Raw genomic sequence first — 94024 nt, 5'->3', positions numbered from 1 at the left:
GCGGTGCAAAGGAATGAATATTTATCGTTTTGCGCAAATATTTGACTAAATAAATACAATGTTTTGCACATTTTTCACTGTTTTGTGCATTGAAATTGAGAGTTATGAAGAAAAACATCGCAATTTTTGCTTCCGGTTCCGGTTCGAATGCTGAGAATATCATCCGGTATTTCCGGAAGAGTGAAGCTGTCGGGGTCTCCTTGGTGCTTTCCAACAAAAGTGACGCTTATGTTTTGGAGCGTGCACGCCGTTTAAAAGTACCTTCCAACGTATTTCCGAAGGAGGATTGGATGGCCGGTGACGAGATTCTGGCTGTTTTGCAGGAGTACCGTATCGATTTCATTGTGCTGGCAGGTTTCCTGTTTCGGGTCCCGGATTTGCTTTTGCATGCTTATCCCAATAAAATCATAAATATACATCCTGCTCTTCTTCCGAAATACGGGGGAAAGGGAATGTATGGGGAACGTGTCCACCAGGCGGTGGTGGCTGCCGGCGAGAAAGAGAGCGGCATCACCATACATTATATTAATGAGCGTTACGATGAAGGAAGCGTGATTTTTCAAGCTGTTTGTCCTGTTCTTCCGGAAGATTCTCCCGATGATGTAGCCAGGAAAGTGCATGCCTTGGAATATGAGCATTTCCCGGTTGTCATAGAGCGGGTGCTGAACGGCGGGCTTGAATGATATTTTTGTTGCCGGCGGTTAAAGTTGGAAACTTTCGTCCCACTTACAATTCGATTGTGTATGCTTTTTCTTCCCTTCGCAAAGGGTAATTCCCACGCAGAGACTCGAATAATCCGGGTTGTTGTTTTAACCGGTTGCTGTCTTCTGCCGGGTTGTATATCCGGAGCAATGCTTCTTCGTAGTTCTTTGCATGGATAACGGGGGAGGCCGGTGCAGGGGCGTTAATCTCATAGTCGCCTTTTATCTGGAAAAATCTGCAGACCGCATCCAATGACATGCGTGTCGCATTTACTTTCCCGTCGGCGGAATATCCGGCGATATGCGGAGTACTGATAAAAGCTTTGGCAAGTAATTCGCGGTTGATATCCGGCTCATGTTCCCACACGTCGATAATGGCATCTGTTACGCTTCCGTCGTTCAATGCATCTAACAGGGCGCATGTGTCGATGACTTCCCCCCGCGAAGTATTGATGATGACCGGTTTCCGTTTCAATGACCGGAAAAACGTTTCATCCGCCAGATGGAATGTCTTGTATCTCCCTTCCTTATATAAAGGTACATGGAACGTAATGACATCACATTCTTCCGCTAATTTTTGCAGGGAGGTGAAAGTTTGGCTTCCTTCTTTTTCTTCCCGCGGCAAATCATTGAGTAGAATGCGCATTCCGAAATTCCCGACTACTTTGGCTACTTTGCTCCCTACATTTCCTGCTCCTACGATTCCGATAGTCAGCCCGTCCAGTCTCCTGTTTCTTACGGATTTCCAGACTAAGAGCGAGGATTGTACATATTGGGCCACGGAGGATGAATTGCAGCCCGGAGCGTTGGTCCATTCAATTCCGGCTTTTTCGCAGTATGCGGTGTCGATGTGGTCGAAGCCGATAGTGGCTGTCGCTATGAATTTTACCCGGCTGCCTTCCAGCAGTTCCCGGTTGCAACGGGTCCGTGTCCGGATGATAAGCGCATCCGCGTCCCGCACTAATTCCGGCGTGAAATCTTTACCGGAAACGTAGACGGTTTCATCGGCGATTTTGTCTGCCGCTTCTTTTATATAAGGTATCTTGTTGTCGATAACAATTTTCATGTACAATTCTCTTTTATATCTACAAAGGTAGGAAATAAAAAAGTAAGAAACGGTTGCTTGTCTGAAAAATATTACATAGCTTTGCCCTATTATATATCTATTTAGTTAAGATTATGACATTTAGTAACCTTTGCAACGATATTTTTGAGAAGTCTACGATAGATTATCACGTAACGGACAGTGTGGATGCGCCGATGAACAATCCTTACGAGTTAAAATCAATAGAGTATTATTTATACCTGAAGAATTGGATTGACGCCGTTCAATGGCATTTCGAAGATATTATTCGCGACCCTCAGATTGACCCTGTGGAAGCATTGGCTTTGAAAAGAAGAATTGATAAGTCCAATCAAGACCGTACGGATTTGGTGGAATTGATTGACAGTTACTTCCTTGACAAATATAAAGGCGTAAAATTACTTCCGGATGCGACAATCAATACGGAGAGTCCGGCATGGGCTGTCGATCGTCTTTCCATTCTCGCTTTGAAAATTTATCACATGCAGCAGGAGGTGGAACGTACGGATACTACGGAAGAACATCGGGTGCAATGTCAGAACAAGCTGGATATCCTGTTGGAACAGCGGAAAGACCTTTCTGCGGCTATTGATCAGTTATTGGCTGATATTGAAGCCGGAAGAAAATATATGAAAGTCTATAAACAGATGAAGATGTATAACGACCCGGCATTGAATCCGGTGTTGTATGCTAAGAAATGACGAATGGCGCGTATTCTTATTATCCGTTTTTCGGCTCTTGGCGATGTCGCAATGACAATACCGGTCATTTATTCATTTGCCGTACAATACCCTCAACACGAGATAACCGTGTTGAGCCGTGCTGTGTGGCAGCCTCTTTTCCAGGAGTTACCCGGTAATGTAAGTTTTATCGGAGCAGACTTGACCGGTAAGCACAAAGGCTTATGGGGGTTGAATCATCTCTACTCGGAGCTGAGGAGAATGCATTTTGATTGTGTCGCGGATTTCCATCATGTACTTCGTGCAAGATATCTGTGTTTGCGGTTTCGTCTTGCAAACATTTCAGTCGCTTCCATTTGTAAGGGAAGAGCGGGTAAGAAGAAGTTGGTTCGCCGTCAGCATAAAGTGATGGAGAGCCAGAAGAGTTCTTTTCGTCGCTATGCGGATGTTTTGGAGAAGTTAGGTTTCCCGGTTTTGCTGAATTTCTCTTCTATATATGGGGAAGGAAAGGGAAACTTTGCGGAAATAGAACCTGTTACCGGTCCGAAAGAGAATCGGAAATGGATTGGTATCGCTCCTTTTGCCAAGCATGCCGGTAAAATTTATCCGTTGGAGTTGCAGGAACGGGTGGTCGCCCATTTTGCCGCCGACCCGTCGGTAAAGGTTTTTTTGTTCGGAGGCGGGAAAAAAGAACAAGAAATCTTTGATGCCTGGATTGCCAAATACCCTTCGGTTGTTTCGATGATTGGCAAACTGAATATGCGTACGGAATTGAATCTGATGAGCCATCTGGACGTAATGTTGTCTATGGATTCGGCCAATATGCATCTGGCGTCTTTAGTGAATATCCCGGTTGTTTCTGTTTGGGGGGCAACGCATCCTTATGCAGGTTTTATGGGCTGGAAACAGTTGCCGGTCAATACGGTACAACTCGATTTGCCGTGCCGCCCTTGTTCAGTGTATGGACAGAAGCCGTGTTGGCGGGGGGATTATGCATGTTTGTGCGGTATAAGTCCTGAACAGGTGATAGAGAAGGTTGAAGGAACTATTGTGTAACAATAAAAATGTAAATATGCAGAAGGATTCATTAGGAAAAAACGAAAGAATATTTTCGATTCTTATTCCAACATGGAATAATTTGGATTATCTTAAATTGTGCCTTGCTAGCATAAAAAAGAATTCGGCATATAAGCATCAGATTTTAATTCATGTTAATGAAGGAAGAGATGGTACGCTAGAATGGTTGAGACAACAAAAAGAGTATGAATATACTTATAGTGAGGATAATATAGGGGTTTGTTGGGCATTAAACGGATTGCGCCCTCTGGTGAAAACAGATTATATATTGTATATGAATGATGATATGTATGTTTGTCCTGGTTGGGATAGTGCATTATGGAATGAAATCCGCTCTTTACCGGATAATAAATTCTTTTTATCTGCTACTTTAATCCAACCTCGTCCGTTTTTTTGTAAGAGTGTTATAGCACCTGCCAATTTTGGTGAGAGTGTGGATACGTTCAATGAAGAAGAACTTCTGGACAAATATCATTTGTTACCTCATTCAGACTGGTTCGGTTCTACTTGGCCGCCTAATGTTGTACATCGTGATATCTGGGATTTAGTAGGCGGATACAGTATTGAATTTTCACCGGGTATGTACAGTGATCCGGATTTCTCAGCAAAATTATGGATGGCAGGAATACGGTTGTTTAAGGGAATCTCCGCTAGCCGTGTCTATCATTTTGAAGCTCGTTCAACAGGACGGGTAAAGAAGAATGATGGCAGTACGCAGTTTTTATTGAAATGGGGTATTACTTCTGCTTCTTTTATGCGGAATATTTTGAAGAGAGGAGAGTGTTTTGATATGAATTCGATAGAAAGGATAGATAATCTGACTTTAAACAAAGATATTATCCGTAGTCGATTGAAAAAAATTTTATGTTCGTTTAAGAAGAACCTACATTCGAAGAATTTATGGGAAAATAAATTAAAATAATATGCATTTAGGAGTTATATTACCTCATACTAAGCTTTATGGCGGAGTAAAGCGTTTTTTGGAGTTAGGAAATATTTTTATAGAGCTGGGACATACTTTTACTGTGTATACGGTAGAAGGAAAAACGCCAGTCTGGTTTGACTTTAAAGGAGAAACAAAGACTTTTGATAAACTGAAAACGGATAACCTTGATGCACTGTTTACAACGGAAGTGAAGTTTCTGGAACAGTTAGTCACAGCTAATACAAAGAGGAAAATTTTGTATCACGTACGGATAACTGAAAAAATCCGTAAAGCCTTCAAATATCCTGATATTGAGATTTTTGCTTGTTCCACAAATATCTATTTATATGATAAGAAAAAATATGGAATTGAACCTTTTAAGGCTCTTGGAGGGGTAAATGTTTCCAATTATCAGGTAAAAACGGATTATTTGGTTCAGGGGCGACCTTTCTGTGTGATGGCTTACGGGCGTTTGGCAGAAAAGGTGAAAGGTACAAAGTATGTAGTTAGGGCGTGTGAAAAATTATACAAGAAAGGATATAATATAAAGTTGCTTTTATTTGATACGGCAATAAGTGAGAAAGCACAAAAAATGATAGACAATTTTTCAACTTGTGTGCCTTTTGACTTTATTCAGAATCACCCTTTTGATAAGAATTCGGAACTTTTTAACCGGGCGGATGTTTTTGTTGCGGCCGAAGGACATGCAGGTTGGTCCAATACTGTAGCGGAAGCAATGGCATGTGCTCTTCCTGTAATCGCTACAAAAGCTGGTACACGTGACCTATTGATAGATGGGGTGACTGGTTTGAATACTTGGAGGTATTCTTTTATGATACGCCGTAAATTGAGAACTCTGTTCGAGGATGAAGAGCTAAGAGCGCGGCTTGGAAAGGCTGCACGTAAGAATGTAGAGAACTTTGATTGGAATGTACTGGCACGAAATATAGAACGATATCTTATGGAGTCAGTAAATGTTTAATTTTTCTTCGGGTGTTTCGAATAAAACTTTTTCTTTCAGTTATTTTGTTATGTGTTTCGGTTAGTTGAATTAGTTTTTGGATGGTGGATTTTGCATCACTATGGGTTAGAAGGGCATATTCTTCTCCCATAATATGCAACATATTGTGGGAAGCTTCGAGGTTGGATAGATTCTTTAGTCCTTTGGGGGCGGATACTTTAGTAAATTGAGTTCGGTTTAAATCGACTAAGTAAAAGCTGAAGGTTCCATCGTTTTCCTTACGTATCAAAGTGTTCCCTGGAGAATGGTCGATAAAGTATACTCCTTTTTGATGAAAATTATAAGTGAACCGAACGAATTCCCGGAGTACAGTTTCTTGTTCCATAGGGGGGAGGTTAATAATTCCTCTGAAAGTAAAGTCATAATCCAATTGACGACAAATATAATAACTTTTTGTCAATCCGAAATTGTCTTGGTACAGAATGAATGCTATCGGTTCAGGTGTGTTGATTCCTAGCTGATGAAAACGAGTAGCATATATGAAAGAACGTTCTGCCTTAGACTTCCGCAAATAGGCATAAGCTATTTTGTTTATGAAATGAGGTATTTTAAATGCTTTAACACACATGCGTATACCACCACATACAATTATTTTAAGTGTGTTTCTCCCCTTATATATTATTTCTCCTTCTTTGTCGAAACGTTCCGGTATGGAAAGAATGCACTCTTTTAAGTTTCTATATTTAGGATTAATTTGGTAGTCAGTCATAAATATTTATAAACGTCCGTCTACTATGTCACTATTGAGCAAACCTTTTACATCATAGATGATTCCGTTTTCTTTTATCATGTTTTTGATATTGAGTTGCAAGAATTCTTTGTGTGCTACAGCGAGAACTATTGCATCAAACTTCTTGACAGGGAGAACATTTGTCAGTTCCAGATTGTATTCTCGTTTCACTTCAACCGGTTTAGCCCAACAATCATATATTGTAATCTGGGTATCGTAGTCTTCCAGTGCTTTTACAATATCATAAACTTTCGTATTACGTACGTCAGGACAATTTTCCTTAAATGTATATCCTAGGATTAGAATTTGGGCCCCTTTTATGTAATTCCCTTTTTTTATCAAACATTTTACTACTTGATTAGCGATATATTCACCCATACTGTCATTCATTCTTCGTCCGGCAAGTATGACTTCTGGATGATATCCGTAATCTTGTGCTTTTTGGGCAAGATAATAGGGGTCTACACCGATACAGTGCCCACCAACCAAACCGGGTTTAAAAGGTAGAAAGTTCCATTTGGTGGCAGCGGCTTCCAGTACTTCTTGTGTGTCGATGCCAATTAAGTTAAATATTTTAGATAATTCATTGACAAATGCAATATTGATATCTCTTTGGGAGTTTTCAATAACTTTGGCAGCCTCCGCCACTTTGATACTTGAAGCCAGATGGGTACCTGCGGTGATTACGGAACTATAAAGATTATCGATTTTTTTTCCTACTTCAGGAGTAGAACCGGAAGTGACTTTTTTTATTTTTTCTACAGTGTGTTGTTTATCTCCGGGGTTGATACGTTCTGGAGAATATCCGGCAAAGAAGTCAACGTTGAATGTGAACCCGGAGATTTTCTCAATTACAGGTATACATTCTTCTTCAGTTACTCCAGGATAAACAGTAGATTCATAAATAACGATATCTCCTTTGTTAATCACTGTAGCTACAGTTTCACTTGCTTTATATAAGGGTAATAAATCGGGACTGTGATGTCTGTCTACAGGAGTTGGAACACAAATAATGTAATAATTGCAACCTTTCAAGTCTTCCGCTTTGTCTGAGCAATATAATCCGGTTTCCTTTTCGGAGGGTATCTTTTTCTTTAATACAGAGCACAAGGTTTGGTCATCAACCTCCAGAGTCGAATCATGTCCTTTCATAAGTTCTTCAACTCTTGCTTTTTGGGCGTCAAAACCTACAACTGGATACTTCGTCGCAAACAGCCGTGCCAATGGTAATCCCACATAACCTAATCCGATGATGCCTATTTTTATGTTTCCCATACTCTTTATTTTAGGTTTGTCCAATACCATTTTACCGCTTCTTTCAGTCCTTCTCTCATACTATATTGAGGTATGTAACCTAGTAATTTCCGGGCTTTGTCAATGCAGGCAAGAGAATGGGGAATGTCTCCAATTCTATTGGGACCATGCTTGATTTCGACCGATGCGATATCGTGGTCATAAACACTTAGGAATTCTTTTAAGTAATCTACCAGTTGATTGAGGGTGGTTCGTTCTCCAAAAGCTGTATTGTATACAGTGTTAACAGCCTCAAGGTTATTGGTAGACAATGCTAACATGTTCATTTGAATGACATTCTCGATATAAGTAAAATCTCTGGAATACTCCCCGTTTCCGTTGATTACAGGAGATTCATGTTTCATCAACAATTTAACGAAGAGAGGGATGACAGCAGCATAGGCTCCGTTGGGATCCTGACGGCGTCCGAATACATTAAAATAACGTAGTCCGATACATTCGATTCCGTATGTTTTGGAAAATACGTCAGCATATAATTCATTGACGTATTTAGTTATAGCGTAAGGCGATAACGGTTTCCCTATTACATCTTCCATTTTGGGAAGTGATTGGGAATCTCCGTAAGTGGAGGAACTGGCTGCATAAATAAATCGTTTTACTTTAGCGTCTCTAGCGGCAATCAACATATTCAGAAACCCTCCGATATTGACTTCATTAGTCGTAATCGGATCTTTTATTGAGCGGGGAACGGAACCCAATGCTGCTTCGTGTAGTACGTAGTCTGCTTTTTCTACAGCTTTACGGCAATCTTCAAGATTACGTATGTCACCTACTATTAGTTTAAAAGCTGGGTTATTGAAATGTTGTTGTATGTTTTCGGGCTTTCCTGTAGCAAAATTATCTAAACATACCACTTGGTATCCCTTATTAAGGAGATGTTCACATAAATTGGAACCAATGAATCCTGCTCCTCCTGTTACTAAGATAGTTGAATCTTTTTCCATTATTTCTGAATATTCTAATTCCGGACAAAGATAATACTTTTCTCGGCTATTAATTGCTTCTTTTAAAAACTTTATATAGCTTTGCTTAATTAAATAATGGATATATTCATGCGACATATCTTTTTAAAGAGGGCTATGGTTAGCTTGGGGATTCTCGGACTGTTGCGTACACTCAATAAAACTCCAAGGGTGTTGTTTTATCATGGTGTTGATAAAATTGTGGATTCATCGGTGCAGTCGTTACATCTGCCGCCAGAAGTGTTTGAGAAGGAAATGCAATACTTGAAAAAATATTATGAAGTGATATCAATGGACGAATATTATGAAAGATTTGTCTCATCTGGATTTACAGGGAAGGAGGTTGTTATTACTTTTGATGATGGTTATAGAAATAATCTGACAGTTGCAGCTCCTATTTTGGATTCTTTATCCCTTCCTTTTACAGTGTTTGTTTCTGTTAGGCATTTGGATGAAGGTAAGCGTTTCTCAACTTTCATTAATAGGGCTATTTTATTGGATAAACAAACTACTCATGTCCGGATTGAGTGCTTAGGCATAGATTGTAATCTAACGTCGGATTTCGATAGGGTTGCTGTAATGAGAAAGGTGAATGAGGCCTTAAAACATTCTGATATAACTAAGGTGAATTTAATTTCTGCACAATTGGAAAGTAACCTTGAAGAGGATGAGTTGAAAGAACTTTATGATAAATTTTCTTCTGATGCCCCGATGGATTGGGATGAGCTTTCTATATTGAAACAGAATTATGACTGCATTATCGGCTCTCACTGTTTGGACCATTTCATTTGCAATTCATCTCAACAAATGAAAGAGACACGCAGGCAGATTTTTGAAAGTAAGCGTATCCTTCAACAGAAATTGGGCTGTGAATGCGATTATCTAGCTTTTCCAAATGGAAATCTGAAACAAGGAGATATCAGTGAAACGGCTCTTGCGGCAGTCAGGGATGCGGGATATAAGTTGGCTTTCACTACAATGAATGAACGAATGAAGAAAAATAATGAACCTTTCCTTTTACCCCGCTGTGCCGCGCGTTTTGAGTTGTTGGATTTTCAAGCAAAGTTAGCTCTCAAGCCTAGTTGGTAATTAACGCTTTTTGATATACTTGCATGATATTTCGAGCTATAACCTGACGGGAAAAACGTTTTACGTATGATTTCCCTTTTGCTCTCATTTCATCAGCTAATTTGGGAGAAGATAGAATTTTATTTATATTTTGTGCAAGTCCTTGTTCGTCGTTTGGATCGATATAGATGGAACCGGGACCACCCGCCTCTTCTAAGCATGAACCCATGGCGGCAATAACCGGTAAACCGGAATGTATAGCTTCAATGATAGGGATACCGAAACCTTCAAAGAAAGAGGGATATACGAATAATTCTGCCAATTGATAAAATACGGGTAACTCTTGAAAAGGAATATTATGTAAAATGTGTACTCGTTGGTTGAGTCGATGATCAGTTATGTATTCTTCGATTTTATCAGTATAGGTTGTTCTTTTCCCGATAGCGACTAAATGTATTTCCTCAGGAATATAATTCAGGGCTTTTACGATTAAGAGTAAATTCTTACGGCTTTCGATACTGCCTACATTTAAAATATATTTGTCGGGTAACTGGTATTTAAGTCGTACTTGTTGTTTTTGTTCATTACTAGTTACTTGTTCAAAGATAGGATGACAACTTTGATAAACAACATCTATTTTCTGTTCGTCTATCCCGAAAAAAGCTATAATGTCACGCTTTGTCATTTCGCTTATAGCGATAATGCGATTGCTATTTTCGCATGCTTTTCTGAATTTGTAAGTATATATATATCTATCAATCCATTTATAGAATTGTGGGTAACGGATAAAGATAAGGTCATGTATGGTTACTATGCTTTTTGTCCGGCTTTTTTTTATGTTTAACGGAAGTTCGTTACTAAGTCCGTGAAAAAGTGTAACTCCTTCTTGTTTTATCTGGTTGTTAATACCCCATGTTCTCCATAAAGATTTATATTTTTTCCATAAAAAAGACATGGGATATATCATTTGTGTATTGTCTTTTTGAAGAATGCGTGTCAGAATCTTATTTTCTTTATGTTTTGGAGCATAGATTAGGTATTGATTTTCTTTATAATATTCGCTCAATATATCTATTACAAAACGACTGTAATTACCCAGTCCTGTATTGTTTTGTACGGCTCGTTTACCGTCGAAACCTATTTTCATATATTCGGATACTTTTAAATGATTGGGCAAATGTAATAAAAATAATAAAATCCCTTCCGTTTCTAAGTGTATTTTGCGTATCTTTGTCTAATTATTGTAATTCAAGGCTATTTTATGGAACGGAAGTATGACTATTTAATTGTGGGCGCAGGTTTATATGGAGCTGTATTTGCTTATCGGATGCGTCAGGCAGGTTATTCCTGTATAGTGATAGATAAACGTTCTCATAAAGGTGGAAATATTTATTGTGAAGAAATTGAAGGAATACGTGTTCATAAATATGGAGCCCATATCTTTCATACAGATAATTCGGAAGTGTGGGAATTTGTAAATCGATTTGTAAGATTTAATCGATATACGAATTCACCGCTGGCTTGTTTTGGGGGAAAACTATATAATTTGCCTTTTAATATGAATACCTTTTCCCAATTATGGGGGGTTAAAACTCCTGTAGAGGCAAAGGCGAAAATAGAAGAACAGCGTAAGGAATATGATTATATAAAAATCCCGCAAAATTTAGAAGAACAAGCATTGAAGCTATGTGGAAAAGATATTTATATTTGTCTGATTAAGGGATATACGGAAAAACAATGGGGACGTTCGGCTAAAGAGCTGCCACCTTTTATTATCAAAAGAATTCCTTTTCGTTTTGTATATGATAATAATTATTTTAATGATGCTTATCAGGGTATTCCTTACGGAGGGTATAATGTTTTGATAGATTCTTTATTGGAGAGTGTTGATGTTCGTTTGGGTATAAATTTCTCTGACAACAGAAATGAATTGGAGGAGATGGCTGATAAAATTCTTTTCACAGGTTGTGTTGACGAATATTTTGACTATTGTTTTGGGCATTTGGAATATCGTAGTCTATGTTTTGAACATCATCATTTGGATATTGACAATTTTCAAGGTAACGCTGTTGTTAATTATTGCGAGCGTGAGGTTCCTTATACGAGGGTAATTGAACATAAGCATTTTGAGTTTGGTGTTCAGCCGACAACGGTGATAACTTATGAATATCCGGATTCATTTGAAGTGGGGAAGGAACCTTATTATCCGGTGAATGATGAAAAAAATATGAAACTATATTATAAATATCAGGAGCTTGGTAAACGAGAGAGTAATGTGTTATTCGGTGGACGTTTGGGAAAATATGCTTATCTGGATATGGATGATACGGTAGAGGCGGCGTTGAGGTTAGCGGAAAAGGAAATAGAAATTAGCAAAAAATAATATGAATTGTTATTTGTCTCGTAATTATAAAGGGCTTTCTAGCGCAGGGAATAAGGCTAAATCTGATATTGAACAGATTATGTCTGAATTGTCATTTCGGAATGTGGGATTGAAACAAACTACTTATCATAACAGTATATTGGCGTTTGCCGTAACTCTTTTGGGAGTGTTAAAAGCTCCTTTTTGTTTTCGTAAAGGAGATGTCCTGGTTTTACAATACCCATTAAAAAAATATTATACGTTTGTTTGTAATATGGCACATCTCAGAGGTGTCAAGGTTGTGACAATTATCCATGATTTAGGTAGCTTCCGTCGAAAGAAATTGACTGTTGGACAAGAAATTAGACGTTTGAATCATTCGGATTATATTATTGCTCATAATGAAAAGATGAAGCAGTGGCTTGAACTTCATCATTGTCAGGCCCAGGTGGGGGTATTGGGGATTTTCGATTATCTTTCCGCTTCTGTTGCGCCCGTTTCTAGGCAGGTGCGGAAACCGTTTAAGATACTTTATGCGGGTGGGCTAAATCCTAGAAAAAATGCTTTTTTATATGAAATCGGTGCTCATGTTGATTCTTCGTTCCATCTAAATCTTTATGGATCAGGTTTTGAACTTGATAAGGTGAAAGGGAAAGAGCATTTTACTTATATGGAATTTGTTAAGTCCGATGACTTAATTGCTACTGCACAGGGAGACTTTGGGTTAGTGTGGGATGGCTCGTCAGTTTCTTCCTGTATCGGTGATTGGGGAGAATATCTTCAATATAATAATCCTCATAAAACTTCGCTTTATATTCGCTGCGGATTACCTATTATTATTTGGAACAAAGCAGCTTTAGCTTCTTTTGTTCGTGAACATAAAATTGGTATATGTGTTGATTCTTTAAAAGATTTGGATAAGATTTTGTCAGGATTGACTTTGGAACAGTATGTTGAAATGCAAAAGAACGTTGCTGTAATCAGCCGTAAACTTTCTAAGGGTGAATATTTTGCTGTAGCGGTAACCGAGGCTGTGGATGTATTAAACAGTATGGGAAAATAATCTTTTTTGTATAATAAATGTAAAGGACATGCAATATTTCATATCTTTGTGCATTTAATTATAGAAGTGGCTAACCTTTGAAAGTGATTTTGATAAGAGGATTTAAGGATTTTTAAAATGGAACAGAAAGAAAAGAATTTGAAAGAACAGATACTTTCACTTGTGAAAGAATATTACGCTGAAACTTTCGGACAGTCTAAAGAGTTTGTCCCAGGTGAAACATTTGTTAATTATGGCGGTCGTTATTTTAATGAAGAAGAATTAGTGAACCTTGTAGATTCTTCTTTGGATTTTTGGTTGACTGCTGGTCCGTGGGCACATCGTTTTGAAAAAAAACTTGCAGAGTGGTTGGGAGTTAGGTTCTGTTCATTAACGAATTCAGGTTCCTCTGCTAATTTGTTGGCATTCATGTCTTTGACTTCTCCTGAATTGGGGGAACGCCGAATAAAAAGAGGTGATGAAGTGATAACAGTAGCCTGTGGATTTCCTACTACTGTAACTCCATGTATACAGTATGGTGCAGTTCCTGTATTTGTAGATATTACTGTTCCTGAATATAATATTGACGTTACACAGTTAGAAGCGGCTTATTCGGAAAAAACCAAAGCGGTAATGATTGCTCATTCCTTGGGAAATGCGTTTAATTTGGAGGCCGTAAAGGAATTTTGTGATACTCATAATCTTTGGTTAGTAGAAGATAATTGTGATGCGCTTGGAACGGAATATACATTAAAAGGTGAAACTCGTAAAACTGGAACTTTTGGTCATATCGGGACCTCAAGTTTTTATCCTCCTCACCACATGACTATGGGAGAAGGAGGGGCGGTTTATACTAATGATCCTCTATTACATCGGTTGATTAATTCGTTTCGTGATTGGGGGCGTGATTGTTGGTGTATAGGAGGGGTAGATAATACATGCAAATCGCGTTTTAGTAAACAGTATGGTGAACTGCCTCTTGGATACGATCATAAGTATGTGTATTCTCACTTTGGGTATAATTTGAAGGTGACTGATATGCAAGCTGCTATTGGGTGTGCTCAATTAGAAAAGTTGGATCAGATTGTAACTGCGCGTAGAAACAATTTCAAATTTCTGAAAGAGAAACTGTTAGGAACAAAGGGGTTGATTTTACCAGAAGCTGAAAAAAAATCTAATCCAAGTTGGTTCGGTTTTCTTATTTCCGTGGCAGAAAATGCAGGCTTTACTCGTAATGAACTATCTGAATATCTGGAAAATAATAGAATTCAGACTCGTAATCTTTTTGCCGGTAATTTGTTGAAGCATCCTGCTTTTGATGAGATGAAACAAAGTGATAAGGGATATCGTGTTATAGGTGAATTGGTAAATACGGATTTTGTAATGAATAATACCTTCTGGATTGGTGTATATCCGGGAATGAAACCGGAAATGTTACAGTTTATGGTAGATACGATTAAATCGTTTGTGGATTCGCATTAGTAAATTATACGCAAAATAAATGAGATCATGAAAGCTGTCATTTTAGCCGGTGGTTTTGGCTCGAGATTGAGTGAAGCCACGAATTTGATACCAAAGCCGATGGTAGAAATTGGTGGTAAACCTATTTTATGGCATATAATGAAAACTTATAGCCATTATGGCATTAACGATTTTATTATCTGCTGCGGATATAAACAATATGTTATAAAAGAGTATTTTGCTAATTATTTCCGTCACAATTGTGATATGACAGTAGATTTATCTAATAATTCTGTAAAGATACTGGATAACCATTCTGAAAATTGGCGTGTGACGATGGTTGATACAGGACTTAATACAATGACTGGTGGCAGAATTAAACGGGTACAAAAGTATATTGAAAATGAGCGTTTCCTTCTAACCTATGGTGACGGAGTGACAGATCTGAATATTGCAGATACAATTATAGAACATGAAAAATCAGGTTGTTTACTTTCTGTGACAGCATATAAACCGGGGGGAAAATTTGGAGCGTTGGAGATTGATTTGAGGACAAATAAGGTGAAGTCCTTTATGGAAAAACCGGATGGTGACCGTAATTGGATTAATGCTGGCTATTTTATTTGTGAGCCGGGCGTGATAGATTATATAAAAGATGGAGATTTAACGGTTTTTGAAGGTAAACCCCTAGAAGAAATAGCTAGAGACGGGGAGATGCATGCTTATAAACATCGCGGTTTTTGGAAGCCGATGGATACATTGAGAGATAATTCGGAGTTGAATGAAATGTGGGAAAAAAACAAGGCTCCTTGGAAAGTTTGGGAATAAAAACAAAGTGAAATGGTAGATATTTTTCATAACTTTTATCGTGGGAAAAGAGTGCTGGTAACCGGTCACACAGGTTTTAAGGGTTCGTGGCTTTCTATTTGGTTGCATGAATTGGGGGCTGAAGTGATTGGACTGGCATTAGCCCCTGTTACAGAGAAAGATAATTTTGTCCTTTCCAGGATTGGAACCAAAATTACAGATTTACGGGGAGATATTCGTAACGGTGAGCTGATAAAAAAAATCTTTAGTGACTATCAGCCTGAGATCGTTTTTCATTTGGCTGCTCAGCCACTTGTCAGAGAATCTTATGAGATTCCAGTGGAGACTTATGAAACAAATGTGATGGGTACAATTCATGTAATGGAAGCTGTACGTATGACTAATAGCGTAAAAGTTGCTGTTATGATTACTACTGATAAGTGTTACGAGAATACGGAACAATTGTGGGGATATCGTGAAAATGAACCGATGGGAGGTTATGATCCTTATTCTTCTTCAAAAGGTTGTGCCGAGATCGCTATTTCTTCGTGGAGACGTTCTTTTTTCAATCCTATTAATTATAATGTGCATGGAAAATCAATAGCCAGTGTACGGGCCGGTAATGTGATTGGTGGTGGTGATTGGGCAAAAGACCGAATAATTCCGGACTGTATCAAGGCATTAGAAGCTAATAAAGATATTGAAATCAGAAGTCCTCAATCTATACGTCCATGGCAGCATGTGTTAGAGCCTTTGAGCGGTTATTTGTTGTTAGCTCAGAAAATGTGGAATGCTCCTGTTGATTATTGTGAAGGATGGAATTTCGGACCCAAATTAGAGTCTGTGGCAAATGTTTGGGATATAGCGATGTTGGTCGTGAAATATTATGGTAAAGGTTCTCTTGTTGATTCTTCTGTTCCCAATAGTCTGCATGAAGCAAAATTGCTGATGCTTGATATTTCAAAAGTTTATTTTAAATTGGGTTGGCAACCGCGGTTAGATATAGAACGAACAATCCAATTGACTGTTGATTGGTATAAACGATATAAAAATGAGGACGTTTATAGTTTGTGTGTGGAACAGATTGGTAAATATATATCTTAATGAAAACAATCTTATTAACTGGTGGGAGTGGCTTTATAGGGAGGAATATTTTAGAAAGTCCTTTAGTTGAGAAGTATTTGATAGATGCTCCTTCCAGTAAAGAACTGAATGTTGCGGATGAGAAGAGTGTAGCACAATATTTTGTATCGCATCATCCGGATATTGTGATTCACGCAGCTGTTAAACCAACTCATCGAAATGCCAGAGATTTTAATAATCTGTTTTTTACTAATACCAGAATGTTTTTTAATTTGGAACGTTATTCTGGACAATACGAAAAGATGTTGGTGATAGGTTCCGGAGCAATTTATGATAATAGGAACTATCGTCCGAAAGTTAAGGAAGAAGACTGGAAAAATAATATTCCAATTGACGAACATGGCTTTTGTAAGTATGTCTGTGAAAAGGCGATAGAACATAGCCGAAATATTTATGATTTACGTGTTTTTGGTATTTTCGGCAAATATGAAGATTATGCGATACGATTTATTTCAAATGCAATTTGTAAATCTTTGTTTGATTTGCCAATAACAATTAAACAAAATCGTAATTTTGATTATCTATATATAGATGATTTGATGCCCATTTTAGACTGGTTTATATCAGGGACTCCTCATTATAAGGCATATAATATAACTCCTGAACGGTCGATATCTTTGTATGAATTAGCCTTGATGGTTCGAAAGATATCCGGGAAACTGGAATTACCGATTCTAATTGCACAAGAAGGATTGGGATTGGAATATAGCGGTGACAATCAAAGATTACGAAATGAATATAAGGATTTGAAATTTACTCCGATAAAAGAGGCTGTTGAATGTTTATATGATTGGTATTTATTACATAAAAATGAGTTAGATAAGAATTCTTTGTTGATAGATAAATAAAAGATAGATATGGAAGAAGTTAAGAAGACGGCGATTATTGTTGGAGCAGGCCCTGCAGGTTTAACAGCAGCTCATGAATTGTTGAAGACCCCGGTACACCCTGTTGTTTTGGAAGAATCTGACGAGATAGGAGGAATCTCTAAAACAGTGCGTTACAAGGGAAATAGAATTGATATTGGCGGACATCGTTTCTTTTCTAAAAGTAATGAGGTGATGAGTTGGTGGAGTAAAGTAATGCCTTTGCAAGGAAAACCTTCTTCCGACCAGATATTACTTAATACAGAAAAAGATGTGACTTTATTGGGGAATGTAGATCCTGAGCAAGAAGATAGGGTGATGTTGCTTCGTCAAAGAGTTTCTCGTATCTTTTATTTACGTAATTTCTTTGATTATCCAATCTCTTTAAAGTTGCAGACATTTACTAATATGGGGTTAATCCGTACAGTTCAGGCTGGTTTGGGGTATTTGTATTCTGCGGCATTTAAGCGTGAAGAAAAATCTTTGGAAGATTTTTATATCAATCGTTTTGGACGTCCTCTTTACAAAATGTTTTTTGAAGATTATACGGAAAAAGTGTGGGGAGTACATCCGTCAAAACTTGGTGCAGATTGGGGGGCGCAGCGTGTAAAAGGGCTGTCTATTATGGCTGTATTGAAAAATATGTTTTTACCTAAGAAGAAGAGTGACGATATAAGTCAAAAAGACGTAGAAACATCACTAATCGAAAGATTTATTTACCCGAAGTTTGGTCCGGGACAGTTGTGGGAAACGGTTGCCAGAGATATTCAACCGGATGCGGATGTCATAATGAAAAGTAAAGTGACTCGTATTTATGTAGAAGCCAATAAGGTTGTATCTGTAGATTCGGAAGAGAATGGAAAAATTGTTAATAGAAGATGTGACTATTTGTTGTCTTCCATGCCTATCAAAGACTTAGTTGCTGCTATTGACGGCATTGAAGTTCCCGTAGAAGTACGTAGAATTGCTTCTGAACTGCCATATCGAGACTTTATAACAGTTGGTTTACTTGTAAAAGAATTGAAAATCAAGAATGAAACCTCAATTAAAACATGGCAGAAACGTGTACCGGATACTTGGATTTATATTCAGGAACGTGATGTAAAGATTGGTCGTCTACAGATTTTTAATAATTGGTCTCCTTATATGGTTCAAGATTACAAAAACACAATGTGGGTTGGGCTAGAGTATTTTTGCACTGAAGGGGATGAAATGTGGCAGATGGATGAAAAAGCATTTATAGAGATGGCTATTGATGAGTTGGAAAAAATTGGAATTCTTGATAAGAAGGATGTGCTAGATAGTACTCAAATAAAAATAAAGAAAGCTTATCCTTCTTATTTTGGAGCTTATTATGAACTTGATAAAGTAAAATCATTTCTTGATGGGATAGAAAATTTGTACTGTATTGGTAGAAATGGGCAGCATCGTTATAATAATATGGACCATTCTATGTTGACAGCTATGGAGGCTGTGAAAAATATCAGGGACAATAAAACTTCCAAAGAAAATATTTGGGCAGTAAATACGGAAGAAGAATATCATGAAACAAAATCAAGTTAATTTACCTTTCAGATGCTATTAAGAAATAATTTATTTCGTAGGTTATTTATTCAGCCTACTGAAAATCTTCTACTCCAATTGATACGTTATACTTTTGTTGGAGGAGTGGCTTTTGTTGTAGATTTTGCTTTGCTGTATATTCTTACAGAATATTGCCATTTCTATTATATAATCTCTGCTACGATATCTTTTATTGTTGGATTATTGGTAAATTATATTATTAGTATATTATGGGTATTTCGTGGATTTGGATCGGTTAATAGGTTTCGGGAATTTTTATTTTTTGCACTGATAGGGGTAATAGGTTTGGGGATAAATGCAGGATTATTATGGCTAATTACTGATTGTTTTGGAGTGTATTATATGCTTTCAAAATTGATAACAGCAATTATTGTTTATCTTTGGAATTTCTTTGCAAGAAAATTTCTTCTATTTTCAAAAAAGAGCGAGTAATAATGATTAATATTAAAACTAGATATATTAGAATTGCTGGACTATTTTATCTTTTTATTCCAGTATTAATTTTTTTTCTTGGGTGGTGTCATTGGTATTTGGCTGTGCCTTTATGTTTCTTAATGTTTTTTTGTTTCTATAAAACTACTTCTGTAATTGGCGGAATAGAGCTTTCTATATCCTACAAAAAGTTATTTTCTATTTTGTTAATATTGTTATTATGGAGTATTTTATCCGGAGTTGGGCGATATGTATGGCAAAATGAAGATCATTATTGGAGGAATGCCATATTTAATGATTTGGTTTGCTATGATTGGCCTGTTATTAATAGCGGTAATAGTTTGTGTTATTATTTTGGTTATTGGCTTCCTGCCGCTGTAGTTGGTAAACTTTTTAATTCTGTAGAAGTTGGAAATGTTTTTTTATTAATATGGACCTGGTTAGGAGTATCTCTTTTCTATTTTTTGATAAGTGATTATTTAAAACACATAAAGCTTGGGGTATTGTTTATCCTTATATTTTTTAGTGGGATTGATATTTTGGGTTACTCTGAGTTTTATCTTAAAACGCACGATTTTTCTGAACTTTTTTTAAATTTAACAACTTTCCCACATTTAGAGTGGTCTCATATACCTTTTCAGGCATCGTCCATTTCAACATTGTTATTTTGGGTATTTAATCAAGCTGTTCCGTTTTTTGTCGGAATGATATTGCTTTTGTTAAGTAGGAAATGGACATATATTCCTTTTCTTTATTCTTTACTATTGATTTTTTCTCCTTTTCCTTTTGTTGGATTCGCTCCAATAATTGTATATTGGGGAGTGAAGGAATGGCATAAAATGGGATGGAGAGCATTTGTAAAGGAGAATCTTAGTATTGAGAATCTTACTGCCATTCTTATTGTTTCTTGCGTCGGAATTTTTTATTTATCTAATATTGCAGCAGGAGAATCGAGTTTCAGAGAACCTACTAGTAAATATTTATTTTATTTATTAACTCAATATGTGGTTTATCTTTTCTTTGTTTTTAAAAAAAATAAGAAAGATTCTTTATTGTGGATAATGTTTGGTACTTGTATGGTTTTTTCTTTAGTGAATTTAGGTGAATCTACAGATTTTTGTATGAGGACGAATATTCCATTAACTATTTATTTAATGTTACTTGTTATGAAATATATATATATGCCCGATATTAACAGGAAAATAAAGTGTTTTTTTATTGTAGTTTTTCTTATTGGGGCTATTACTCCTTTTTTTGAAATAGCGCGTACAGTTCGTGAGACTTCTTTATGTATCCGTCGTGGTGAGATTTGCGAACGTAGGTATTCAATGGATGATTCGATTTTTGACAAGAAGTTAATAGGACCTAATTTTTTAGGTAAGCAAGAGAGCTTATTTAATAAATATTTGATGAAGTAAGGTTATGAGACTATTCTGGGAAAAATTGGACTATACTTTCATTCGTTTTGTTTTTGTTGGGATTATAAATACTGTTTTCGGGGTTGGATTGTATTGTTTATTTATCTATCTAGGAATTTCATATCATTTATCTGTATTTTTTAGTACAATATTGGGTGTTTTGTTTAATTTTAAGACGATAGGTACATTTGTTTTTAAGAATAAAAATAATCGATTATTATTTAGATTTGTGCTATCATATGTTATTGTATATTTTATTAATATAGGGATAATTCATTTATTTCTAAGTATAATTTCCGTAGGGGAATATTTGGCGGGAATAATGGCTACTCCGATAGTAGCCATTATTTCTTTCTTTCTGCAAAGGAGGTTTGTTTTTATCTCTCGCAAATCATCTTAGTTGTGTGATTTTGGGAGGATTTTAAGGCTGTAGTGATTAATAGTATCCATATTAAAATGAAGCTTATATTGTTTATTATAAAGCTGGCTTTTCCGATTTGAAGTGGCAGTAATGCAGGTATAAATAACAATGTTAGTATTGTATACCATATATATGGCTTTTTATCAATATTGGGTGAGAATAACATAATTAACAATGGAAATATGTATATCCCGCTATATACAGAAGCTTGTTGAGGGAACAATATACATATCATTGATATTAGTCCAAAATTTAATATCGGAGACTGAGTTTTGAAGAATAAAAAAATTGTTATGCTTCCCATTATATAATTGGCATATTTGGCGATAATATAAGTTATAGAATATATGGTGGGATCGGAAGTATGTATAATTTGTAGGAATAGTGGTATTATACCGAAATGATCACGGGCTTTTGACATGCCATAGATAGGAGTTTGAGCAGAGATATTGTGTAGTAGTTGAGTTAAATTTTCCACAAAGCTATGTTTAAAGAAAAGAAATGGAACAAATACTAATATTGCTGTTATTATGGCTAAACAGATAAATGATTTGTATTCTTTTCTGCGTAAATAATATAAGCTGAAAAAAACAGGAAATACTTTAAATACTGATGCTAACGCTAAACATATAATACCTATCCATTTTTTATTTTCATTATCTTTTGTATAAAGAAAATAGTTTATGCAAGCTGCTGTTAATAAGATAAAATTACCTCTTTCCATCGCAAACAAATTGACAGAAGAGAAAAATATAATTATTAATAAATAACGGGGGCATTCATATTTCTGGCACAGTAAATATAATGAATGTAGAAACGTTACAACCGAGATTAGAAAAAACACACCTGCACTGAATAAGGCGTCTTGTGAATTCCAACAGTCTTGTAAGCTCATGGATGAAAAATCTATGAGAAGAGTCTGAGGATATAGGAGCATGTAACATAGTGGCAAGTAAATGTGTTCGTGCAATCCATTTGTTGTATTAAAATATGGGTCTCTTCCTGCTGTATATCTAATATGATTGAAATAATCGGCGAAGAAGTCGTCTAGTTTATGAAAAAATACATTTAGTTGAAAATGTGAAGGTTCTATCATCAATAATAATACCCATATTAATATGAAACTAAATGCACAAATTTTGAAAATTCTCTGGATTTTTAATGGAAGCATAGCTGTAGTTCTTATTTTTACGCAAAGATACACTATTAAATAGTTCACATCAAATTAAATAAATTATACTTAAAAGATATAGTGCCCCTTTTTACAATTAATAACATAATAATTATTGCTTCTCTAAAAAAAGATGAACGTCTACTTCTATTTTTAAAACGAATTTTTGTAAGATATCTGAAAGCGATTATATTTATTATATTTGTAAACATAAAAAGCTATTCCACCATAAGGTGCTCCTTGATAATGGCTCATTTTATTTATACTATAGTAATGATTTAGGTGTCCATCAATAATTCTACTATAAAAATATACAGGCATAATTTCCGATGTGGTATTAAGATTAGGAGAAGGTACGTAGCATTCAACGTGAAAATATCTATAACCATGATTTTCATAATGAGAATCATTTCTTTGGTAAGTGTAAGTATGATCATTATTGTAAAGGGATTTATATACATGTAATGCCACGGTACCTGAATATTGGTAAGGATATACATATCCATAACTGCCCACTCTTGAATAACCATAAGATTCTAACTCTTCAACACTTATAGTACAAAAGAAATTTCCATTTGAACAAACATATTCATACATCATAACTTTATCTGTTAAAGCTTTGTTTATAATATATTTCTCAATTGCTGTTTGAAGGGAATTTCTTTTATTTGTATCTGAAACAAACTCCCATATTGGAATTAATGTGCCAGGGTTAAAGTCTATTAACGTTGTTGCTCCGTCAGTAACACTTCTTTCCCATTCTTGAATATTAATGGAATAATCATTATTTTGTGCATTTATGGTTACTCCCATCATAGGAATACTAGAATTTCCTCCTATTGCATTTATAACAAATTGGGCATAAGAAATTCTTTTTGATACTTTTTCTATTTCTTCTTTGCTAATTGAGGTTTCTATAGAACCTCCAAATATTTTACCAATACTACCCGATAATCCTGCAGTTACAGTATTTTTCTTTTCAGTGGCAGATGAAGTTGACGACAAATTTGCCCTATAAAGAACAACTATTTTCCCACCCACTTTGATATTTGTATAAACATGGGTACCGTATTTAGAAATGATAGTTTGGGGATTAAAATTATGATTCAAATCATCAATAAAATTATTAGATAAACAGTTTCTCAACTGTTCAGAACTTAAGCTATAATTATATTCTCTTTTTTGGATTGTTCGTTCAAAACTAGCATATGAGTATTTAATACTACATGCATTAGTTTCTTTAAAAGAAGATGAGATACTACTACTTGCTGTTGCAAAAAAGAAGCTTTAATCCTTACCTCTTTGTTTTCAGATATACTTTTTAAATAATCATATGCTGTAGCGCCGGAATTATAAATATAGTTTCCAGATTGTCTGAAATTTACAATTATAGCATTATAGTATTTTTCTTTTGCTTTTTATTGTCTATTACAGGTAATTTGCTACATAAATAATCACTAGAAATATCACAGCTGTAACCTAAAACATCATCTTCACCATCTCCGCCGTAGGTCCTTGTTACAGGTAGTATGTCTTTATCTGTTAATATTTCAAGAAAATCCTGTTTAGAACATGATGTTAATATGAATAAAGCACTAATAATAAAATAATTTTTTTTCATGGTATTTTGATTTAAGATTAGAAGATTGAGAAAATCGCTGTAATATAGTGATTTATTTTTTATTTCAACCTTGCTTTTAATTATTTATTTTAGTGTTCCATATATCTATTATATTCTAATATAAGACTGATAAAAGTACTCCGATTTATTGGTCAAATTTAAATCAAGAATAATTAATCTTCCAACATGATACTTTACTAAAAACACCTAAACTATAAATAGGTTTATAAGAAATATTTTGGATAATTCGTTAATTCTCTATACTTTTGTAATTTCAATTTAGTTTCGAATTTAATAATATAACCTAACCTAATTCAATAATAACCTAATGAAGGTAAAGAAAAAAATAAGTATTGTCACTCCTTGCTACAATGAAGAAGATAATGTGCGGGAGTTATATAATCAGGTTAAACAGCAATTTGAAGCTTTGGTTGATTATACGTATGAACACATCTTTATAGATAATGCATCTAAAGATCATACAGTTGCTATTTTACGAGAATTGGCACGGGAAGATAAGAATGTAAAACTAATATTGAATATTAAAAACTTTGGACATATACGTTCTCCGTATTATGGGCTATTGCAAGCTACTGGGGATGCAGCGATTTTAATGGTTGCGGATTTGCAAGATCCTCCTTCTTTAATTCCTGTTTTTATTAGAAAATGGGAAGAGGGAAACAAGATAGTGTTGGGGGTAAAAAATAAAAGTAAAGAAAATCCGATTATGTTCGGATTGAGGAAAATGTACTATCGTTTAATGGCAAAGTCTTCTTCAATAGGACATATTAGTAATTTTACAGGGTTCGGTCTATATGATAATTCTTTTCTAGATACTTTGAGGGATATAAATGATCCATATCCTTATTTTAGAGGAATGGTTGCAGAATTAGGAGCAGATTATTGTGCAGTTAATTATACTCAGCCAATTCGGAAGAAAGGTAAGACTAAGAATAATTTCTATACCCTTTATGATATGGCTATGTTGGGATTTGTAAATCATTCCAAGCTTCCCCTTCGTATGGCTAGTTTTATTGGATTTATTGTTGCTTTTCTTAGTTTGTTGGTGGGAATTGTTTACTTGATATATAAGTTAGTATATTGGGATAGTTTTAGTTTGGGAATGGCTCCTTTAATTATTGGACTTTTCTTTTTCTCGTCAATACAATTATTGTTTGTGGGAATAATAGGTGAGTATATTGGTGCTATTTATACTCAGGTTAGAAAGCGTCCTTTGGTGATAGAACGTGAAAGGGTGAATTTTTGATATACAAAAAGTCGGGTATGAAAGTGGAAAATAATAAAAATGAAGAAGTGTTGGTTTCTATTTTTGTACCGTATTACAATGATTGCGCATTTTTACGTGATTGTATAGATTCCATATTAAACCAAAGTTATAAAAATTTTGAATTAATCCTTTTGGACCATGCTTCTACCGATGGGTCTTCCCAGATAGCAAAAGCTTATACGGATGGAAGAATAAAACATATCTCATTGCAAAAAAATCTGGGAGCAGGAGGAGGTGCTTTAGTAAAAGAGTTTATAAATGTTGCAAAGGGAGATTATGTGAAGTTGTTTTGTGCAGATGATATGATGTTTCCGGATTGTATTTCAATCTTGGTTGATTATATGAAACAAAATCCTCTGGTGGATGTCGTTTTTGGAAATGTTCGATATGTAGATGAACATTTACATTCGCTGAAAAACGATTGGTTTAATAATCGGCGAGGATTTGATATCGATGACCGAAATATAGATATATTGCGTAAACTAAAAGACGGGAAATCTTTTTTACCTTATATTGGTAGTTTGGCTAAAAGAAAGGCTTTTGAGTCTGTAAAGTTAAATCAAACGTTTATTATGATGTTTGATATGAGTCTTTGGACTGAAATGTTACTTAATGGGCTGAATTTTACTTTTCTGAATAAGGTAATTGCATCATATCGAGTACATAAGAAACAGGTTTCTGCAATTTATAATGTAGAGAAAGTATCAACACGTTCTTTTTATGAGTCTGTTGCATTTTGTGATATTTTTTATTCGTATGTCAGAAATGTAAATATGTTAAAGGTAATTTATAGTGAGAGTCCATTTGTAAAATACTTAGATGAGAATGATCTCGATTTGATAGAATTTGTGATAGCTCATTATTATTTGTCTGGCATTAATGAACATTACAAAGTAAATGCATACCTCCGATTAGAGAAAATCTTTGCAAATGATGAATTAAGGAGTAGAATTGAGTCAAAATTTTCTTATGGAATAAAAGAATTTAGGGAAGATTATTCTGGGAAACTTGTAACTTCTTTTAAGAGTAAAATATATAGAAAGAAGCCGGAAAACCTTAATATCGGTGATATTTTATTTCTTCTTTTTCGAAATGTTTGGGATTTTATTTCACTAAAAAATATGCGAAGAAAAAGAAAATATACAGCATAATAATAAGGTGATTGTTTTTGTTATTGGATAGAAAAAACATTGGTTATGTGAAAAAAAACTTAGTGGAGCTTTCTTCTTCAATTTTATAAACTAAATTTGTAGAAATTCTAAGTTTAGATTATTTTTCGAAATTAGGAAGTATTTCATGGTTGTAATTAGAATACTGTGTGACATTGTAAGCTGTATTTCAATCGGGTTATGGAATAAATCAAATTAGTTGCGAAGTTAAGGTGTAAAAAGTTTATTAGGATAGCTTGGATAAGAGTGATTTCACAAGTAGTTGGATTGTTTCTTTGATATATGTATAAGTCTTGATACATCCTTGGTGAAGTAACATGAGATTTTTAATTTTAGTGACTAATTTAAAATGATAGGCTGTGGTAAAAGTTAGTGATTTTATTTTTGAGTATTTGTACAATCAGTACGGAGTAGAACAGGTATTCCTGGTAACAGGAGGTGGTGCTATGCATCTTAATGACTCTATCGGACGTAATAAACATATTAAATATGTTTGTAACCATCACGAACAAGCATCTGCAATTGCAGCTGAAGGTTATTATCGTTCGGGTGGAAAACTTTGCGTTACAAATGTAACTACTGGTCCTGGGGGAACGAATGCCTTGACTGGTGTTTTAGGACAGTGGTGTGACTCTATTCCGGGGTTGTATATTTCGGGACAAGTGAAGCAAAGTACCACAGTTTGTGCATGTCCGGAATTGAATCTTCGTCAGTTAGGTGACCAGGAGGTGAACATTGTAGATATAGTGAAACCTATCACAAAAATGGCTATAATGGTAACTAATCCGTTAGATATAAAATATTATCTTGATAAATCAGTTTATTTGGCTTTGAATGGTCGTCCTGGGCCAGTATGGCTAGATATTCCTTTAGATGTTCAAGGAGCCGTTATCGATGAGAGACAATTGCGTGAATTTTTTCCTGAAGAAATTCAGGAAAGAACTCCTTTGGTAAAAGAAGCAGAGGTAGAATTGTTAGTTCAAAGATTACAAAAAGCAAAAAGTCCGGTTATTTATGTAGGGAATGGAGTGCGTTTAGCGGGAAAAGTTGAACAATTTCTTTTTATAGTTGAACAACTGAGAGTACCGGTTGTTACTGCCATTAGCGGTTCAGACATTATCTGGCATGATCATCCTTTGTGTTTCGGAAAACCGGGAATATGTGGTGATCGTATAGGCAATATCATGGTTCAGAATTCTGATTTATTAATTGTTATAGGAACGCGGTTAAGTATAAGACAAATAAGTTATGCTTATGATTTATTAGCTCCTAAAGCTTATAAGGTTATGATTGATATTGATGTAAATGAATTGAAGAAACCTACGCTTTCTATTGATTTGCCTATTCATGCTGATATACGTGATTTTTTGGATGCTTTTCAGGAAAAAATATCAGGGAAAAGTATTCCGTCTTTTGAAGATTGGATACAGTGGGGACGTGCAATAGAGAAAGAGTTGCCGACTTTATTTGAAGATAATCCTTCTGTACCTGGTTATATCAGTTCATATGTGTTTGCAGATGAACTATTCAAACAATTACACGATGGAGATGTCGTCGTGACGGGTAATGGTACAGCTTATACCTCTACATATCAGGCTATGAAGATAAATAAGGGTGTACGTGTTTTTGCTAATCAAGGATGTGCCGCTATGGGATATGATCTGCCGGCAGGTATTGGTGCGGCTATTGCTAATAATAGAGGACGTACAATTCTTATAACGGGGGATGGTAGTATTCAAATGAATCTTCAAGAACTTCAGACGTTATTGACTTATCGTATTCCGTTAAAAATATTTGTATTGGAGAACCAAGGTTATTTGGCTATTAAAACTACTCAACAATCGTTCTTCCAAGGTTATTATACTGGTAGTGATCCTACGAGTGGTGTAGTGTGTCCAGATATGGAGAAAATAGCTAAGGCTTATGGTATTTCATTTGTAAGATTAACGCAGGAAGGAGATTCTTTGAGAAATGCAATTGCGGATATTCTCAATGACGAAGGAGTGTGCATCTGTGAGATAAAAATGCATCCTCTCCAGACTCTTTATCCTAAGTCTGCTTCTTTTATGGATAAGGATGGTAAAATGTCTTCTGCACCTTTAGAAAAGATGGCTCCTTTCATGTCAGATGAACTTCAGGAGAAATGTGTATATCATCATAACTAAATAACATAAACTATTTATGGCTGATAGTACAAAATTGCTTTCCTTTTGTGTTCCTACCTTTAATCGGGTGGGAACTTTGTTGACAATGTTAGAGCGTGTCATACATGATCCAGATTTTGATGAGGAAGTGGAAATTATTATTTCAGATAATTGTTCTACTGACGATACAGAACAGCAAGTAAGGAGAATCGCTTCTAAATATGCCAATGTCAAATACTATCGTAATAAGGAAAATGTAAAGGATAAGAATTTCTATTTGGCTCTTTCTAGAGGAGAGGGACGTTATTTAAAATTATTGAATGATTACGTAACTTTCAAAAATGGCAGTTTGAAAGTGATGAAAGATTATATACGAAAGTATGAAAACCAGGATGTAAATTTATTCTTTTATTCTAATCTTCGAAGTCCTCATCGTGCTTCAAAAGAAGTCGTTTTTGAGAATGTAGACTCTTTTGTGCATGATATTAATAATAAAATTACTTGGATTGCTAATTTTGGAATTTGGAAGAAAAATTTTAAAGAACTTGATAATTCGAATACACTTTGGGAAACCCAACTGGCGCAGATGGAATGGACATTACATGAAGTCTCGTTGCGTAAGACTGTCGTTATAAACTATCATGGATATGAAACTCTTAATGTGCCCAACAAGAAGATGTCTTATGCTTTTTTTGTACCTCATGTAATTAATTATTATAATATATATAAAACGTATATAAAAAGGTCTCTTATAACTCAAAAAACTATTGACCATGATAAGTATCGTGTTCTGTCACATTTTGTTGGCAGTCGAATTATTGAATATCTTTATTTAGAGAAGGAGGTTTCCTTTGATTTGGTAACGGCAAAAAGAGTTTTGGATGAATATTTCAATGACGTACCTTATTATCGGTATTTGAAGGTGAAAGGCTCTTTTTTGAGGGTATTGCAAAGAATTGGCTTTTTGCCAGCCTTGAAGTATATTCGAAAGAATGTATATGGAAAATAGTAGAAAAATATTTTTGTAATTTATCTGATTTACGTAATTTTAAGAGTATACATATTCTATATTTATGATACCTAAGTTTATACACTTATGCTGGTTTAGTAATGAACCGTTTCCAATTGAAATTGAAATCTGTCAGGAAAGTTGGAAGCGCCTGCTTCCTGATTATAAAATCAGACATTGGACATACGCAGACGCAAAGGCTATCAATTGCAAATATATTGATGAAGCATTAGCTGCAAAAAAATGGGCTTTTGCTTCAGATGTCGTGCGTTTCTATGCCTTATATACGGAAGGTGGAATTTATATGGATAGTGATATGCTTGTTAAAAGGCGTTTTGAGCAATTTATACCGGAACATGGGTTTGCTACGTTTCATGAACATATTGGTACGGTACTCCAATTACAGGCTGCATTCTTGTTTGGAGAGAAAGGCAATGCATTTTGTAAAGATGCTTTTGAGTATTATCAGCAGCGTTCTTTTATCAAGCCTGACGGTTCTTATGATATGGAAATCTCTCCTCGTATTATGGTAAGAATTGCTCAGAAAAGAGGATATAAATTACTTGATGTCGAACAACATCTGGAAGATGATGTTATTATTTATCCGGGATATTTTGTAACTCCTTGTAAAAAGATACAAAAGCACCCTGATGCAATAGCTCAGCATCAGATTTATGGAAGTTGGAGAAAGCGTAAATTGGGTAGGCGGTTTGAACTTTTTATGAAAAGTATTTTTCTTCGAATACGTTTTACATTGTTTAGACGATAATTGAAGAGCGATCTATCTGGACATGATTTTTATTCTCATATTTTCATGGATTTGCTTTTGTTTTATTATCAGTGATGTTGATATGATGTATTCAGATTGGCTGGAATTATTCGGAAAACATGTATCGTTATTTGATGAGGAGTGATATAGAGTATTGTCATACAAATTGTAGAGAATGATATATCTGGCATTTTCTAAGGAAAATATATCTTGATAATTCACATAAATAATTATCTGAAACCACAAGCTGGTAATCAGTTTTATTGTATCTTTGTACCCTTAACTCATTTAATGCTGAATAATGAAAGAATTTCTACAATTAATGCGGCGTTTTGTGTCGCCTTATAGAAAATATATTGGTTGGGCGATAATCCTTAATATATTGTCTGCTGTTTTTAATATCTTTTCTTTTACTTTGCTTATTCCTATATTGAATATCTTGTTTAAAACAGAGGGAAGTACGCAGATTTATGAGTTTATGGAATGGGGAAGTGAGGATTTGAAAGATGTGGCAGTGAATAATTTTTATTATTATGTATCACAGATTATTCAAATTTATGGTCCTTCTCTGACCTTGTTGTTTTTGGGATTATTCTTGGCTTTTATGACAATGCTGAAAACTTCTTGTTACTTTGCTTCATCTGCAGTTATGATTCCACTTCGTACGGGAGTTGTACGTGATATTCGTGTAAAAGTGTACACGAAAGTGTTACGTTTGCCTCTAGGCTTTTTTTCGGAAGAACGGAAAGGAGATATTATCGCTCGTATGAGTGGTGATGTAAGTGAGGTGGAAAATTCAGTGACAAGTTCGTTGGATATGTTAGTGAAGAATCCTATCTTAATTTTATTTTATTTTGTTACTTTGTTGGTGACTAGTTGGCAATTGACATTGTTTACTTTACTTGTGTTACCCGGTATGGGGTGGCTGATGGGTAAAGTTGGAAAACGCTTGAAACGTGATTCGCTTGAGGCACAAGGAAAATGGAGTGATACCATGTCCCAGTTGGAAGAAACATTAGGAGGGTTACGTATCATAAAAGCTTTTATTGCGGAGAATAAAATGGTTGCCCGTTTCTTGAGATGCAGTAATGAACTTCGTGATGCAACTAATAAGGTTGCGATTCGTCAGGCTTTGGCTCATCCGATGAGTGAATTTTTAGGAACGTTATTGATAGTTGTTGTTCTATGGTTTGGTGGTGCATTAATCTTGGGAGAGAATTCTACTATTGATGCTCCGACTTTCATTTTTTACATGGTTATTCTGTATAGTGTGATTAATCCGTTGAAAGAATTTTCAAAGGCTGGTTATAGTATTCCTAAAGGATTAGCTTCTATGGAGCGTGTAGATAAAATTTTGAAAGCGGAAAATAAAATTACAGAAATAGCTAATCCTAAGCCATTGGAGGGATTGAATGATAAGATTGAATTTAAAAATATTTCATTCAGTTATGATGGAAAGAAAGAGGTCTTGAAACATATAAATCTGACTGTTCCGAGGGGACAGACGATTGCTTTGGTCGGACAGTCCGGTTCGGGAAAATCCACATTGGTCGATTTGTTGCCGCGCTACCATGATGTACAGGACGGAGATATAACTATCGACGGTACAAGTATCCGTGATGTACGTATTGCCGATTTGCGCAGTCTGATTGGTAACGTAAATCAGGAGGCCATCTTGTTCAATGATACGTTCTTCAATAATATTGCTTTTGGCGTGGAAAATGCGACCATGGAGCAGGTTGTGGAAGCGGCGAAAATAGCTAATGCGCATGATTTCATTATGGAGAAACCGGAAGGGTATAATATGAATATCGGCGACCGCGGCGGAAAGTTGTCCGGCGGCCAGCGCCAGCGTATCAGTATCGCCCGCGCCATCTTGAAGAATCCGCCGATTCTGATTCTTGATGAGGCTACTTCGGCTTTGGACACCGAGTCGGAACGTTTGGTACAGGAAGCTTTGGAGCGTCTGATGAAGACACGTACGACGATTGCCATTGCCCATCGCCTCTCCACTATCAAGAATGCGGACGAGATTTGCGTGCTGTATGAAGGAGAGATTGTAGAACGTGGTAAACACGAGGACCTGATTGAATTGAACGGCTACTATAAGCGTTTGCATGATATGCAGCAATTGTAATGGGACTTTTTAAAGCTGAATCTGAAATGAAAAAAATCTCTGTAAAACGTTTTGAGTGTTACCTCTTATACCTGTTGTCGATACATGTGGTGGCCCTCTTCATTTTTTTTGTTTTTCGATTCACGCTGTTCTGTTCCGTTGATTATCAGTTCCCTGCAGAGATTGAAAACGATGTTGCCCTGCAATCCGTCGCTTTCCTTCGCGGACTGTGGTTTGACAATGTGATAGCCTGTTATATTTTGCTGTTGCCTTTGGCAATGCTGTGGATAGCCGCTCTTTGTAACTATACGGCCAGATGGCTGTTTCGGGTAATCACGGTTTATTTTATTTGTTTTTATTCGGTATCTTTTGTTATCGCTGCTGCAAATATCCCATATTTTGAGTATTTTTTCAAGACCATTAATTCCTCTATTTATAACTGGTTCGGTTATGGTGCTACGACGGCGGGAATGGTGTTCGGCGAGTCTTCTTACTATTTCCCCATGTTTTTGGGGCTTTTGTCTATCGTGGCGTTTGGTTGGGGAGCCTCTTCCCTTGCATCCTTCTTCTATTGCCGGTCGGAAAAGGCTGAGCCGCGGATAAATTGGTTGAGCCGGGCGGTTGTGTTAACGGCGGGAGCGGTATGTGTCGGACTTTGCGTGTTCGGCATTCGCGGACGTACGGGGTATAACCCGATAAAGGTAAGCCAGGCATATTATTGTGAGGACCCGTTCTTGAATCAGTTGGGTGTCAATCCGGTCTTTAATCTGATGACAAGTACAGTAGATGATAACCGGAAAGAAAACCGGACTTTGCATTTGATGCCAGAGAAAGATGCTTTATCAAAAGTGCAAGAATATTTGAAGAGGCAGGGAATTGCCGGACTGTCTCCGATAGCCCGGAAGATAGAGCGGGAGGGGGCGCCCGACCGCAAAAATGTGGTCCTGATCTTTATGGAATCCATGTCTGCCAATCTGATGGGCACTTTCGGGTCGGATAAAAGACTGACTCCTTATCTGGATAGCCTTTATCAACAATCCTTAGGCTTTAGCCGTTTTTATTCGTCCGGCATTCATACCAATCATGGCATTTATTCCACTCTTTACTCTTTCCCGGCTATTATGAAACGGAATGCGATGAAAGGTTCGGTTATTCCTGTTTATTCGGGCCTGCCTACCGTATTGCAGGAAAATGGATATTGCAATCTGTTTTTCATGACTCATGAGTCGCAGTATGACAATATGAATGCCTTTCTCCGGACAAACGGCTTTGACGAAATCTATGCCCAGGAAGACTATCCTTCGGAGAAAGTTGTGAATAGTTTCGGCGTACAGGATGATTTCATGTATCAGTATGCACTTCCTGTTTTGAATGAGAAGGCAGAGACGGGCAATCCTTTTTTCTGTGTGTTGCTGTCTATCAGCAATCATCCTCCTTATGTGATTCCGTCCTATTTCCATCCCCGTAGCGGTGTGTTGGAAGAGCAGATTGTGGAATACGCCGACTGGTCTATCAGGCAGTTTATGCAAGCTGCGGAAAAACAACCCTGGTTTGATAATACGATTTTCGTATTCCTGGGTGATCATGGAAAGATGGTGGGGACTCCTGAATGCGAGATGCCCCAGTCTTATAACCATATCCCTTTGATGATTTACGGGAAAGATATTGAGGCGGGTGTCCATGACGGCTTTGGCGGGCAGGTGGATGTATCTCCTACGTTGCTGGGACTTTTGAATATAAGTTACGTGCAAAACAATTTTGGCGTCAATCTGTTGGAAGAAGAGCGTCCTTGCATGTTCTTTACGGCAGACAATCTGGTAGGAGCGAGAGACTCGGCGAATATGTTTATTTATTCGCCGGAAAGCCGCCAGGAATTCAAGTATAAACTGAAAGAGGGCAAACTGCATGCCACTGCTGATGAAGCGCCTTTCCGGAACTTGAAGGATTATTGTTTTTCCATGCTGCAAAGTACGGAATGCCTGGTAAAAGAACACAAGACATTAGATAAGATGCCCGTCAGGAAATAGATGCTTTATGAAAACAAAACCGTTGATTAAAGAGTTTGTGCGTTTTGGCCTGGTCGGTGTGACGGTTACGGCGTTGCATTATGGTATTTACTACCTGTTGCAATCTTTTATCAATGTCAACATCGCTTATACGACAGGGTATATCATCAGCTTTGCCGTTAACTTCTATCTGACTTCTTATTTCACGTTCGGAACCGTACCGTCATGGAAAAAGCTGGCAGGTATGGGAGGGGCGCATCTGGTTAATTATTTGTTGCATATCATTCTGTTGAATGTATTCTTATACCTGGGAATCTCTAAAACATGGGCGCCTGTCCCGGTATTCGCAATAGCGATTCCTGTTAATTTTTTATTAGTTCGTTTTGTGTTTAAACATAAAAAGCTATGAACGGCATAAAGCTTGCGATTGTAGTTCCTTGTTATAATGAGGAAGAAGTATTGAGAGAGACGACTCACCGGTTATCCGATGTGCTGGCCCGAATGGAACAGGAAGGAAAGATAGCGGAAGGAAAAATACTGTATGTGGACGATGGCAGCAAAGACACTACCTGGCAGTTGATAGAACAGTTGGCTGAGTCGCACCGCTCTGTAGCAGGATTGAAGCTTGCCCATAATGTAGGACACCAGCAAGCGCTTTGGGCGGGGTTGGAGTGGATGGCAACCGGCGATTATGACGCGGTTGTGTCCATCGATGCAGATTTGCAGGACGATGTGAATGCCATCATTGAAATGGTGGATTATTATAATCAGGGGGTCGATGTCGTGTTCGGAGTGAGAAGAGAACGTAAGACGGACACTTTCTTTAAAAAGCACACCGCACAATTGTTTTATAAGTTGATGCGGACGATGGGTGGGGAAATAGTCTATAACCATGCAGACTTCCGCCTGATGAGCAAACGTTCTCTGGAAGCCTTGGTCTCTTTTCCTGAACGCAATCTTTTTCTGCGGGGAATGGTCTGCATGTTGGGGTATTCTACCGCCTCTGTTTATTACAACCGTAAAGAACGTTTTGCCGGCGAATCTAAATACCCGTTCAAGAAGATGCTGAATTTCGCGTTGGACGGGATTACTTCTTTTTCGGTGAAACCTCTGCGGTTGATTACTACATCCGGGCTTGTATTCATGTTGGTCTCTTTCCTGGCTATCATATATGCTCTTGTGGAATTTATCAGCGGAGATGTGATACGGGGATGGACTTCCTTGCTTATTTCCGTTTGGTTCATCGGTGGGGCCATTCTGACGGCCGTCGGGATTATCGGGGAATATGTCGGGAAGATATATAAAGAGGTGAAACGCCGTCCGCGTTATTTGATAGAAAAAGAAGTAAACCTGTAAAAGGCCTACTCCTTTTTATCATGTATTGTCACGACCTCTCTACGGGGTTCACGGTTTTCTTTTGAAGTGGTATAAATAGATGATATCACGGACATCACATCCTCTTTTCGTACTCCGGTATGTCTCTTCGAAAAGATATTGCGGGTCGTATTTGGGTTTGAAATTCTCGAAATCGCGTTGTCCCACCAATAGATATCCTTCTGCCGGCATTTCTTTCTCGAACAGCCCTATCCGGTCGTTGTGATAGAAGTTGATGGTGTAGAAACGGAGCATGTCAGTGCCCACGTAGGAATAAATTCTCTTGCCCGAAACTATCTTCTGAATATCCTCGGCCATTCCTTTGTCGGATTTAACATTCAGTACGGTAGGCTGGTAAACACCATCTAAAGATATGAATACGGAGAAGGTGACAAAAAGAGTGGCGTACACTATTTTCATGCCCGGTTCTTTCTTCCTGATGACCGCAAAGAATAGGGCTGCGGCAATTGGCGGCAGGCATATTATGGCAATACGGGGTATGTTGAGAGATATATTTCCCAAAGCATTCATGAAAGCTATGTTTTCCGCGGCGTGTTTCCCGTGGAACAGTGTATCCGGGACTAATCCCAGCCGTACGGCTATAAACGTAATAAGTAAAAGGATAGCGGCAACGGAGAGGAACCCGCCGTATAATTTGAGCGCTTTTGATTTTCTTCTCACCAGGTATATGATATATTCCGCCAGGAAATAAGCGATAAACGGATAAATAGGCAGCAGATACACACTGCGTTTGCTCTTGGGGATACAGTAAAATATGAAAATAAGAACGATACTCAACAGAGAGAATAAGCGCGTATCGTCCATTTCGCGGATATATGCCGTAAATCGTTTCCACCATTCACGGGGTTTCCCGGTTATTTTCCGGTAGGTCAGTGTAAAGAGCGAAAGCAAGACCAGCAACGTGTAAGGAGCATAACCGGATACGACGGTGATTACGTTGTAGTATGCCGGATTCTCATGGGATTCATAACTCATTTTACCCATGAAACGCCCGAAATTTTCTTCCATGACTAAATTGATGAAATTCTCTCCTCCTTGCTGATAAGCGGCAACATACCAGATAGCGGGCAAGACACAGGAAGTGATGGCAATCAGCGCCATAGAGAAAAAAGCTTTGAAGAAATTCGTGCCTCGAAGCAGTAAAAAAACACCGGTCACCAGGCAGGGCAGGAGAATGCCTACCGGTCCTTTGGTAAGTGTGGCGCAACCCATAAGCAGGGTGGCTATCCATGGAAATCCTTTCCGGCCTTTTTCGCACCAGCGGTAGAGCTGGTACAATGCAAGGACGATGAAAGCCGTCAGCAGCATGTCGACCCGGCAGTTCATACCGGCGCGATGGACTTCAAAATTGGAGAGAGTGATTAATCCCATGAGCAGGGCAATGGATGCCCCTTTGCGCTTCGCATAGAATAAGAATCCTCCCAGTACCATTGCAATCAGTGCCAGTGCGGAAGGCATCCGTGAAGTATATTCCGTTACCTTGCCCATGACCGAAGAGAGAGCGGCGATGCACCAGTGAAACAATGGCGGTTTGTAGGCGATGTCTCCTCCGTTGTTTACGGGCAAAGTCCAGTTTCCTGTTTCAATCATGGTGTACGATACGATTGCTTCGCGGGGTTCTCCTTTGGTGTGGAAATCCGTTAACCCTAAAAAGGGGAGAAGGGTGATGACGCAAACGACTGCTAAGATGATAAATTGCTTATTTTTCATACATTTATTGATGTGTTTGAATACAAAAAGCTTTCCGGGGCTCAAAGATAAAAATATATTTTGGTGAGTTTGTCCTTTTAGTCTCATTTTCTGCCGAAGTCAGCCGGAATCTCCCCCCATTCTTTCGTCTCCCATTTCAGGATACGGGTTGTATAAGTATTTCCTTGGAGCCATTTCTCCGCCCGTTCTATCAGTTTGAAAAGCTCCTCCGTTTCCCCGGTGCGCGGCAGTTTGGTTTTGCATTTCTTTTGCCGTACCCAGTTGATTGCGTTTACGCTGTCGCTGTAGATAGGCATGTCGAGCCCTTTGTTTTTCAATAATGCCAGTCCGTGTACGATGGCGAGAAACTCTCCGATGTTGTTTGTTCCTTTCATCGGGCCGAAATGAAAGATTTCCTGGCAACTGGCGATGTGTACGCCGCGGTATTCCATCGGACCGGGATTGCCGCTGCAGGCGGCATCCACCGCCAGACTGTTGCCTATGACGGAAGCGGGCAGTGTGGCGGGAGATATTTTTTCATTGTTGTTCTTTGCATTTTTCCCGATATAAGCGTAGGGGGATGACGCAAGTGCACGTTCCGCCTCTTCGCGGGTGTCGAACGATTTGTACTTAGCGCCTTCATATCCTTTGATTTGGAGCTGGCAGTCCGGCCAGGATGTGTAAATTCCGGGCGTTACGCCTTCCCATACCACATAGAATTTCTGTTTTGCCATAAATAAAATAATGATTCGATGTTTTATCCGTTCATCCGGGCGGCGTATGATCGACGGGCGCCGGGATATTATTTCGCGAAGGTACGAATATATTCTCTAACTGAACAAGTTAACAGAGGCGCTTGTTATAAAAATAAGAGAGTTTAAGAATATAACATTTAGAAAGGAACTATTATGGAGAGAACTTTTAGCGAAGCTTTAAAACATCGTCGGACTTACTATTCGATTGCCGCCCGGTCGCCAATCCCGGAACAAGAGATTGAACGCATCATCAATACGGCGGTATGCCATGTACCGTCGGCCTTTAATTCCCAGTCTACGCGCGTGGTGCTGTTATTGGGAGAGTCACACCGGAAGTTATGGGAGATTGTGAAAAATACATTGAAGAAAATTGTGCCGGAAGAGGCCTTTGTCAAGACAGAAGAGAAAATAGACCGTTCATTTGCCGGCGGATACGGGACTGTGCTTTTCTTTGAAGACCGGGAAGTAGTCAAAAAACTTCAAGAGGCTTTTCCCGCTTATCGGGAGAATTTTCCCGGATGGTCGTTGCAAACTTCCGCCATGCACCAACTGGCTATCTGGGTGATACTGGAAGAAGCGGGTTTCGGGGCTTCATTGCAACATTACAATCCGTTGATTGACGATGACGTGCGCCGTGAATGGAAATTGCCGGAACATTGGCATTTGATTGCGGAAATGCCGTTCGGGACTCCAGCGGGAGAACCGGGTGAGAAGGACTTCCAGCCGCTTGAAGAGCGGGTGAAAGTATTTAAATAAGCCGATTCATTCCCATATCTTAATTAAATGACTAATTTTGTAAGCAAAATTAGTCATTATGGTTCGTATCTTCCTTACCGGCTATATGGGAGCCGGAAAAACGACATTGGGCAAGGCATTTGCCCGTAAGCTGAACATACCGTTTGTCGATCTCGACTGGTATATTGAAGAGCGTTTTCACAAAACCGTCGGAGAGCTGTTTGCCGAACGGGGTGAAACCGGATTCCGGGAACTGGAAAGAAATATGCTGCATGAGGTGGCGGAATTCGAGAATGTGGTTATCTCTACAGGGGGAGGAGCTCCTTGTTTCTTTGATAATATGGAGTTTATGAACAAGGCAGGAAAGACCGTTTTCCTGGATGTGCATCCGGATGTGCTGTTCAGCCGTTTGCGTGTTGCCAAACAGCAACGCCCCATACTCCAGGGGAAAAAGGATGATGAACTGAAAACCTTCATTGTGCAGGCGCTGGAGAAGCGCGCTCCTTTTTATACGCAAGCGCAATACGTGTTCAATGCCGACGAGCTGGAAGACCGCTCCCAGATTGAAGCGTCCGTGCAACGCTTGCGGCAGCTTTTAGAGGTGTAGACAGGCGTTTTTACCGGACAAGCCGGTCGGCTGTAAAGGCCGGTCCCATCTGTTTTTTTATTCCGGTTCTGTTTCCTTGATTTATTCCGTTCACCGGAACCGGTGCCTCCTTTCCATCCGTAGCGGGAGCCTCAGGCGTTTCCGGATTGCCTGACGGCGGAAAAAGCGGGTAAGCCGGCGAGCCGGCGTGTCTGTCATTACAGTGCCTGTAACGGAAATGGCGGATATATGGACTGTTTGAAAGAAATAATGTTCAATTAATTGGCAGCATGTAGATAAATCAGTATTTTTGTCATCCGATTATTTACTAAAAACACCGAATTACAGAAAAATGAGAAAGTGGCGTATTGAAGACTCTGAGGAGCTTTACAACATCACGGGTTGGGGAACCTCGTACTTTAGTATTAATGACAAAGGTCATGTCGTTGTTACACCGCGGAAAAATGGAGTAGCGGTCGACCTGAAAGAGTTGGTCGACGAGCTGCAACTGAGGGATGTAGCCGCTCCGATGCTGGTGCGTTTTCCGGATATTCTGGACAACCGTATTGAGAAAATGTCCTTCTGTTTTAAGCAGGCTGCCGAAGAGTACGGTTATAAGGGGGAGAATTTTATCATCTATCCGATTAAGGTTAACCAGATGCGCCCGGTCGTGGAGGAGATTATCAGCCACGGAAAGAAATTCAATCTTGGGCTGGAAGCCGGTTCCAAACCGGAACTTCATGCAGTGATTGCCGTCAATACGGATTCTGACTCATTGATTATCTGTAACGGTTATAAGGACGAGAGTTACATCGAGCTGGCTTTGCTGGCGCAGAAGATGGGCAAGCGCATCTTCCTTGTGGTGGAGAAGATGAACGAGCTGAAACTGATTGCAAGGATGGCGAAACAGTTGAATGTGCAGCCGAATATCGGTATCCGTATCAAACTGGCTTCTTCCGGCAGCGGCAAATGGGAAGAGTCGGGCGGCGATGCCAGCAAATTCGGCCTGACTTCCAGTGAACTTCTCGAAGCGCTCGACTTTATGGAAAGCAAGGGACTGAAAGATTGCCTGAAACTGATTCATTTCCATATTGGCAGCCAGGTGACGAAAATCCGCCGTATCAAGACTGCGTTGCGGGAGGCTTCCCAGTTCTATGTACAGCTTCATGCGATGGGATTCAACGTGGAGTTTGTAGATATAGGGGGCGGCCTGGGAGTTGATTATGACGGGACCCGTTCGTCCGATAGCGGGGGCAGCGTAAATTATTCCATTCAGGAATATGTCAACGACTCTATTTCCACTTTGGTGGATGTCAGCGATAAGAACGGCATTCCGCATCCTAATATCATTACCGAAAGCGGACGCGCCCTGACCGCACATCATTCCGTATTGATTTTCGAAGTCCTTGAAACCGCCACTCTGCCGGAATGGGACGATGAAGAGGAAATCGCTCCGGATGCGCACGAGCTGGTGCAGGAGTTGTACGGAATCTGGGATACGTTGAATCAGAACAAGATGCTGGAAGCGTGGCATGACGCGCAACAGATTCGTGAGGAAGGTTTAGACCTGTTCAGCCACGGAATCGTGGATTTGAAAACCCGCGCCCAGATTGAACGCCTGTATTGGTCTATCACGCGGGAGATTAATCAGATTGCCGAAGGGCTGAAACATGCGCCCGACGAGTTCCGCGGACTGTCCAAATTGCTTGCCGATAAATACTTCTGCAATTTTTCGCTGTTCCAGTCATTGCCGGACTCATGGGCCATCGACCAGATATTCCCGATTATGCCTATCCAGCGGCTGGACGAGAAACCCGACCGTTCGGCGACGTTGCAGGACATTACCTGTGACTCGGACGGCAAGATAGCAAATTTCATTTCTACCCGTAATGTGGCTCATTATTTACCGGTCCACAGCCTGAAAAAGGCGGAGCCTTATTATGTAGCCGTGTTCCTGGTGGGAGCCTACCAGGAGATTCTGGGAGATATGCATAACCTGTTCGGAGACACGAATGCCGTGCATGTGTCCGTGAATGAAAAGGGCTATAGTATCGAGCAGATTATTGACGGGGAAACGGTGGCGGAAGTGTTGGACTATGTTCAATACAATCCGAAAAAACTGGTGCGTACGCTTGAGACGTGGGTGACGAAATCGGTGAAGGAAGGAAAAATCTCCTTGGAAGAGGGGAAAGAGTTCCTTTCCAACTATCGTTCGGGACTTTACGGTTATACATATTTAGAATAACGGATGCGCCGCGTGCCGTGACAAACGTATCGGCGGAACGGCACGTGCGGGCGCGCTGAACAAATTTTACGAATGATGATGAGAGAAAAACTGACTGTAATTAAGGTGGGTGGCAAAATCGTGGAGGAAGAAGCCACCCTTTGTCGGCTGCTGAATGATTTTGCCGCTATCGGAGGACGTAAGGTGCTGGTACACGGAGGAGGCCGTTCAGCTACAAAAATAGCCGCCCGGCTGGGGATTGAGAGTAAAATGGTAGACGGCCGCCGGATAACCGATGCCGGAATGTTGGAAGTAGTGACGATGGTGTACGGCGGTTTGGTCAATAAGAATATTGTTGCCGGCCTGCAGGCGCGCGGAGTAAACGCCTTGGGATTGACGGGGGCGGATATGAATGTGATACGTTCGGTGAAGCGCCCGGTGAAAGAGGTTGATTACGGCTTTGTCGGAGATGTTGAGAAGGTAGATGCGGGATTGCTGTCCGATTTGATACATAAAGGAGTGGTGCCGGTCATGGCGCCGTTGACGCACGACGGGCAGGGAAATATGTTGAACACGAATGCGGATACCATTGCCGGAGAGACGGCAAAAGCCCTTTCGGCTATCTTTGACGTGACGTTGGTGTACTGCTTTGAGAAAAAGGGAGTGCTGCGCGACGAGAATGACGATGACAGCGTGATTCCCCGGATTACCCGTACGGAATTTGAACAATATGTGGCCGACGGCGTTATTCAGGGAGGTATGATTCCGAAGTTGGAAAATTCCTTTAAAGCGATAGATGCAGGTGTGTCGGAAGTGATAATCACCTTAGCGTCAGCAATTAACAGCAACGAAGGAACAAGGATAAGGAAATAATTCAAAAAAAAGTAGAGGGCGGCTGTAACTTTTCGAATCCTGGCCCGTCATTATTATAGAGATGCAAGAAATCAGCTTCCGAAACGATATTTTGCCGTTGAAGGATAAACTTTTTCGATTGGCTCTCAGAATCACCCTGGATAGGGCCGAAGCCGAGGATGTCGTTCAGGACACCATGATAAGAGTGTGGAATAAGCGTGATGAGTGGTCTCAATTTGAATCGGTCGAAGCCTATTGCCTGACAGTGGCAAAGAATCTGGCGATAGATAGAAGTCAAAAGAAAGAAGCTCAAAACGTGGAACTCACCCCCGAGATGGAGGAAGAACCTGATGCAAACAGTCCGTATGACCAGATGATTCATGATGAAAGAATGAACATTATTAATAGACTGGTAAACGAACTTCCCGAAAAACAGCGGCTTATCATGCAACTGAGGGACATTGAAGGTGAAAGCTATAAGAAAATTGCAGGGTTGCTGAATCTGACAGAGGAACAAGTTAAAGTGAACCTCTTCAGAGCCAGACAAAAAGTAAAACAAAGGTATTTAGAAATTGACGAATATGGATTATAAGGATATAGAACAGCTCCTGGAGCGATACTGGCAATGCGAAACTTCCGTTGAGGAGGAAGCAACATTGCGCGACTTCTTCGCAAAGGAGGAAGTTCCTGCTCATTTGCTTCGCTATAAAAACCTGTTTGTTTATCAACAGGTTCAGCAGGAAGTAGGACTGGGCGAAGACTTTGATACACGTATTCTGGCAGAGGTGGAGCCTACGGTCGTAAAAGCGAAACGCTTGACACTGACCGGTCGTTTTATTCCTCTGTTCAAAGCCGCTGCCGTGATTGCAATCATCCTTTCTTTGGGGAATGTGGCACAACATTCTTTCTCCGGAGATGACGGAAGTGTATTGGCAACGGATACCATTGGTAAACAAGTAACAGCACCATCGGTCGCTATTTCAAATGATGTGAAAGCGGAACAGGTTCTAGCCGATAGTTTGGCGAGGGTTAACCACAAGGTGCAAGTTATAAACGAATAGACATTTTCATTTGCTTTAAACATATAATATAGTTAGTGTGCTTAATTAAAACAACAACGAAGGCGAAACTGTGAAGTTTTCAATTCTCTCAAATTTTTAGATTAAAACTAACTAAATAAATGGGCTACCGCGTGATGCAGTAGCCCTTTTATGATGATAATCAGTCATCTGCCGTATTTTCTTTCGAAGAGCGCCGGTTTCCCGGAGATGCCTTCTATAAGCGATATCGCTGCTTCTGCCCGCACGGGCGGCCGGTTTCCGCTTGCATGGCAACTGATGTTTCCCAATCCCGTTGATTATCGGTTTATTCCAATCCGATGAGGAAATTCTGATATCCTGCCTGCCTTGCCATATCGTGACGTTTTTCTTGAATCTTACGGTTACATTGCCTTCTATGGCAGTTTACGCAAGCGGTGCGATATTGCCGGAACCATCGATTCCTGTGTCGTTGCAACTGTCTTCAGAAAATGGCATCTTACCTCAGTTTTTTCGCCGGTATCTTCTTTTTTATTACTTTTGCAATGCCGGCTTTTGTAATGACAGCCTGGAGAAGACAACAATGGAAAAGATTATAAAAGATGATGAATTGGGGTGCTTGATAGTGCGTGTCAATCCGCGTGCGAAAAGTCTCGTGTTCCGGACAAAGAGCGATGCTGTTTATGTCTCGGTTCCTCCGGGCACTACGGTGAAAGAAGTGAAACAGGCGATTGAGGATTTGCGTGGCAAGCTGCTGGCTTCCCGGCAAAGAGCGGCTCGTCCTTTGATTGATTTAGACTATAAGATTGATGCGGAACATTTTAAATTGTCTTTGGTCTCCGGTGAGAAAGAGAGCTTCCTTGCCAATTCCCGGTTAGGGGTCATGGAAATAATTTGTCCGCCTCATGCCGATTTTACGGATGGTAAACTGCAAAGCTGGTTGCATAAAGTCATTGAAGAGTCGATGCGCCGGAATGCGAAGAGTATTCTTCCGCCGCGTTTGGAACGTTTGTCCAGAGCGTGCGGGCTGCCTTATGCCGGCGTAAAGATAAATTCCAGCCGGGGAAGATGGGGAAGCTGCTCGGCAAAGAAGAATATTAATTTATCCTACTATCTCGTCTTGTTGCCTTCCCGTCTGATTGACTATGTGCTTCTGCATGAATTATGCCATACCCGTGAAATGAATCATGGCGAACGTTTCTGGTCGCTTTTGAATCAGTTCACAGAGGGGAAAGCATTGGCTTTGAGAGGGGAATTGAGGAAATTCCGTACGGAAATATGAACTGTGTCCGCAGTGGGTCCTGCCCGTATTATTTCGCCAGTTGCTTAATCCCGTCCTCTTCCTTCTCAAACTGATAGGTCCCGCCCCTCTCGCTGAGGTCGAAAGTCGATACCAGTTCCGTTTTGTTATCCACAATCAACAGGGCGCTTTGTTCTGCAAAACGGCCTATTTCTACGGTATAGGGTTCTCGGGTGATGGTTTTGTCGGAAATAAGGCTGTCATTGACAAACAAGGAAATGGAATCTCCGGCAAACCCTTTTACCAGGCTAATCGTATAAGTTTCGATGAAATGCCGTTCCTCCTGCTTTTCCCGTTGCAGCCGCATACTCATGTAGATAAAAATAACGACGACGAAAATGACGGCGAAAGCAAGAATCCCATTGCCTACCATGAACTGTTTGTTAGTGTTGAGACGATGTGCCATAGTGTCTGTTTTTTTAATTGCGGCGTAAAGATACGAATATCGCACTGTTAATTCATACTTTTTTTCTTTAATGTTTTGTAGTCGAATAGATTATTTATATCTTTGCGTCCGAAAACGGATGAAAGGTGGAGGGGCGATTAAGCTCCTTTTTTTGTTCTTAATAGCTAATAAATGATAGAAAAGAAAACTGTTTGTCAGATTGTTGAAGAGTGGCTGGAAGGAAAAGACTACTTTCTGGTAGAGGTAACCGTGAGCCCGGACGACAAGATTGTGGTTGAAATAGACCATGCGGAAGGGGTTTGGATTGAAGATTGCGTGGAGCTTAGCCGCTACATCGAGTCGAAACTGAACCGTGAAGAGGAAGATTATGAACTGGAAGTGGGGTCGGCCGGTATCGGACAGCCCTTTAAAGTACTGCAACAGTATTACATCCATATCGGGCAGGAAGTGGAAGTGATGACCGTAGGCGGGCAGAAGCTGACGGGTATCCTGAAAGATGCCGATGAAGAGAAGTTTACGGTGACCGTACAGAAAAAGGTGAAACCGGAGGGAGCCAAACGTCCGAAACTGGTGGAAGAGGACGAAACCTTCGCTTATGAGCAAATAAAATATACTAAATACTTAATCAGCTTTAAATAGTTATGGCTAAGAAAGAAGAAACAATCAGCTTGATTGATACATTTTCGGAGTTTAAGGAACTGAAAAATATCGATAGAACGACGATGGTTAGCGTACTTGAAGAGTCGTTCCGCAGCGTAATCGCGAAAATGTTTGGCACCGATGAGAATTACGACGTAATCGTGAACCCGGACAAGGGGGATTTCGAGATATGGCGTAACCGTGAAGTTGTGGCCGATGAAGATTTGACAAACCCGAACATGCAGATTTCGTTGAGTGAGGCGCAGAAAATCGATGCTTCCTACGAAGTGGGCGAAGAGGTGACGGATGAGGTAATCTTTGCCAAATTCGGCCGTCGTGCTATCCTGAATCTCCGCCAGACGCTGGCTTCCAAGATTCTGGAACTGGAAAAAGACAGTATTTATAACAAATATATAGATAAGGTAGGTACAATCATCAATGCGGAAGTTTATCAGATCTGGAAGAAAGAGATGTTGCTTCTCGACGATGAAGGAAACGAATTGCTGCTGCCTAAGACCGAGCAGATTCCCAGTGATTTCTATCGCAAGGGAGAGACGGCCCGTGCGGTGGTTGCCCGCGTGGACAATAAGAACAATAATCCCAAGATTATCTTGTCGCGCACTTCTCCCGTTTTCCTGCAACGCCTGTTTGAGATGGAAGTACCGGAAATCAATGATGGTCTGATTACCATCAAGAAGATTGCCCGCATCCCCGGCGAACGGGCCAAGATTGCGGTGGAATCATACGATGACAGAATCGACCCCGTAGGCGCCTGTGTGGGAGTGAAGGGAAGTCGTATTCATGGTATTGTTCGTGAACTTCGCAATGAGAACATCGACGTAATCAATTACACGTCGAACATTTCATTGTTTATACAGCGTGCTTTGAGCCCGGCAAAGATTTCTTCCATCCGTTTGAATGAGGAAGAGAGGAAAGCGGAAGTATTCCTCAAGCCGGAAGAAGTTTCGTTGGCTATCGGTAAAGGCGGTTTGAATATCAAGCTGGCCAGTATGTTGACTGAGTACACTATCGACGTGTTCCGTGAGTTGGATGAGAGCGTGGCTGATGAAGATATTTATCTCGATGAATTCAGGGATGAAATCGACGGATGGGTGATTGATGCAATCAAGGCTATTGGCATTGATACGGCGAAGGCCGTGTTGAATGCGCCTCGTGAGCTGCTGATTGAAAAGACGGATTTGGAAGAAGAGACGGTGGACGAGGTAATACGCATTTTGAAATCGGAGTTTGAAGAGGAATAATAATGCGGCGGTATGCCGATGTGCCGGCGGGAGGACAGGAATAACCTTTTCGGCCGGGCTTTGTTGTTATTCGCTATTCACTGCGTAGCCGACGGGCATATTTGCCGTTGGCACATTAATTCATTATTTTAAAATATGACGATAAGGTTAAACAAAGTTACAAGAGATTTGAATGTAGGAATCGCGACGGTAGTTGAGTTCCTGCAAAAGAAAGGGTACACCGTAGAGGCTAATCCTAATACCAAAATTAGCGAGGAGCAATACGCTATGCTCGTAAAAGAGTTTAGTACAGATAAGAACCTTAGACTTGAATCGGAGCGTTTCATCCAGGAACGCCAGAATAAGGAGCGTAATAAGGCGTCGGTTTCGATTGAGGGCTTTCAGAGACAGCCGGAAAAACCGAAGTCGGAGGATGTGATCAAGACAGTCATACCTGAGGATGCACGTCCGAAGTTTAAACCTGTCGGTAAAATAGACTTAGATAAATTAAACGGCCGTAGAACTGATAAAGTAGAAAAAGAGCCGGAACAGAAAAAAGAGACTGTTGCGGAACGCCCGGCTGTAGAACGTCCGGTTGCGGAACGTCCCGCCGTTGAGCCGGAAGTGAAGAAAGAGCCCGAAAAGAAAGAGCCTGAGGTGAAGAAAGAAGAGACGGCGGCGCCATCGTCTCCGGCTGAACCTGTAGTGGTGAAGCAACCGGAGCCGGAGGTAGCGGAACCGGCACCGGCAGACGTTGAGAAAGCGGTGGCGGAAGAAATGATTAAAGAAGAGCCGAAGAAGGTAGAGACACCAGTGAAGGCGGAAGAACATAAAAAAGAGGAGAATACAGTGGAAGTACCAGCGGCAGAAGTCGTTCCAGAAGAAAAAGAAGCTTCTAAGGAGGATGAGATATTCAAGATTCGCCAGCCGGAATTGGGCGCGAGAATCAATGTGATTGGGCAGATAGACCTGGCAGCACTGAACCAGTCTACCCGTCCAAAGAAGAAATCGAAGGAAGAGAAACGCCGCGAGCGTGAAGAGAAAGAGAAAATCCGTCAGGATCAGAAGAAACTGATGAAGGAGGCCATTATTAAGGAAATCCGCAAAGACGACACCAAACTCGCAAAGAATGGCGCGAAAGATAATGCGGACACTGCCGGCAATAATAAGAAAAAGCGGAACCGTATTAATAAGGAGAAGGTAGACGTCAATAACGTCGCCGCTTCCGGATTCGCCGCACCGAAGCCGAATGCGCAGGGCAAAGGCGGCAATGGTAACAACGGCGGCAACAACCAGGGCGGCAACAGCGGCCGGAGAAACAATAAAGACCGTTTCAAGAAGCCGGTTATCAAGCAGGAGGTGAGCGAGGAAGACGTTGCAAAGCAGGTAAAGGAAACGCTGGCCCGCCTGACTACCAAAGGCAAGAATAAAGCATCCAAATACCGTAAGGAAAAACGTGAAATGGTTTCCAACCGCATGCAGGAACTGGAAGACCAGGAAATGGCAGACAGCAAAATCTTGAAGCTGACAGAGTTCGTTACGGCTAATGAGCTGGCTACGATGATGGACATTTCCGTCAACCAGGTCATTGCTACCTGCATGAGCATCGGCATTATGGTTTCCATCAACCAGCGTTTGGATGCGGAGACTATCAATCTGGTGGCGGAGGAATTCGGTTTCAAGACCGAATATGTAAGCGCGGAAGTGGCGCAAGCCATCGTCGAAGAGGAAGATGCTCCGGAAGACTTGCAGCCGCGTGCTCCGATTGTTACGGTAATGGGACATGTCGACCACGGTAAGACCTCTTTGCTGGACTACATCCGTAAGGCGAATGTCATTGCCGGTGAGGCCGGAGGCATTACGCAGCACATCGGTGCTTATAATGTACAGTTGGAAGACGGCCGCCGTATCACTTTCCTCGATACTCCGGGACATGAGGCGTTCACGGCCATGCGTGCCCGCGGTGCGAAGGTGACGGATATCGCCATCATCATTGTGGCGGCCGACGACAATGTGATGCCGCAGACGAAAGAAGCGATTAACCATGCGATGGCGGCAGGCGTGCCTATCGTATTCGCCATCAATAAAGTGGACAAGCCGACAGCGAATCCGGATAAGATTAAAGAAGAACTGGCCGCGATGAATTTCCTTGTTGAAGAATGGGGAGGCAAATACCAGTCACAGGATATTTCAGCCAAGAAAGGCATCGGTGTGGAAGACTTGTTGGAGAAAGTACTGCTGGAAGCGGAGATGCTCGACCTGAAAGCCAATCCGAACCGGAACGCCACAGGTTCCATTATCGAGTCATCCCTGGATAAGGGACGCGGTTACGTAGCTACGGTACTGGTGTCCAACGGAACCCTGAAAGTGGGCGATATCGTGCTTGCGGGAACCAGCTACGGGCGTGTGAAAGCCATGTTTAATGAGCGTAACCAACGTATCAAAGAAGCGGGGCCTGCCGAACCGGCATTGATTCTGGGATTGAACGGCGCTCCTGCCGCAGGCGATACGTTCCACGTCGTGGAAAGCGACCAGGAAGCCCGCGAGATTACCAACAAACGCGAACAACTGGCACGCGAACAAGGCTTGCGCACGCAGAAGATTCTGACTTTGGACGAGTTGGGCCGCCGTATTGCCTTGGGCAACTTCCAGGAATTGAATATCATCGTCAAGGGTGATGTGGACGGTTCTGTAGAAGCGTTGAGCGATTCGTTGATTAAATTGTCCACAGAACAGATTCAGGTGAATGTCATTCACAAGGGCGTGGGAGCGATTTCCGAATCGGATGTCTCTCTGGCTGCCGCTTCGAATGCGATTATCGTCGGATTCCAGGTACGTCCTTCGGGCGCTGCCGCCAAGATGGCGGAGCAGGAAGGAGTCGATATCCGCAAATACTCTGTCATCTATGACGCGATAGAAGAAGTGAAGGCCGCTATGGAAGGAATGCTGGCTCCGGAACTGAAAGAGCAGATTACAGCCACCGTCGAGGTGCGCGAAGTCTTCAACATCACCAAGGTGGGACTCGTTGCCGGTGCGATGGTGAAGACCGGAAAAGTGAAACGGAGCGACAAGGCACGCCTGATTCGCGACGGTATTGTCATCTTTACCGGCAATATCAATGCGCTGAAACGCTTCAAGGACGATGTGAAAGAAGTAGGTACGAATTTCGAGTGCGGTATCAGCCTGGTAAACTGCAACGATATGAAGATAGGCGATATCATCGAGACATTCGAAGAAATAGAAGTGAAGCAAACTTTATAAATTGTGATTCATGAATGATGATTTGTAGAAGCATAAGGTCATTGACCGAATGACGGCCGTAACATATATGGGTGGTAATGTGGTACTGTGACAGGCAGGACGCCACCTTACCACTTTATTGTTTTATCACCCTGGCGTGCTGTCTTTTGCCTTGGGCAGATTCATAATTCCGGATTCATGATTTAAAATATTAAGACGTGGCGACAATTGATATCATTATCCTTGTTATAACAGGTGCGGGGGCGGTCATGGGCTTCATGAAAGGCTTCATCCGCCAGTTGGCATCTATTCTGGGATTAATCGTCGGTTTGCTGGCGGCAAAGACTTTATATGCCGCTCTGGCCGAAAAACTTTGCCCGGCAGTGACGGATTCAATGACCGTTGCACAGGTGTTGGCTTTCATAATGATTTGGATAGCTGTCCCGCTGATATTCTTATTGGCGGCGTCATTGCTGACAAAAGCGATGAAAGCCGTTTCGCTGGACTGGCTGAACCGCTGGCTCGGCTGTGGACTGGGAGCGTTGAAATTCCTGTTGTTGACAAGCCTGTGCATTTGCCTGATAGAGTTGCTGGATAGCGATAATAAGTTAATCAGCGCAACAAAAAAGAACGAGTCTTTGTTATATTATCCGATGGAAACATTTGCAGGAATCTTTTTTCCTGCTGCAAAGAATATGACGCAACAAATATTAGAGAATAAAGATGCAACAAGAAGAACCCAATAAATATGTAAAGGAACTGACGCAGGAGAAGTATAAATACGGCTTCACTACGGAAGTGCACACAGACATCATTGAGCGTGGGCTTAATGAAGACGTGATTCGTTTAATCTCGTCGAAGAAAAATGAACCGGACTGGCTGCTGGAGTTCCGGCTGAAAGCATACCGCCATTGGCTGACGCTGGAGATGCCCTCCTGGGCGCATCTCCGTATCCCGGAGATTGACTATCAGTCCATCTCGTATTATGCCGACCCCACCCGGAAGAAAGAAGGGCCGAAAAGCATGGATGAGGTAGACCCCGAATTGATAAAAACCTTCAATAAGCTGGGAATTCCTCTGGAAGAGCAGATGGCTTTGAGCGGGATGGCCGTAGATGCCGTCATGGACTCGGTTTCTGTAAAGACCACCTTTAAAGAAACCCTGATGGAGAAAGGAATCATTTTCTGCTCTTTCAGTGAAGCGGTGCGGGAACATCCGGACCTGGTAAAGAAATACCTCGGCTCGGTAGTGGGATACCGCGACAACTTCTTCGCCGCGTTGAATTCGGCGGTGTTCTCCGACGGTTCTTTCGTATATATCCCCAAAGGAGTGCGTTGCCCGATGGAGCTTTCCACTTATTTCCGTATCAACGCCCGCAATACGGGACAGTTCGAACGTACGCTGATTGTGGCTGACGACGACTCTTATGTCTCTTATCTGGAAGGCTGTACGGCTCCGATGCGGGATGAAAACCAACTGCATGCCGCTATTGTGGAAATTATCGTGCACGACCGTGCGGAAGTGAAATACAGCACTGTGCAGAACTGGTATCCGGGAGATGCCGAGGGCAAGGGCGGCGTTTACAATTTTGTGACAAAGCGCGGCAATTGCAAAGGAGTGGACAGCAAGTTGTCCTGGACCCAGGTGGAAACCGGTTCGGCGATAACCTGGAAATATCCCTCATGTATCCTGTCAGGCGATAATTCGACTGCTGAATTTTATTCCGTTGCCGTAACCAACAACTACCAGCAGGCAGACACGGGTACGAAGATGATTCATCTCGGCAAGAATACGAGGAGCACCATTGTCAGCAAAGGCATCTCCGCCGGACATAGCGAGAACTCGTACCGGGGGCTGGTGCGCGTGGCGGAAAGAGCGGACAATGCCCGTAACTACAGCCAGTGCGACTCTCTGCTGCTGGGCGACAAATGCGGGGCGCATACCTTTCCCTATATGGATATCCATAACGAGACGGCAGTGGTAGAGCATGAAGCCACGACGAGCAAGATTAGCGAAGACCAGATTTTCTATTGCAATCAGCGCGGCATCTCGACGGAAGACGCCATCGGGCTGATAGTAAACGGATATGCGAAAGAAGTGTTGAACAAACTTCCGATGGAGTTTGCGGTGGAAGCGCAGAAACTGCTGACTATCTCGTTGGAAGGAAGCGTGGGGTGATTGGATAAGAATAGTAAAATGACAAAATAGTAAATAGAAAGATGTTAGAAATAAAAGACCTGCATGCCAGCATCAATGGCAAAGAGATATTGAAAGGCATCAACCTGACGGTGAAACCGGGCGAAGTACATGCGATTATGGGGCCGAACGGTTCCGGTAAGAGTACCCTTTCCTCCGTTCTGGTGGGGAATCCGGCTTTTGAGGTAACGAAAGGCACGGTTACCTTTTACGGGAAAAACCTGTTGGAGCTGAGTCCGGAAGACCGTAGCCATGAAGGCATTTTCCTCAGCTTCCAGTATCCGGTGGAGATTCCGGGAGTGAGCATGGTGAATTTTATGCGTGCCGCCGTCAACGAGCAACGCAAATATAAAGGTTTGCCCGCACTGACCGCCAGCGAGTTCCTGAAATTGATGCGTGAGAAACGTGCGGTTGTCGAGCTGGACAATAAGCTGGCCAACCGTTCGGTGAACGAAGGTTTCTCTGGCGGTGAAAAGAAACGGAACGAGATTTTCCAGATGGCGATGCTGGAACCCCGTTTGAGCATCCTTGACGAGACCGACTCCGGACTGGACATCGACGCATTGCGCATTGTGGCGGAAGGAGTCAATAAATTGAAGACTCCCCAGACGAGCACCATCGTCATTACCCACTACCAGCGTCTGCTTGACTATATTAAGCCGGACATCGTGCATGTGCTTTATAAAGGCCGTATCGTAAAGACTGCCGGTCCGGAACTGGCTTTGGAACTGGAAGAGAAAGGATATGATTGGATTAAGAAAGAACTGGGAGAATAACGATGAATGCGGAACAACAATACATAGAGCTCTTCTCGCAGACGGAAGCCATCATCTGCAAGCATAGTGCGGAAGCGCTGAATGCTCCCCGTGCCGCCGCTTTCGCCGATTTTGAACGGCTCGGATTCCCGACCCGCAAGCTGGAGAAGTACAAATATACGGATGTAAGCAAATTCTTTGAGCCGGACTTCGGGCTGAACCTGAACCGCCTGTCCATTCCCGTCAATCCGTATGAAGTGTTCAAGTGTGATGTGCCGAACATGAGTACCGCCTTGTACTTTGTAGTCAATGACGCTTTCTATAATAAGGCGCTTCCGAAAACACATCTGCCGGAAGGAGTCATATTCGGCAGCTTGAAAGAGGTCGCCTTGCAGCATCCGGAGTTGGTGAGAAAATACTACGGCAAGCTGGCGGATACCTCCGGCGACGGAGTGACCGCTTTCAATACCGCCTTTGCGCAAGACGGCGTTATCTTTTACGTGCCGAAGAATGTCATTGTGGAAAAACCGGTCCAGTTGGTGAATATCCTTCGTGCGGATGTCAACTTTATGGTGAACCGCCGGGTGCTGATTGTCCTGGAAGAAGGCGCGCAGGCACGCTTGCTGATTTGCGACCACGCGATGGACAATGTGAATTTCCTTGCGACGCAAGTGATAGAAGTCTTCGTCGGCGAGAATGCGGTATTCGATATGTACGAGCTGGAAGAGACACATACGAGCACGGTCCGTTTCAGTAATTTGTACGTCAGGCAGGCGGCGCACAGCAATGTGTTGCTGAACGGCATGACATTGCATAACGGCACTACCCGCAACACCACCGAAGTGATGCTGGGCGGGGAAGGCGCCGAAATCAATCTTTGCGGCATGGCAATCGCCGATAAAAACCAGCACGTGGACAACCATACGAGCATTGACCACGCCGTTCCGGATTGCACCAGCAACGAACTGTTCAAGTACGTGCTTGACGAACAGGCGGTAGGAGCTTTTGCCGGGCTGGTGCTGGTACGTCCCGGCGCCCAGCGTACGAACTCTCAGCAGACCAACCGGAACCTCTGCGCTACGCGCGACGCGAGAATGTACACGCAACCCCAACTGGAGATTTACGCCGATGATGTGAAATGTTCTCACGGGGCGACAGTGGGGCAGCTTGACGAAAACGCCTTATTCTATATGCGTTCGCGCGGGATTGACGAGAAAGAAGCCCGCCTGCTCCTGATGTTCGCCTTTGTCAATGAAGTTATCGATACGATTCGGCTGGATGCGTTGAAAGACCGCCTGCACTTGTTGGTCGAGAAACGTTTCCGGGGCGAGTTGAATAAATGCCAGGGATGTGCAATCTGTAAATGATAATAAAGAACAAGATGGATATTCAAAAGATACGTGAGGATTTTCCGATATTGGGGCGCACGGTGTACGGCAAGCCGTTGGTCTATTTCGATAACGGCGCCACGACCCAAAAGCCCCGCCTGGTAGTCGATGCATTGGTCGACGAATACTATTCCGTCAATGCAAACGTACACCGCGGCGTGCATTACCTTTCGCAGCAAGCTACGGAGCTGCATGAAGCGTCCCGCGAGACGGTGCGCCGGTTCATCAATGCCCGCAGCACGAATGAAGTAGTCTTCACGCGGGGAACCACGGAAAGCATCAACCTGCTCGTTTCCAGTTTCGGAGACGAGTTCATGGAAGAAGGCGATGAAGTGATTGTCTCCGTTATGGAACACCATAGCAACATCGTCCCCTGGCAACTCCTGGCGACCCGCAAAGGGATTGTCATCAAAGTGATTCCGATGAACGACAAAGGAGAACTTCTGCTGGACGAATACGTGAAATTATTCTCCGAACGTACGAAGATTGTCAGTGTAGCCCATGTGTCAAACGTGCTGGGTACGGTGAATCCGGTGAAAAAGATGGCGGCTGTCGCCCATGCCCACGGCGTGCCTCTTCTGGCAGACGCCGCCCAGTCCATTCCCCATATGAAAGTGGATGTGCAGGATTTGGATGCCGATTTCCTGGTGTTCTCCGCACATAAGATATACGGTCCGACCGGGGTCGGCGTGCTCTATGGAAAAGAAGAGTGGCTGGAACGCCTCCCGCCTTACCAGGGAGGAGGAGAAATGATTCGGCACGTCTCCTTCGAGAAAACGACATTCAATGAACTTCCTTTTAAGTTTGAGGCCGGCACGCCCGATTACATCGGTACGACCGGACTGGCGAAAGCCCTGGACTATGTGAGCGGATACGGCATTGAACAAATCGCGGAACACGAGCACAGTCTGACCCTTTATGCTTTGCAACGCCTGAAAGAGATACCCGGAATGCGCATATTCGGTGAAGCGGCCGAACGGGGAGCCGTCATCTCCTTCCTGGTGGGAGACATCCACCATTTTGATTTGGGCACATTGCTGGACCGCCTGGGCATCGCCGTCCGCACAGGACACCATTGCGCGCAGCCTTTGATGCAGCGGCTCGGCATCGAAGGAACGGTGAGAGCTTCGTTTGCCATGTACAATACGAAATCGGAAATCGATGCGCTGGTGGCGGGGATTGAGCGTGTCAGTCAGATGTTTTAAAAAAAAGGAAGGGTGCGCGAAACTGAACCGGGCGCTCTGAAAAGTTATAGATTGCAGTTGATAAATGCGAAAGAGCCGTATCACGCTTTACCGGAGTGCATCCCGAAAGCCGGACACAAAATTTCCGGAGTGCATTGCATCCTTCAAAGTAATGATACGGGTTTTTTTATGGAAGATGAGGCTGCCGGGTTCCCGGACGGAAGTCCGTCTTTTCCGAAATGGCGTTCTGCATACCCCTTTTTTTATTCTTTAACTAAAAAAAGGACTCTTGGAATGCAGTGATTCCGTTTCCCGTGCGTCTAATAAATAAAGAAATCGGATAGCGAATATCAGGAGGGTCGTGAGACCGTGCTTATATTATAAATTCTCTCTCTTTAACATTAATGGCAGCTATATCGTAAAACGTTACGGTATAGCTGCAACTTTTTTCGAGAGACCGGGCCTTTAGTCCGGAAAAGCGGCGGCCGGACATATCACGTGGCAGAAATTCCCTTCCTGTATTCGAGAGGGCTTGCCAGCATCTTGTTCCGGAAAAAGCGGCAAAAGCTTGTCGAGCTGGAAAAGCCGAGAGAAGCCGCGATATTTTTAATCGAGCGGCCGGTTGTTCTCAATTGTGTTTGCGCCTCTGCGATAATAAAGGAAGAAATGATTTCCTGCGGGGTCTTTCCGATTTCCTTTTTGACGATGCGGCATAATCCCGGTACGGAAATATTCATCTTGCCGGCATAAAAAATCAGGCTATGTTCGGAAGCGTAATATTGCATTGATAAGCGGACGAACGAATGGGCGGTTTGGTGGTGGGTCCGGGGCATCATTTCTTTCCGGAGCCTGCGGGTAGCCGCATGCTGCTTGTACAGGCGGAGAATGATGTGGAAAGAGGTGTGCATGATATCTTTTGCCATATTCCTGTCCATGATGATTTCAGGTATCGTGTACAGCTTCCTCCACAAGGAGAAAGACTGTTGGAAGAAAGACGCCATATCAGCAGACAGCGAAAGAACCGGCGAATGGTGGAAATCAGGTATTGTCTGGTGAAACGTCCGGAAAAAGTTGCCGTCTGCGGCGATTTCAGAAGAAAAACCCGAAAAAGAGATTAGAGTGTCCGGCGAGATAGCGTTGACCTTTATGAAACTATGAGGCAGGAACACAATCATGTCGTTTGCTTTTATCACATATCTGTCCGTGTTCAGCGTTATCGTCAGCGTCCCCCTGATACACAATATGAATACGCTTCCGTCCATCCTGAACGAGCGGCCGACAGCAGGCTCCAGTTTATCGTAAGGCATGTTCTCTTTGCAGGCGAAGTCCGTAGACCAGTCAATGCAAGTAATAAGTTCCAATGCTGTTCCGCATCGTATTTCACGGCATTTTATATCATTCATATTTTGTTTTGTTGATAATACGGAGCACTATCGGGACCCTGTAAACGTTAAACATTACAAATGTATCAATAATTGGACATTATTGGCAATAAATGGACTTTCTTTTCTATTAAATCTTTCTTTTTTATAGATTTTAATACGGACCTTTGGAAAGTAGTATGTCCGCTTAGCGGTTCAACTGCTTTTTGGCGGCTTCAAGCACGATTGGATTGCCGGGCAGAGGCTTTCGCCTCAAAGAAGAAGGTGTTTTTGAAATCTCAAGGGAATGGAAATAAAAGATGTTATCATGAATAATAAGATTAGAGAAGACAGTTCCCGTTGGGAAGAGGTGATATCCACGGCAAATATAGGCTGGTGGGAAGCCGACTATGATAAGGAAGCGTATATTCTGTCTGATTTTGTATCCCGGTTGTTAGGGTTGGCTGGCGGTGAGAATGAGATTTCTTTCCGTAACTTCCGCGAGCTGCTCCCGGAGGAATACCGGGGCCTGCTGGATGATTCCGGCCTGTTTGATAAAGACAGCGGCAAGGCAGCCGAACAACGTTTCCCCGTCATCACGCCTGAAGGAAAAGTCTGGGTGCTCATGCGCGCCGCCGGCGGGCAGGGCGCTAACCGGCGTACAGGCATGTTGCAGCTATTGAGCAGGGAAGAAGCGAACTATATGGAATCCGGTTGGGGCAAACGCCTTGAGCGTATGCTCTACTGGCAAACGTCCGTATCCGAAGCGTTGCTTGTTTTTCTGCAGGAGAAGAATACGGCTGTGGCTATCCGCATGATACTGAAAGAATTATTGACCCGGTTTGATGCTGACTATACCTATATTATAGAGTTCGGGAAGAATGATGCCGGCGAGAACTGTATATATGAAGTGGGCAGGGAAGAAAATAATTCCGTCCGCCATGAAAATACGTGCGACCTCATTGACCGGTCAGACTGGTGGTATGGCAAGTTGACGGCGGGCATTCCGATTATGTCGGATATAGCGGACATACCGCCTGAGGGAGGCAGGAGGCTTGAGTGGATGAAAGACAGGAACGTGGTTTCAGTCATACTTCTTCCTCTGTTGTCCGACGGCGGAGTATGGGGATATATGGGAATCGAATTTGTTACGCACAAGCCTTTGTGGAAGCAAGACGAATCCCTTTGGTTTACCTCCATAGCCAACATAATCAGTATTTGTTTGAAATTGAGATATTCCATTGAAGAGGCCGAAAACAAACACCAGTATTTCAAGTGGCTTTTGTCCTGCATACCTGCCGGGATAGAACTCTATAATGCGGAAGGCGTGCTGATAGAAGTCAATGACAAAGATGCTGAAATATTCGGGGTTGCAAAAAAGGAAGATTTGTTGGGCATCAACCTGTTTGAACACCCGCTTGCCAATAAGGAGCTGAGAGACCAAATCCGTCTCGGCGGAACCATCGACCTTTCTTTCAATTACAGTTTTGATAAGATGGCGGATTACTATGAAACGCCTCAGAAAGGGACGCGCGCGTTGATTACCAAGATAATGCCGTTGCACAACAGTGAAGGAAAAATAATCAATTACCTCATTCTGGTGATAGATAATACCGAAACCCGGAATGCCCAAAGCCGCATTATGGAGTTCGAGGAGTTCTTCTCGCTTGCAGGCGACTATGCCAAGGTGGGATATGCCCGGTATGACCTCATTCAGGAAGAAGGGTATGCCAGCGACAGTTGGTATCTGAATATGGGCGCTTCCAAAGACCAGCCGTTGAAAGAACTGTTCGCCTCACACGAATTTATTTATCCGGAAGATGGCAGGAAGATAAACGCTTTTCTGGAAGAAGCCCGGAGGGGGACATCCGGGAAGTTTCGCGAGAATCTCCGTATCCGCCGGAAGAATGACAGCTATACGTGGAGTTGCGCCAACCTTTTAGTCAGGGATTACCGCCCGGAGGAAGGCATCATTGAGTTGGTCGGCATCAATTACGACATCACCGAGCTGAAAGAGATGGAAGAAAAACTCATCGAAGCGAAAAACCGTGCCGAAACTCTGGACCGCCTGAAAAGTGCCTTTCTTGCCAACATGAGCCATGAGATACGCACCCCGCTTAATGCCATCGTAGGATTTGCCGATTTGCTGGTGGATACGGAAAAGGCAAGCGAGCGCCTGGAATATATGGTGATTGTCCGTGAAAATACGGAGCTGTTGCTGCAACTTATCGGTGATATTCTCGACCTGTCTAAAATAGAAGCCGGCACGTTTGATTTTGTTTTCGGGGATGTAGACGTCAACCGGATGATGGATGAGATTGTCCTGTCTTACCGGATGAAAGTTCCTGAAAATGTCAGCCTGTTGCGGGGCGGGTGTCGGGATGAGTGCCATTTGCACGGCGATAAGAATCGTTTGACGCAAGTCATTACCAATTTTGTGAACAATGCGTTGAAATTTACCTTCCGGGGAAGTATCACGTTGGGATATGAGATTGCTCCCGGCAACATGCTCCGTTTCTATGTCACCGATACGGGGACAGGCATCCCTTCCGATAAGATTGGCTCCATCTTCGAACGTTTTGTCAAACTGAACGATTTCGTGCAGGGAACCGGGCTCGGCTTGTCTATCTGTAAAAGCATCATAGAGCAGTTGGGCGGCCATATCGGTGTGGAAAGTGAACAGGGAGCGGGTTCCACCTTTTGGTTTACCCTTCCTTGGATATGTCCGGAACAGGATGATACGCCTTCGGACGAATCCGGCTTGTTTTCCGGCAATTCCCACGTCCCGGCAACTGCCGGAGGAGAAATCCGTAAGCCGCGTATCCTGATTGTAGAAGATAATGTAAGCAACTACTTTCTGCTCGCTTCCATCCTGCGTAAAAACTATGAGCTGCAACATGCCGAAAACGGGAAGGAAGGGGTGGAAATGTACCGGTCATGGAATCCGGACCTGATTCTGATGGATATAAAGATGCCGGTTATGGACGGGTTGACCGCTACGGCTCTTATCCGCAAGCAAGATAAGGAAATTCCGATTATTATCACCACAGCGTTTGCCTTCGAGCAAGACAAAGTGAACGCGCTGCAGGCAGGAGGTAGCGATTTCTTGCCCAAACCGATAAATAGCGCGCATTTGAAAAGCCTGATAGCCAAATGGACTGTGAACGGATGAAAAAACAATTGCGGCGGAACGGGTTTTAATACAGTCCCTTTCCGCCGTTGAAGGGGGGGGAGGCGGTCAGCCGGTTCAATCTGGAAACCGCTTTTTCCCGAAGTGGAATGCTGGGACTCTTTCCCCTCTCGGCTGTTTTCAGGGAGTGTATCAGAATTCAATTTTAGGGGAAATGAACTTTTTATCTGAAACCCGGTGCTCTTTATCTGAAACCCGGTGCTCTTTATCTGAAACTTGGCGTTCTTTATCTGAAATCTGGCGTTCTTCATCTGAAACCCGGCGCTCTTTATCTGAAACCTGGCGCTCTTTATCTGAAACTTGGCACTCTTTATCTGAAGCCTGGCGCTCTTTATCTGAAACCTGGCGCTCTTTATCTGAAACCTGGCGTTCTTCATCTGAAACCCGGTGCTCTTTATCTGAAACCTGGCGCTCTTTATCTGAAACCTGGCGCTCTTTATCTGAAACCTGGCGCTCTTTATCGGCAATAAAAAGGCCGTATCAACTCTCTGTTTTTGAGTAATGATACGGCTATTTTTATGTTTATCAGTTAGATTCTGTAACTGCTTCGAGTGTTCATTTTAGTTTCGACACACTCCCTTTTTATGGTGCATTCATTCTTTTATTTCTGTACGAAAACTGCAACGGTTGTTTAAGACTAGCCAAATTTTTGTCCGGTTATTAGTCCTTTATTCGGCAGTCAGTTCAATCACGCGGCTGAAAGTCTGCTCCGTCGTGAAAGCATGAAGCCCCGCCTTCATCAGATAATCTCCCGAATACGTCTTTTCATCGGCAGCCAGATTGGACTTCTTGCCCGGCATCAGGTTGATTTCTTTCACTTTGTACATCCTCTTCGCATCCAGTCCCTGCAATTTCACCGGGAGCAGTTTCTCCCCGTATCGTGGGTGGATGTCGTAAGTGTAAAGAAGAGCTTTGCCCTTGTCCGGAGAGACATACATCACCGACATGTGGTTGCCGTCGTAAGGCGAAACCAGCCTGTATTGCTCACCGTCGAGGATTACTTTCTTCAGGCGTTTCCAGTTGGCGACAGCGTTTTGGCAGAAAGCCAGTTCGTCCGGGGCCAGCTCTTTCAGCCCAAGGTCGAAACCGAGCTTGCACATGCTGGCTACGTCGGTGCGGAACTTCACGCTAGTCTTTTTATTCCAGCTAGTCACGTGCGCACACATCGCCTTTGCCGGAAAAACTTGCGAGAATCCCCATTGGATAAACAAACGTTCTACCGGGTCGGTATTGTCGCTGCACCAGAATTCCGTGAAATATTTCAGGGCTTCGTAGTCGCAGCGCGCACCGCCGCCGGAGCAGAGCATCATCGGCACGTCCGGGTATTTCTCTTTCACACGTTTCAGGACGTTGTAGATGCCGCGTACATGGGCGATGTAAAGCTGTCCCTGCTTGTTTTTCAGGTATGGAGAGTAGATGTTCGTAATCGGAGAGTTGCAGTCCCATTTGAAGAAAGCCACTTCCGGATTCCCGGTCAGGATATTGTCTACCACGCCGAAAACGAAGTCCTGCACTTCCGGATTGCTCAGGTCGAGTACCAGTTGGTTCCGGTAATAATAAGTCTCCCGGTTCGGCAGCCTGATAGCCCAGTCGGGATGTTTCTCGAATAGCTCGCTCCGGGGATTCACCATTTCCGGTTCAATCCAGATACCGAATTTCACTCCGGTTTCTTTGGCGGATTTTACAAGAGCGGGAATGCCGCCGGGCAGTTTGGCTTTCATCGCCTCCCAGTCGCCCAGGCCGGCGTTGTCGCTGTTGCGCGGGTGTTTGTTACCGAACCAGCCGTCGTCCAGAAGGAACATGTCTACACCGAGATGTTTGGCTTCCTTCATCAGTCCGGAGAGTAGCTCTTCATTGAAGTTGAAATAAGTATTCTCCCAGTTGTTCAGCAGCGTAAGGCGGTCTCCTTGTCCGTCTTTCAGTTGGTAGTTGCGCGCCCAGGCGTGGAGGTTACGGCTGGCTTCACCCGTACCGTTGTTGCTGAACGTGAATATGAATTCGGGAGTCGTGAATACCTCGTCCGCTTTCAGCTCGTAGTCGGATGCGTAAGGATTGATGGCGGGGATTACGCGGAGATTGCCCGCATTGTCCACCTCGAAGGTGAACCGGAAGTTCCCGGTCCATCCGATAGTGCCCAGCATCACGCGACCCTGTGCCTCCTGTGCCGGTTGTTCGATGCCGAGTTCGAAGAACGGGTGGGCGTGCATGGCGGCGCGGCTTCCCAGCTTGGTGTCGATTACTTTCTTTCCGAACCGCAAGGGCTGCGTGCTCATTTGCGCTTCTTTCGCCCAATCGCCGCTGAATTCGGTCAGGTAATATTCATTCCCTGAAAAGTAGAGCATTGCGGAAGCATAGCGCCACAGGGTGACAGAACGCTTTTCATTGTGTTTGATTTCACTCCACGTTTTGATGACGTTCTCTTTCGGGTAAGCGATATAATGCAGGGTGACTTCCACCGGATATTGGTCGTCTTTCAGTCGGATAACCGTTTCTGTTCCGCCTGTCACGGCTTTCTGCCCGGAGGAGACATAGCGGAGGACGGTGCTCGGATTGCCGTCATGATGGGTGATGGCTACGGCCGGTTCGAAATAATCTTCTGCGCCGGACCCCGGATATGCCTCCCAACCGCGGGCGGATACGCTTCCGTCACTGCCGCTTTTCACATAAGGAGAGAAATGGTCGATGTCCCGTTCATTCAGCAGTTTGTCGCCGAGGTAAGCTTGATAAAGGCGTCCGTTCGGGGCCACCTGGAGGATTAAGTCCGTGTTGTCCGTTGTGATGCGGATAACGTTCTTTTCCTGCGCATTCATCGGCGCCAGTGTAAAACAGGCCATTAGTAGTGCAAATAGTTTCTTCATGGTTTTTTTAAGATAAATAATATTAGGTATCAGTTTGTTTTCGGTCATAAGGAGACACCGCAAAGATAAGGATAATTCGTTATGTACAACCCGGAATTCGATGCTTGTGCCGAATTATATGATAAATGGGAACGAAACGGTTCCCGTTTGTCCTGCTCATGCGGTTCCGGTTACGGGCGCATCGGGCGGTTTCCTTTTTTATGGTAAGTTGTAAGGCGTTCCCCATCCGGGATTTCCGGATTCCGGTCGGGAATGGCCGGTGCGGGCCGGGTAAAAAAATAAATGAATATGGACAACCGTATCCGGATATGAACCGGCGGACAGCCGTTTTGGGGATGCGTCGTGTCGTTTCGTCCGGTTCATTATGAAGGAACGATAGGTTCCACCGCTTGAAACTGTTTGTTCCACACCGAGAAACTGTAGTTTCCATAGTTTGGAAACTTTAGTTTCTGGCGGTTGAAACTGTAGTTTCTTTCTATTGAAACTTTAGTTTCTATCAGGTGAAACTATAGTTCCAATAAGTGGAAACCGATAATTGCCTGATAGGGGTGTACTGTACTGGATTTAGTTGACAACTTTGCTTGTTATGCCTAAATTGGTTTACTCGATATCTTTAAAAAACTAAATAAGTTTACTTATCCCCTTTGTAATTCCTGCATAAGTTGTCATTACACTGGATAAGGTTGGTATGTTCATACCGTATAATCTGAAAGCTTCCCTTTATTGCAACGGCAGGAGGGGCGGCGGGGGTATCGTATAATTGCTGGCGGGCGATGTATTCCGGGCTTTTCGCATGACGGGGACAACAGTGTTCCGGAATAACCGGTTTTTATGGCAGGGATATCCGCCCGTTGCATTTTTCATACGGAACTTCTTGTGCTTGTCACCTTATTTCCGGTATATGTCAACTAAACCAGATACTCCATACGGATAGTTATATATCGGCATATCCGCAAAAGGATGTTTATATATAAACGGTTGGTGGGGATGCCCGTTGCACTCATATAAACGGAAAAAGACATTGCCTTTTGATGGCGCCGTGTATGAAAAACAAACAAATTCTTTCTTCTTTACTTGCTTTTTACGATTGGTTTCCATACTTTTAGCGACCGTAAACCCTTTAATAATTTTGAATCTATGGACAACATTCTTTTCTGGCTGGTTCCAGCCGCTTCCGTGTTGGCCCTCTGTTTTGCTTATTACTTCCATAAGCAAATGATGAAAGAGAGCGAAGGCACTTCCCAAATGATAAGAATCGCCGCTGCCGTGCGCAAAGGCGCCATGTCTTATCTGAAACAACAGTATAAGATTGTCGGTTGCGTGTTCTTGGGGCTGGTTGTTTTGTTCTCAATCATGGCGTATGGTTTCCATGTCCAGAATGCATGGGTTCCCATCGCTTTCCTGACGGGCGGTTTCTTTTCCGGGCTTTCCGGCTTTCTCGGAATGAAGACGGCTACTTATGCGTCGGCACGTACGGCAAATGCCGCACGGGGTTCGCTGAACGCCGGATTGAGAATCGCTTTCCGGAGCGGTGCGGTAATGGGACTGGTGGTGGTCGGACTCGGCTTGCTTGACATTTCTTTCTGGTATCTGCTGCTGAATGAGGTGATTCCCGCCGATGCGCTGTCGCCGACTCATAAACTTTGTGTCATTACTACCACGATGCTGACTTTCGGTATGGGAGCTTCCACCCAGGCGCTCTTTGCCCGTGTGGGAGGCGGTATTTATACGAAAGCTGCCGATGTGGGAGCCGACCTTGTAGGAAAGGTGGAAGCGGGAATCCCCGAAGACGACCCGCGCAACCCGGCGACGATTGCCGATAATGTGGGGGATAATGTCGGCGATGTGGCAGGCATGGGCGCCGATTTGTACGAATCTTATTGCGGTTCGATTCTTGCGACCGCCGCATTGGGAGCCGCCGCCTTTATCCATTCTTCGGATACGGCGATGCAGTTTAAGGCTGTCATTGCCCCGATGCTGATTGCCGCTGTGGGGATTATCCTTTCCATCATAGGTATCTTCGCCGTCCGCACGAAAGAAAATGCGAAGATGAAGGATTTGCTGGGCTCATTGGCATTCGGCACGAACCTGAGTTCCGTGCTTATCGTGATTGCCACTTTCTTTATTCTGTGGCTTTTGCAGTTGCAGAACTGGGTATGGATTTCTTGTGCCGTGGTGGTCGGTTTGTTGGTCGGCATCGTGATTGGCCGTTCCACCGAGTATTATACTTCGCAGTCTTACCGTCCTACTCAGAAATTGAGCGAGAGCGGCAAAACCGGTCCTGCCACGGTAATCATTTCCGGCATCGGCCTGGGCATGCTTTCTACGGCTATTCCTGTCATTGCAGTCGTGGTGGGCATTATCGCTTCTTACCTGTTGGCTGCCGCAGGCGATTTCACTGACATAGGCATGGGACTGTACGGAATCGGTATCGCCGCTGTCGGCATGCTTTCTACATTGGGCATTACTTTGGCGACGGATGCGTATGGCCCGATTGCCGATAATGCGGGCGGCAACGCGGAGATGTCCGGCTTGGGCGAGGAAGTACGCAAACGTACCGACGCGCTCGATTCTCTCGGAAATACGACTGCTGCGACCGGAAAAGGTTTTGCGATTGGTTCCGCCGCATTGACGGGGCTGGCTTTGCTTGCATCTTATATTGAGGAGATACGCATCGGACTGACTCGTCTCGGACATGCGGATTTGACTTTCCCGAACGGGGAGACTGTCAGTGTGGCACATGCGACGTTTATCGACTTCATGAATTATTATGAAGTGAATCTGATGAATCCGAAAGTCCTTTCGGGCATGTTTCTCGGTTCTATGATGGCTTTCCTGTTCTGTGGCTTGACGATGAATGCGGTGGGACGTGCGGCAGGGCATATGGTAGATGAAGTGCGTCGCCAGTTCCGTGAGATTAAAGGAATTCTGACGGGAGAGGCCGAACCGGATTACGAGCGTTGTGTGGCTATTTCTACGAAAGGGGCGCAGCGCGAGATGGTCGTGCCTTCCCTGATTGCCATTATCGCTCCTATCTTTACGGGGCTTGTTTTCGGCGTTCCCGGTGTGCTCGGCCTGTTAATCGGCGGTTTGAGCAGCGGTTTCGTATTGGCTATCTTCATGGCGAATGCCGGCGGTGCGTGGGATAATGCGAAGAAGTATGTGGAAGAGGGGAATTTCGGCGGTAAAGGCAGCGAAGTCCATAAGGCGACAGTGGTCGGGGACACGGTAGGCGATCCGTTTAAGGATACATCCGGCCCCAGTCTGAATATATTGATAAAACTGATGAGCATGGTTGCCATCGTCATGGCAGGGCTGACTGTCGCGTGGAGTTTGTTCTGACGGTTATATGGGCATGGCGGCACGCCTTGTCCGGTGAGGTTGTCCGGAAATAGATTCTAAGGACTGATAATCTTCCGGTTTGGAATTTTTTAGAAGAATCATCCCCTTATTTTACCCGATATTCGTTGAATGAGGGTTCAAATAAGGGGATTTTCTTGAGGCTGCTTTATGGGTGGCGGAGGGGTTCGTTTTTCTATTTCGGGTTCGTTTTGCCAGGCGTTTTTTTGAATCTCTCACTCATTTATTTTGACCAGGTAGGCGTAGATAAGGGCATTCTACTCAGATGTCCGGAGGAACCGGTTTTCCCGTATTTGGATATATTGATATATTTGTCCTAGGTAAACAGTATGTGTCGATAAGGGCTAAATGCCTCTTGGAGAGGTCCCTGCACTATGCTTTTTAGAAAATGCCTAAAGAGGGGGCCATAGGCAAAATATGTGTTTGTTATGGGATGGTTAAAGTATTTTTCTCTTTTCTTTTGTTTGGTCGCGTTGGGAGTAAATTTTACGTCTTGCGGCGGTGACGACGACGAGGGTGTCAGTCTGGGGGTGTCTCCTTATGAAGGAATAAGCGGTAAGTATAATGTTACGAACGCTTCAAGCGAATATCAATCCATAGAATTGGGGGCAAGCGGGAATTACATCATAGAGTTAAAACAGAATTCCCCGGTGCGGAGCTTGTCGGCAGGCGGGCAGTACGGTCGTCCTTCTTTCTTGCGTAATGGTTCCGGAGTTGCGTCTACGCGGAATGTAAACGGATATATTATCTATGGAAAATATACTCAAGACGGGAACATCCTTCATCTGGAAAATTTCGGGACGTTGGAGATTATTTATGAAGGGGATATCATAGCGGGGTTTGAACTTACGCTGGCGGGTGAAACGGAGTCTGTCTCTTTGGAAGTCGAGAAGGAGGAGCAACTGGAAGATGATGAGCTGAACAATCAATTGTGCCGTACCTGGAATATTGTGTCCGTACGTGATGTGGAGTATGTGAACGGCGAGAAGGTTTATGATGCTACAATGACGCCGGAAAATCCTTATGCTCCCGATGATGATGGCAATATGGAGGAACTTACGGCATTTCCGCTTCAGATATTATTCTCGAAGGCCGGGACTTATTTAGTCTATTATAAGGACGGAACAGTGGATATGGCGAAGTGGAAATGGAAAAATAAGGCTGATAAGACGATTTGTTATGCCTGGGGAGAAAGTTGGCTGGAAGATGAATGGGCTGCCTTGGAGTTTTCCGGAAACAGGCTGACTGTGATTGAGGATTACAGTGAAACATATCATGGTGTGACCGAGAGGTATTACAGCGAAACGGTGCTGGCGGCTGTCAATTGAGGAAGAAAAGAGTTGGCAGTTTGAAGCGGTCATGCGGTTAAAGGGAGGGGAATCCGTCTCTTTAGCCGCATGATTGTTTCAGTTGTTCGGGATATAGTCTTTTTAATCTGATTATTTTGCGTATTTTTGCGGGGATTGAAATGTATGAAACAATGTTGTTACCTTATTTGAATGAGACTTTGATAGAAGCGGGGTGTGACGAAGCGGGACGCGGCTGCCTGGCGGGTTCCGTATATGCCGCAGCCGTCATTCTTCCTAAAGATTTTAAGAACGGATTGCTGAATGATTCCAAGCAACTGACGGAGAAACAGCGTTATGCTCTCCGTGAGGTGATTGAGAGGGAGGCGGTAGCTTGGGCGGTCGGGGTCGTTTCTCCCGAAGAGATTGATGAAATCAATATTTTGCGGGCTTCTTTTCTCGCCATGCATCGTGCTGTGGCCCGGTTGGCCGTACGTCCGGAGCATTTGCTGATTGACGGGAACCGTTTTGACAAATATCCCGGCATTCCCCATACTACAGTAGTCAAAGGCGATGGAAAGTATCTTTCGATAGCCGCCGCTTCTATCCTGGCTAAAACTTACCGTGACGATTATATGAACCGTCTTCATGAAGAGTATCCTTGTTATGACTGGAACCGTAACAAGGGGTATCCTACTAAGAAACATCGTGCCGCCATCGCCGAGTACGGTACGACTCCTTACCATCGAATGACTTTTAATTTGTTGGGAAGCGGACAACTTTCCCTGGATTTTTAGGGCCGGCAGATTTTTCCTACACTTTAATTTCTACATTTTTTTGCAATATAAGCACGATTTTATTACGTTTAACCGTAAAATTGTTCTGTTTAGGCTAAAAAAGTGTTGCTCTGTGCTTTTATTTGTTATTGAAATGCTATATATTTGCGAACAATAATAAGAATTAAAAAGTTTAAAATCATGGCAACGAACAAGCTACTTTCGTCGGTGAAACTCCTTGGAGTGTCCTTTATTATGTTAATGGGTGTCATTCCTGCAAATGCACAGTTTTTACGTACTTCTTATTTTATGGAAGGGACGCATTACCGCCAACAGTTGAATCCGGCTTTGACGCCGACTAAGGGGTATTTTAATCTTCCGGTTATCGGTGCGGTAAACGCCACTGTCGGTTCTACTTCGTTAGGTTATCAGGATATTATTGATATTATTGACGATGGCGATGATTTTTATACTAAGCCGGATTTCATGAATCGTCTGAAAGACAATAATACGTTGAATGTGAATTTCAGCACGGAGATTCTTTCGGCCGGATGGTATAAAGGAAAGAATTTCTGGTCGTTTAATATCGGACTTCGTACGGATATCGGGGCGAATCTGACTAAATCCATGTTTACGTTCCTGAACGAGATGGAGACGATAGAGGAAAATTGGCGGAATAGTAGTTATGATATTAGCGGCCAGCAATTGAATATTAACGCTTATGCGGAAGTCGGGTTAGGACTTTCACGTCAGATTAACAAGCGTTTGACAGTTGGCGGACGGGTAAAAGTGTTATTGGGTGTCGGTAATATGGAATTGAAACTTAATAATATTGCAATGAGCGCCAACTTACCGACTGATGCGGAAATTGCAGATTGGTCGAATTCTGATTATTGGGCAGGTTTAGGTGATGGAGCTGCTGCAAAAATCGAGGAACTGAAAACTAAATTCAACGATTATCATGCTAACCTGGCAGTAGGGGCCGAACTGAAAAGCTCTTTTAAGGGTTTGGACTTGAAAGAGGAAGAAGGTAAGGATTATGTTACTGATTTCGATTTCAACGGTGATGATTTGGGGATTGCCGGTTACGGTTTCGGTATTGATTTGGGAGCTTCTTATAAGATTCTGGACAACTTGACTGTATCTGCGTCTATTCTGGATTTAGGTTTTATCTCCTGGTCGAAGTCAAGCACGAAGATAGCATCGGCTAATCCGGACCCGATTAATATTGAAGGAAAGTCTTATGCGGGAATGATTAACAGTAATGATCCGGCAAGCGTTGTAAATGCCTTGAACCAATTTCAGAGTGACACGGAAGGATATATGGACCGTGTAACAAACGGTGATGTCCTTGATTACGACATGTTGCAGCTTAAAGTAGGAGATGCTAAAGAGTCCCGTAAGTCACGTTTGGCTTCTACATTGGTATTGGGTGCGGAATACGGATTCTTTAATAATAAACTGGCGGTTGGCGTTTTGTCTACGACTCGTTTCGTACAACCGGATGCTCTTACGGAGTTGACATTCTCTGCAAATTATCGGCCGAAGAGCTGGTTTAACGTAGCGCTCAGCTATTCTGCAATCCAGTCTGCAGGTAAATCATTCGGTTTGGGTTTGAAACTAGGTCCGTTGTTCCTCGGAACCGACTACATGTTCTTAGGTAAGAATTCCAATTCTGTGAATGGATTTGTAGGAGTTTCTATTCCGTTAGGTGGAAGAAAAGCAAATAAACAAGGATAAAAATAATTTCTCTCTCTAAACATTCTCTTTTAATTAATTCTCTATAGAGGAAAAACGTACTATTCAGCTTACTATCTTAGAATCCGGTTAAGGATTAAAGATGGTAAGCTGTTTTTTTATGTCTTGGAAAGAAAGAGGAAAAATATTGGCTGTTTATCTTTCTTTTTCGGCAAGATAGTCATAAGAAAAGCATTCTTAGTATATTAGATAGATATTTGTACTTTTTTCAGATTAATAATTTTGTATAATTTCGCCTTCAAATAAGTATTGGAGTCAACACGGGTTTGAGTGAGTAGTTCAGATATTAAGTAAGTTGATATATAGTGAAATATAGAATTGAATAAAAACTTAACAGAATTAGTATGTGTAAAAAACAATTTGTTATTTCTTGGATTTTCTTATTGATTTTAGTAGTTGTGTCTTGTTCGAAAGATGAAAAACAGGATGGGGATGAGGAAGGTGTAAAAGCATTGTTGGTCGGTTTGTGGGAAAGCGAATCGGCGCAAGGAGCTTATACGGGTGAATATCATGAGCGTTATGATTTTAGGGATAATGGGAGTTTCACCGTTTATGATTATGATAATGAGTCTGGATGGTATAATGATGGAGAAGGTATTTGGGAATACGAGGGTGAGAGTCTGACTTTGACTTATACGGATCAGTCGGACGTATTCAAGGTAGAGTCACTTACAGAAAATGCGTTAATCCTGGTTAAGCCGGGGGACGATGGAAATACGACTGTCACCTACCGGAGGATAGATTCACAGGAAGATGACCCGGACGGGAATTTTACTGTTGTCGGACTTTGGGTAGGAGCAATTGACTTTGTCTGTTCTGATGGCCGTCACGATTTGCGCGAGGGTAAGATAATTTTTGAGGCTGACGGTACGGGAATGCTGTTTCATTCGGAAGAGGATTTGCATCCATTCAATTATGATGTTGATTTGAAGAATAGAAAAGTTTATATCCATTTTGATGATGGCGATAAGAAAGTAGTCGTTACGAAGAGACCGGAAGGGGGATTGATGTTGACAATGTCTTGTCCTGATTGCGGCAGCCAAGTGTGTATGGAATTGTTTCCTTTTATGCAGATTCGGGAAATGACGGTTAAATCGACCGAAGGATATTGTGAGGCTTATCTATTCTCGTATGATAAGCTGAGACGTGTTTGTGGAATAAAATATACATCGATTGACGAGGGTGATATGAATGTTGCCGATATATCGGTAACCTATATCGATAACCGGATAGAGGTGACCGGTGCGCTTGAGTATGATTATCCGTATTCTGTGATATATACGCTGAATGAAGACGGTACGGTAAAGAAATCTGTTTCGAAGACAAGCGTTACAGGGGATTCTTACACGGAGGTTTTAAATTTTACCTATGATTCTAACCGGCATTTAAGTAAAATCCGTTCATCAGAAGTGTCTACGGACGATATCATATTTAGTTGGAATGACAAGCAGCTTAATCAAATAGGGGAGTCTGAAAATAAAGTGATTTTTGGCAGTTCGCCAGCTTCTACGCCGCGTGCATCTGTGAATTTCCCTTATTTTATGATTTTCAGATATGATAACGATATCGTGAATACGGCGGATAATACGGCTTTATTATATGCATCTATGTTGGATATATTAGGAGATTCTTCCGGAAATCTGTTGGATTCTGCTGTCAGATATGACAGTGACGGATATTGGTCTAATGTGTTTCAATTTGCTTATGAATGGGATGAACAAAATAGGTTAGTGATGATAAATGACCATAGCAACTATGGGGGCGAGAAAAATTATAATGATGATATAAGTATTTCTTATTATTAATTTTCTGGCAAGTTTGTGTAGTGTAAAGATGGAGTTTCCATCATTCGTGTTTTTAAGGAATTGTAGAAAATAAGGACCGGTGAACTTCTTCCTGTGATGTAAACGGTTGAGGCGAAGGAAGAAACTGAAATATAAAAAATAGGGTTTCTTATACTTTCCGGACCGAAAATGTATCCCCCTTGTCCAGTTCTGACCTCCAACAAGCAAGAACTGGACAAGGGGGATTTGTCTTGAAGCGTCTTTCGGCAAGCAGGTTTTTCCATTTTCAAAGCTTGTTTTTGAGACTTCTTGGCGGTGGGAACAGTTGTATCCGGTTTTGAGAAAACAGTTTACCGTATTGGAAACGATGTGGAAGGCGGAATTTGCAGTAATAAAAAACGACTGTTTAGGCACGATTTTTGATAAAATAATTGTAAAATTTGACTGTTTAGGTATATTTAGTGAAAAAGGATGTTTGTTTAGCTTTGTTTTAATCTTTATTTTTGCGCTTGAATAAATTTATTGGCAAAATAAGCATAAAATAAGGGCAATTAAGGGAAAAAAAGTTTTGTGTTCGTATTTTGCTTTAGTAGTGGGAACATAGCTTGTGAATAAGCTATCGTAATGCAGTGGGAAACTAAAATATGGGAAATTGTAGTTATAAGTGGGAAAACTACGTCTTAAAACAAAGAGTGGGAATCTTTGCAAATGCGGAAAAAACAGGACTGGAGGGTAAGAATAAATGGAGGTTGGTATTTTTTTTTCTACTGTTTATTTTTGCAGTGCAATCTTATGGGCAGGTGTCGGTAAATAACCGTGTCAAAACGACGGAAAAAACCAAAGTCTCCATACCTTTTAAGGAACGTTGGGCATTCAGGACAAATGCTGTGGACTGGGTGCTGCTGCTGCCGAACATAACGGCGGAATTTGACTTGTTTAATTCTCCTTATAAACATTATACGTTGAGTCTGGGGGTCAGGGGTAATTGGAACTCCACTCAGAATTATGTTCCCGATATTGTATATAACCTGTTTGATGTCCGTTCCGAATTTCGTTGGTATCATCGTACTTCTCCCCGTAGTTACCGGCGGCCGGATTCCGTGAAAGTCAATCTGTTTAAACGTTTGAAAGAGGATGTGTTTACGTGGAAACGTTTTCATCCCCGTTATTGGCGCGCTTATTATATAGGCGCGTATGTTGACGCATGCGATTATTCGTTGAAGTTCGGTAAAAACGGCTATCAGGGTACTGCTTACGGATTGGGCGTTTCGGCAGGTTTCGGCATACCGCTGTATGCTTATAAGAAGAACTGCCTGGACTTAGAGTTTGGCGCCAGTGTCGGTATGGTTTATACGGGTTATGATGTGTTCCGGCGCGATGCGGAGAGTAATTGCTATCCTGTAATCCAATCTAAACACCGTGATTTTCATTTCTTGCCATATCCTGTAATCAGCGAGTTGCGGGTTGCTTTTGTTTACCGTTTCGCTTCCATCAAGAATAAATATACGCAGATAGACGAAGCGAAGAGGGAGGCCCGTTTGGAGAGAAAACGTTTGCAGGCTCTCGCCAGAGACTCCATTAACGAGATGCGCATGAAGATACAGCGTGAGCGGGAACTTCGAAAAGACTCGCTTATGAAGGCGAAAAAGGCTGAAAAGCTTCAAAAGGAAGCGTTGAAGGATTCGCTGGAACAAGTTAAGCTGCTGATGAAACAGGCTAGGAAGGCGGAAAAAGATTCCATTCGTGCGGCGGAAGAACTGCGGAAGGAACTGGAGAAAAAGAGCAAACGGAAAGAGAAGGCAGCAGGTGATTCTTTGATTGATAAGGGTTTGCAGAATATGACTGACAGCTTGCAGGCGGATAGTTTGTCTGCAAAGGCAGAGATGGTTCCGCTGGAGCGGATGCCGGGTAAAGGACAGGCCGGCAGCCTTTCGCGGCAACTGCCGCTACACTCGCCGCCTTTGCCGGCTGTTACGGCGATAGGGTTGTTTGTCGGAATAAAAAGGGAAAGGAGTCTTGCATGAAGGGGAAATATAAATTCTGTTTAGCTGCCGTGTTTGCTTGTTTGTCTGCCGGGTGTACTGAGGTCGATTTGTGTGAAGAGGCTTCGCATCCTCATGTAGCTTCCCTGAAAGTCAATTATGAGTGGGGAGACTATGCTTCGGAAAAACCGGAACAAATGTACTTGGTTGCGGCGCGTATTTTGAACACGTATCATTGTTGCTTTACGACACGTGCGGAGGACGGGGCTTTTCTGATGCCTGCCGGCGATTCGGAGAAGCCGGATGTTCCTGATGTACCGGAGGTTCCCGATACGCCGGATACTCCTGACGGGTCGGGAAGCTCTGACGGAACGGGGAATGCTGCACTGCCGGATGCTTCGGGAAAGACAGATGCTGCGGAAGAGCCGGAGACCCCTGTAACGCCGGAAGAACCGGAAAATCTGGTTCCGCAGGATGAAACTCCCGTTTTAGGCGGAGAATATTTTATGATGGCTTTCACTAAGGACGACGAACGGTTGAAGGTGTTGAACTTGCAGGAGTATCTGGATGACCCTTCGGTCAGTGTGAAAGAGATTCGCCTGTGTAATGAATTGTTGAAAGAGGAGGACTATCCGAGTCTGGAGCCGGATGCGGAAGACAAGGAGAAAGTATGGATGGATTTTAATCCGGGATATAAATTCGTATCTTCGCCGGGGCGCGTGTTCGTCAGCCGGGTGAATTATGCGAAATTCACTGTGGGAAAGACATATACGCAGACTTTCGTCCCGTCTGCCTTGACCCAGCGTATTTTTTTCACTTTCACTATGGACTTTGACAATAGCGGTATCGGAAACGAGTCTTTGATTGTGGAGCCTTCGCAATTGTATCTGGAAATCGCAGGCGTCATACCGGAAGTCGGTTTGGCGGACGGGCTGCTTTATACGAACTCTCTGAGGCGGATGTTCCTGACTACCGAAGAAGACGGGGTGAAGACGGAGACGGATGGCAACGGGCGTGTGAAAACGATTACTTATAAAGGGTATATCGACGCTTTCGGGCTGATGCCCGGTCCTGATGTGCATGCGATTTCGGGTCCCGGAATTTTGCGTCTGGCAATGAAGGTCACCCTGTCGGACGGAGGCGAACGCACGATACGCACCTCATGCAATATATCGTCCGAGATTGCGGAAGCTAATCTGACTAAGGCCACCGGATATTCCAATATACGCGAGAAAGTTGTTGATGAGGGAACAGTCCGTGTCTCCCATAACATACAGATTAACGCGAAGAAAGTGATAGCCGGAAATTCCGACGGCGTGAAAGGTTGGGACGAGGCTTTTGTGGATGTGGATATCTAAACAAGGAGTGTAAATGAAACGGAGACATATTCTATTATTTCTAGTTTGTGGAGCGGTGCTGGCATCTTGCTCGTCTACTACTTATACAGGGGAGGAGGACATTCAGAAACCGGATGTAGGTTATGAACAGGAGCCCGTGCCCGTGACTTTGCGAATCGGCAATGCTTCTTATGTAACGGAAACCCGCAGTACCGGCGCATTCGGCTCTTTGTCGGGCGAGAATTCATCGGAGACGGATTTTATCCAGTGGAATAATGCCCGTTTCTACGTATATGCTTTTGCCAGAGGGACGGATACCGATTTGAGTATATGCTGGGACGACCCGGAAAACACGGATGAGAACAGTTGTTTGATAGACGCTACCCGTCCGGGCAAGAAAGACGGGACGGAGCAGGGCGGGGAAATGTCCGTTTTAAGAGGAAAAGAGACGTATATAGAGCAGGAAAGCTATTCCTATCTGTACTGGACGAAAGAGGAGGGCGACACGGACGCCCCCGTTTATTACAATGTAGTGGACAGGGAAAGACCGTATAATTTCTTTGCCTATTATGTGGACGATGCCGAAGTAAGCAATTTCCGGCGGACGCATGACCGCATTTATTTCGATGTCGCCATCAACGGGCAGCAGGATTTGATGACTTCTATGGCGACACCTACTTCCGTGCAGGTTGACAGGCTGAAAGACAATCCCAATAAGGATAAAATCCTGGATTGCGCGTTTAGTGCGTATTCCGGTAATTATGATTTGTCTCCTGTTTTTGAGTTTGAGCACCATTTGACTTGCTTGAGGTTCGCGATTTATCCGGCAGGCGAACTGGAGGATGGGGAAAATTCGGACTGTTACCGGTTGGAGATAGCTTCTATAAAGGTGGTGAATCCGCAGACGAAAGGGGTATTTACCGTGGCAACGAATAATCCGGAGGAATATCCGCTGGGTGTCCGGTTTACGGATTCGCCGGAAGAGGGGACGGCTCCTATTCTTGTACAGAAGAAAGCGGTTGAAGAGGGGAATATTGTTTTCCGGACTACTACGGGCAATTTGAGCGAGTCTGCCCCGTATTGGGAAGAAGACAAGAAAATACCTTCGGAATTCTATTACAACCGGCATGGACAAGATTTGGAAGGTTCCGTGCTGTTGGCTCCGCAGCCGTTCTATACGTTGGAGATAAGGCTGGAAGGAGAGCTGGAAGGGGCTGAATACGAAGGGGAGACTTTCAAGGTAGACGTATATCCTCCCGAAGAGGGCGAAACGTTCGAGAGCGGGAAAGGCTATGTTGTCCGCTTGGGGGTGTACGGACGCCAGCGGATAGAGTCGGATGTGGCAATCGGGGAATGGAAACCGGGAGGAGATATCGATTTGAAACCTGAAGGATAGAGGGGAGAAATGTAAATGCATGAAATGTAATAACTGTATAATCTTAAAGATTGGATGTATGAAAAAGATTTTGCTTGGTACGATGTTGTTGGCGGCTGTTTTTGTTTCTTGTTCTAAGGACTCCGCCGTTCCGGATGAGACGGGGGGCGGGACGGGAGCCGGCAACGAGAATGTACCGCAACCTATTTTGCTTTCGGCCGCTTTCGATGCCGTTTCCGTAACAAGGGGGACGGGTACGGTAGGCGGTAACGGAACGGAGATTGACAATAAGTGGAGCGGACAAAGGTTGCGTATTTACTCTGTGAGAAAGGGAGAAATCCCTTCTTCGATGGAGAATCCCGGAGAAAAAATCAATTGGCCGTTTAAGTCGTCCGATACGGAGAGTGCCGGACGGGTAGGGATAGCTACGGAAAACAGCAGCAGCCTGGAGTGGGATGATGCCAGGGGGCATTTGTATTACCCCCGGAGCGGAGAGTTCGATTTTTGGGGGTATTATGACGACGGTACCGTTAGTGCCGCTAATGCGGACGGGCGTTACAATGCCGGTAAGAAATATTATTCGGTTCCTTTCGAGATAGACGGGACGCAGGATTTGTTGCGCGGCAGAGCGGAACGGAACGGTGAAAACGGAGACGGGGCTTATAGCGCGCAGGCAGCCCGCAAGGGGATTCATCCGAAGTTGCTTTTTGAGCATTTGCTGACCCGTCTGACTTTTAAGGTGAAACGTGAGAGCGGTGAGAGTGACAAAGGGGCTGCCGAAGTCTATGTGCGTGAGATTCGGGTGAAATCCCGTAAGAAAGGCGAACTGATTTTTATTTATTCCGATGAGAAGTATAAGGATGGCAAAGAGGCTATTGCCTGGGAGAATGCATCGGACTTTCTGTCTCTGAAAGAGCGTGTGGGGGAAGATGGCAGGACGATGCAGGATTTGAATGCGGAAAGTAACGGGTATTTGAATTCGAAAGACGGCAGGTTCAATCCTTATTTGCCTGCCAATCAAGGGAAATACGATACGAAGTCCAAATTGAAAGCCGCTGTGGAGAAAGAGGGGCTGACATTGGAAGATGTGTTGGGCCGCTATCATTCGCCGGACGGGACTGCAGTGCCTGTAGGCGAGGCTTTGCTGGTGTCGCCGGAATCGGAATATGACATAAAGATAGTCGTTGCCCAATATTATGATTCAGATGATAACCAGACATTGATTCCTGAAAACAATCATCTGTTTACTTATGAAAAGACAATTAAGGCGGAGGATGTCCAAGGGGGAGGCTTGACGGAGTTCAGTCCTTCTTCCTCTTACAATATAACGATTACGGTGCGTGCCCTTCAAAGGATTACGGTAAACGCCGAACTGGAGAAATGGACTCCCGGCGGTGATATTGTCTGGGACCCGGATATGGAGAAATAAGCTATTAATATTAATATAATTAATGATTGTGTATGAAAAAGAATTTATTGTTTGCAATGGTAGCTTGCGCTACGTTTGTAAGTTGTTCTGAGGATGTGAAAGAACAGGAAAATGTTCTTCCGGGCGAGAATGACCTGATGGAAGTTCAGTTCAACGGGGTTAATGTGGAGGCTGCTGTTGAACAATCCCGCGCATTGGTTCCTGACGGCGGATGGCCCGGAACTGAAGAAATCTCGTTGATAGGATTGGCGAAAGAAAGCGATGCGGACTGGACGGATAGCGAATCCGTATTGTTCAAGGACGCGGAGAATGGCTGCATAGTCGCTGCGGTTAGTAAAGGCAGTGTCACATTGAAAGATGCTAAGGGTGAAAAGGAAGAAACGTATTATTATCCTTTTGATTCGAAGAAGAGCTTTTCTTTTTATGCATGTTATCCTAAAGCGTCTGTAACGAAGACCAGGAACAAAGTGACTGTAAATTATACTGACGTGACCGGCTCTACGGATATCCTTGCGGGTTCTGCCGTCAGCAAATATGCGGACGGCTATAATGCTAAATATTATCGCCAGCACCTCAAAGACGGGGATAAAATAGAAGATTTGCATCCGACGCTTACTTTGGAACATAAATTGACGAAGCTGGATTTTTACGTGAAAAAAGGGGATGAAGACACGGAAGAGCTGAAAGTTAAAAACATTACCATAGAGAATGTGCCGACCAATCTGGTCTTGACTCTGGCTGATAAGAACAACTCGGCTTCTACCCTGACTACGGCTTCCAATCCTTCGATAAAGGACATCACCGTGTTTAAAAGCACCGGTAATGACGACTTGCTGATTCCTCCTTTCCCCGGACAGGGAGAAGAACAGAAGGGGAAACTGGCGGGTGCGGTTGCCGTTTATCCTTCCGATTATTATAAAATCTCAATGGAATTGGTGGACCCGAAAAATGAATCGCATGAGGGGAACGCCATCACGTTATATACGAATGACAAGCTTCCTTTCGCTGCCGGTACTTGTTATCAGGTGGTTCTGACTATATACGGAATGCGTCAGGTTAAAATCTCCAACGTGAGCGTGAAAGATTGGGTGCCGGGAGGCAGTATTGAAGAAGAAGTTAACTAACCAGTATTTTTCTTAGGTATGAATCGATGGATTACCGGAATATTATGTCTTTGTTTGCTCGTCTCTTGCAGTAAAGAGGAGGAACAGGCGGCTGACGGACCGGTTCAGACCGATGACAACGTGGGAGCTGAAATCAGTTTCAGCTCCAGCGTTGTGTCATCTGTCATAACCGATATTGTAGGCGATGTAACCCGCGGCCCGGTCAATGAACTGGGGAACAATGCCAAAATAGGCGTTTTTGGTATTCCTGCTGTCGAGGGAGGCGACAATAGCGCTTGTAACATGACAGACAAAAGCTTGCGGGAAGAGTTCCAGGAAAATCTATATAATGAACCCTATACCTATGTTTCGGGATATGATAATCTGCAGGCAGCCAATAAAGCCCGGTTTCCGCGAGGGAACAAGGCGGCACTTGCATTCTATGCCTATTATCCCTATGTGGAAACTACGTCACGGCAAGAGTTTGAAGGGAAAGTGGCGATGGCTGTTCCCTGGAAACTGAATATAGACGATATGCGTGAGACGGAGGACTATATGTACACCGGGCAAACGCTGAAAGCTTATTCGGAAGTGGGCGGCAGGCCGATTCATCTTCAATTGAAGCATGCCATGGCCCGTTTGGACCTTTGTTTTTATACGACTAGCCTGAAACTCGCACAGAGTAATTATGATATTGTATCGGTACAGGTATCCGCACTGGTCGGGGAAAGCGGGTATATGTCCCTGGAAGACGGGGCGCTTTCTTTCTCCCCGAAGTTTATCGGAGTGAATGACCCGGTACACCCGAATGGGATTTGCTATCCCATACCGGACGGGATTTCAATGACTTACAGCGACCCGAAAGAGACGCCTGTGAAAACCGGCAATCCGGTCGCGTCCTTTCTCCTGCCTTCCAACACGGTGGTGAGTTCTGTCATTTATAATGTGAGGGACGGATGGGGAAATGCGCAGGCTTATGAGGTGTACAGGTACAATCCGAATGACCCGAACAACATAAATATTTCTTTTAAGGCGGGCTGTATCACGAAGCTGCAGGTTAACTTCCAGCCGAAAGACGTGTCTATATCCAATGTCGGTGTAGATGCCTGGGAAGCTGATAAGAATAAATGTTACGATGTATCGATAAAAATAAAATGATGAAGCAGATAATCAAAATCCTGTTCCTTGTTTTCGCATGCCTTGCCGGTTTTCAAGATATTTCGGCACAGCAGGTTGCGGTAAAGACCAATGGCCTGATGTGGTTGGGAACAGTTCCGAACTTGGGGTGTGAAATAGTTACCGGCGAGCGGACGAGTCTTGATTTGTCTGCTTTTGTGGGATATAAGCCTTACGGGAAAGATATCAAGATTGTCGGTTGCCAGCCGGAGTTCCGCTACTGGTTCAACGGGCGTCCTATGGTGCGGGAATATGTGGGCATATCGGCACTGGCTGCCAGTTATAACATTAAATGGGGAGAGAAAAGATATAACGGCGACGCCGGAGGAGTAGGGTTGACGGTCGGTTATTCGCTTCATATCATGAAACGGATGAATCTGGAATTTTATGGCGGGTTCGGGGTTGTCCTGTTCCGCCATAAGCAGTATAACATATATGATAATCTGGACGATTATACGGCAGACGGATTGGGGAAAGTGAATGCTCACGGATACAAATTGCTTCCGACCAAGCTGGGGGTATCCATTTCTTATATAATCAAATAGTTTTTTTAACAGAGTAGCACAGGTCGTAAAGATGAGAAGGATGTGGAAAGTTTTATTCATGGCATTGCCGTTACTTGGTTATCTGTCTTTTCATTCCGGGATGTATGCGCAGGCCCGGAAGACGATTGCCGGCAGAGTACTGGACCAGGAAGCGACCCGCAGGGAGAAAAAGCCGATACCTTTTAATCCTGAGAAGATTGATGTCAGGGTTTATTATTTGAATACGGTATCCGAGGCGGAAGATTTGATGGCGGAATTGAGCAAGGAAAATATCAGTGTGACGATGGAAGCTTCTTATGAGATTCCCGACCCGACAGGTTTTTATGCTGTGCAAGTGCCGGAGAACGGGGCTTTGGTGATTAAGGTCGGCATTGGCAAGCCCGTATTGGAGAAGGTGAACGGAAGGCTGGAGATTACCACTCAGGTGGATGCCGGAATTGTACTGGAAACCGTGAATGTCATCGGTATCAGCAAGGTCGTGCTTCCTATGGAAGCTACGGGCGAGCAGTACGGAAATGTGATTTACCTGAATAATGTCGGGGTCAATGTGCCCCAGCAGATAGGGAAAAACAATGCCCGGATGATTATCCAGCCGTATGTGGTGAACAACAGCCGGAATAAAGAGCTTACCCATTACCGGCTTCCCAAGGTATATGACGGAGAGCAGTACGATTTGACTCAGGAACGCAGGATGGGGTATGATATGGAGAATGATTCTCTGTTGCCGTATATCCAGGAGACCGTACTGACAACGGACAAGGCGAAATATACATGGAATGACACGGTTGTAGTGCCGAATACGAAGGATAATTTTCAGGTGTTTGCGAAGATGCAGGTGGAAGATTATCTGGGTCCCTATTATTCGGACAGCCTTCCTTTGTCGACCCGGTGTCCCAGAAAACCGTTGAAGTTTCTCGAATATTCTTTGAATTCATACGACCTTGACCCTAAGAAGTATGAGGAAAGGCCCAAACGGGAATTGAGGACCGGCGTGGAGAACATCTCGTTGAGTTTCTTGGTCGGCAAGGCGGAACTGGACCCGAATGACCCCAATAATGATATCCAGTTGAATAAGCTGAAAGAAAAACTGTTGAATATCATCAACGGAGAAAGTTCGACTCTGAAAGAATTGCATCTCAGCAGTGTCTCTTCTCCGGAAGGGGCCTATGCTTTTAATGCGGCATTGTCGCAACGGAGGCTTGCTTATGCGCGTTCGTTGGTTTATTCGGTTATCCCGGCTTATACGATGAAGCGCCTTTATACGTTCACGCCCAATGATTCGCGTGTGGCTAGCTGGACGGAGCTGGCGGATATCCTGGAGCAGGATTCGTTGCTGGCGGAAGCGGCTGCTGTGCGCGAGATTGCGGAGAAATATCCGAAAAGCCGGGATACGCAGTCCATACAGGTCAAGAAGTTGCCTTTCTATGACACTGTCATCAAGGAACGCCTGACGAAACTGCGTACGATGAAGTGTGAGTACCAGGCGGAGATTTACCGGGCATTGACCCCTGATGAAATCATGTACCGCTACAAGAATGACCCCGATTACCGTTCCGGCAAGAAACAATTCGAACTGTATGAGTATTGGAACTTGTTCAATATGGTGAAAGACCCGAAAGAGCTGGAAGAACTGTATAAGAGGGCTTATGACTATTCTATCGAGATTTCCCCCGATTCTGTTCCCTGGGTGCTTGCCGCCAACAACCTTGCTTCTTCCTACCTGAAAAGAGACACGTTTGATGTCAAGATTCTCGATAAGCTGATAGACCGTTCGGTGAGAAGATGCAATGTGGAGAGAAGAATGGACGGAAGGCTTATGAAGGTAGTCAATGTGGAAGAGGTTGTTGCGAACCAGTTGGCTATGTACCTGAAGGCGGAGGATTTCGCCAATGCGAGCGTGATGGCTCAGATTTTGCCCGATACGGAGAGGAATGATACGCTGAAAGCGTATGCTTTTTGCCTGGGAGGTTATTATAAGGCTTCTCCCAACCTTAGCCTGCAGGAGATAGACAGGCGGAAACGTACTTTCTCTTTTGTGAAAAACAGTACTCCCGTAAACGGGGTGGTTATGTGTCTGGCGATGAATCAGAGGAATTACAACGAAGAAGCGGAAAGACTGGCTAAGAAGCTGCCTGCCGATGACCCGTTGACCCATTATTTGAGGGCGATTATTTATATGAGGATGGATAATGACTATATGGCGGGGCTGGAATTGGTGGAGTGTTTTAAAAGGGATGAGAAATATATTTCTATAGCCGAGTCGGACGGTGACATCAGGGAAGAGACGTTTAAGGATGCTTTGGATACTTATAAGGCGGACAAGGAGGCATCGCAGAAGGAAGACTAATGGTAAGTGGTAATATGATAAAAAGGATATTTATATTAATCGTCGGGGCTTGTGTCGGGGGCTGGGGACCGGTTACGGCGCAGGAGAACTACTCGCAGACACGGCAGGACTCTATCTTGAACGCACGGCAGGATTCCATCATGAATGCCAGAATCAAGTCTGACACGGCCTACCGGACAAAGGTGGATGCGTTGGAGTATTCCATGCAGAAACGTTATCGTCCGGGGTACGGGAGGTTTGCCAACGACAAGATTTGGGATAATTTATATATCGGTTTCTGGGGTGGCGTGAACGGATTGTTTTCCCGTGCCGGTTATGAGATGAAGGGAGGTTCGGAAATCGGCGTTTCGGTGACTAAATATCTTTCGCCTTACAATGCGGTCCGCATAGCGGGGATTATCAATGAGGGAAAGAGGAAACTGGATAATGAGTCGTGGTCGAGTTACGGTATTCTGGGAGAGCATTTATTTAATGTTACGACTTATGTCAACGGGTTTAATCCGGGGCGTCTGCTCGAATTTTCCACGATAGAGGGTATCGGAATGCACCGCTCGTCACTGGGAGGGGAGAAGCAGACTGCTTTCGACCTGCATCTGGGGGCACAGATGAAAATACGCACGGGTACGCGCCTGGATTTTTTCCTTGAGCCGCGCGTCTCTTTGTTTACGGATAATATAGACCTTTCGGGAGATGAGAACTGGCACGGTTACGATGTCGGATACAGTGCGTATCTGGGGATGAGTTACCGTTTGGGGCGTTCTTACAGCTCCAGTGAGGAGGGTTTCTGGGAAAATACCTTTCTTAGTTTTTCGGAGGGGATGCAGGTGCAGAACTCGGCAAACGCCCGTGAGGCGGGATGGTTGAAGGGGATGGGACCGGCCGTCTCGGTTTCGGCGGGGAAATGGCTGTTGAACTCTTTCGGGCTCCGGCTTTCTGCTTTTGCCTCATACAATACATGGAAATCAGACCGTGAAAAGAATCTGGACAGATTGACTGCTTACGGGGGAGGGCGTCTGGAAGCGATGTTGAATCCTTATGCGTTCTTTGTGAACGATGTGCGTCCGGTGAGATGGGGGATTATTCCTATGGTCGGCGTTGAGGCCGGGCTGATGAAGAAGCAGGACGAGAAGAAAATGATATCCAAGAGTTATGCGGCGCTGACCGCCGGTATCCAGTTCAAGTATTACGCCGACCGTGATGTCGCTTTGTTTCTGGAACCTCGTTTTTCAAACGTGCCTTATTCTTTCTCGCAAAAGAATTATATCGGGACTGTGGAGGAGACCGCATTTTCCGACCAATTGTGGAGCCTGAGCCTGGGAGTGGAGATTCGCCGTCCGCAGAAGCAGGTGAGACAAAATCTGCGGGCGCGGAAACAAGGCTTTAAACCTTATACTTATTCTTCTGTCGGCTTGGGACTGGCGTATCCCATGCAGTCGGCGCGTTATCATAGCCGCAGGGCGGGCAGCTCGCTGACCGCTGCTTTGGGGCGGCAGTTCACTCCTGTTTCCGGATTGCGGGCCAGCATCGATGCCGGCAATATGTACAGTTGGAATGACGGCTGGGAACCGCGAACGTATCTGACGGGGGCGTTGGATTATACGCTGGATGTCACGAATCTTATAGGCCTGTATGAGCCGGAAAGGAAATGGAGTGCGGAACTGTTCGGCGGGCCGGTGTTGACCGCCGCCACCGATTCGGAGAAAAGATTTTATATGGGTGTGGAAGCCGGAGGACGTCTGGGGTTGCAGGTATATGATAATCTGGGTATATATGCAGAACCCAAATTCCGTTGTTATTCGTCAAAGATGATTCCCAATGGGAAGGGAGAGGGGACTCCCCTGCAAATGAATTTGAGTGTCGGGACGTCGTACCGCTTCGGTTCGGGCTACCGGAAGGCTGCCGCATCCAGGGGATTTGGCGATGGAACGATATGGGGGAATACATTTATCAGCTTGTCCGAAGGTCTACAGAATACCATTGGAAATTTGCGGGGCACTGGCATTGGACGTTTGCGAACCCTTGGTCCTACAGTGAATGTCGCTTTCGGTAAATGGTTGGTAGATTTCTTCGGACTTCGCTTTTCCGCTTTCGTCTCTTCCGATTCTTATGCGCGGACGGACGCCCGGACAGGCAGGGATGCTTTGGCGGTCTATGGAGGCGGCCGCATGGAAGGAATGCTGAATCCGGTCGCATTGTTTAAGAGGGACGGCGGGAAACCGCGTTGGGGGATAGTGCCGATGGCGGGGCTGGAACTTGGCATGCTGGTGAAGCAACAGCCGGACGGGGCGTTCAAGAAGAAATATGCGGCGCTGACGGGTGGGCTCCAGTTGAAATATTATGCGACGGAACATCTGGCACTTTTCGTGGAGCCGCACGCTACACGTATCCCGTACACGGTGACGGAGCGCGGGAAGGAAGGGCTTCGGTCGGTCATGGTGGCGGACAACCTGATGAGTTTCAGTGTCGGTGTCGAGCTGAGCAGGCTTTCCGGGCTGACTATGGGCAAGCTTTCTTCGGCTAAAGCTTCCTTTGACGCTTACAACTTTGTTTCCGCTTCATTGGGGTTGGGAGTTCCGGTTTCTCCCGACCGGTATAGCACGCAGAAGTTGGGAACCATGTTTAATGTTTCCGCAGGGCGCCGGTTCACGCCTTATTCCGCCTTGCGTGCCGGGGGAGAGTTCATGTCCGTGTCTACCAGGTATGATAAGGAATGTACATTCTCCTATGCTTCTCTGGCGCTCGACTATATGATAGGGCTTTCCAACATCATGGCCGGATATGATGAAGAACGTTCTTTCGGTACGGATATATTTGCAGGTCCGGTTTGTTCGTTCGGTTTGAACGGGGGAGGCACGCACCTGGGACTGGAAGGAGGGGCACGTGTGTATTACAAGATGCAGAACGGCTTTGACATATACGCCGAACCTAAGTTCCGTGTTTATACCGGCAACTTTATGAATTATAAATCCTACAGGGGTACTCCGTTGTTGATGTCTTTTTCGTTGGGAACTTCCTATCGTTTTTGACGGTCCGGCGGATATGGGGAACAGGGATAATGTGAATTGAAATAATGATTAATGCGAAAGATATGATGAAACATTCTTTTTTAATTGTTGCGGCATGTATGATGGCTGGACTGTCTGCATGTTCCGATGAAGGAGATACGGCGGAAATATGCGGTCAGCCGGCGGACAATGTTATCCGCGTCACGACAACGGGCGTGGCTCCGAATGCTACCGCCACGGTGACCCGTGTGGGATACGAGACTTCTAATCTGGAGGAGTTCGGTTTCTTTGTAAACAATCCCGTCAGTGCCATGTTTACGTACGGCAATGTCAGAATGTCCAGGACGGAAGATGGCGGGTGGAAGGCTGCCGATGAGGTCGAGATGTTTTGGATGAGCCGTTTCCAGCCGGTGACCGTATTGGCTTATGCGCCTTACCGGGAAGGGGATTATACGGTTTCTTCAAAGATGGCGGTCAATGCGTTGCCCGACCAGTCTGATGAACGGAATGTAATGGCTTCGGATTTTATCGGAATGAAAGTGGATAATTTTTTGCCTAAAATCGGAGAAGGGGGAGATTTGACGGAGGACGGGATGGTTCCTGTCACTATGCGGCATTTGATGAGCAAGTTGAGAATCACCGTCGAGTATCCCGGCAGACTGAATTCGCCGGACGCTGCGAATCCGGTAACAGAGATGAGGATTGGCGGGGTGGCTTTGAAAGGTGTCTGCGATTTTGACGCCTGGAAGGAGGATGGCGCTTCGTCGGCCGTTGTGGTGGACGGGGAGTCGGCAGGAATGGAGACGGTCATTCCTTTTGTCGAGGATTTTTTCCAGGGAGATGAAGGGGGGACTGCTGTTTATGAGTGTATCTTGGTTCCGCAAGTGGTGGATAAACTGCAGGTTGGTTTTGTTGTAGGAGGAGTCCCGTATGCCTGGGAGAAGGAAGCGTTGGAACTGGAGGCAGGCACTATATACAGAATCAGATTGAAGATTGTGAGCAGAAAGGTCGAGCTGGGCGGCGATGTTGCCGTGGATGAATGGCAGGATGGCGGCAAGGAGGAAGTCATGGACGAACTGGACATGAAGAGCCGCTAGGGAATGTTCGGTTCAGTTTTGCACACTTGTAAGTTTGTGTGGGCATATAAGCCAATCGCCAATCGTCGGGAACGGGGACATTGAAACGGTTGTTTGAGGGGGGGGAAATTCGTTTTTAGAGGAAATGGACTTTTCATCTGGAACTCGACACTCTTCAGAAACCCGATACTCTTTATCGGTAATAAAAAGGCCGTATCAACTCTATTATTGAAGTGCACCCCAAAAGTTAGACACAAAACTTTTGGGGTGCACTTCATTTGAGTAATGATACGGCTATTTTTATGTTCATCAGTTAGATTCTGTAACTGTTCCGGGTGTTCATCTTAGTTTCGATACACTCCCTTTTCCTGTCCGGATGTTTTTCCCGGTCTTCAAAACCATTTGATTTTCCTGAATACCACAAATGCCAGTGCGGATAGTATCGCCGAACAGAATATGATGATGGCGAATGCATGCGAGGTTCCTTCCAGATGGATGTCTACGTTCATGCCATAGAAGCTGGCAATCAGGGTCGGAATCATCAGGGTGATGGAGAGGCTGGTCATGCGTTTCATGATGGCGTTCACATTGTTCGAGATGATGGAAGCGAAGGCATCCATTGTCCCCGTAAGGATGTCGCTATAGATATTCACCGTGTTGAGCGCCTGTTTCAGTTCGATGATTACGTCTTCCACCAGTTCGGTATCCAGATAGTCCGTATCTTGGAAAATCGTTTTCAGCTTGCCTATCATCACTTCATTGCCGCGGATGGAAGTATTGAAATAAACCAGCGTTTTCTGCAGCTTCATCAGGCGGAGCAAATCTTCGTTACGGATGCTGCGTTCCAGCTCTTTTTCTGCCGCGCTGATGTCTAAGTTGATTTGTTTCAGGTATTTGAGAAACCATACGGCGGATGAATAGATAAGCCGGAAAATCAGGTCGAGTTTGTTGCGGACAACAATTCCTTTCCTGCGCGTATGCTCGATGAAGTCCGGTATCAGGTCTGTATCGTGATAGCAGACGGACACGATGATTTCATTGTTGGTTATGATGCCGATGGGCACAGTACTGAAAGGCAAGCTGCCGTTCTGCTTGTTCTGTACGGGAATTCGCAGGATGGTGAGGAGCCAGTTGCCTTCCGTGTCCGTACGCGGGCGTTCGTCCGTATCGGCTATGTCGTCCAGGAATGATTCGGGGACCTTGAGGGTTTGCGTCAGGAATTTGAAATCATCGTCATCCGGGCATACTACATTCACCCAACTGTTGGGAAGCCACTGCGCTTTCTCTACGAAGCCGGCCTCACAATAAAGATATGTTCTCATCTTATTGCCTCCTTTCGTTTGTTTTCCACGAGCAGAGGCATCGGGCAGCAATGACTCTGTTCGCTTTAGTTAATACTGTAATTACACGTTCGCGGGTTTGAATCGTCCATATTTCTATGATTTAATTTAAAAGCGTTGCAAAAGTACGGAAAATAGTTGGAATACTGGCTGGCAGTCAGATTGCTTAACATAGATTAAGCGTCGACATAATCATCTTTTTTGTACCTTTGCGCCCGAAAATCAGAGTGATAATTTAAATATTGAAATATTATGAGTAAGAAAGCCCTTTTAATGATTCTCGACGGTTGGGGATTAGGCGACCACAAGAAAGACGACGTAATCTTCAACACTCCCACTCCTTACTGGGATTATCTGATGAACACTTATCCTCATTCCCAACTTCAGGCGAGCGGCGAAAACGTTGGCCTGCCCGACGGACAGATGGGTAACTCTGAAGTAGGACACTTGAATATCGGCGCCGGGCGTGTGGTTTACCAGGATTTGGTAAAGATTAACCGTGCATGTGCCGACAATAGCATTCTTGAAAATCCGGAGATTGTCTCCGCTTTCTCTTATGCCAAGGAAAACGGAAAGAACGTTCACTTCATGGGGCTGACTTCCAACGGCGGCGTACACAGTTCGCTTGTACATCTTTTCAAACTTTGTGACATCGCTAAGGAATACGATATCGAGAATACATTCATCCATTGTTTCATGGATGGCCGCGATACGGACCCGAAGAGCGGCAAGGGATTTATCGAAGAGCTCGCCGCGCACTGTGAAAAGTCGGCGGGAAAGATTGCTTCCATCATCGGCCGTTATTACGCCATGGACCGTGACAAACGTTGGGAACGGGTGAAAGAGGCTTATGACTTGTTGGTGAACGGAGAAGGTAAAAAAGCCGCCGATATGGTCCGGGCAATGCAGGAGTCTTATGACGAAGGCGTGACGGACGAATTTATCAAACCGATTGTGAATTCCAATTTTGACGGAACTATCAAGGAAGGCGATGTGGTGATTTTCTTCAACTATCGTAACGACCGCGCAAAAGAACTGACGGTGGTGCTGACCCAGCAGGATATGCCGGAAGCGGGCATGCATACGATACCGGGATTGCAATATTATTGCATGACTCCGTATGACGCATCTTTCAAGGGTGTCCATATTTTGTTCGATAAGGAGAATGTCGCTAATACGTTGGGCGAATATCTTGCTGCCAAAGGTTTGAAGCAGCTTCATATTGCTGAAACTGAAAAGTACGCCCATGTGACGTTCTTCTTCAACGGCGGCCGTGAGACTCCTTACGAAAATGAAGACCGCATATTGGTTCCTTCTCCGAAGGTCGCTACTTATGACTTGAAACCGGAAATGAGCGCGTATGAAGTGAAAGACAAGCTGGTAGCCGCTATCAATGAAAATAAATATGATTTCATTGTCGTGAATTTCGCCAACGGCGACATGGTAGGTCATACAGGTGTTTATGAAGCTATCGAAAAAGCTGTCGTTGCCGTAGATGCTTGTGTGAAGGATGTCATTGAGGCGGCGAAGGCGCAGGATTACGAAGCGATTATCATTGCCGACCACGGTAATGCCGACCATGCCTTGAACGAAGACGGCACTCCGAATACCGCCCATTCCCTGAATCCGGTTCCTTGCGTTTATGTGACGGAAAACAAAGCGGCGGAAGTAGAAGACGGCCGTCTGGCGGATGTCGCTCCTACTATCCTGAAGATTATGGGATTGGAGGTTCCGGCGGAAATGAACGGAAAAGTTTTGATTAAATAATTTCTTTCTATAATTGGAGGAGGCTGTATCAAAATGAAGATAAGCCTGTCATGCCGGCTGTTTTGAAAGGAAGGAGAGAAGGGATTTCTTCTCTCTTTTTCGGTAAGAGGAGGGATACCTCCCGTTCAAAGATGGCGGAATAACATGGCGGTCGGTTTTGTTTTTGGTACAGCCTCTTTTGTCTCATGTAAGTTTTATGGTTCAGATTGATGATGTAGTTGTCTCATTTGACGTATTTAAAGAAAAATTTCTCTGTAACCTGGATGCCTGTAAAGGAGAATGCTGCATTGAGGGGGATGCCGGGGCGCCGGTGGAGTTGGATGAGGTAATGAAGCTGGAAGAAGTGTTGCCTGTTATCTGGAATGAGCTAGCGCCGGAGGCACGTGCGGTGATAGAACAGCAGGGAGTGGTATATACGGACGAGGAAGGTGACTTGGTGACTTCTATCGTGAATAATAAAGACTGTGTTTTTACTTGTTATGACGAGAAGGGGTGTTGTTATTGCGCCATTGAAAAGGCTTACCGGGAGGGGAAAACGGATTTTTATAAACCGGTGTCATGTCATCTTTATCCTATTCGTATCGGGGATTACGGCCCTTATAAAGCTGTGAACTATCATCGTTGGGATGTATGTAAAGCGGCGGTTTTGCTGGGGAAAAAAGAAAATGTGGCTGTTTATCAATTCCTGAAAGAACCCTTAATCCGCAAATTCGGCGGGAAGTGGTATGAAGAACTGGAAACCGTTGCCGAAGAGTTGAAGAGGCAGCATTTTATCTGATTGTTTTCCTTATTTCCTGCGGGTACGGAATAACTGATACGACAGAATGCATAAGGCTGCTACCGTTATGCATGTCGGCGTAATCCATACTTCCGGATGGATAATCACCAGGAAGATGCAGGTAATGGTGATACAGGCTGTCAGTACGATAAGGAATAACCTGATTTTTGCGAATAACGGGTTAGTAGTTTTCATCTTACAGTTGTTGTTTATAATTGCTCTTTTCTTGGGTTTTATACAAAGTTACGATTTTGCCTGAGAATGCTGCTTCCTTTAGTTTTTATTAAGATATAGACAAAGAAAAACGCCGGGTGGAAGATGTTCTTCCGTTCCCGGCGTTTCCTCGTTGTAAGATGTGAGGATGGTTTATAAAAATGAATTTATCAAATTATGTATCGATATTCGCATATGTCGCGTTTTCCTCGATGAACTCGCGGCGTGGCCCTACGTCTTCGCCCATCAGCATGGAGAAGATATAGTCGGCTTCTGCGGCATTGTCGATATTCACCTGTTTCAACATACGGTTTTCGGGGTCCATGGTTGTTTCCCATAACTGTTGGGCATTCATCTCACCCAAACCTTTGTAGCGCTGTGTATGGATTGCACTTTCCGAACCGCCGCCGTAGGTATCTATAAACTTCTGGCGCTGTGCGTCTGTCCAGCAGTATTCTTCAATCTTGCCTTTCTTGCAGAGGTAGAGCGGGGGAGTAGCGATGTACAGGTATCCGTTCTGGATAATCTGCGGCATATAGCGGAAGAAGAAGGTCATAATCAATGTGTCGATGTGCGAACCATCGACATCGGCATCGGTCATGATGATGATTTTATGGTAGCGCAACTTTTCGATATTCGCTTCTTTGCTGTCTTCTTCGGTTCCGATGGTAACGCCCAGTGCGGTATATATGTTGCGGATTTCTTCGCTCTCCAATGCTTTGTGGTACATTGCTTTCTCTACGTTCAGAATCTTACCGCGCAGCGGGAGGATAGCCTGGAACATGCGGTTACGCCCTTGTTTGGCAGTACCGCCTGCCGAATCTCCCTCGACGAGGAACAATTCGCATTTTGCAGGGTCTTTGTCCGAACAGTCGGCCAGTTTACCCGGCAGGCCGCCGCCTGACATCGGAGATTTGCGTTGCACCATTTCACGTGCCTTCCTTGCTGCATGGCGTGCGGTAGCTGCCAGAATCACCTTGTCTACAATCGCTTTGGCCTCTTTCGGATGTTCTTCCAGGTAGTATGATAAAACTTCGCCTACTGCCTGGTCTACGGCTCCCATAACTTCGTTGTTGCCCAACTTGGTCTTGGTCTGCCCTTCAAATTGCGGTTCTGCCACTTTTACGGAAATAACGGCGGTCAGTCCTTCCCGGAAGTCGTCTCCGGAGATTTCCACTTTCACCTTTTCCAGCATTTTACTGTCTTCCGCATACTTTTTCAGCGTGCGGGTCAGGGCGCGGCGGAATCCTGCAAGGTGTGTACCTCCTTCAATCGTGTTGATATTGTTGACGTAAGAATGGACATTCTCGGAAAAGCCCGTATTGTACATGATTGCCACTTCAATGGGGATTCCTTGTTTTTCGGAGTTCAGATAGATAACGTCATTGATTAGGTGTTCGCGCGAAGATTCGATAAAACGGACGAATTCCCTCAATCCTTCTTCCGAATAGAACTGTTCGTTTTTGAAGCTGCCGTCTTCATTCACTGTCCGGCGGTCGGTCAGGGAGATGCGCAGGCCGGCATTCAGGTAAGCCAGTTCGCGCAGGCGCGAAGCCAGAATCTTGTAGTCATATACTGTTTCAGTAAAAATCGTCGCATCCGGCCAGAACTGTTGGCGGGTTCCCGTGATGTCGGCAGTGCCTACCTCTTTCACCGGATAAAGCGGCTTGCCTATCTCATATTCCTGCTGGTAGATTTTGCCGTTGCGGAATACCTGTGTAGTCATGTGGGTGGACAGCGCGTTTACGCAGGACATACCTACACCGTGTAGACCTCCGGATACTTTGTAGGAACCTTTGTCGAATTTACCTCCGGCGTGCAGGACTGTCATAGCTACTTCCAGCGCCGATTTCTTTTCCTTTTCGTGGAAATCGACCGGAATACCGCGTCCGTTGTCCTGTACTGTGATAGAGTTATCTTCGTTGATTGTCACTTCGATATGGTCGCAATAGCCCGCCAAGGCTTCGTCGATAGAGTTGTCAACGATTTCATATACCAAATGGTGAAGTCCCTTTACGCTGATGTCTCCGATGTACATCGCAGGGCGTTTTCTTACTGCTTCGAGACCTTCCAATACCTGGATGCTATCCGCAGAATAAGACCCGCTATCGGGAGTGATTTGTTCTTCGCTCATAATTGCCTTTCTAACTTTAATAACAGAGCAA

At 43.5% G+C, this 94024-nt stretch carries 75 protein-coding genes; 59 read left to right on the top strand and 16 right to left on the bottom strand.

Features of this window, described 5'->3' with window-relative positions:
* Positions 1–53 precede the first annotated feature (53 nt).
* On the top strand, positions 54–683 hold the full coding sequence (purN, locus tag Q5076_RS08100) for a phosphoribosylglycinamide formyltransferase (RefSeq protein ID WP_303012289.1): 630 nt from the start codon (positions 54–56) through the stop codon (positions 681–683).
* Between the two features lie 43 nt (positions 684–726).
* Here purN and pdxB read toward each other — a convergent pair whose 3' ends face one another.
* Entirely contained in the window at positions 727–1767 is a 1041-nt protein-coding gene (gene pdxB / locus Q5076_RS08095; RefSeq protein WP_303012282.1) for a 4-phosphoerythronate dehydrogenase PdxB, read from the bottom strand.
* A 113-nt stretch (positions 1768–1880) separates the two neighbouring features.
* Between pdxB and Q5076_RS08090 the strand changes: the two genes are divergently transcribed.
* Genes Q5076_RS08090 through Q5076_RS08075 form a run of 4 tightly spaced genes read left to right on the top strand, consistent with a single transcriptional unit; the run spans position 1881 to position 5449 of the window.
* Entirely contained in the window at positions 1881–2486 is a 606-nt protein-coding gene (locus tag Q5076_RS08090) for a DUF4254 domain-containing protein (RefSeq protein WP_303012281.1), read from the top strand.
* Between the two features lie 3 nt (positions 2487–2489).
* Positions 2490–3521 (top strand): glycosyltransferase family 9 protein, encoded by a 1032-nt coding sequence (locus Q5076_RS08085; protein ID WP_303012280.1) that lies wholly within the window; start codon positions 2490–2492, stop codon positions 3519–3521.
* 16 nt (positions 3522–3537) lie between these two features.
* A complete protein-coding gene (locus tag Q5076_RS08080) occupies positions 3538–4464 on the top strand; it encodes a glycosyltransferase family 2 protein (protein WP_303012278.1) in 927 nt (308 codons plus the stop codon).
* Between the two features lies 1 nt (position 4465).
* Positions 4466–5449 (top strand): glycosyltransferase family 4 protein, encoded by a 984-nt coding sequence (locus Q5076_RS08075; RefSeq protein ID WP_303012277.1) that lies wholly within the window; start codon positions 4466–4468, stop codon positions 5447–5449.
* Here Q5076_RS08075 and Q5076_RS08070 read toward each other — a convergent pair.
* Genes Q5076_RS08070 through Q5076_RS08060 form a run of 3 tightly spaced genes read right to left on the bottom strand, consistent with a single transcriptional unit; the run spans position 5427 to position 8476 of the window.
* Complete coding sequence (locus tag Q5076_RS08070) at positions 5427–6197, bottom strand: lipopolysaccharide kinase InaA family protein (protein WP_303012275.1); 771 nt, start codon at positions 6195–6197, stop codon at positions 5427–5429. The genes Q5076_RS08075 and Q5076_RS08070 overlap by 23 nt on opposite strands.
* 6 nt (positions 6198–6203) lie before the next feature.
* Positions 6204–7493, bottom strand: a complete 1290-nt coding sequence (locus Q5076_RS08065) for a nucleotide sugar dehydrogenase (protein WP_303012274.1) — start codon at positions 7491–7493, stop codon at positions 6204–6206.
* Between the two features lie 5 nt (positions 7494–7498).
* Positions 7499–8476, bottom strand: a complete 978-nt coding sequence (locus tag Q5076_RS08060) for an SDR family oxidoreductase (RefSeq protein ID WP_303012288.1) — start codon at positions 8474–8476, stop codon at positions 7499–7501.
* A gap of 96 nt (positions 8477–8572) precedes the next feature.
* Between Q5076_RS08060 and Q5076_RS08055 the strand changes: the two genes are divergently transcribed.
* Positions 8573–9583, top strand: a complete 1011-nt coding sequence (locus tag Q5076_RS08055) for a polysaccharide deacetylase family protein (RefSeq protein ID WP_303012273.1) — start codon at positions 8573–8575, stop codon at positions 9581–9583.
* Here Q5076_RS08055 and Q5076_RS08050 read toward each other — a convergent pair.
* Entirely contained in the window at positions 9573–10709 is a 1137-nt protein-coding gene (locus tag Q5076_RS08050) for a glycosyltransferase family 1 protein (protein ID WP_303012272.1), read from the bottom strand. The two genes, Q5076_RS08055 and Q5076_RS08050, sit on opposite strands and share 11 nt — an antisense overlap.
* A 114-nt stretch (positions 10710–10823) precedes the next feature.
* Here Q5076_RS08050 and glf point away from each other — a divergent pair, with 114 nt between their 5' ends.
* From glf to Q5076_RS17885, 10 genes are all read left to right on the top strand, one after another.
* Positions 10824–11945: a UDP-galactopyranose mutase gene (gene glf / locus Q5076_RS08045; protein WP_303012271.1), complete on the top strand. Its 1122-nt coding sequence runs from the start codon at positions 10824–10826 to the stop codon at positions 11943–11945.
* Between the two features lies 1 nt (position 11946).
* Positions 11947–12987 (top strand): galactofuranosyltransferase, encoded by a 1041-nt coding sequence (locus Q5076_RS08040; protein WP_303012270.1) that lies wholly within the window; start codon positions 11947–11949, stop codon positions 12985–12987.
* A 117-nt stretch (positions 12988–13104) separates the two neighbouring features.
* Positions 13105–14448: a lipopolysaccharide biosynthesis protein RfbH gene (gene rfbH / locus Q5076_RS08035; RefSeq protein ID WP_303012269.1), complete on the top strand. Its 1344-nt coding sequence runs from the start codon at positions 13105–13107 to the stop codon at positions 14446–14448.
* A gap of 27 nt (positions 14449–14475) precedes the next feature.
* Positions 14476–15255 carry a glucose-1-phosphate cytidylyltransferase gene (gene rfbF / locus Q5076_RS08030; RefSeq protein WP_303012268.1) on the top strand — a complete coding sequence of 260 codons (780 nt, stop codon included), beginning with the start codon at positions 14476–14478 and terminating at the stop codon, positions 15253–15255.
* Between the two features lie 12 nt (positions 15256–15267).
* Entirely contained in the window at positions 15268–16338 is a 1071-nt protein-coding gene (gene rfbG / locus Q5076_RS08025) for a CDP-glucose 4,6-dehydratase (protein ID WP_303012267.1), read from the top strand.
* Positions 16338–17225 carry an NAD(P)-dependent oxidoreductase gene (locus tag Q5076_RS08020; RefSeq protein WP_303012266.1) on the top strand — a complete coding sequence of 296 codons (888 nt, stop codon included), beginning with the start codon at positions 16338–16340 and terminating at the stop codon, positions 17223–17225. Before rfbG ends, Q5076_RS08020 begins: the two co-directional genes overlap by 1 nt.
* A 9-nt stretch (positions 17226–17234) precedes the next feature.
* Positions 17235–18806 carry an NAD(P)/FAD-dependent oxidoreductase gene (locus Q5076_RS08015; RefSeq protein WP_303012265.1) on the top strand — a complete coding sequence of 524 codons (1572 nt, stop codon included), beginning with the start codon at positions 17235–17237 and terminating at the stop codon, positions 18804–18806.
* Positions 18807–18818: 12 nt separating this feature from the next.
* Positions 18819–19259, top strand: a complete 441-nt coding sequence (locus tag Q5076_RS08010) for a GtrA family protein (RefSeq protein ID WP_303012264.1) — start codon at positions 18819–18821, stop codon at positions 19257–19259.
* Between the two features lie 2 nt (positions 19260–19261).
* Positions 19262–20677 (top strand): hypothetical protein, encoded by a 1416-nt coding sequence (locus Q5076_RS08005; RefSeq protein ID WP_303012262.1) that lies wholly within the window; start codon positions 19262–19264, stop codon positions 20675–20677.
* Between the two features lie 4 nt (positions 20678–20681).
* Positions 20682–21077: a GtrA family protein gene (locus Q5076_RS17885; RefSeq protein ID WP_368389376.1), complete on the top strand. Its 396-nt coding sequence runs from the start codon at positions 20682–20684 to the stop codon at positions 21075–21077.
* Here Q5076_RS17885 and Q5076_RS08000 read toward each other — a convergent pair.
* The 3 genes from Q5076_RS08000 to Q5076_RS07990 form a co-directional block, all read right to left on the bottom strand.
* Positions 21055–21993 (bottom strand): glycosyltransferase family 87 protein, encoded by a 939-nt coding sequence (locus tag Q5076_RS08000; RefSeq protein WP_303012260.1) that lies wholly within the window; start codon positions 21991–21993, stop codon positions 21055–21057. The two genes, Q5076_RS17885 and Q5076_RS08000, sit on opposite strands and share 23 nt — an antisense overlap.
* Positions 21994–22422: 429 nt before the next feature.
* Positions 22423–23526 (bottom strand): MAC/perforin domain-containing protein, encoded by a 1104-nt coding sequence (locus Q5076_RS07995; protein WP_303012287.1) that lies wholly within the window; start codon positions 23524–23526, stop codon positions 22423–22425.
* A gap of 130 nt (positions 23527–23656) precedes the next feature.
* Positions 23657–23890: a hypothetical protein gene (locus Q5076_RS07990; RefSeq protein WP_303012259.1), complete on the bottom strand. Its 234-nt coding sequence runs from the start codon at positions 23888–23890 to the stop codon at positions 23657–23659.
* 328 nt (positions 23891–24218) lie between these two features.
* Between Q5076_RS07990 and Q5076_RS07985 the strand changes: the two genes are divergently transcribed.
* The 9 genes from Q5076_RS07985 (at position 24219) to Q5076_RS07945 (ending at position 35747) form a co-directional block, all read left to right on the top strand.
* Positions 24219–25157 (top strand): glycosyltransferase family 2 protein, encoded by a 939-nt coding sequence (locus Q5076_RS07985; protein WP_303012258.1) that lies wholly within the window; start codon positions 24219–24221, stop codon positions 25155–25157.
* A 17-nt stretch (positions 25158–25174) separates the two neighbouring features.
* Entirely contained in the window at positions 25175–26329 is a 1155-nt protein-coding gene (locus tag Q5076_RS07980) for a glycosyltransferase family 2 protein (RefSeq protein WP_303012257.1), read from the top strand.
* A gap of 377 nt (positions 26330–26706) precedes the next feature.
* Complete coding sequence (locus Q5076_RS07975) at positions 26707–28512, top strand: thiamine pyrophosphate-binding protein (RefSeq protein WP_303012256.1); 1806 nt, start codon at positions 26707–26709, stop codon at positions 28510–28512.
* Positions 28513–28528: 16 nt separating this feature from the next.
* Positions 28529–29500, top strand: coding sequence for a glycosyltransferase family 2 protein (locus Q5076_RS07970; protein ID WP_303012255.1), 972 nt, complete (start codon positions 28529–28531; stop codon positions 29498–29500).
* Positions 29501–29564: 64 nt separating this feature from the next.
* Entirely contained in the window at positions 29565–30269 is a 705-nt protein-coding gene (locus Q5076_RS07965; RefSeq protein WP_303012254.1) for a glycosyltransferase family 32 protein, read from the top strand.
* Positions 30270–30570: 301 nt separating this feature from the next.
* The gene (locus tag Q5076_RS07960; protein WP_303012253.1) at positions 30571–32406 is read left to right on the top strand and encodes an ABC transporter ATP-binding protein; all 1836 of its coding nucleotides are present in this window, start codon (positions 30571–30573) and stop codon (positions 32404–32406) included.
* Positions 32407–32432: 26 nt separating this feature from the next.
* Positions 32433–34412, top strand: a complete 1980-nt coding sequence (locus tag Q5076_RS07955) for an LTA synthase family protein (RefSeq protein WP_303012252.1) — start codon at positions 32433–32435, stop codon at positions 34410–34412.
* 7 nt (positions 34413–34419) lie between these two features.
* Positions 34420–34800, top strand: coding sequence for a GtrA family protein (locus tag Q5076_RS07950; protein ID WP_303012251.1), 381 nt, complete (start codon positions 34420–34422; stop codon positions 34798–34800).
* On the top strand, positions 34797–35747 hold the full coding sequence (locus Q5076_RS07945) for a glycosyltransferase family 2 protein (RefSeq protein ID WP_303012250.1): 951 nt from the start codon (positions 34797–34799) through the stop codon (positions 35745–35747). Before Q5076_RS07950 ends, Q5076_RS07945 begins: the two co-directional genes overlap by 4 nt.
* A 48-nt stretch (positions 35748–35795) precedes the next feature.
* Here Q5076_RS07945 and Q5076_RS07940 read toward each other — a convergent pair whose 3' ends face one another.
* Both Q5076_RS07940 and Q5076_RS07935 read right to left on the bottom strand, forming a co-directional pair.
* On the bottom strand, positions 35796–37496 hold the full coding sequence (locus Q5076_RS07940; protein WP_303012248.1) for a glycosyltransferase family 39 protein: 1701 nt from the start codon (positions 37494–37496) through the stop codon (positions 35796–35798).
* A gap of 83 nt (positions 37497–37579) precedes the next feature.
* A complete protein-coding gene (locus tag Q5076_RS07935; RefSeq protein ID WP_303012246.1) occupies positions 37580–38209 on the bottom strand; it encodes a ribonuclease H family protein in 630 nt (209 codons plus the stop codon).
* Positions 38210–38383: 174 nt separating this feature from the next.
* On the opposite strand from Q5076_RS07935, the gene Q5076_RS07930 reads away from it, so the two are divergent.
* The 7 genes from Q5076_RS07930 (at position 38384) to Q5076_RS07900 (ending at position 44946) form a co-directional block, all read left to right on the top strand.
* Positions 38384–38986 carry a nitroreductase family protein gene (locus Q5076_RS07930; protein WP_303012244.1) on the top strand — a complete coding sequence of 201 codons (603 nt, stop codon included), beginning with the start codon at positions 38384–38386 and terminating at the stop codon, positions 38984–38986.
* Positions 38987–39044: 58 nt separating this feature from the next.
* The gene (locus Q5076_RS07925) at positions 39045–39572 is read left to right on the top strand and encodes a shikimate kinase (protein WP_303012242.1); all 528 of its coding nucleotides are present in this window, start codon (positions 39045–39047) and stop codon (positions 39570–39572) included.
* A gap of 331 nt (positions 39573–39903) precedes the next feature.
* Entirely contained in the window at positions 39904–41796 is a 1893-nt protein-coding gene (gene speA / locus Q5076_RS07920; protein WP_303012241.1) for a biosynthetic arginine decarboxylase, read from the top strand.
* A 78-nt stretch (positions 41797–41874) separates the two neighbouring features.
* Positions 41875–42648: an acetylglutamate kinase gene (argB, locus tag Q5076_RS07915; protein ID WP_303012285.1), complete on the top strand. Its 774-nt coding sequence runs from the start codon at positions 41875–41877 to the stop codon at positions 42646–42648.
* A gap of 61 nt (positions 42649–42709) precedes the next feature.
* Positions 42710–43219 carry an RNA polymerase sigma factor gene (locus tag Q5076_RS07910; protein WP_004298261.1) on the top strand — a complete coding sequence of 170 codons (510 nt, stop codon included), beginning with the start codon at positions 42710–42712 and terminating at the stop codon, positions 43217–43219.
* Positions 43209–43688, top strand: a complete 480-nt coding sequence (locus tag Q5076_RS07905; protein WP_004298260.1) for a hypothetical protein — start codon at positions 43209–43211, stop codon at positions 43686–43688. Before Q5076_RS07910 ends, Q5076_RS07905 begins: the two co-directional genes overlap by 11 nt.
* Before the next feature lie 559 nt (positions 43689–44247).
* Positions 44248–44946 carry a SprT family zinc-dependent metalloprotease gene (locus tag Q5076_RS07900; protein ID WP_303012240.1) on the top strand — a complete coding sequence of 233 codons (699 nt, stop codon included), beginning with the start codon at positions 44248–44250 and terminating at the stop codon, positions 44944–44946.
* Between the two features lie 28 nt (positions 44947–44974).
* Here the strand turns inward: Q5076_RS07900 and Q5076_RS07895 are convergent, their stop codons facing one another.
* A complete protein-coding gene (locus Q5076_RS07895; RefSeq protein ID WP_303012239.1) occupies positions 44975–45370 on the bottom strand; it encodes a hypothetical protein in 396 nt (131 codons plus the stop codon).
* A 171-nt stretch (positions 45371–45541) separates the two neighbouring features.
* Here Q5076_RS07895 and rimP point away from each other — a divergent pair, with 171 nt between their 5' ends.
* The 8 genes from rimP (at position 45542) to Q5076_RS07855 (ending at position 56034) form a co-directional block, all read left to right on the top strand.
* Positions 45542–46009 carry a ribosome assembly cofactor RimP gene (rimP, locus tag Q5076_RS07890; RefSeq protein WP_303012238.1) on the top strand — a complete coding sequence of 156 codons (468 nt, stop codon included), beginning with the start codon at positions 45542–45544 and terminating at the stop codon, positions 46007–46009.
* Positions 46010–46011: 2 nt separating this feature from the next.
* The gene (gene nusA / locus Q5076_RS07885; RefSeq protein WP_303012237.1) at positions 46012–47271 is read left to right on the top strand and encodes a transcription termination factor NusA; all 1260 of its coding nucleotides are present in this window, start codon (positions 46012–46014) and stop codon (positions 47269–47271) included.
* A gap of 135 nt (positions 47272–47406) precedes the next feature.
* Positions 47407–50511, top strand: coding sequence for a translation initiation factor IF-2 (gene infB, locus Q5076_RS07880; protein ID WP_303012235.1), 3105 nt, complete (start codon positions 47407–47409; stop codon positions 50509–50511).
* Between the two features lie 197 nt (positions 50512–50708).
* Positions 50709–51236, top strand: coding sequence for a CvpA family protein (locus Q5076_RS07875; RefSeq protein ID WP_303012234.1), 528 nt, complete (start codon positions 50709–50711; stop codon positions 51234–51236).
* The gene (gene sufB, locus Q5076_RS07870) at positions 51214–52668 is read left to right on the top strand and encodes a Fe-S cluster assembly protein SufB (protein WP_303012233.1); all 1455 of its coding nucleotides are present in this window, start codon (positions 51214–51216) and stop codon (positions 52666–52668) included. Before Q5076_RS07875 ends, sufB begins: the two co-directional genes overlap by 23 nt.
* 41 nt (positions 52669–52709) lie before the next feature.
* Positions 52710–53462, top strand: a complete 753-nt coding sequence (sufC, locus tag Q5076_RS07865) for a Fe-S cluster assembly ATPase SufC (RefSeq protein ID WP_303012231.1) — start codon at positions 52710–52712, stop codon at positions 53460–53462.
* Between the two features lie 2 nt (positions 53463–53464).
* Positions 53465–54808, top strand: a complete 1344-nt coding sequence (gene sufD / locus Q5076_RS07860; protein ID WP_303012229.1) for a Fe-S cluster assembly protein SufD — start codon at positions 53465–53467, stop codon at positions 54806–54808.
* A gap of 14 nt (positions 54809–54822) precedes the next feature.
* Positions 54823–56034: an aminotransferase class V-fold PLP-dependent enzyme gene (locus Q5076_RS07855; RefSeq protein WP_303012228.1), complete on the top strand. Its 1212-nt coding sequence runs from the start codon at positions 54823–54825 to the stop codon at positions 56032–56034.
* Between the two features lie 473 nt (positions 56035–56507).
* Here Q5076_RS07855 and Q5076_RS07850 read toward each other — a convergent pair whose 3' ends face one another.
* A complete protein-coding gene (locus tag Q5076_RS07850) occupies positions 56508–57416 on the bottom strand; it encodes an AraC family transcriptional regulator (protein ID WP_303012226.1) in 909 nt (302 codons plus the stop codon).
* A 265-nt stretch (positions 57417–57681) separates the two neighbouring features.
* Between Q5076_RS07850 and Q5076_RS07845 the strand changes: the two genes are divergently transcribed.
* Entirely contained in the window at positions 57682–60546 is a 2865-nt protein-coding gene (locus Q5076_RS07845) for a PAS domain-containing hybrid sensor histidine kinase/response regulator (RefSeq protein WP_303012225.1), read from the top strand.
* Positions 60547–60718: 172 nt separating this feature from the next.
* Positions 60719–61066 carry a hypothetical protein gene (locus Q5076_RS07840; RefSeq protein ID WP_303012224.1) on the top strand — a complete coding sequence of 116 codons (348 nt, stop codon included), beginning with the start codon at positions 60719–60721 and terminating at the stop codon, positions 61064–61066.
* Between the two features lie 166 nt (positions 61067–61232).
* Here the strand turns inward: Q5076_RS07840 and Q5076_RS07835 are convergent, their stop codons facing one another.
* On the bottom strand, positions 61233–63422 hold the full coding sequence (locus tag Q5076_RS07835; protein ID WP_303012223.1) for an alpha-galactosidase: 2190 nt from the start codon (positions 63420–63422) through the stop codon (positions 61233–61235).
* A gap of 1137 nt (positions 63423–64559) precedes the next feature.
* Between Q5076_RS07835 and Q5076_RS07830 the strand changes: the two genes are divergently transcribed.
* From Q5076_RS07830 to Q5076_RS07760, 15 genes are all read left to right on the top strand, one after another.
* Positions 64560–66764, top strand: a complete 2205-nt coding sequence (locus Q5076_RS07830; protein ID WP_303012222.1) for a sodium-translocating pyrophosphatase — start codon at positions 64560–64562, stop codon at positions 66762–66764.
* A gap of 446 nt (positions 66765–67210) precedes the next feature.
* A complete protein-coding gene (locus Q5076_RS07825; protein WP_303012221.1) occupies positions 67211–68110 on the top strand; it encodes a hypothetical protein in 900 nt (299 codons plus the stop codon).
* Between the two features lie 152 nt (positions 68111–68262).
* Complete coding sequence (locus tag Q5076_RS07820) at positions 68263–68865, top strand: ribonuclease HII (RefSeq protein WP_303012219.1); 603 nt, start codon at positions 68263–68265, stop codon at positions 68863–68865.
* A 180-nt stretch (positions 68866–69045) separates the two neighbouring features.
* A complete protein-coding gene (locus Q5076_RS07815; RefSeq protein WP_303012217.1) occupies positions 69046–70584 on the top strand; it encodes a DUF5723 family protein in 1539 nt (512 codons plus the stop codon).
* Between the two features lie 416 nt (positions 70585–71000).
* Positions 71001–72407: a DUF4595 domain-containing protein gene (locus Q5076_RS07810; RefSeq protein WP_303012215.1), complete on the top strand. Its 1407-nt coding sequence runs from the start codon at positions 71001–71003 to the stop codon at positions 72405–72407.
* Positions 72408–73030: 623 nt separating this feature from the next.
* Positions 73031–74410 carry a DUF3575 domain-containing protein gene (locus Q5076_RS07805; RefSeq protein ID WP_303012214.1) on the top strand — a complete coding sequence of 460 codons (1380 nt, stop codon included), beginning with the start codon at positions 73031–73033 and terminating at the stop codon, positions 74408–74410.
* A complete protein-coding gene (locus Q5076_RS07800) occupies positions 74407–75726 on the top strand; it encodes a hypothetical protein (protein ID WP_303012212.1) in 1320 nt (439 codons plus the stop codon). The genes Q5076_RS07805 and Q5076_RS07800 overlap by 4 nt, the downstream gene beginning before the upstream one ends.
* A 13-nt stretch (positions 75727–75739) precedes the next feature.
* Positions 75740–77101: a fimbrillin family protein gene (locus tag Q5076_RS07795; protein WP_303012211.1), complete on the top strand. Its 1362-nt coding sequence runs from the start codon at positions 75740–75742 to the stop codon at positions 77099–77101.
* 58 nt (positions 77102–77159) lie between these two features.
* A complete protein-coding gene (locus Q5076_RS07790) occupies positions 77160–78509 on the top strand; it encodes a hypothetical protein (protein ID WP_303012210.1) in 1350 nt (449 codons plus the stop codon).
* Positions 78510–78541: 32 nt separating this feature from the next.
* Positions 78542–79633 (top strand): fimbrillin family protein, encoded by a 1092-nt coding sequence (locus tag Q5076_RS07785; protein WP_303012209.1) that lies wholly within the window; start codon positions 78542–78544, stop codon positions 79631–79633.
* An 18-nt stretch (positions 79634–79651) separates the two neighbouring features.
* Positions 79652–80770: a fimbrillin family protein gene (locus tag Q5076_RS07780; protein WP_303012208.1), complete on the top strand. Its 1119-nt coding sequence runs from the start codon at positions 79652–79654 to the stop codon at positions 80768–80770.
* Complete coding sequence (locus Q5076_RS07775) at positions 80767–81333, top strand: DUF3575 domain-containing protein (RefSeq protein ID WP_368389375.1); 567 nt, start codon at positions 80767–80769, stop codon at positions 81331–81333. The genes Q5076_RS07780 and Q5076_RS07775 overlap by 4 nt, the downstream gene beginning before the upstream one ends.
* Before the next feature lie 40 nt (positions 81334–81373).
* Positions 81374–83680: a hypothetical protein gene (locus Q5076_RS07770; RefSeq protein ID WP_303012207.1), complete on the top strand. Its 2307-nt coding sequence runs from the start codon at positions 81374–81376 to the stop codon at positions 83678–83680.
* A 14-nt stretch (positions 83681–83694) separates the two neighbouring features.
* Positions 83695–86706: a hypothetical protein gene (locus tag Q5076_RS07765; RefSeq protein WP_303012205.1), complete on the top strand. Its 3012-nt coding sequence runs from the start codon at positions 83695–83697 to the stop codon at positions 86704–86706.
* A gap of 62 nt (positions 86707–86768) precedes the next feature.
* A complete protein-coding gene (locus Q5076_RS07760) occupies positions 86769–87782 on the top strand; it encodes a fimbrillin family protein (protein WP_303012204.1) in 1014 nt (337 codons plus the stop codon).
* A gap of 371 nt (positions 87783–88153) precedes the next feature.
* Here Q5076_RS07760 and Q5076_RS07755 read toward each other — a convergent pair whose 3' ends face one another.
* On the bottom strand, positions 88154–89083 hold the full coding sequence (locus Q5076_RS07755) for a magnesium transporter CorA family protein (protein ID WP_303012202.1): 930 nt from the start codon (positions 89081–89083) through the stop codon (positions 88154–88156).
* Positions 89084–89353: 270 nt separating this feature from the next.
* Here Q5076_RS07755 and gpmI point away from each other — a divergent pair, with 270 nt between their 5' ends.
* Both gpmI and Q5076_RS07745 read left to right on the top strand, forming a co-directional pair.
* A complete protein-coding gene (gene gpmI / locus Q5076_RS07750) occupies positions 89354–90868 on the top strand; it encodes a 2,3-bisphosphoglycerate-independent phosphoglycerate mutase (protein ID WP_303012200.1) in 1515 nt (504 codons plus the stop codon).
* A gap of 196 nt (positions 90869–91064) precedes the next feature.
* A complete protein-coding gene (locus Q5076_RS07745) occupies positions 91065–91646 on the top strand; it encodes a DUF3109 family protein (protein WP_303012198.1) in 582 nt (193 codons plus the stop codon).
* A 9-nt stretch (positions 91647–91655) separates the two neighbouring features.
* Here the strand turns inward: Q5076_RS07745 and Q5076_RS07740 are convergent, their stop codons facing one another.
* Positions 91656–91841, bottom strand: a complete 186-nt coding sequence (locus tag Q5076_RS07740) for a hypothetical protein (RefSeq protein ID WP_303012196.1) — start codon at positions 91839–91841, stop codon at positions 91656–91658.
* Between the two features lie 193 nt (positions 91842–92034).
* The gene (gene gyrB / locus Q5076_RS07735) at positions 92035–93993 is read right to left on the bottom strand and encodes a DNA topoisomerase (ATP-hydrolyzing) subunit B (RefSeq protein ID WP_303012194.1); all 1959 of its coding nucleotides are present in this window, start codon (positions 93991–93993) and stop codon (positions 92035–92037) included.
* Positions 93994–94024 lie beyond the last annotated feature (31 nt).

The sequence above is a fragment of the uncultured Bacteroides sp. genome (assembly GCF_958445495.1).
Classification (GTDB): domain Bacteria; phylum Bacteroidota; class Bacteroidia; order Bacteroidales; family Bacteroidaceae; genus Bacteroides.
This window is presented reverse-complemented; position numbering and strand designations above follow the sequence as displayed.

Coding starts and splice junctions, on each gene's coding strand:
- pdxB (WP_303012282.1), bottom strand. CDS start 1,767: ATGAAAATTGTTATCGACAACAAGATACCTTATATAAAAGAAGCGGCA.
- Q5076_RS08090 (WP_303012281.1), top strand. CDS start 1,881: ATGACATTTAGTAACCTTTGCAACGATATTTTTGAGAAGTCTACGATA.
- Q5076_RS08085 (WP_303012280.1), top strand. CDS start 2,490: ATGGCGCGTATTCTTATTATCCGTTTTTCGGCTCTTGGCGATGTCGCA.
- Q5076_RS08080 (WP_303012278.1), top strand. CDS start 3,538: ATGCAGAAGGATTCATTAGGAAAAAACGAAAGAATATTTTCGATTCTT.
- Q5076_RS08075 (WP_303012277.1), top strand. CDS start 4,466: ATGCATTTAGGAGTTATATTACCTCATACTAAGCTTTATGGCGGAGTA.
- Q5076_RS08070 (WP_303012275.1), bottom strand. CDS start 6,197: ATGACTGACTACCAAATTAATCCTAAATATAGAAACTTAAAAGAGTGC.
- Q5076_RS08065 (WP_303012274.1), bottom strand. CDS start 7,493: ATGGGAAACATAAAAATAGGCATCATCGGATTAGGTTATGTGGGATTA.
- Q5076_RS08060 (WP_303012288.1), bottom strand. CDS start 8,476: ATGGAAAAAGATTCAACTATCTTAGTAACAGGAGGAGCAGGATTCATT.
- Q5076_RS08055 (WP_303012273.1), top strand. CDS start 8,573: ATGGATATATTCATGCGACATATCTTTTTAAAGAGGGCTATGGTTAGC.
- Q5076_RS08050 (WP_303012272.1), bottom strand. CDS start 10,709: ATGAAAATAGGTTTCGACGGTAAACGAGCCGTACAAAACAATACAGGA.
- glf (WP_303012271.1), top strand. CDS start 10,824: ATGGAACGGAAGTATGACTATTTAATTGTGGGCGCAGGTTTATATGGA.
- Q5076_RS08040 (WP_303012270.1), top strand. CDS start 11,947: ATGAATTGTTATTTGTCTCGTAATTATAAAGGGCTTTCTAGCGCAGGG.
- rfbH (WP_303012269.1), top strand. CDS start 13,105: ATGGAACAGAAAGAAAAGAATTTGAAAGAACAGATACTTTCACTTGTG.
- rfbF (WP_303012268.1), top strand. CDS start 14,476: ATGAAAGCTGTCATTTTAGCCGGTGGTTTTGGCTCGAGATTGAGTGAA.
- rfbG (WP_303012267.1), top strand. CDS start 15,268: ATGGTAGATATTTTTCATAACTTTTATCGTGGGAAAAGAGTGCTGGTA.
- Q5076_RS08020 (WP_303012266.1), top strand. CDS start 16,338: ATGAAAACAATCTTATTAACTGGTGGGAGTGGCTTTATAGGGAGGAAT.
- Q5076_RS08015 (WP_303012265.1), top strand. CDS start 17,235: ATGGAAGAAGTTAAGAAGACGGCGATTATTGTTGGAGCAGGCCCTGCA.
- Q5076_RS08010 (WP_303012264.1), top strand. CDS start 18,819: ATGCTATTAAGAAATAATTTATTTCGTAGGTTATTTATTCAGCCTACT.
- Q5076_RS08005 (WP_303012262.1), top strand. CDS start 19,262: ATGATTAATATTAAAACTAGATATATTAGAATTGCTGGACTATTTTAT.
- Q5076_RS17885 (WP_368389376.1), top strand. CDS start 20,682: ATGAGACTATTCTGGGAAAAATTGGACTATACTTTCATTCGTTTTGTT.
- Q5076_RS08000 (WP_303012260.1), bottom strand. CDS start 21,993: ATGAGCTTACAAGACTGTTGGAATTCACAAGACGCCTTATTCAGTGCA.
- Q5076_RS07990 (WP_303012259.1), bottom strand. CDS start 23,890: ATGAAAAAAAATTATTTTATTATTAGTGCTTTATTCATATTAACATCA.
- Q5076_RS07985 (WP_303012258.1), top strand. CDS start 24,219: ATGAAGGTAAAGAAAAAAATAAGTATTGTCACTCCTTGCTACAATGAA.
- Q5076_RS07980 (WP_303012257.1), top strand. CDS start 25,175: ATGAAAGTGGAAAATAATAAAAATGAAGAAGTGTTGGTTTCTATTTTT.
- Q5076_RS07970 (WP_303012255.1), top strand. CDS start 28,529: ATGGCTGATAGTACAAAATTGCTTTCCTTTTGTGTTCCTACCTTTAAT.
- Q5076_RS07965 (WP_303012254.1), top strand. CDS start 29,565: ATGATACCTAAGTTTATACACTTATGCTGGTTTAGTAATGAACCGTTT.
- Q5076_RS07960 (WP_303012253.1), top strand. CDS start 30,571: ATGAAAGAATTTCTACAATTAATGCGGCGTTTTGTGTCGCCTTATAGA.
- Q5076_RS07955 (WP_303012252.1), top strand. CDS start 32,433: ATGAAAAAAATCTCTGTAAAACGTTTTGAGTGTTACCTCTTATACCTG.
- Q5076_RS07950 (WP_303012251.1), top strand. CDS start 34,420: ATGAAAACAAAACCGTTGATTAAAGAGTTTGTGCGTTTTGGCCTGGTC.
- Q5076_RS07945 (WP_303012250.1), top strand. CDS start 34,797: ATGAACGGCATAAAGCTTGCGATTGTAGTTCCTTGTTATAATGAGGAA.
- Q5076_RS07940 (WP_303012248.1), bottom strand. CDS start 37,496: ATGAAAAATAAGCAATTTATCATCTTAGCAGTCGTTTGCGTCATCACC.
- Q5076_RS07935 (WP_303012246.1), bottom strand. CDS start 38,209: ATGGCAAAACAGAAATTCTATGTGGTATGGGAAGGCGTAACGCCCGGA.
- Q5076_RS07930 (WP_303012244.1), top strand. CDS start 38,384: ATGGAGAGAACTTTTAGCGAAGCTTTAAAACATCGTCGGACTTACTAT.
- Q5076_RS07925 (WP_303012242.1), top strand. CDS start 39,045: ATGGTTCGTATCTTCCTTACCGGCTATATGGGAGCCGGAAAAACGACA.
- speA (WP_303012241.1), top strand. CDS start 39,904: ATGAGAAAGTGGCGTATTGAAGACTCTGAGGAGCTTTACAACATCACG.
- argB (WP_303012285.1), top strand. CDS start 41,875: ATGAGAGAAAAACTGACTGTAATTAAGGTGGGTGGCAAAATCGTGGAG.
- Q5076_RS07910 (WP_004298261.1), top strand. CDS start 42,710: ATGCAAGAAATCAGCTTCCGAAACGATATTTTGCCGTTGAAGGATAAA.
- Q5076_RS07905 (WP_004298260.1), top strand. CDS start 43,209: ATGGATTATAAGGATATAGAACAGCTCCTGGAGCGATACTGGCAATGC.
- Q5076_RS07900 (WP_303012240.1), top strand. CDS start 44,248: ATGGAAAAGATTATAAAAGATGATGAATTGGGGTGCTTGATAGTGCGT.
- Q5076_RS07895 (WP_303012239.1), bottom strand. CDS start 45,370: ATGGCACATCGTCTCAACACTAACAAACAGTTCATGGTAGGCAATGGG.
- rimP (WP_303012238.1), top strand. CDS start 45,542: ATGATAGAAAAGAAAACTGTTTGTCAGATTGTTGAAGAGTGGCTGGAA.
- nusA (WP_303012237.1), top strand. CDS start 46,012: ATGGCTAAGAAAGAAGAAACAATCAGCTTGATTGATACATTTTCGGAG.
- infB (WP_303012235.1), top strand. CDS start 47,407: ATGACGATAAGGTTAAACAAAGTTACAAGAGATTTGAATGTAGGAATC.
- sufB (WP_303012233.1), top strand. CDS start 51,214: ATGCAACAAGAAGAACCCAATAAATATGTAAAGGAACTGACGCAGGAG.
- sufC (WP_303012231.1), top strand. CDS start 52,710: ATGTTAGAAATAAAAGACCTGCATGCCAGCATCAATGGCAAAGAGATA.
- sufD (WP_303012229.1), top strand. CDS start 53,465: ATGAATGCGGAACAACAATACATAGAGCTCTTCTCGCAGACGGAAGCC.
- Q5076_RS07855 (WP_303012228.1), top strand. CDS start 54,823: ATGGATATTCAAAAGATACGTGAGGATTTTCCGATATTGGGGCGCACG.
- Q5076_RS07850 (WP_303012226.1), bottom strand. CDS start 57,416: ATGAATGATATAAAATGCCGTGAAATACGATGCGGAACAGCATTGGAA.
- Q5076_RS07845 (WP_303012225.1), top strand. CDS start 57,682: ATGGAAATAAAAGATGTTATCATGAATAATAAGATTAGAGAAGACAGT.
- Q5076_RS07840 (WP_303012224.1), top strand. CDS start 60,719: ATGAACTTTTTATCTGAAACCCGGTGCTCTTTATCTGAAACCCGGTGC.
- Q5076_RS07835 (WP_303012223.1), bottom strand. CDS start 63,422: ATGAAGAAACTATTTGCACTACTAATGGCCTGTTTTACACTGGCGCCG.
- Q5076_RS07830 (WP_303012222.1), top strand. CDS start 64,560: ATGGACAACATTCTTTTCTGGCTGGTTCCAGCCGCTTCCGTGTTGGCC.
- Q5076_RS07825 (WP_303012221.1), top strand. CDS start 67,211: ATGGGATGGTTAAAGTATTTTTCTCTTTTCTTTTGTTTGGTCGCGTTG.
- Q5076_RS07820 (WP_303012219.1), top strand. CDS start 68,263: ATGTTGTTACCTTATTTGAATGAGACTTTGATAGAAGCGGGGTGTGAC.
- Q5076_RS07815 (WP_303012217.1), top strand. CDS start 69,046: ATGGCAACGAACAAGCTACTTTCGTCGGTGAAACTCCTTGGAGTGTCC.
- Q5076_RS07805 (WP_303012214.1), top strand. CDS start 73,031: ATGGGAAATTGTAGTTATAAGTGGGAAAACTACGTCTTAAAACAAAGA.
- Q5076_RS07800 (WP_303012212.1), top strand. CDS start 74,407: ATGAAGGGGAAATATAAATTCTGTTTAGCTGCCGTGTTTGCTTGTTTG.
- Q5076_RS07795 (WP_303012211.1), top strand. CDS start 75,740: ATGAAACGGAGACATATTCTATTATTTCTAGTTTGTGGAGCGGTGCTG.
- Q5076_RS07790 (WP_303012210.1), top strand. CDS start 77,160: ATGAAAAAGATTTTGCTTGGTACGATGTTGTTGGCGGCTGTTTTTGTT.
- Q5076_RS07785 (WP_303012209.1), top strand. CDS start 78,542: ATGAAAAAGAATTTATTGTTTGCAATGGTAGCTTGCGCTACGTTTGTA.
- Q5076_RS07780 (WP_303012208.1), top strand. CDS start 79,652: ATGAATCGATGGATTACCGGAATATTATGTCTTTGTTTGCTCGTCTCT.
- Q5076_RS07775 (WP_368389375.1), top strand. CDS start 80,767: ATGATGAAGCAGATAATCAAAATCCTGTTCCTTGTTTTCGCATGCCTT.
- Q5076_RS07770 (WP_303012207.1), top strand. CDS start 81,374: ATGTGGAAAGTTTTATTCATGGCATTGCCGTTACTTGGTTATCTGTCT.
- Q5076_RS07765 (WP_303012205.1), top strand. CDS start 83,695: ATGATAAAAAGGATATTTATATTAATCGTCGGGGCTTGTGTCGGGGGC.
- Q5076_RS07760 (WP_303012204.1), top strand. CDS start 86,769: ATGATGAAACATTCTTTTTTAATTGTTGCGGCATGTATGATGGCTGGA.
- Q5076_RS07755 (WP_303012202.1), bottom strand. CDS start 89,083: ATGAGAACATATCTTTATTGTGAGGCCGGCTTCGTAGAGAAAGCGCAG.
- gpmI (WP_303012200.1), top strand. CDS start 89,354: ATGAGTAAGAAAGCCCTTTTAATGATTCTCGACGGTTGGGGATTAGGC.
- Q5076_RS07745 (WP_303012198.1), top strand. CDS start 91,065: ATGGTTCAGATTGATGATGTAGTTGTCTCATTTGACGTATTTAAAGAA.
- Q5076_RS07740 (WP_303012196.1), bottom strand. CDS start 91,841: ATGAAAACTACTAACCCGTTATTCGCAAAAATCAGGTTATTCCTTATC.
- gyrB (WP_303012194.1), bottom strand. CDS start 93,993: ATGAGCGAAGAACAAATCACTCCCGATAGCGGGTCTTATTCTGCGGAT.